The organism is Thermatribacter velox (genome assembly GCF_038396615.1).
GTDB lineage: Bacteria > Atribacterota > Atribacteria > Atribacterales > Thermatribacteraceae > Thermatribacter > Thermatribacter velox.
This window is the reverse complement of record NZ_CP121689.1, coordinates 2009758-2124379: the sequence shown is the minus strand read 5'-3', so window position 1 is coordinate 2124379 and position 114622 is coordinate 2009758. Positions and strand designations below refer to the sequence as shown.

Below are 114622 nucleotides of genomic sequence, written 5' to 3'. Positions count from 1 at the left end.
ACTGGCGTTCGAGAAAATACTTGACCTCGGGAACACTCTTTTGGCAGTTCAACGATAGTTGGCCGGTAATAAGTTGGTCAGCAATAGATTACTTCGGTAGACCCAAAGCCTTGTACTACTATACAAAGCGCTTCTTTGCAGAGATTTTACCACTCATTAAATATCACAAGGCTTCCCGAAGAGCTGGAATTTTTGTGGTCAGCGATTATCAAGAACTCTTACCCGCAACCCTGGAATTTTCGGTATTTACAACTTCTGGAGCTCAGGTAATACACAGGGAGTATCACATAACCTTACCCAGAGACGGGGTTTTGCCAGTGGATGAATTCGAGGTCAGTGAACCCCAGAAATGGATTGCCTTTCTTCGAGTAAACGTGAAAGACAATATTTACTCAAACTACAAAACCTTCGCCCCATATCGGGACATGAAGCTGGAAGACCCGGGAATAAGTTTCGTACATCAAAATGGCATTTTACAACTCACCTCCGGGAAGAATCCAGCTCTTGGAGTGGAAATAATTACTGAAGACGACGAATTGCTTAGCGACAATTTCATTTTCTTAGAACCTGGAGAAAGTAAAGTAATCCCTGTGAAGAGTAAAATTCACACTATCAAATCGATGTACGATTATTTAAATGGTTGAATTACTTGCTGGATAGTTATTAGAGGCTTTCGAATATTTTATCCACAGTTGTTGATAATTTGTGGATAACTTGCAAGAATGCGTATTTTATGGTTAAATGTAGGAGTCAAAACTGTTTACCCGTGCCACTTCAGCACAAAATAAACCAGAAAAAATCAGTATTAAGGCTATTTAGGTGGGTCTTGTGGATAATTTTGTGAATTAATCCTGAAAAGTGGGGGAATCATAAAAAATGACTCGTGAAAGTCTTAATAACTTGTGGAAAAGTGCTCTAAAAATTGTTGAAAAACAGCTCAGCGTCCCTGAGTTTAAGGCCTGGATAGAGCCAATCATACCAGTTGCCCTTGTGGATAGGAAATTAACCGTTGCCGTACCCACCGAGTTTTCGAAGGAAAAACTGGAAGCAAAATATCTGGAAACCATATTCCAGGCCCTGCAAGGGGTAATCGCCCAAATGGGAAATCGTGAAGCGTTATCCAACATCGAAGTAGTAGTAGACGGAAAGCTTTTCCCAGAAACCAGCGACAAAAGAACAACAACAGTAACGGGTAGTAACCAGGATTTCGAAAAACCTAACTTAAATCCTCGTTATACGTTCGAAAGTTTCGTGGTGGGAAATGGTAATAAATTTGCACACGCTGCAGCTTTTGCGGTAGCTGAGGGTCCCGCTCGTTCTTACAACCCGCTTTTTATCTATGGAGGAGTGGGGTTAGGTAAAACTCACCTCATGCACGCCATAGGCCATCATATCATTCGTAATAACCCAGAACTTCGAGTCGTATATGCGTCATCAGAGAAATTCACCAACGAACTCATTAACGCCATAAGAGACGATAAAACTGAGGAGTTTAGACAAAAGTATCGTAGCGTTGACGTACTATTAATAGACGATATCCAATTCTTAGCCGGTAAAGAGAGAACCCAGGAAGAGTTTTTTCATACCTTTAATGCTTTATACGAAGCCTTTAAGCAAATTGTACTTACCAGCGATAGGCCCCCAAAAGAGATACCCACCTTAGAAGATCGTCTTCGCTCTCGATTTGAATGGGGACTTATTGCTGACATTCAACCTCCGGATCTTGAAACTCGTATCGCAATCTTACGTAAAAAAGCGGAATTGGAAATGATTGAAGTTCCCGACGAAGTTATTTATTTTATAGCAGATAAAATTCCTTCTAACATCCGGGAACTGGAAGGAGCCCTGGTTAGAATAAAAGCCTTCTGTACTCTGAATCAGATAAGCCCTACTGTAGAAATAGCCCAGGAAATTTTAAAGGACATTATCCCCCGCAAGCATCCCAAAAAAATAAGTGTGGCAGCCATTCAGAAAGTGGTAGCTGAACACTTCAATATTAAGCCTTCAGCTATGAAGATGAAAAAAAGAACTAAGGAACTGGCTTATCCTCGCCAAATCGCCATGTATCTGGCAAGGGAGCTCACCGATCTTTCCCTTCCCTCCATAGGAAGTGAGTTTGGAGGAAGAGATCACACTACTGTTCTGCACGCTTTTGAAAAAATCAAAAGCGATATGGAAAGAAATCCACAACTTGCTCAAGAAATAAGTGGATTAATAGAAAAGATCAAGTCACTGGCAGAATAAAACACAGTTTATCTACAGCTCTTTTACAGTTTATTAATGGTTTATTAAAAAGCTGTATCCAAAGTCTAAAAGTCAGTTCAGGTACTTTTCCAGAAAATTTCGATTGCCTATTACTACTCCTTTTTTGTTATATTTTAAAGATAGTAGTAATAGGTAAGAGGAGTGATGGGAAAATATGAAAATCGAAATCTCTCGAGAGGAATTGAAAAAAGCGGTGGCTAAAGTATACAAAGGAGTATCCTCAAAACCGCCTCTACCTGTTCTCTCGGGTATCCTCATGGAGACAGTAGGTTCGGACCAAATTAAATTACTTGCTTCGGACCTGGAAATGGGCCTTTCTTTTGTTTGTAATGCGTCTGTGCTGGAAGAGGGAAGCGTGGTAGCTCCCGGAAAGGTTCTTTACAACCTTTCCAGACTTTTAAAGGATAAAGTGATTATTCAGGTTTCAGGGAACAACATTGAGTTGTCTTCTGGAAAAAGCTTTTATAAATTAAGTGGCTTTCCAGCTCAGGACTTTCCATTGTTCCCACCTTTTCCCGACGACGGTTATTATTTAATATCCGCAGAAAGACTGAAAGAGGCAGTTATGCAAACCAGCTTCGCAGTTTCTAAAGATGAAACGAGACCTCCTCTTACCGGTTTGCAATTTAACTTTACTGAAGGCTACCTTGAACTGGCAGCTACTGACGGCCATCGCTTAAGCATAAGCAGGGTGGGAACACTCGAATCAGGGAAGGAAACGCGAGTTATTGTGCCTCAGAAAGTGGCTATGGAGATTGTCCGTTTGGCAGAGGGAGAGATAAAGGTAGCACTTGGTGATGGAGACATTTTATTTGAAAGTGGAGAACTCACTCTTTTTTCGAGACTTATCGAGGGAGAATTTCCTGAGTACAAACAGGTTATTCCGGATAACTTCGTGGTTACGGTATTGGTTGATAGAGATGTGCTCCTTGAGGCCCTGGAGAGGGTTTCCGTTGTGGTTTCGGGGGAAATAGGAGTGGTGGATTTTGAGCTGAGCGATAAATCTCTCGTTTTATCCTGTGTTTCTCAGGATTGGGGAGTAGCTAAGGAGGAAATTCCAGCTGTTATAGACGGTCAGGGAATAAAAATTGCTTTCAACGTTAAATATCTCACCGATGCTTTGAGAGTGATCTCCTGGGAAAAAGTGTCCATAGGTATAAGTGGTGAATTATCTCCTACTATGATCTTCGGTGAAAAAGAAGATTTTCGATATGTGCTCATGCCAGTGACCACCCGTTTGGAAGAATAGCAAATAATGTATTTTGAAAGGCTTGCTCTTTTGAATTGGAGGAATATAGAGGACACGGAACTCACTTTTGGAAAGCGTTTTAACGTCTTTTGGGGGGGTAATGCTCAAGGAAAGAGTAATCTCTTAGAAGCTATTTTTTTCTTGGGACGAGGTTTCTCGCCTCGCGGGAACCGTAATGAAGATTTTATTCGCTGGGGAAAAGCTCAAGCTTATCTTGGCGCCACTATTAGAGACGGTGAGTTATTTTTTAAAAAAGAGGTTAAGATAGGACTTGAGGCGAGGGATTGGAGACTGGATAACCGGAAAGAGAAAAAGAGAGATTGTGTGGTAGGGTATTTCCCCGATGATTTGGAGATAATTTCTGGCAACCCTTTTAAGAGACGTCAGTTCTTGGATGAGGCTATTTCCTTTATTTCTCCAACTTATAGACTGCTTTTGAAGACTTACGGGGATATCCTTCAGCAAAGAAATTGTCTTCTCAAGCAACCACTTAATCGAGAGCTACTCGACGTATATACTGAAAAGATAGCAGAGGTGGGCTCCAGGATTGTAAAGGCTCGTTTAAAATATCTGGCCTTATTATCGCCTTTCTTTGAAAAATACCGCGAAAGGATAGAAGATAAGGCCAGTAAAGTTATTTTACGATATCGCACTTCAGGGTATGCCGTAAACGGGGAAATAGAAATTGGGGATGCTTTGTTTAAAGCTCTTGGAGATGCTCTTCCTCTTGACAGAGAAAGGGGTTTTACTTCCTGTGGTCCTCATCGCGATGACTTAGAGTTTATCAGAGAGAATAGAAACTTAAGGAGTTTTGCATCCTGGGGAGAACAGAAAACTCTCGCTTTAGCTCTACGCCTTGCTGAAGCGAGTGTGATAAAATCTACCAAGGGCTATGGTGTGGTGATTTTACTGGATGATGTTTTTTCTGACCTTGATGAAGAGAGAAGGCGGTTTCTACTTAGAGATGTTTTTCGAGAGGAGCAAGTGTTTATCACGACTACTGAGTTGCAGTGGAAAAAGCTTCTGCCTGAAGAAGAAACCTGGAGTTTCTATCTGGAGAGGGGTAGAGTGATAAAAGATGCCTGATGAGGAGGGCACCACTCGTTTTTTTTGTAAAGAACCTGTCTTGATTGGCAATATTTTAGAGGAAGTCCTTGAAAAGCAAGGTTTATCTGGTAAAGTTGCTATTTACCGTGCGGTTGGCAGCTTTCAGGACTTGTTCCCGGAAATAGCGTCTTTTTGTGAAGCACTGCGTTTTGTGAAGGGTACCCTCTACATAAGGGTTGCAGAACCAACCCGGGTGCTCGAGGTGAGAGGTCGGGAAGAGGAAATCAAGGAAAAATTTAAAAAAGAGGGAATTGTTGTTGATAGGTTGAAAATATTCTGTGGTTAATGAGGTGAAGCTGGTTCTATGAAGATGAATGCAGGAGATTCCCTATATAGCGCAGAAAAAATAAAAGTTTTGGAAGGACTGGACGCAGTAAGAAAGCGTCCAAGTATGTATATTGGCAACGTTGGGCTGGAAGGTTTGCACCATCTTATTTTCGAGGTGGTGGACAACAGTATTGACGAGGCGCTTGCTGGTTACTGTGATGAAATAAAGGTGATTCTCCATACCGACGGAAGCGTCACCGTGGCCGATAACGGTAGGGGTATTCCTACTGATATCCATCCCGAAGCTGGAAGACCAGCTGTTGAGGTGGTACTTACCAAACTTCATGCCGGTGGGAAGTTCGATAAGGGTGTATACCGGGTTTCTGGTGGTTTGCACGGAGTCGGTATTTCAGTTGTTAACGCCTTGTCAGAGTGGCTGGAAGTTGAAATTGCGCAAGCAGGAAAAATCTGGAAACAGAGATATAGAAGGGGTGTACCCATTGAAAACTTGAGACCAATTAGTGTCACCGATCATACAGGTACTAAAATTCGCTTTAAGCCAGACCCCGAGATTTTCCAGGACACGAATTTCCATTTCGATATTGTTGCTCAACGCCTTAAAGAGCTTGCCTTCTTGAATGAGGGCTTAACGATACAGCTCGTTGATGAACGCAGCGGTAAAGAGCGCAAATACCACTTTAAAGGTGGAATTAAATCGCTGGTGGAGCACCTGAATCGGGGTAAAAACACTATTCACCCAGAACCCATTTATTTTTCTGAAAACAAGGATGACATAAAGATAGAGGTGGCTCTCCAGTATAATGATGGCTATCTTGAAAATGTGCTCTCTTTCGCCAACAACATCCGCACGGCGGAAGGTGGTACCCACGTTGTAGGTTTTAAAACGGCCCTGACTCGGGTAATTAATGATTACATTGCCAGGTACGAATTAGTTAAAAATAAAGATGAGTACCCCAACGGCAGCGACGTAAGAGAGGGCTTATGTGCGGTAGTCAATATCTTACTTCCAGAACCCCAATTTGAAGGTCAAACCAAAACCAAACTGGGCAATGCAGAATTGAAGAGTTTAGTGGAAGAGACTACTATGCGGTTTTTGTCTACCTTTTTTGAGGAAAATCCGGGTATTGCACGCGCCATTGTGAATAAAGTTCTTCAGTCAGTCAGAGCTCGTCAGGCGGCTCGCAAGGCGCGAGAAATAGCCCGTAAAAAAAACAGTATTGAATCTACCAGTTTGCCCGGGAAGCTGGCTGACTGCGTTGAGAAGGACCCGTTAAAATCGGAAATATTTATTGTGGAAGGGGATTCTGCGGGTGGTTCAGCCAAACAGGGTAGGGACCGTCAGTTCCAGGCTATAATGCCCTTGCGAGGTAAGATTCTTAATGTGGAAAAAGCCAGTATGAGTCGGATACTGTCGAGCGAGGAAATTCGTAACATTGTGGCGGCACTGGGCTGCGGTTTGGGAGCTGATTTCTCGGAAAAAAAATTACGGTATCACAAAATCATCATTATGACTGATGCAGATGTTGATGGAGCGCATATCCGTACCCTGCTTTTAACCTTTTTTTACCGCTATATGAGGCCGCTCATTGAGGAGGGCTATATTTATATTGCTCTACCTCCGCTTTATAGGGTGCGGGAAGGGAAGAACGACTATTATGCTTACAGCGATCAGGAGTTGGAGTCTCTGTTGAAAAATTTGAAGGGAAAGAAATACTCTATCCAGCGCTACAAAGGTCTTGGAGAAATGAACCCCGAGCAGTTGTGGATGACTGCTATGAATCCTGAGACCAGAACTCTGAAAAAGGTTACTCTTGAGGACGCCCTGGAAGCGGAGGAAATCTTCAGTATTTTAATGGGAGACGCGGTCGATCCACGGCGCGAATTTATCCGGGAGCACGCTCGAGAAGTTGTTAATCTCGATATTTAGTTTTTGGGAGGCTTGCGATGTCTGAAGTGACCAACAATCGGGGAGAACGTATCGTAACAGTTGATATAAAAGATGAAATGCGAGAGGCCTACCTGAGTTACGCAATGAGCGTAATTGTGGGACGGGCTCTCCCAGATGTTCGAGATGGCTTGAAGCCAGTTCAGCGGCGCATACTTTATTCTATGTATGAAATGGGCCTTCGTTCCACTCAAGCTTACCGCAAGAGTGCTCGAGTGGTTGGTGATGTGCTTGGAAAGTACCACCCCCATGGGGACATGGCGGTCTATGATGCACTGGTGCGCATGGCGCAAGACTTCACCTTCCGATATCCCCTGGTCGATGGTCACGGTAATTTTGGTTCCATAGATGGAGACCCCCCGGCAGCAATGCGTTATACCGAAGTCAGGATGGCTTCCATTGCTGAAGAAATGTTGCGAGATATTGAGAAAGAAACCGTGGATTTCATGCCTAACTTCGATGAATCAGCACAGGAACCGGTTGTGCTTCCAGCTTCTTTCCCTCAGCTTTTGGCTAATGGTGCCTCAGGTATTGCTGTCGGGATGGCTACCAATATACCCCCTCACAATCTCTCAGAGCTTATAGATGGTGCTCTACTGCTCATTGACCGACCCCAGGCCAGCTGGAAAGACCTTTTGAAAGTTATACCCGGTCCGGATTTTCCTACCTATGGAAAAGTAATTGGAAGAAAAGGCATTAAGGATTACTTTCATACAGGTCGAGGGAAGCTGGTTATCCGGGGAGAGGCTGAGGTTGAAGAGATTGGCAAAGGTAAGAAGGCAATTGTTATCAAAGAGTTGCCCTACCAGGTGAATAAGGCAAGTCTGGTTGAACACATAGCCCGGCTTGTCCAGGAGAAGAAGCTAAATGATATAGGCGAGGTTCGCGATGAATCGGACCGTGAAGGAATACGTGTAGTCCTGGAGTTGAAAAAGGGAGCCAATCCTCAGTTCATTCTCAACTACCTCTACAAACACACTGCTTTGCAGGTTAGTTTTGGGGTTATTCTCCTTGCTTTAGTGAATGGTAGGCCCGAGGTAATGGGTATGGTAGAAGCCCTGCGCCACTTCATTGAACACCGCAAGGAGGTTGTCTTGCGCAGAAGCACTTTTGAACTGCGTCGGGCCGAAGAAAGAATTCACCTTGTAGAAGGGTTTTTGAAAGCGCTGGACATGATAGATATGGTAATTGAGACCATTCGCAGCTCCAGCAATGTGGAAGAGGCAAGGGAACGGTTGATGATCCGCTTTGGTTTCACTGAAAAGCAGGCTCAGGCAATTCTTGAAATGCGCCTTCAGAGACTGGTGGCTCTGGAAAGAGAAAAGTTGCAAAAAGAGCATCAGGAGCTCCTTCAAAAAATTCAGGAACTAAAGAAGATTCTTTCCGATCAACAGACTCTTTTCGAGGTGATTAAAAAGGAACTGCTTGAGATTAAGGAAAAGTTTGGGGATGCGAGAAGGACCAGGATTGTCGAAGAAGAGGAAACTATCGAAGAAATAGACCTGGTTCCCGAAGAAGATGTGGTGATTACCCTTACCCGGGATGGCTATGTTAAGAGAGTGGCCCTTGAGGCTTACCGTCGTCAGGGGAGAGGTGGTAAGGGTGTGTCGGCAATGAACATTAAAGAAGAAGATGTTGTGAGCCAGGTTGCAGTCTCTACCACCTTGCACCGAGTGCTTTTCTTTACCAGCAAAGGCAGGGCCTTTCAACTTCTGGCCTATCAGCTTCCGGAAGCAAGTCGTCAGGCTAAAGGAACGCATCTTGTTAATCTGCTTCCTCTGGAGGAAGGAGAGCGGGTGTTTTCCTTTTTGACACTCAAGGATTTCGGCGAAGCCCGTTATCTTTTTATGGTTACCAGCCGGGGAAAGGTAAAAAGATTGGACCTTCTGGAGCTGGTCTCCATAACTCGAAGGGGTATACGGGTGATCAAGCTTGACGAGGATGAAGAACTCTCTCGGGTTTTCCTGACTTCTGGCAGTGAGGAAATTTTTGTAGTTAGTGCAGGTGGTTACGCCATTCGCTTTCTGGAAGAAGAAGTGCGTTCCATGGGGCGCAGTGCTTCAGGTGTGCGGGGAATAACCCTGCGTAACGGTGATGAAGTAGTTGGTGCTTGTTCGCTCTCCGGGGCTCGTTTTGTACTTGTGGTTTCTGAACGGGGCATGGGTAAAAAGTTGGACCTTTCCGATTTCCCCTGCCATCATCGAGGTGGCAAGGGACTTAGGGTCATGAGGGTTAGCCAGCGCACGGGAAAAGTGGTGGATATTCTGCCCATCTGTGAAGAAGGCGATGTGTTGGTTTCCACCCAGAAAGGGATGCTTATCCGCATAAATAGCTTGGAGATACCCGTTCAAGGTAGAATTACCCAGGGTGTGCGTCTTATCAGGCTGGATCGAGGAGATTCCATTTCCTCGTTGGCGCTGGTGGAGAAAGAATGAGTAGGGTTCATGGTGGTCGGTTGTTTGAAGAAAGGGAGAAGCAGGGTTCTCTTTTTCTGGATTTTAGCGCCAGCATAAATCCCTGGGGGCCACCGTCGGTTCTTCGTAAAAACTGGTCCAAGATGTGGCAGTGGGTAAGTACCTATCCTCCACTGGATATTGAGCTGTTTCAGAACTGGATTGCCCAGATATACGGCTTTTCTGGAGAGACAATTCTTCCCTGTAATGGAGCTACACAGGGTATCTACCTTTTGGGGAGAATACTGGAAGGAAAAAGAGTAACTATTATCGAGCCTTGCTTTACTGAATATTCCCTTGCCTTTCGCTTGGGGGGTAAGGAAATAGAACACTTCTTTTATCTCGGCGATGAAGAAACGGAAGAAAGCTTGAAGTTACTCTTTACTACCCACCCGGATATCCTTATTATGGGTAATCCCACCAATCCGCTCGGTAACCCTTACCCGGAAGGTTTTTTAAAAGCTGTGTGGGAGTATGTTCTTGAGAAAGGGATTTTTCTGGTGGTGGACGAAGTCTTCCAGGAATTTATGAACGAAGAAACCTCTTTTTCTGGAAAAATTGCGGATTATCGGCGCCTTTTTGTGGTGCGTTCGCTAACCAAATACTTTTCCATTCCTGGATTAAGAGGAGGCTTTTTATTGACCCACCCCTCCAACGTGTACTCTCTTAAAGAGCATATCGAACCCTGGTCGGTTAATGCTGTCTTGGCTTCAGCGCTAAAAATTCTTTCCGAAAGCGATCTTTCAGCATTCAGGGAAACCACCATAAAGAACCTCAAAAAAGAAAAAGAATATCTTGAGGAGCACTGGAAAGCCTTTTCTGATGTTGTATTGCTCTATCCATCTCGGGTCAATTTCTATATGTTTCGGGTTTTGGACTCAAAGGCTGACCTTTATTCCTTTTTTTACCAGCGAGGGATGCTAATTAGAAGTCTCTCTGATTTCTGGGGTCTGGATAGGAATTTTTACCGAATTTCGCTGCGCACCCATTCTGAAAACAGGCGCTTTCTGGGAGCACTGGAGGAGTTCGTGGATGATCTCAGGAATTCTTGGTAGAAAAGTGCTTTTCATTGGTGGCGCAAGGAGCGGTAAAAGCTCTCTGGCTCAGCAGAGAGTGGAAGAAGCGAGCCCAAAGCGGGTTTACCTGGCAACAGGTGTGGTTACGGATCAAGAGATGGCAGAACGAATAGCTTTACACCGCAGGAGACGTTCCGAGAACTGGGAAACCTTTGAGGTTCCTTTTGGTTTTCAGGAGGTGGAGGATAGAGACTTCTCCGGATGTGGAGTATTGTTGGATTGTGTTACCTTCTTAGTGAGTAATTTGCTCCTTCGGGATAAGGAGCCGGAAGAAGTTTTTATGAGAGTTACTGAAGAACTGGAGGTGCTTTTTAGAAAGCAATCCCGGGAAGGCTTTTTTTTGGCCCTGGTCAGTAACGAAGTGGGTTGCGGGGTGGTTCCTGAGAATTTTTTGGGCAGGCAATTTAGGGATCTCCAGGGTAAGGTCAACCAGTGGTTGGCCCAGAAAGCTGACGAAGTCTTTTTGGTAGTTGCAGGAGTGCCGTGGAAACTAAAATAAGTCGCTTTGTTCGCTGGTTACGGCTGGTAAGAATTGCTGCTGGCTTTTTAACCATTTTGCCGCTGGCCAGGGAGAGCGACGAGCCAGAAGAAGTAGCACTATCCAGCGTTTTCTTTCCGCTGGTGGGTCTTTTAATCGGTGGTGGAGTATATGGTGTATTTTGGGGAACCCATTTTATCTTTGGTACTTCGTTTCTTCCCGCACTTCTGGCTTTAACCACCTGGATTCTGCTCACTAGAGGCTTGCATCTTGATGGTTTGGCTGATGTAGCGGATGCACTGGGGGCTCCAGTTTTTAGCAAGGAAGCACGAGAGCGCATTCTTAAAGATTCTTCCCTGGGCGTTTTTGGGACAGTAGCGCTTTTTCTAGTTCTAACTTTTAAGTTGTTTCTGTTATCGGAAACTAAGAGTGGGGAAGTAATAGTACTGGCTCCCTTGGCAGCCAGATTTTTTTTACTGGGGGTTATTTGCTTTGGTCGCTCCTTGCTTCGGGAGTCGGGGCTGGGAAGTATTTTTTTAAGTCAACCCCGAAGCACTGCTTTCTGGTTGTGGTTGATTCTGGTTGCTGTTGTGTCCATTCTTTTCGGTAACGTTTTGCTTTTTTTGAAAATTTGTTTCTGCTTTGTTATTATTTACTCATTCGTGAAGAGAGTTGCTCGAATGCTGGGCTTTTTAAATGGGGATGTGATGGGAACAGCGGTGGAACTGGGAGAGCTGCTTTTTCTTCTGATTGGGAGGATTTGATATGGTACGAGCTCTGAGTCCAGGTAGCATGGGAGAGCTTTTCCAGGGTTACCTCGAGGATACAGAGATTCTGGTTTCGCTGACCATTGCTCGTTATAGTGAGATGGAGGTTTTCTTGCAAGAGAAACCTTTTGGTCCCTGGCAGGAAGAGGAAAATAAAGAGTACACTCAGAGGTTGTGGAAAAGTGCCAGAGCCCTGGAGATAGCCCTGAGCGAATGGGGGTTTAAAGAGCTTCGGGGAAAAGTATCTTTTAAAAGACGGAAGGCACTGCCTGAGGGAAAGGGTTTTGCTTCCAGCACAGCAGATATCGCTGCTCTCTTGGGCGCACTTTCTGCACTTCTGAAAAGAAAGACTTCGGAAGAAGAGATAGCTCGGATTGCCCTGAGAGTGGAACCCACCGACAGCACCTTGTTCTCCGATTTTTGCGTTTTTGATCATATTTCTGGAAAGGTGGTTATTCGCTTTCCGGTGCCGGTGTATCTGGGAGTTGTAGTCTGCGAGCTTCCCGGTAAGGTGGAAACCGTGGAAGTGGACAGGACAAAACTGCGCAAAAACTGGCTTTATTTTGCCAAAGAAGTGCGAAGGGCTCTGGACATGATTCAAAGAGGTCTTGAAGAGGGAGATCTTTCTTTAATTGGTAGAGCTGCTACACTCAGTGGTTCTATCTTGCAGGAGGTAAACCGGGAAAGGCTTTTCGATCTTTTGCGAGAGGAGATGAAATATACTGGGGCGCTGGGTGTGAACAGAGCACATACTGGTAAAGCGGTAGGAGTGCTTTTTGATCGCCGGGTTTACTCTGATACGGAGATGCTTCGCAGGGTGAAAGAATGTCTTCAAAAAGAAGCGGTAAGCTGTTGGGTAACTGGAGCAGTGAGGGGAGGAGTAAGAATAATCAGGCCATGAAGGAAATATATCTTTTGCGACACGGAGATACTGAAGCAACAGAAAAGGGTTTTTTTGCGGGTTGGAGTGATATTCCGCTTTCTCCTAAGGGTGAGGAGAGAATCAAAAAATTACACCAGAGCTTGTTAAGAGGACTTTCTTTTGAGAGAGTGTTTTGCAGTCCCATGTTGAGAACCCATCAAACAGCTCGAATTCTGGTTCCAGATGACGACATCGACATTGTTCCCGAAATCAAAGAGCGTTCTTTTGGTTCCTGGGAGGGCAAGTCTTGGGCAGAGCTTGAAAAAGAGTATCCGGTAGAAGTAAAGGAGTGGAAAAAAGACCCCCTGGGTTTTACGCCGCCTGGAGGAGAAAGCTTCAAAACAGTGCTTTCCAGAGTAAGCTCTTTTTGGGATAAACTCCTGAAAATGAGAAATGGTCGCTACCTGCTGGTTACCCATGCTGGGGTTATTCGTTGTTTTCTGGTTAAAGCCATGAACATCGAGTTTGCGTCCACTTTTCATGTTTTGCTGGATCCCGGTGTTTTGGTGAAAATTGGGGTTAACCGCGAAGAATTTCCGAGAGTAGAATTGATTCAAAATAACGGTGTTTGAAGTGTTAGCCCTTTTACGTATGGTGGTGGGTTTTGTATTAGATTCATTCTTAGGGGACCCTTTTGGTCGCTGGCACCCTGTGGTTTGGGTGGGTAAGGCCATAGAGAAACTTGAACGCTTGCTTTTCCCTCAACACAGGAGCTTTCGCAAGGAATTCATACTGGGCTTTGTGGTAGTTTTTTTGCTGGTGGGTGGTACCGGCCTGGCTTATGGTTTTCTGGGTTGGTTTATGCGAAAAAATTTGCCGCTTGTTTACTGGATGGTAGAAATATATCTGGTTTTCTCTTTGCTCGCTTTCCGCTCGCTCTGGTTAAGTGGCAAAAAGGTTTTCCTGGCCCTTCAAAAGGGAAACCTGGAAGAGGCCAGGAAAAACCTTCGGAGCTTGGTGGGCAGAGATACTGAACACCTGGCAGAATGGGAAGTGGTCAGAGCTTGCGTTGAGTCTCTCGCCGAGAACTTCAACGATGCAGTAGTGGCTCCTCTTTTTTATGCTTCGCTCTTCGGAGGTTTGGGGATTCTCATTTACAAAGTGGTTAACACCCTTGATTCCATGCTGGGTTACCGGGATTTCCGCTATTTTTTCTTTGGTTTTGCTTCGGCACGCCTCGATGACCTATTGAATTTTATCCCTGCTCGTTTGAGTGCTCTGTTTCTGGGAATAGCTGCTTTGCTCTTGGGGAAATCGCCAAAGAGGGCTTTGACTACCGCTTTTCAATATGCCCGCTTTCATCCCAGTCCCAATGCAGGTTGGCCCGAGGCAGCCATGGCTGGTGCTCTTGGGGTGAGGCTGGGGGGCGTAAACTATTACCAGGGCAAGCGCGAGGAAAGGCCCTTTCTTGGAGAGGCCCTTCGGGAGCTTGTTCCGGAACGAATTGAGGAAGCCCTTTCTCTTTTGTGGTTGGGTAGCTGGTTTGCTTTGCTGGTTCTGGCTCTTTTTGCTTGGCGGGTCGGTTATCCCATTTTTGGTATTTAAACGGAGGGTGTACCCCTATGCACGAGCCGCAAAAGTATCGTCCTGCTTCACTAAAAAAACGAGTTTTGCTATCTGTTCTTATAAGTATAAGTAGTATTGTGATTATTTTTTCTGTTGGTTCCTTTTTCGAGGTACCACCTGAGATTGATTTTGCTCGTTTTCACTTTGGAGTTTACTTGGTGGGTTTTTTGTTGATGTTTGCTGCCTGGTTTCTGGATGGGTTAAGAGTCTTTCTGAGTGCTCGGGCCTGGAACAAAAGCATTCGCCTACAGGATGCGCTGAGTACGGTTCTTGCCGGATATTTCATGTCGACCATAACTCCCTTCAGTACCGGTGGTAGCCCGGCTCAAATGTATGTTCTTACCCGTGCAGGTATGAGCTGGGGGGAGGCAGGGAGTCTGGTGGTAATTTGTGGCATTCTGTATCAGGTTAGCCTCCTTCTTTTGCTTTTCTTGCTCATTTTTGCCTTTCATATCGGCTTTGTTCTGCAAGGAGTGCTGTTAAAGCTTTTGTATTCTTTTGTCATTTTCTATGCGGGTGTCATGGTGCTCCTTTTTTCTTTTTTGTATCGCCCTCAGATACTTTTCAGACTTACCGAGTGGGGCATAAATTTCGTTAAACGCCACTTTAGGAAAATTCGCTTTTCTGAAGAGAGTGTTCGAGAATGGGTGCACGAATTTTTTGAAGACTTTCGTAGGGGTTTCCGGATTCTCTTCTTTCAAAAGCCCCAGTATCTGGTCTGGAATATCGGCTGTTATATGGTGCAGTACACGCTTATTTTCTCCGTTGCTTATTTTGTGCTGGCAGCCATGGGCGTGAAGGCTGATTATTTACGGGTTCTGGGCACTCAGGCTCCTCTTTTTTACGTTTTTTCCTTTGTGCCTTCCCCGGGGGCAAGCGGAGGAGTGGAAGTTTCTATGGCTTCTGTTTTCGCTCGCTTTGTGGGTGCTTATCGGGTAGGCATGTTTGTTCTTTTGTGGAGAGCGGTAACCTTTTATCTCCCTATGGTAATTGGAGGGGTAACCTTCTTCCGGATCGTGCAGAGCGCAGGCGGGTATTCGGGTGAAAACGGAAAGCTTATCACCAAAAGGAGCGAAAACTATGCTCAGAAGCTCCCTGGAGAAAGAAATTCTTAAAGCGTTGCTTGTCTCTCGAGATTGGGTATCTGGTGAGGAACTTGCCAAACGCCTTTCTTTAAGCAGGGTAGCTATCTGGAAGGAAATGGAAAAGCTGAAATCCTGGGGATTCCCTGTAATATCTTCTCGCAAGGGATACAAATTGTTCGAATTGCCTGATGTTTTCTTCAGGGAATATCTTGAAGCTTATTTTTCAAGGTTTTCCTTTCCGGTGAGTGTTTTCTGCGAAGATCAAGTGGATTCTACCAATGAATGGGCCAAAAGAGAAGCCCTGCAAGGCGCACCGTCATGGAGCCTTTTTATAGCCGAGAGTCAAACCCGGGGCAAGGGAAGGAAAGGAAGGAGCTGGTTTTCGCTTCCTGGGAAAAGCCTGACTTTTTCCCTTTTGATCCGGCCGAATCTTTCTTTGTGGTCAGGTTTTACCTCTCTGCCTCTTGTCTGTGGGTTGGCAGTGAGTCTCGCTCTTGAAGAAGAAGGTCTGGAACCAGAAATTAAATGGCCCAACGATGTGTTGATTGATGGGAAGAAGGTGGCCGGGATACTGGTTGAGGGCGATTTCGAGGCCGAGGTTCTTAGATATGTGGTGATTGGTATCGGCCTTAATGTCAATCTATTGAGAGAAGATTTTCCGGAAGATTTGAGACTTACAGCAACTTCGCTTTTAGAAGTTTCTGGGAAGAGGCACCACCGGCTGTTTCTTTTGGAAAATTTGTTGAACAAGCTTTCAAAATGCCTGGAAGGCTGGAAAGGAGAAGCCAACCTTGCTTCCCTGTATCCAGAACTGAAGAAAAGACTGGCTACCCTGGGGAAAAGGGTGAAGATAGCGGTCTCGGACAAGGTCCTGGAAGGCTTGGCCGAAGATATTGACCTGGATGGCTCATTGTGGATTAATTCGGAGGGTGAAAGAAAAAAGATAAGTTGGGGCGAGCTGGTCACCTCTTGATTTTTGGTTAACTTAATGATATACATTGGTTAACCAAAATGGGGGTGAGACAGTGCACTTTCAGTCGCTGCGGTTAGCTCGCTGTGCTTTGGTGGTTGCTCTTTGTGTGGTATCCTCGCTTTTTTCTCGCTATGCTCAGGGAGTGGTTCCGTTCAGTGTTCTGCCTTTTGTTGTGGTTCTTTCTGGATGGTTGCTTCGGCCGCAAGAAGCATTCTGGTCTCTTTCGGCTTATGTCCTGTTAGGCCTTCTGGGGTTGCCAGTTTTTGCATCGCCGCCTTTCGGGGGTCCCACCTATTTGTTTAAACCTACTTTTGGTTTTCTGCTGGGTTTCGTCCTGGGAGCCTTTTTAATTTCCGCTTTGAAGGATAAGAAGCTTTTCAGAAAAAGCATACTGGGAGTAATTTTTCTTTCAGAGTTGGGGATGCTAATTATTTATCTTCCAGGTCTTTTTTACCTGTGGCTGGCTTTTTCTCTGTTTATGGGAAAGCCAATCGGCTTTAATCGAGTTTTGCAGGTAGGTTTTTATCCTTTTCTGGGTTTCGATGTTGTGAAAGCGTTCTTGGCAGGGATGTTGTTCTGGAAGACCAAGGGCCGGATAGCTGCTTAGATATTTTTTCTTTCCTCTTTAAAAGGGACTTGTTTTCAGGAAAGGTTTCTTAACTCCTTTGTAAAGCCAGCCTTTTTCGTTGAAAATACCTCGTTGGGGCTAAAGTTTTTGGAAGTCTGGCCGATATATATTAAAAAAGCGCGAGAAAGGAGGTTTCTTGGTTGAGAATAAAGACTAAGGTATCACTTTCTTTCTTTATCCTGGCTTTGCTGACGGCTTTTTGTGGGGGGTTTGCGATTTATTCTTTTATGGAGGTTGAAACCTCTTTGCAGGGAGTTCGTCAGGAAGTTCCTCTTTTAATGGTTGTTTCCCGCCTCAAGGATTTGATTGCCGAAAACCAGGCCTTGGTGGCGCTTTATCTGCAGGAGAAGGACCTGGACACCTTGGAATCGCTGGAGGAAGACTTTGCACGGGTGGACGATCGCTTTATGGCTTATTTCGAGGTTTTGCGCCTGGGCAGCGATTCCGAAGAATTTAAAAAGTCGGACTATTATACAATATGGCAACAGGAGAAATTCCCCTATCCCCTGCAAGCTATTCCTCAGGATAACCCTCTTTATCGCTCTATTCAAACCGCAAGGAGTGTTTACATCGAAAGCCGCATTACTTCACAAGATGTTCGGGAAGCCTGGCGAGAATGGCTCTCCATTCAGAGGGAACGAAGTATGGCTTCTTTGAGCATGGATGAACCCCTGGAGGTAATTACCAGGTTCATAAAGGCTGTAAGTGGTGCCGTGGAAAACTTGTCGGATCCCTTGCGCAACGTTTACTACCTCGCTTTCCGGTTTGCTGCAACCGGTGACCCCGAAGGGAGAATCGGTGCTTCTATTGACTCCTACCTGCAAGCCCTGGAAAGGGACCTTGCTAATTCTCCCATGCTTTCGGATGCTAAAAAAGAAGAGCTCACCGGCTTTATAGCTACCTTGGCCGAAAAGTGGAAGGGCTTACAATCAGCGATACGGGGGGAAGGGGATAGCAATGTGGATTCGGCATTTCTGGAGTTCTACCGGGCTTACAATAAAGCTTTTGATGTTTTGCAGGGACTGCGTCTGGATTCTTACATAGAAGAGCTCCAGTCACTTTCTGCGGGGTCCAAAAATTTCCTGATTCTTTCTGACCCGGACAAAAAGGAAAAGGAACGTAAAAAAGTCGAGGCCAGCTTAACCCTTCTGGATGGCTTTCTGCAAGGCACTTTCGCAGAAACTTATGCTCCCGGTTCAGTCGATACGGTGCTTAAAGAGCGCTGGAAGCCACTCAAGGAAGCCTGGCGCAAGGTAGTGCAAATGGATGGCTATCTCAGCTTGCTCGATAGCCAACTCGAAAATGCTCTGATGTCTTCAAAGGGTGCTCAGACCAAAATTAGCGAATCCATAGATTCTCTATACCAAACAGTGCTTGATAACTTCAACGGAGCGCTACTCTCGCTTCAGACAGTTAAAGACAGGATGAATCGGATTCTTTATTTCATAGTAGGGTTTGTGATTGTTCTGGCGATTTTGCTGGGGACATTGCTCACCCGAAGCATTATAAAGCCCTTGAACCGCGGAGTGGCCTTTGCCCAGGTTCTTGAAAAAGGAGATCTTACTCAAAACATTCAGGAAAAGCGTAAAGATGAAATGGGAATTCTTTTCCGTTCTCTCAACGCTGCTTCCTCGGCATTGCGGGAGTTTATGAGTGAGGTAGCCCAATCCGGACAGGAAATCATGAAGGCCATGGAAACCCTGGAACACAGCTCGGAAGAGATTTCCCACACTGGAGAACAGATTGCGCAGACCATTTCCCAAGTCGCTAAGGGTTCTGAAGAGCAGAGTCAGTCGCTGAGTGGAGTATCTCAGGATATGGAACGGCTGGTGGAGAAGGTTAAAGATATGGCCGCTCAACTTATGAGGCAATCCGAACAGGCTTCGCAAGCTCTGGATGAGGTGGACAGGGTGCTGGAGAGTGTCGGGTTGACTGGAGGCAATATTCAGGAAGTTAGAGAAGCCGCTTCACAGGCTTTCTCAGCTACCGAAAAAGGTCAGGGCACTCTGGAAGAAGTTGTCTCGGCTATGGAGGAAATTAAGGAATCAGTGAGTTCGGTTGGGAAAATTGTTGAAGAGCTGGGGCGAAGCTCTCGAGAAATTGGAAGTATTACAGATTTGATAACTGGCATAGCCGAAGAAACCAATCTTCTTGCTTTGAATGCAGCCATTGAGGCAGCCAGAGCTGGAGATGCTGGACGAGGTTTTGCCGTGGTGGCTGAAGAAGTGAGAAAACTGGCTGAAGAGTCTGCCCAGGCTGCGCAACGTATTGCCAAACTCATTTCTGAGGTTCAGAAGGAAGCCGAAAAGGCGGTGAAGTCCATGAATGAAAGTCAAGAAAGGGTAGAGAAAGGAAGCCAGGCTGTATCCAGCGTACAAGAAGCCTTTGGCGATATCTATAATACTAATCAGGTGGTAACCCGTGAAGTTGAAGCCATAGCTCAATCTTTCTCGAGAGTTGATGAATCGTCACGTCGCATTGCAGAAATCATTAAAGAAATGGCTTCTATTTCCAGGGACAGCTACTCAAAGACCCAGGAAATTGTAGCTCTGTCTCAGGAAGTTTTTGGAAACTTAAACGACGTAGCTTCGATTTCTGAAGAAAACGCAGCTTCTGCTGAAGAGGTGGCAGCTTCAGCAGAAGAACAAAACGCTGCGCTTCAGGAAATGAACAGAACCATTCAGGAGACTGCCAGGATTGCTCAAGCTCTGGAGGAAGATCTGAGAAAATTCAAAATCTGAAGCACCCAATTGGACTTTCTGCAGGCAGGGGAAACAACCTATTCCTGTTTCCCCTGCCTGGTTTTCAATCATTTTTTACATAAAAAGAAGAAAGCCAACCCTCTTTCTGGGCTTTCCCAATGAACTCGGTGATTTTCTCTTCTTTTTTGGAAGGTAAAGTTAAGGAAACCTTCAAGAGTTTGCTGTCTATATTCATAGTTCCCTCGTTCCCAACTACTGACTGGAGACGAGCGATAAAGAGATTGAAATAGACAGGATCTACCTCAAAGGCAAAGTGTATTTGTGGTTTAAATTCCTGAGTGCCTGATTTCGCAAGAGCAAGCTGAGCTGCCTCTCCGTAAGCTTTAATGAGTCCTTTTACACCCAGCTTTTTGCCGCCAAAGTAGCGCACTACAACCACCATGGTGTTGGTGAGCCGGTATTTTTTTATGGCTCCAAGAATAGGTCTTCCGGCACTTCCTGGTGGTTCACCGGCATCAGAGGCGAATTCTTCCACTTTTTCTGCACCTATCCGCCAGGCAAAGCAGTGGTGGGTGGCATCAGGAAATTCCCTAACTACCTCTTTGAGGACTTTGCGAGCCTCCTGAGGGCTGGCAACCCGGAAACTCTTTGCTATAAATCTGGAACGTTCGATATTCAGTGTTGCTTCACTTTCCTGAGCTATAGTTTGTGGCATTTTCAACCCCCTTTGCTTCAGATATATTATAATGCATCTTTGAAAGCTTGAATTACCTTATGAATATTAGTATAATTGTTTATACATAACGGAGGTAAGGAAAAATGAAAAAACTGCTTGATGAAAGCAGCCCAGTACCTCTTTATCATCAGTTGAGCCAAATTTTGCGTGAAAAAATTGAAAGCGGAGAGTGGAAAGAAGGAGATAAAATACCCACCGAGCTTGATTTGTGTAGAGAATATGGCCTGAGCAGAGGAACAGTGGCTCAAGCCCTTCGGGAGCTTGAGCTTGAGGGACTCATCTACCGCAAGCAGGGTCGAGGCACTTTTGTGGCTGAGAAGAAAATATCTCAGGACCTTTCTCATTTTTACAGCTTTGCAAAGGACTTGCAGGAACGAGGAGTTGTGCTTTCGTCAAAGATGTTACGGATGGAGGTTATGCAGGCCCCCTCTTCGGTTAAAGGAAAGCTTTCTATTTCCGAGGATAGAGTGTTTTTGATCGAAAGACTTCGCTTTGCAGATGACCTTCCCGTTATCCTGGAAAGAATTTACTTACCGCTTTCTTTTGAAGAAATATCGCATGAAGTTACTGCTCTTGAGCGAGGAGCTATCTATGACCTTTTTTCCAAAATGGGGGTGAAAGTGAGTCGGGCAAGAGAAGAGTTTGAGGTGGTGAGAATGAATCAACAGGAAGCGGCGCTTTTTGGGGTGGAAGAAGGATTTCCTGCACTTTTAGTGAGAAGAATTACTTTTGATGAGAATGAGATCCCTTTTGAATACAGAAAAAGCATCATAAGGGCTGACCAATGTCGCTACAGCGTGGAACTCAAAGCTTGAGCAAAAGAAAAAAAAGAAGGATTTTGATGCAGCTCTTTTTTTCTTTTTTGAAAATAGGTGCTTTCACCTGGGGGGGAGGCTATGCCATGTTACCCCTCATTAAACAGGAATTGGTGGAGAAAAAGAGTTTTCTAAGCGAAGAAGAATTCATCGAAGGTGTCTCTGTCGCCCAGAGCCTTCCGGGAGCAATTGCCATAAATACTGCTTGTTTTGTTGGTAGAAAGCTGGCTGGAGGAAGCGGGGCTCTGATATCGCTTTTGGGTTCGGCCCTTCCTTCTTTTGTAGTCATTCTAATTCTGGCTACTCTTTTTTTACGCTGTAAAGAAATTTTGTTTGTGAAAAGATTTTTTTATGGAGCTACCCCAGCCATTGCTGCGCTCATTGGAGGAGCTATTGTAGATCTTGGGAAAAGCGCCTTGAAGCAAATCGAAGAAGTTATTATTGCCGTTTTGCTTTTTCTCTTTGTGTTCTTTTTCGACGTGCATCCTCTCTGGATTGTAGTTTTGGGTGGAATTTTGGGTTTGGTGAGAAAACGATGATTTATTTGCAACTTTTTCTTGCTTTCTTGCGGGTAGGTTTTTTTGCCTTTGGAGGGGGAGCTGCTGCCCTTCCCCTTATTGAGAAAGAAGTAGTGGAAAATTATCATTGGCTGCAAAACGGAGAATTTTTGGAACTGGTTACCCTCTCTGAGCTTTCTCCAGGACCCATCGGGATCAATTCAGCCACTTACGCTGGCTTCAAGGTGGCTGGTTTCTGGGGCGCTTTTGTGGCAACAGTGGCTTTTTGTTTCCCTTCTTTTTTGCTGGTTTTCCTGGCCTATCGTTTTCTTTCTGTTTTTGAACATGATAGTAGAGTGCAAAGTTTTCTGCGAGGTTTACGGCCTGCAGTTCTGGCTCTGATGGGTATGGCCTGTTATTCCATTGCCCATCGGGGGATAAAGGACTGGTTTACCATTTTTGTAGCAGCCTTTGCCTTCTTTTTGATTTATTACCGGAAAATGGACCCCATTCTGGTGCTTCTTTTGTGCGGTTTGGTGGGAATTTTAACAGGGTTGACAGGTCTGAAGTTAGGAATATAATTATAAATGATAATTTGTATATACAAAGGAGGCAGAACTGGTGCGATTTTCTCGATTGTTTGATCCGCTCAAAGGTTTATTGGTAAAAGAACCTTTAGGTACGGGAAAGGGTTGGTGGGCTGGTGCTCCTGGTGCTTTTTATGATCAAGAAACAAGACTTTTTTATCTTTTTTATAGATTGCGCAAACCAAGAGAGGGCGAGAAAGGAGGACGGGGGTTTGAAGGCAGGATAGCGATAAGCTCAGATGGTATTAACTTCAAAGATGTTTGGTCAGTTCAAAAGGAAGAACTAGATACTCCTTCCTTGGAAAGGGGGGCAATACTGAAGGGCAAAGAGGGAAAATGGCTTTTGTATCTTAGTTACGTTAATCCTGTCGACAATCGTTGGAAAATCGATGTTATAGAGAGTAGTTCTCCAGATTCTTTCCGCGTTGATAAAAGAGTGGAAGTTTTGACTGCTCAAAAAACGGGTACAGAAGGAGTAAAAGATCCTCGTGTCTATACTTTTGGACATGCATATTACATGTTAGTGAGTTATGCAGACGTTGATAGATCAGCAGAGTTGAGCCCTGAAGAACTACACTCTACTGCGGATGCATATAATACAGGTTTAATCAGATCTTGCTCAGGGTTAGCTGTTAGTATGGATGGGATTGCTTTTGAGTGGTTGGGGGGTGTTTTATTTCCTACAAAAGGAAGGTGGGATGCGTATGCGAGTCGTCTGAACTCTGTAATTTATGTTCCTCCGGTTTTCGTAGGATTCTATGATGGAGCAAGGGATGTTACTGAAAACTACGAGGAGAAAACCGGCATTGCTCAGTCGACTGATTTTTTTCATTGGCACAAGATTTCTACAGAAGGTCCGGCGCTTGTTTCTCCATATGCGAGTGGTTCCCTTCGTTATGTGGACGCAGTTGTAGCAGATAAAAAGTTATGTTTTTACTTTGAATGGGCTAGAGAAGATGGATCTCATGAGTTGCGTGTAAGCTTTGTTAATTTAGCATAAACAAAAAGGAGGGATTATTATGGAAAAAATGGTTGTCGTGCTTTTGGTAAGTCTTTTAATTTTGCTCTCTTTTGTGGCAAATGCTCTGGCGGGTGATGCTGTAAAAGTGGTATTAGGTATTTCGCCTCGGGAGGTTGGAAATGTCTTGCCAGACTTGTTGGAAGAATTTGAGAGAGAGAATCCTCAAATAAACGTAGAATGGATGAAGGTTCCGGGAGTACCCGGGGAACAACATAGTTTGTATGTAACCAACCTCCTTGGTGGAAGCCCGACCCCCGATGTTATAGCTATCGACATGATCTGGGGTGGAGAATTCGCTGCCAATGGTTGGGCCAGGCCGTTAAACGATTTCTTTTCTGAAAAAGCGCGTGAAGATTTTATTGATGTCGCGTTAGACCCTGTTCTTCTAAACGGAAAAGTTTACGGCGTTCCTCTTTATATAAACGGCATACACTTCTTTTACAGAAAAGACCTGTTGGACAAGTATGGACTTGAAGTGCCAGCTACTTGGGAAGATGTGGTAGAAAGCTCTAAAAAGGTCCTGGCAGGAGAGAAAGACGAGAACTTGGTTGGTTTGGTAAGTATGTGGGCGAGGATAGAGGGCTTATTCATGAATTATCTCCAGTTTTTCTGGGGAGCGGGAGGAGAATTTTTTGATCCTTCAGGTAAGGTTCTTGTCAATGGCCCAGAGGGACTCAAGGCTCTCCAGTTTATGGTAGATTTGCTCTATAAACACAAAATGGTTCCTGAGAGCGTACTTACTTATAAACCAGATGATGCGAGGGTTCTTTTCCAACAAGGCAGATCTATTTTTATGGTGGTACAGAGTTATGTTTGGCCGATGCTTAATGCCAGTGATTCAAACGTTGCTGGAAAAGTGGATTTTCAGCGAGTGCCTTATTTTGAAGGACATCCTGAGACCAGAACCATTTGTTTGGGCGGTTGGAATCTGGTTATCAATCCTTATTCTAAACATCCGGAAGAAGCATGGAAGCTTGTAAGTTTCCTTACTAACCTAGAATCTCAGCTCAAACTTACTCTTCATACGGGTAATTTAAGCGCCAGGAAATCGGTTTTTGAACAACCAGAGGTACTTTCGGAAGGTAAGACAGCACTAAAGATGTTTGAACAATACATGAAAGCAGGAAATGTACGCCCCTCCTCGTTGAGTGGTAGCAAATATCCCCAGTTATCAGATATAATGCAGTCTAGTATTCATTCGGCTTTGCTTTTGGAAAAGCAACCGCAAGAAGCTTTGGAAGATGCTGCAAAGAAGATAGAAGAACTGATGTCTGAGTGATCAATTCCAGTTTACAGGGGGATAGTTGTTGCCCCCTGTAAACTCTTATTTAAGAAGGAGGAACAAAAGCATTGACAAAAGTCCATGTGTATAAACGTGAATGGCTGTTGTTTTTGCCTCTTTTTGGGTTGCTCATTTTCGTGATGATATTCCCTACTTTCTATACTTTCCTTCTTAGTTTTAGTCGTTTTTCTTTATTGGGTAATAAATTGGTTTTATCTGGTTTAAAAAATTATTCGAGCCTGATAAATGATGAAGAATTTTGGGTTTCTCTCAAAAACAGTGTTCTGTTCACAGGCATTACTGTACCATTTGAACTGGTATTGGGCTTGTTTTTGGCTTTGTGGTTAAACAGGCAATTTAGGGGTAAATACCTGGTAAGAGCGGCGCTTCTTTTGCCTTGGGCTATTCCTACGGCCCTGAACGCAGTTGTTTGGCGCTGGATGTACAATACTGACTATGGAATTTTTAATGACTTGCTTTTAAGAGTTGGTTTAATCCGAGCAGGCATCAATTGGCTTGGACAAATTCCTCTTGCAATGATTTCTATGATGATTGTCGCAATATGGAAAACTAGTTCTTTCATGGCTCTAATACTTCTGGCAGGTTTACAATCTATCCCTAATGAAGTTTACGAAGCTGCTCTTATTGATGGTTCCACAAAGTGGACTACCTTCAAGTCTATCACGCTTCCTCTTTTGAAGCCGGCGATTTTGGTTTCTTTACTTTTCAGAACTATGGATGCTTTTAGGAGCTTTGATTTGCCTTTTAACTTAACCCAAGGAGGTCCTGTTAATTCTACGGAAACCCTGAGTCTTTATGCTTACAAAGTTTCTTTTCAGTTTCTTAAATTTGATTATGCTGCTTCGGTTATCATTGTACAATTTGCCATTTTATTGGTTTTAAGTATTTTGTATTTGAGATTCCTGGAGGTGGAACTATAGAAATGAAAAATAAAAGGCTTTTAATAATTAATTCTGTTAAAACTCTTTTTGTAAATTTACTTTTGATTTTAGTTTTTTTCTTTCCTGTCGTATGGATTTTTTTAACTTCTTTAAAGACTCAGAGCGAGATTTATGCTTTTCCTATAAGTTACTGGCCTCGAAAAATCACACTGGAGAATTATCATCTGGTTTTACGCGGTTCCGGATTTTCACGTTATTTGATTAATAGTTTAATTGTTTCTTTGGGTACCACTCTTTTGGTTGTGTTGCTTGCTTTCTTAGGCGCTTACTTTTTTGCAAGAACCAAGTTGAAAGGAAGAAAGCCTTTGCTATTGTTTGTGCTTATGATTTCTATGTTCCCACCTATTGCAGTAGCTCCGCCGCTTTTTATTTTCTTTAGAAAAGTAGGTTTAATAAATAATTATTTAGGTTTGATTTTGGCACATAGTGGTCTTTTCTCTCCAATAGCTGTATGGATTTTGACAAATTTTCTTAAAAGTGTGCCTTTTGAGTTAGAAGATGCAGCTAAGGTTGATGGATGCGGTGTTTTGGGGATAATTAAAAATGTTATATTACCCCTCTCTTTACCTGGCTTAGCTGCTACTTTTCTTATTGTGTTCGTATTTTCTTGGTGTGAATTTCTGTTATCCCTTGTATTACTTAATCAAAACGAGTTGCGAACAGCTGTAGTTGGAATTGCTCTTTATCCGGGGGAATACGCTTTTCCGTGGGAACTTATTAGCACAGCTACTTTTCTAGCGCTTTTACCCATAATATTTTTTGTCTTCGTGTTTCAGAGGTTAATTATAGGGGGCTTAACGGCCGGAGCTATTAAATAAGAAGTTTAGCCGATTAATCTTCGATTTGTCGTTAACAATTGTCGATGTTTAATGTAATAAAATAAACAGAAGCTTAAGGGTATTTTGAGTCTTTCTGCTTGCTTTCTAGTATCGGACGAATCGGAATGGGATACACAGAGATTTTTAGCTTTTTATTGTCTCTATTTTTTGAGAGGAACCCGCTATTATTTCTGTTTTCCTTCAAACCTCCAAAGGAGCAAAAATTATCATTCCCAGCAAGTGTTGAATTTGTGGGGAAAGTTGTTATAATTGTTATAACATTATAGGTAATTTTGCAAAAGGGGTAAGTTGCCGTTCCAATTAAAAAAGAGTTTTTTCTTTATCTTTTTGGTGAGCGAATTTCTTGCAGCACCGCTTTCGGGAAGTGACGACAATTTGTTTTGCAGGTGTAAAATTTTAAATAGGAGGTGATGGCATAAGGAGAGTTAAGAAACAGATCTTCCAATAACCGAGAAAAAACAAATTTTGAAGGAGGTTTTGGTGATGACCAAAGCACGTAACTTTAAGAAAATCATGTTGGTCGTTTCGATATGTGCTCTTTTCCTGCTGGGTTTAGGAATGCAGGCTTTTGCTAAGCTACCAGTGGTGGGCATTTCCACTGGTTCTTCGGGTACTTCCTGGCGAACTATTATGATTAACTCGTTAGAACAAGTGGGCAATGAGTACAAGGCAGCGGGTAAAATCGCCGATTACAAAATTGTGAACAATGTTGTCAACGGTGACGCCACTGAACAGGCCAACATCATTCGTGACTTCATTGCCCAGGGTGTTGACATTATTCTGGTTAACCCCAACTCTCCTACCGCACTGAATGGAGTTATTAAAGAAGCCCAGGAAGAAGGCATACTAGTGGTAGCTTTTGATGCCACTGTTACCGCTCCAGACGTTGTGAACGTGACCCTTGACCACTATGCATGGCATCAAAAGAACGTGGAATGGATTTGTTCAACTCTCCAGAAAGGAAACCTCATTCAGATTTACGGCCTTGAGGGCCATCCGGCAAACATCGACCGCATGAAGGCTGCTTCTGACGTGCTCAAAAAATACCCGGACATTAAGCTTATTGCTTCTACCAGTGGTTATTGGGACCAGACCAAGGCCAAAGAAGTAGCTTCTCAGATCATTGCTTCCGGCCAGCAGATAGACGGCGTAATTACCCAGGATGGAATGGCTTACGGTGTTCTTTCTGCTTTCCTTGATGCTGGAAAACTACCCAAAGTGATGTTTGGAGACCCAGGTACTGCGTTCTTTAAAGAATGGAAAAGGTTGCGTGACGAGGGTGCAGAGTTTAAAGCTTGCGCTCAGCCCAATCCTCCGGGAATAGGCGGTACGGCCTTCAGAATTGCCTTGCAGCTTTATAACGGCAAGAAATTTAAACCAGGTGTTTTGAAGGACAACACTTATTTCTACAAAGTAAGCATGTTCATAACCGATGAAAACTTTGAGGAAGGTTGGGAACTCCTCAAAGACAAGCCCGATGATTATCTCTTGAACGAAATTATGTCGGAGGAAGAAGTAGCAGCACTCTTTGAATAAACAAATAAAGACAGCAAAAAACAGGGTCGTCCACGTGGACGACCCTGTTTTTTGAACTTTTAAAAGGGTGATCGAGCTTGGTAATACTTGAGGCAAAAGGTATAAAGAAGTATTTTGGGGGCGTTGTGGCGCTTTCCAACGGGAATTTGAAGTGCAGAAAAGGTCGAATAACCGGGCTTTTGGGAGCCAATGGGTCTGGAAAAAGCACTCTTTCCAAAATCATCGCTGGGGTATACCGAGCGGATGCTGGTGAAATAATATACGAAGGTAAAGCGGTACATTATAGAAATCCTCATGAGGCAAGGCAAAACGGTATTGCTCTTGTCTTTCAAAACCTGAGTCTGGTTCCAGACCTTACTGTTTGGCAAAATATTGTTTTAGGTATGGAAAAAAACCGAGGCCTGTTTCTTGAAAACGAAGAAGCAAGAGCGCTCTCCAGAGCAATTCTTGAGAATTTAATGCCTGACCTGGACATAGAAAAAAAGGTTTACCAGCTGTCTCCGAGCGAGATGCAGGTGGTGGAAATTGCTAAAGCTATTTCAAGCAACCCCAGGCTCCTTATCCTTGACGAGCCTACCGCAGCGCTGGAGCAACATGAGGTTAAAAATCTTTTTGAGTATATGCGAAAGCTGGCTAATGAGGGCGTGGCCATGATTTTTACCTCGCACCGTTTGTGGGAAGTGATGGAGATATGCGATGATGTTACCATATTCAGAAATGGTGAGGATGTGGCCACCATTGATTTCGATAAAGAAGAAAAAGACCCTGATAAAATTATAGGATATATCACTGGAGAAACGAAGAAGGCGAGTGTTAAAGTGGACCATGGAACGCTCAATGGTCAGGTATTGCTTGGAGCAAAGATAAGACCCAAAAGCAAAAATAGTGTTCTTAAGGACATTGACCTGGAGTTGCGAAAAGGAGAAATTCTGGGTATCGGAGGGCTTGCTGGTCAGGGCCAGAACGAACTCATGTATGCCCTGGCAGGTAGTTACCCCTTTGTTCGTTGTGAGGTACGCCTTGAGGGGAGGAATTTTCTTCTCAATAAACCAGGTGATGCTATTCAAAACGGCATAGTGCTTGTTCCAGGAGACAGACAGAGAGAGGGCCTTTTTCTGGAGCATTCTGTCTATGAGAACACGGTTTTTCCTAAGTTTGGTCTTCCCGACCATCCCCTTTTTATACCGGAAAAAGAATACCGCACCGAGTGCGAGCAAATAGTAGACATACTTTCCATAAAAACGCCTGGTCTCGATGCTCCGGTGAACACTCTTTCTGGTGGTAATCAGCAGAAGGTCGTGGTGGGGAAGTGGCTTTCTTTTGACATCAAGGTTCTTCTTTTAGCTGACCCTGCTAAGGGAGTGGACGTTGGAGCTAAAAGAGATCTTTATGAGTATATTGTGAAACTGGCCAAAGATAAAGGAGTTGGGGTTATTCTCTATGCCAGTGATAACGAAGAGTTGGTTGAGCATTGTGATCGGGTACTGATTATGTATGAGGGAGAAATTGTGGCCAGCCTTGCCGGAGAAGAAATCAGCGACGATGCTATAACCGCTGTTTCGATGCGAGTGAAGCGATGACTGCAAAGGAGTGGCAATGATGAGAAAAGTCGAAGCACTTTCTGGAACTTCTCTTCTGAAGGGCGCGTTTTTAAAGCCCGAAACTTCCAGCCTTTTGATCCTGGTTGCTATGTTCATTATAACTGCGGTGCTACAAGAAAATTTTTTTGAAGCCAGGTCCATCATACGGAATATTAATGCCTTTGCTCCTCTTATCCTTCTGGCCATGGGCCAGGCTGTGGTGATTGTTTCGGGTGGGCTTGATCTATCCCAGGGCACAGCGCTTTCTCTTCTCACCTGTGTTTTGACCACAGTGATGCGAACTGATAACCCAGTGACAGGGGTTTATGCACTTTTTGCGGCTTTCGCAGTGGCTCTTTTAACCGGTGTCATAAATGGTATTGGTATAGGATATTTGAGAATACCTCCGGTGATTGTTACTTTTGCCACCTCTTATCTCTGGTTGGGTTGGGCTCTATTTTTGCGACCTACTCCTGGTGGGGAAACCGTAGACTGGTTCCGTGTTTTTTACAGAATGCGTAGTGTAGAGGGTCTTCCCGCCTTTATCAGATCGCTGGATTACTTTGTCCCTCCATCTTTGTTTCTGGTACTTGTGGGTTGTTTTTTGTGGTTTTTGATCAGCAAGACCAGGACTGGCCGCTATATTTATGCTGTAGGTAGCAATGCAGAAAGCGCTTACTATAGCGGCATAGATACTGCGAGAACGCAGTTGTTGGCCTGTGTGATTAATGCGATTTTTATTTTCCTGGCGGCTTTATTCTTCGTTGCTCAGAACCAGACTGGGGATGCACGGATGGGTGGTCCACTTACCTTACGATCCGTAGCAGCAGTGGTTGTGGGAGGCATTGCTCTCTCGGGGGGAAAGGGTAGTATATACTTTGCCCTGGTGGGAGCTTTGATTCTCAGCTTTGTGAGTAAAATAATCTTTTTCGCAAATATCCCCAATGCTTACCAGACGCTGGTTTCTGGAATAATTGTCATTGCTGCTATCGCTGGTCCTGCCTATATGACCATAACCAAGGAAGAGCGTTGAAAGGGAGAAAGAAAAATGAAGGATACCATTGGTAAAGTGGCTTTAATTCAGCTCTGGTATGAAAAGTATAAAAAAATACTGCTCGTTTTGGTGCTGATTTTGGCCATATTCGTTTTTGGAGAGATAACCCTGCCTACTGGATTCTTAAGCATTGGTCAGATTCTGATTACTGCTAAGCTGGCTTCGTTTACTGCTCTTTTCGGGCTTTGTCAGATGATTGTTATAGCTGGTGGAGGAGAAGGCCTTGACTTATCTGTAGGTTACAACGCAACTTTAACCGCGGTGGTCACGGCAAGTATTATGAATGGAAGCAATGGCAACCTGTGGCTGGCTGTTCTGGTTGCGCTGGGTTTTGGGATAGCCATAGGCATGGCCAATGGTGCTCTTGCTTCCTATTTGAGGCTTCCACCTTTGGTGGTTACTCTGGCCATGGCCGATATATTGCAAGGCATAGTTAACGCTTATGTTGCAGGTAAAGCCATCACTGGAAGACCCTCGCCCATCTTAACTTTGATGGCTGCCAAGTCCACCGGTGAGTTTCCCAACATCCTTTTTGTCTTAATTCCCGTAGCGGTATTGGCGACCATTGCTTTCAACAATACAAAATGGGGTCAGATACTGTTTGGAGTGGGCGCTAACGAGCGCACTGCGTATTTGAGTGGAATTAATGTCAAAAAAGTGCGATTTGCTGCTTTTACAGTGAGTGGCACTTTAGCCAGCTTGATTGGTTTGCTTTTGCTTGGTAACATGGGCATTGCCTTTAAGGACATGGGCTCCAATTATGTTCTACCAAGCATAGCGGCCGTGGTTTTAGGTGGAGTACCGCTGAGCGGCGGCGGTGGTAATTATTTAGGTGTCATTATGGGAGCCATATTCTTGCAAGCCTTAACCAACCTTTTGGTTGCTTTTGGTCTTGGTGACGCAGCTAAATGGGTTACTTTTGGGATCATTCTCTTTGTTATGCTTAGCTTTTATGCCAGCAACGTGCGCAGGAGGTAAGGTTAGTCGAGGAGGGGAAAGCGCTTTGTGTTCTGTCGCTGAAGATTACCTTTGGTGTTAGAACACAGGAGTTTAAGCAAAGCCGTTTGGTCGAAATCACTGCGTTCTGCTTCATAGTGCACGGTAGAATACCGTTGTTGGTTGCAATATTTGCTTCGCCTTGAAGAAAGGATTCGTATTGCTTTATTGAATTACCTTCCTGCTTCCAACGTCTTGTTTCCCTTTCTGTAGCATTTGGGTGGTCTTCTAATCGCGTTCTTTTTAAACGCTGGTTATAGTTTAACGCATCAATTTTTTGAAAATTAGGTTTTAGCTTGAAAAATTTTTCAAAAATAGCTATTATACCTAGAGAGAAAAAGCAGGGGAGGAAACAGCAATGAGTGAAAACCAAAAGGCCAGCGTTGAGGTTTCGTCAAGAGGTGTGTAAATTCGCATCAGGCGGCAGCCTCCTCCCGTGTCACCTCGATCCCGTCCTTGTACTGAACCCCCGCGTAGACCTTTGCTAGCAGTTCAGGCGCGTTGAGCCTCCGGAACTTCTTCTGAGCTATCATGAGCATCTTCCAGATCACGGCTGTAGCCCGCTCCACCTTCTTGAACCGCTTGGCAGCATCCGTCCGCAACCTCAGCGCTGCCAGAGGCGATTCTACAATGTTGGTGGTGCGCAGATGCACCCAATGTTCTTTGGGGTAGCGGTAGAACGTCAACATCCTCTCCCAATCCCGACTAAGGGTCTCGACCGCTTGCGTGTACCCACGCTTCCGGCACCAGGCCTCAAATTCCCTGCGTTTCTCGTTAGCCTCTGCCTCGGTAGCGGCATAGGCAATGGCACTGAGCATGGATTTGGCTACCACATGCTGGGTGCGTGGGAGCTTGTCCAGCACGTTGAGGATCTTGTGGTTCCAACATCGCTGTTGGCCAGCATCCGGCCAGACGTTCCGCAGCGCACCCCAGATCCCCAGGTGCCCATCCCCTATCACCAGCTTGGGAGGGTTCATCCCTCGATCCCGCAGGTCCCGCAGCACCTCCGACCAACTCTCCACCGATTCCCGGTGTCCAGGGGCGACCGCCACCACCACCTTGCGGCCGTCCACCAATCCGGCGATGACTACAAACAGGGCAGCACGCTCCTTCTCCAGCCCGGCCTTCACATAGATCCCGTCCACCCACAGGTAGACCACCTGCAGGCTGTCCAACCGCTGCTTGTGCCATGCCTCCCACTCGGCGTGCCACTTCTCCTTCAACCGCGCCACCGTGCTGGCCGAGATCGGCGCATCTTCCCCCAGGAGCCCTCGCAGGGCCAGGTCGAAGTCCCCCTCGGCGAGCCCATGCAGGTACAGTTCAGGCAGGAGATTCGAGACCTCTCGGGTACGGCGCGCAAACAGCGGCAAGATCCGGCTCTCAAACCGCTCCTCCAAACCACGCACCCGAGGACGACGAATGGTGATGGTGCCAATGCCCAGCGTCAGCTTGCGAGGCTTGCCATATCCGTTCCTGTAGCCCTGGACTCCGTCCACTACAGCTTGCCGCCGGTAGCGAGCCCGGCCCAACAACTCCGTCACCTCCTGCTCCAGGAGATCCTGGATGAACTCCTGAATCTTGCCCCGAACCCACTCCTCCAGCTCCTCCCATGTGGGGCTTGATGAGAGGCATCCTTCCGTGGTACGCTTGTTCATGGCGGTGTATCTCCTCCTTTCCTTTTCTCAAGGTTTTTCCTCTTAGAAGGGAGGATACACCGCCTTCAGCGGAATTTCCACACCTTTTGATTTTACCTCTGAAATATAAACCAGATTGGGAAATGGCTAAAAAAAGATTTACAGCCTGGTGGGAGCGTTCCAAAATTGGTAGACCCGCTTTGAGAATTATTGCCAGGCTTAAAGAGCCGCTGGAACCCTTGGAAGATGCGGACAATCCTGCTTCACCTTTGGATTTTCATCTCGATGTCGAAAGAAGAATCAAGGAGCTTCGCAACTTTTGCAGAACACATCTTTTTCTGGGAGAGTCCTTTCCTGCTTTGGATATAAACATAGGGCCGCTTTCGGTGGCGACTTATCTGGGGGCGGAACCTGTTTTTGCCTGGGATACGGTTTGGTACCATCCTTGTGCAACTCCAATTGGTGAAAAGCTGCGGGAACAGTGCTGGGAGAACAATGACTGGTGGAAAACGCATCTCGATGCAATACGCAGGGCCAAAGTTCTGGCAGGGGAAGACTTTTTGGTCAACATTCCGGATATGGGAGAAAATCTGGATGTACTGGCGGTGTTGCGAGGCGCACAGGAGTTTATCTACGATCTCATCGATAACCCGCAGGAAGTTAAAAAGTTAATTCAAAAATTAGACGAGCTGTATTTTGTTTTTTATGACCAGATATACGAGTTAGTCAAAGGTCCTGAAGGGGGTAGCAGCTATACCACTTTTGAAATCTGGGGACCTGGCAAAACTGCAAAAGTTCAGTGCGATTTTTCGGCACTTATGTCACCGAAGCAGTTCAAAGAGTTTTTTTTGCCTTCTCTGAGTTATCAGTGTAGCAAGTTAGATTATACCCTTTATCATCTGGATGGGGTGGATGCAATAAAACATCTCCCAGCGCTGCTCGAAGTTAAAGATCTTGACGCGCTGCAATGGACACCTGGTGCTGGTAAACCTGACGGGGGAAGCGAAGAATGGTATCCAATATATGATAAAGCAAGGGAAGCGGGCAAATCGCTTTGGATAAAAATAGAAGATGGTAATTTCGACGACTGGATAAATGAAGCCGAGAGTTTGGTAAAACGTTATGGAGCAAGCGGCCTTTATCTTCTATTTCCTGAAATGGAACTAGAAATGGCTCGAGAGCTCTTGAAAAGAGCGGAAGAGAATTGGGATCGTTGAGCAAACGTACGTATTTAGAAGGAGTACTGGTTTTTATGTTCTGAGGAGGAAAAATTATGAGTCCTTTACCATTCCGCCAGGTACACCTGGATTTCCACACTTCCCCCTTCATCCCTGATGTTGCTCAGGATTTTGATCCTGAAGAGTTTGCCCAGACCCTCCTTGAAGCCCGGGTGAACTCCATCAACATATTTGCTCGCTGTCATCATGGATACTGCTACTATCCAACCAAGGTGGGTAAAATGCACCCCTCCCTTAAGCGAGACCTTCTGGGAGAGATGATTGAAGCCCTGCACCAAAGAGGTATTCGCTGCCCTATCTACACTTCAGTAGCCTGGGATGAACTCTCTGCTTCCGAGCATCCTGACTGGAGACAGATTGATTCTCAGGGTAGACTAATAGGCCGAGCACCACTTGAGAACAAAGGCTGGCAGTTTCTATGCCTGAACTCTCCTTATCTTGACTACCTGGAAGAGCACGTTAAAGAGCTCATAGAACTCTATGGAGCAGAAATAGATGGCCTTTGGTTTGACATCATCATCCAGCATCCTGATGGCTGTTTCTGTCCTCACTGCCAAAAGAGCATGCACAGTAAGGGCTTACGAGTCGATGTGAAAGAAGACCGCTTGCAACACAACCTGCTTGTAGAAAGGAAAGCCATGCAGCACCTCTCGCAGCTTGTAAAGAGCAAACTTCCTGAAGCCCTGGTGGTTTTTAATGCCAGGATGCGTCTTCAACAAGAACCCCAGAAGGGTCTTCGTTCTGAAATTGATTATATGACACATCTGGAAATCGAGTCTCTTCCTACAGGAGGATGGGGTTACCTGCACTTTCCCATGATGGCAAGATATTGCCTACCTTTGGGTAAAGAAGTTGTAGGCATGACCGGACGTTTCCACCTCATATGGGGGGATTTCGGCGGCCTCAAAAGCAAGGCAGCCTTACTTTACGAATGCTTTCGGTGTCTGGCACTTGGTGCTAAGTGTTCAATTGGAGATCAGCTTCATCCCCGGGGCAAATTGGATGAGGTAACCTACAAATTAATAGGTTCGGTGTATGAAGAAGTAGCAAAAAAAGAAAAGTGGTGTGAGGGAGCGGAACTTCAAGCTGATATTGGGGTTTTAGTTTGTTCAAGATCCGAGGGACCTGCCCTGGGTTTTGGAGAAATTTATGGAAAAGCATCAGATGAGGGAGCTACTCTTTTACTTACTGAACTCCATCACCAGTTTCATCTCATTGATAAAGAAAGTGATTTTGACCACTATTTTTTGATTATTGCCCCCGACGAAGTACTGTTTGATGCTCAGTTGGTTCAAAAAATAAGGTGTTTTCTGGAAAAAGGTGGAAAGCTGATTTTGAGCCACGAGTCTGGATTGGATATAAATAAGAAAGATTTTGCCTTGCCCGAGCTGGGGCTTCGTTATCTTGGTCCCTCGCCTTTCGAGCAGGAATATCTGCGGATAAGCGAAGTTTTACCGTCGCTGGATCAAAAATACGACTATATTCTTTATGAACGAGGAAGTAGAGTTTCGCTACTTTCTGAGAAGGGAGAAATCCTGGGAAGGTTGGTCCGCCCCTACTTTAACCGGAGTTGGAAAGCCTTTTGTTCGCACGGACAGACTCCGCCTGCAGAGCTTACCGAGGAACCAGCCATTGTTCAGATTGGGGGGGTAATTTACATTACCCATCCTATTTTCGCTATGTACAGAAAGTGGGCTTATCCGGTGTACAGAAAGGTTGTTGGAGGTTGTATTGATAGGCTTTTGCCATTTTCTCTAGTTAGGGTTTCCAATTTTCCAGTTTCAGGAGAAATAACAGTACTCCGTAAAGAGAGTTCCCTTTTGCTACATCTACTATATTTCCCCATCACCAGCAAAGGGGAGTTGCAGGTGGTAGAAGACCTTATACCCTTGCAAGATGTAAGGATTTCTTTAAGAGTTGATTTTAATGTTGAAAGGGTAAGATGTATCCCGGAAGATCAGATCTTACCATTTCAACAAGACGGAAAGTACATAAGCTTTACGGTTCCTAAAATTGAAGGACACCAGATGATTATCGTTGAATAGGTGCTGGCGATTAACTATTTCAATTTTTAGATTTTATCCGGGTTTAGGTTCCGCTCGAGGAAGCCAACTGCTTCCTTTATCATGGCTTCTACTTTTTCGAGTGGCTTCGTATGGTCTTTTATTTCAAAAGGTTCCCAGTTTTTGCTTTCGCAGAAGTAGGTTACTTCTATGGTGATCGGCAGGATTTCGTTTCGCTGGGTTAGGAACTGACAGATGGCTTCGAAGTCAATGACGCCCTGACCGGGGATACAATTACTTATTATCAACTCACCATTGCCTTTTTCTACCTTTACGTCTTTAAAGTGGAGTAATTTAGTGAACGGTAGAGCTTTACTTAATTCATCCAGGAAATTAATTTTGCCACGGTTTGCATAATAGGCATTACCAAAATCATAAGACAGACCTAAGTAGGGAGAATTTACTTTTTTCAGAATTCTTTGGGCATCATCGGCATTTTGAATTATGTCTCCAGGCATGCCGGTTTCAAGACATACCACTATACCCAACTCTTCCGCTCTTTTTTCGATTCGTTCCAGATTGCTCAAGAAACGCTGTTCTTCTGACTTTGGTCCTTCAACTGTGGCAATATATTGAGCGCCTATGTTTTTGGCAAACTCCATTTTTTTGTAAAAGAGGTCCAAATCCTTTTCGGTTATCAAAAACATGTGGCCACTGAAACTTATAGATTCCAGTCCATAATCTTCCATCATGCGACGTATTTCGCGAGCTTTAGTGTAATTTTCTTCGTTTATGTGAACTCCGTATCCTTCTCCCCTAAAGCCGGTTGAAGGAGGCCTGATCCAGTCCAGGTCTACATATTTTATTCCCAGCTTGGAAAGGCTTTGAAAAGTTGTTTTCAGGTCATATCCACGGTATATAACTGTTCCAATCGAAACTGGCCACGTTTTTCCCATTGCTTTTCCTCCTTTATTTGCCAAAAATTAAGCTTGGCAACCACAGGGAGAGTTGGGGTATAAAGGTTACCACCAGCAGGGAAAGCAGAAGCGGTAAGAGCCAGGGTACAATGTATTTGGTTATGCGCTCGAAGGGTATACCGGTGACAATGCTGCCCATATAAAGACTCATGCCGACTGGTGGTGTCAAAAGTCCAATCATAAGATTTAGCACGATGACAATGCCAATGTGGACTGGATCGACACCTGCTCGTACCAACATTGGGGTTACCAGGGGAGTTATTACCAATATGGCTGATATAGACTCCATAAAGGTGCCGATAGCCAGAAGAAGTAAGTTGGTGAAAAGCAAAAGCACTATGGGGTTTTGAGAAACGGAAAGCATTAAAGAGGTTAGATTCTGGGGAACTTGGGCAACAGTAAGGCACCAGGCAAAAATAGAAGCCGAGGCAACAGTAAACATTATCAATGCTGTAGACCGAATGGCTTCTTTGACTGCCAGCCAAAACTTTTGTAGCGAAAGTTCTCTGTAGACGAAACGGCTTATCAAAATGGTATATACACAAGCTACCGCTCCTATTTCCGTGGGTCCAAACCACCCCATAAGGAGGCTTCCCACCAGAAAAGGAGGTAGTATCAAGATAGGCAGGGTTTCTTTGATAGTTTTCCATTTTTCTCGGGAGCTCGATGTTGAGATGTGAACCGGATAATTTTTTCTTTTAGCGAAAAAAGCGATGAGAACACAGAGAAAAGCAGCAATGAGAATGCCAGGTATAACACCGGCTATTAATAGTCTTACCCCGGAAACTTCAGCCACAGCAGCATAAATGATTAAAGGGATACTGGGCGGGAAAATAGGTCCGATGGTGCCAGAGGCAAGAGTTATACCTACTGAAGCTTCATCACTGTAGCCTTCATCGCGCATTGCTTTCATTTCAATATTTCCCAGGCCTCCTACGTCAGCAAGGGCAGCTCCCGAGATTCCCGAGAAAATCAAACTTGCTAAAACATTCACGTAAGCCAGACCACCTCTTACTGATCCAACAAAAAGCTTTGCCGCGTCAAAAATCCTCCTGGTAAGCTGGGTAGTATTCATGAGTGAACCCAGAAAAATGAACAGAGGTACCGCCAACAGCGGAAAAGAGTAACTAATGGAGTTCACCATGCGTTGTGCAACGCAGGTAATAGGAAGGCCGTTTAGCAAAAGATAGAGGGCGCTTGATATTACAAAGCTGACCCCAAGTGGTACTTTGAGGAGCAATAGTATACCAAAGCAGAGAAGCAGTAGTATTCCGCTCACTTTTTCTCCCCTCTCATCTTTCCATAAAAACCTGAATTATCCTGTTCGTTATGAAAAAGCTGGAAAAAACAATCCCCGTGATTGGTGCTGCATAGAGTATGATGCTGGGAATTCTAAGGGCTGCGGTGGGGACATCCCAGATGCTCTCAAGCAGCATAACGCTACTGAACATAAAGATTACCACAAATCCTAAACTTAAGGATTGCGATATCAGATTAACCAGTCGGTCAGCTTTGGGACTCAAAAATCTTTTCAATACTTCAACTTTAATGTGGGCTTCTTCTGCAAAAAGGACAGGAACCATCATAAAAAGCAAAACCAGGTGGGCTAACCTCGAGCTTTCATCCAGTTGGGGAAAGCCAAGCATAAAAATATTGCGCAAGATGATTTGGGTAAACACAAAAAGCATCAGAGCAACAAGTGATATCTTAGCGATGAGCTCACAGCAACGACTTACTTTTTCTAAAAACGAATTTCCTTTCATCGTCCATTTACACCTCTTGTTTTCAAAAAGAGAGGCTCCCCTCTCCAAAGAGCTATCTCCTCTTTGGAGAGGGGAGCCCTACATTACAAGATCACTTCATGGCCTTTACTTTTTCGTAAAATTCGCCATATTTTTCTCCGAATCTCTCCTGTACAAGTTTCCAAACGCTTGCTTTGAATGCCTCGATATCAAGTCCTTCGTCGGGTCCAATTACAGTCATACCCTTTTCTTTAAGGGCTTGAATGTCATTTTGTTCGGATTCGATGGTCCATTGAGTAGCTGTTTTACTGGCTTCAGCGGCTGCTTCTTGAATAGCCTGCTGGATTTCTGGAGAGAGTTTTTGCCATGTCTTTTCATTCATGACAACCACTTCGGCACCCATTATGTGTCCTGTTAGCATAAGGTATTTTTGAGTTTCATAGAGCTTGTTGGCAAGCACCACATTCACGGGATTTTCCTGGCCATTTACTGCGCCTGTGGCAAGGGCTGTTGGAACTTCAGCCCAGTCTATTGGTACCGCAATTGCTCCCAGACCTTCTACAGCAGTCATGTAAATGGGGAATGGTATAGCCCTGATTTTGACTCCCTTGAGGTCTTCTGGCTTGTAAATGGGCCTATCACATGTCAGATGTCTGGTTCCAAAATAAAAAGTATATAAGACTCGCACATTGCGGGCATTGACAAGCTGTTGAGATAATGACTGCATAATTGGCGAGGTTTGTGGGTCGGTAACTTTCAGGAGATGATCCACGCTCTCGTACAGATAGGGGGTATCGAAAGCTTCAAATGGTTGGTAGAGAGAACCGATACCTGCCATGGTGTTATGGTGAAGCGCAACTGTGCCCATACTTACCATTTCAGCTTGTTCTTGGAGATTACCCAGCTGAGAGGAAGGGTATACTTCGACTCTTACTGCCCCTCCGGTTTTTTCCTCAACGAGTTTTGCAAAGTAATCAGCTTGTCTTCCAGCTACGCTTGTCGGAGAATTCATGTGAGCATATTTTAGGGTTATTTTGCTGGCTGCAAAGGCGGAAGCACCAAAAACCAGAAGCACCATCATTACCCCTATAAGAAGAAAGATTTTCTTTCTCACGCTTTTCACCACCTTGCTTTCTGAAAAATTATCTTAAGCTTTTTAAAAAAACCCCAAAAACTTAGCCTATCTACCACCCCCCATAAAGTATTGTTTGAGAGCCCTTACGCCCATTTCTGGGCTCGAAAAGACTCTTTTCCCAGTAAGGGATGCTAACTCTTTTTCCATTCTGGCCATGGAACCTTGAGCAAGCACAAAAGCATCTACCTCGCTGGCCAGCTCGAGGGCCGCTTGCTTAATGAGCTGGTCATGTTCTGCTAAGTTACCCTTCATTAGGGCTTCAAAAGCTCCTTTTGCCAGGGCATCTTTAATCTCTATTTTCTTGTTTAGCTTGGAAGCTTCAGAGAGAACAAGTCGCTTGGTGGGTCCCAGAGTGGTCGGCAGGGTAGCCAGAACACCTATCTTCTCGGCCATTTTCACTGCTTCCTGGGCCATGGGCTGATCAATTTTGAAAATGGGTTTGTCGAAAAGTGGCTGAAGGAGGTCTACCACTTCTCCCACCGAAGAACAGGTGTTGAGTATTGCATCAGCGCCACTTTCAAAACCTATCTCGTAACACATAAGAAGTCTTCTTTTGACGCTTTTAGTTGGTCCATCCTTGCTTATTACTTCACCTATGAGGCTGTCGTCGACAATATTAACAAGTTGCGCTTCCGGAAAAACTTCTTTAAAAATCTTTTTTAAGGGTTCTACCAGGGCTAAGGCGGTATAAACGGCAGCTATTTTGACCAAGGGGATAACCTCCTTTTAAAAATTTTGGAAAAATTAGTTATGTTTCAAAGGCTCTCTTTTTCCATCCTTCAAGGATAGAAAGCACTACGCTGTGTATCTTTGATGCATCTTTGCTTTCCATCGCTTTTAGAATATTTTCATGGTCAGTTATAGCGCTCAGAGGGTCTATTGTAATCGAGCGAGCAATGGAATTTCTGAAAAGTTTAAGGGCTACAACACCTATTTTTTCAAGGTAAGGGTTCTTGCAACAAGCGAAAATAGCTTTGTGGAAAGCCATATCTTTTTTAGCTAATTCATCGGTCGGGTACTTCTTATTGAGAGCTTCTTTTAAGTCTGCCAGTATTTTTCTCAGGCGATTAAAATCTTCTTCAGTTGCTTTTTGGGCTGCTAAAGCGGTGAGAACAGGTTCTATGACGGCCCGGAATTCAAAAATATCTTCGCTGGAGCTGCTTTCTAAAAGAAAAGAGAAAATCAGGGGATTCAAATTTTCTCCAGAAGGTTTTTCAGGTATGTAGGTTCCTTTACCACGCACTGTTTTAACAATGCCGATTGCTTCCAACATTCTCAAAGCTTCTCGAACTGTGCTTCTGCTAACACCCAGCATATTGCAGAGCTCACTTTGGGGAGGAAGCCAATCACCAGGCTTGAGCTGGCGGGACAAAAGCGATTCCTCAATGCGCTCCAGCGTTAATCTCAACAGGGATAGATTACCTACTGGGCGGAAAACTTTGTTTTTGTCATTCATACTTATATGATATCATACATCAATACTTACCAACAAGCCCTACTAATTTGTTATCATTTAAAATGTTTGGTGAATGTTTTTGAAAAGCAATTCTTAGACTCCTATAATTTATTTTGTCGGGAGGGAATAGTTATTCATGACCAAAATCGAAGAAGACTTGATGGTTCGTATTGCCTGGTTGCACTATCAGGAAGGCATTACCTTGAGCGAAATAGCCGATCGTTTTGGCTTATCTCGACCTAAGGTTACCAGGTTGCTTGATAAAGCCAGGCGTAGCAAGATAGTGCGCTTTCTGATAGAAGCTCCTAATGCTCATCTTTTGTCTCTGGAAGAAGAACTCAAAAAAGTTTTTTTGCTCGAAGATGCTGTGGTTGTGCCCTCTTCTGAGGAAAAAGATGTAGCATATGAAAACGTAGGAAAGGGTGGCGCCATCTATCTCTATAGAGTTCTTCGCAAAGGCGATCTGGTTGGTGTTGGTTGGGGAAGTACCTTACGTTATATGGCTGATAACCTTATTCCCAAAGAAGAAGTCTATGATGTTCGCTTCGTTAGTTTAGCAGGCGGGCTTACGGTTGGCTCTTTTATGAACCCTTACAATATTGGAGAGCGTTTGGCCAGCGTTTATCGTGGAGAGTGTTATTATATACATGCTCCCAACGTTGTTGAATCTCCAGAACTTCGAGAATTTTACCTTGCAGAAAGGGTGAATCGTAAAACTTTTGAAATGGCGAAGAATGCTCGTTTGTCTTTTCTTGGTATTGGTGTAGTGCATCCGCAGTTTTCTACCTATATAAAGACTGGTTTTATAGATACGCAAGACATGGAGATTATCAGAAGAATGGGTGGAGTGGGTGATATATTTGGACAATTTTATGATATCGAGGGAAATATGCTGGATCTCGAGATTCACAGACGCACTATTGCTGTTTCTCCACTGGAATTGCGTAACATGCCGAATGTTATAGGTCTTGCAGGTGGTGTACGCAAAGTTGAGGCTATCCTTGGAGCAATTCGTGGGCGGTTTATTAAAATTCTGATTACTGATGAACTGACAGCTTTGAAATTGCTCGAAGTGGCATAATTTTTAAACGTTGTACTTTTTTTGAGAAAAAAGAGCCCAAAAGGGTCCGCTTTGAGTTCTTGAAAAAAGACGTAACAGGAGGTACATCATATGAAGATTGCTCTGGGTGCAGATCATGCCGGATACAGGTATAAGGAAGCCATTAAAGAAAAGCTTCAGGAAGCAGGTCATGAGGTGGTGGATTTTGGAACCAGTGATGAGCAGCCGATGGGAACAGCTCCTTTTGCTCAAAAAGTAGCCCGTGCAGTGGTTCTGGGTGAATGCGACCGTGGTATTCTGGTCTGTGGCACTGGTGGTGGTATGTCGGTTTGCGCTAATCGTTATCCCGGAGTAAGAGCGGTACTTTGCTTTAACGAGTTCACTGCAAAAATGGCTCGGGCGCACAACGATGCCAACATTCTGGTTATGGGCTCCCGGGTTACTCCTCTTGAAGAAGCACTGCGGTTTGTGGATATTTTTTTAAATACTCCTTTTGATGGTGGCAAATATGCCGAACGCCTGCGTTACCTGGAAGAGGTAGAAAAAGACGTTTTTCAGCTATTAAAAGAAAAATTTTCCTGAGTTGAGCGAGTTTTGGTTTATGTGCAGAGCCAAATTCCGCCAGGATTGGATTAAGGCATCAAACCACCCTGGCGGAATTGCATTTTTATGCAGGGGCTTCCGTTTCGGTGCTTCCGTATTTTAAAACTGCATAAGGAAGCCATATGGTTATAAAGAGATTGGCCAAAAAGAGGCCGATCACCGGTAACAAACTCAGCAGGAATTCGATTAAGACCATAAGAAAAACCGCTCCAAAATTACCTTGAGAGAAAACAAAACGAAAAGAAAAACTTACTGCCTTGTCAAAGCTGGCATTTTCTTTGGCTGCATGAGGTATGGCAGGAAGAAAAATGGATGCCAGGAGGATTCCTGGTATCAGATAGAGAAAAGTACCCAGGGCAACCAGAATGGCCACCACCAGGGCTGCGACCCCCACATTTCCTAAGCGCTCAGAAAGCCTTACCCAGGAATCCTGCAAAGAGGCTTTTTCTTCCTGCAGGTTTTTTTCAAGTAGAAGGGTAATCCAGGCCATGCTGAAGAGAACCACTATATAGCTGATTATGGTTACTGCAAAGACCTGCCAGCGCATCCCCATCAAAAAGGCGTTGCGGAGCCCCAGCGACAGTGCCAGTCCTATCAAGCTGGCTATGAGAGAAGGAATCAAAATCGAAGGAACTTTGCCAATGAGCTGAAAAGGGGTTTGAAAAGCATCCTGCAAGTTGATTTTAGCCATCGACCTCTCCCTCCTTTTGGTTGCTTTCTGCTACCATTTTAGCAGCTAAGCGCTTTTTCTGTCGACGGGATACTTTAATGGTAAAATAACTTAACCAAAAGAAGAAGGGAAGAAAGCATGTTTCCCAAAATTCTGGATCGCTATGTTATGCGCGAAAGCACTGTTTTGATGTTTACCTGGGTGGGCGCAGTCACCATTATAATGCTGGTGCAAACTCTTTTTGAACTGGCTGATTTTTTTGTGAATGAAAAAGTGCCCTTTCTGATTGTTCTCGAAATTCTTCTTCTGTATCTTCCTGCCCACATGGTCATGACTTTCCCGATTTCTAATCTTCTGGCTGCAGAACTCAGCTTGAGCCGTTTTTGCAGGGACAGCGAGCTCATCGCTGTTGAGGCCAGCGGGGTGAGCTTGAAACGCTTTCTGTTTCCTTACCTTTTTCTGGCACTTCTTGTGGCTTTTGGCTCTTTTCTTTTGAATGACCTGGTGGTTCCCGAAACCAACCATCGCGCCCAGAGCCTGGTGCGCTATTATGTTTATAAAGAAAGTCCTCCCCAAATAGAGCAAAACGTATTTTTCCGAGACGAAGAGAATCGTTACTTTTATGTGAATGAGGTAGATACTCGCACCTGGGAGATGAAAAAAGTGATTATTTACTTCCTGAAAAACGGCAACCAGTATCCTGAGGTGATCATTGCTAAGACCGCTTTCTGGCTGGAAGATAAATGGCTAATCAAAGATGGAGTGGTGCACCAGTTTAACGAGGAGGGAAAGCTGGTCAGGGAAATTGAATTTTCCGAAATGGAAATCGATATGCGACAGGAACTCAAGGAGTTTTTTGAAAAACAACGCACACCTGAAGAAATGTCCTCTCGCCAGCTAAAAAAACAGATTGAAATTCTCAAAAAAGCCGGCGCAAGAACCGAAAAAATGGAAGTTGCCTACTTTTTGAAATTTTCCATTCCCTTTTCGGCTGTGGTTTTCGTTATGGCGGGCATGCCACTTGGCATTCAGCGCACCAGAGACACTAAAGGCTTGGGAGTTATTGTGACAGTAATTCTGGCTTTTGCTTACTACATGTTGCTTTCTATCTTTCGCTCTTTAGGTCGTGGGGGGGTCATGGAGCCGTTGCTTGCTGCCTGGATGCCGGATGTAATCTTTGGCTTGATGGGCATAATTCTTTTCTGGAGTGTGGACCGACGATGAAAAAGCTTATGGCATGTCTTTTCATTGCTTTTGTGGTGCTAATTCTGAGCACCGCTTTTGCTGAAGAAGATGCTCAAAACTGTTTCGAAGAAGCCCAAAAGGCTCTCTGGAGTGGCAATACAGAGGAGGCATTGAAGCTTTTTGAAAAGTGTGCAGAGCAGGGGATAAGGCCTCATGATGCCTATTTTGAAATGGGGCTTATCTATTATCGAGAGGGAGAATATCTCAAGGCTTTTCGCATTTCCAAAAAGGCGATACGTGCTTTCAGGATGCACCTCAAGGCGCATCCTGAAGACCATCAAAGCTGGTTCCGTTTGGCTTATATATATGAACTGCGTAGCGAAGCGCCCTCGATTAGCGAGTGGGAAAAAGCCCGGGAAGCGCTTGAAGAGGCTTTGAAGCGCTCAGAGAACAACTCTCTTTACTTGCTGCATCTTGGCTATGTTTGTTATAAAATAGGAGACGTGGAGAAAGCGAAAGAGGCTTTTGAAGGGGTTGTCGCAATACAACCCTCCAATGCTTACGCCAGATACTATCTGGCACTTTTGGATCTTAAAGCCGGAAATATTGAACAGGCAAAAGCGGCCTTTTCGTGGATTGTTGAGAACTTACCCGAGAGTTCTCCTTTATATCAGGGAGCGAAGAAGGAACTTACCAGGCTGGAGGAAAAAAAAGATGAAGGATAAAAGCAAAATTGGTGTATATGGAATACTTATAGCTGGCATCCTCTGGATTGTGTTTCTAGCGGGGTGTCTCAATGGCGGTTTTTTGCAATATGGTTCTCTCAGAGGCCGGGTTTTGAGTGTAGCCGGAGCGCCTCTGGACGGTGTACTGGTGGAAGTTGCCAATCGATCTACTATCACCCTGGCAGACGGGAGTTTCTTAATTGATAGAGTGCCTACTGGAAAACGTTACGTATTTTTCTCACACCCTGACTATGCCGGGAAGGTTTTAGAAGTTGATATTGTTGCCGATACAATTTGCGATATTAATCCAGAAGGCGTGGTTTACCTTGCAGAGAAAACCCCGCAGACCCAGAGAGATTTTCTATTCGAAATTTATCAACTGGGTTTTTACGAGAGAGTTGTCGATGAGGCGAACAGTTTTCTTGTTCTTTATCCCCAGGATCCACTGCAGGGGGACGTGCTTTTTGTAAGAGGGGCTTCCCTGTATTACCTTGAAGAGTATGAGAAGTCGGTTGCTGACCTTAACGCTGTGGTCAATAGCTATCCAGATAGTGAGTTTGCAGATGATGCACAATATCTGCTTGCCAAAAGCTATGGCGAAGGCTACGGTGACTACTACCGGGCAATCAGCGAGTACCGTCGTCTTATTGAGCAATATCCCCAGAGTGACCTGGTGGGCGCTGCCTATTATGAAATCGGAGATTGTTACTACATTCTTGGCGACTATTTTAATGCCTACCAGTCCTATCAGCAGGCTCAAGAGTTTGGTGGGGAACTGGAAAGAAAATCCATCTATGCCATAGGCCACTGCATGTATAAGCTGAACAATTTCCTCGAGGCAGCCCGGTATTTTGATGAGTACGTCAATCGTTACCCTAATACTGACCTTTCTGATGATGCGCAGTATTTCGAAGGCGCTTCGCTTTATCGGGCAGAACGTTTTTCCGAGGCTCTACTTGCTTTTGAAGATTGTGTGGAAAAGTACCCTCAAGGTACCTGGTACAATGGTATTGCGATTGCTCCTGCTGCTCTTTTTCACAAAGGTCTCTGTCTTGAGCGCCTCCAGAGGTATACGGAAGCTTACCAGACTTATCTTTACATCATCAAAAATTATCCCGGAGCCAAATGGGCTGATGGTTCTTCGCTGATAAAGAGTGTTCGCTTTCGCATCGATTGGCTTAACCAGAACGTTTTTTAGCTAATATTTATGTCTTTAAAAAAAAACGACCGGGAAATAATTCAGGAAGTGCTGCAGGGCAATACAGAGCTTTTTCGTCTCCTGGTGCAGAAGTACGAGCGAGCAGTTTTCAACTATGTCTTTCGAATGGTACGCCAGCGCGAAGAGGCAGAGGACCTTACCCAGGAAACTTTTGTGAAAGCTTTTTGTGCCTTGCGCAAGTACGATTCTTCGTACGAGTTTTCTACCTGGATTTTCAGAATAGCCCTCAATGTGTGTAGAGATTTTTTTCGTCGTCGCAAGTTTGCCTTTCTTTCCCTTTCCCAACCTGTGGGAGAGGAGGGCGAAGAGGAACTGGAGCAGCTTGTTGAACAGAGCGCCTTTTCTGATCCCGACGGGGTGGTGCTTGATAAGGAAATGGTTTTGGAAATGGAAAAGGCGATTGCCCGCCTTCCTCTTAAATTGAGGGAGGTAATCGTCTTAAGACACATCGAGAATCTTTCTTATGAGGAAATCGCTAAAATCACTGGTTTGCCACTGGGAACGGTTAAAACTTATCTCCACCGGGCACGCAAGAAGTTAAAAGAGTGGTTGCAAGAATATTTTGGCCCGGATGTTTCTGAAACCTGAAGGGGGTAGGAAACGTATATATAAATGAAGGTGATAAGTATGGATAAAAGGAAGAACCTGGAACATTATCTGAGTTGTCTTCCTCGTTTTGAGCCCGGCGAGGATTTGAGCGACCGGGTAATGGAGAGAATTTATCAGAGAGAATCGTTGCTGGTTAGGTATCGCAGAGCTAAAAAGTTTGCAGTTTTTGCTCTGGCGGGAGTTTTCCTTTTGCTGATTTTTTTGACTAATCTCCCCTTGCTTCCGGAGTTCCAGGTTACCAACCTTGCAGGATACAGGACAGTGGAATTGATATTTTATCCTTCTTCGAAAAGCCCACGCACGGTGGCTGTGGCCGGTGATTTTACTAACTGGGATGCTTTAGCCATGCAAAAAGTCAGAGACGATTGCTGGAAGATCACCGTTCGTTTGAAGCCTGGTAAATATCAGTATGCTTTCGTCATTGATGGTCAGGAGTGGGTTCCAGATCCTGCTTCTCCACGCAAGGTTTCTGACGGCTTTGGCGGCTTTAACTCGGTTCTGGTGGTAAATGGTGGGTAGTATGCGTAGGTTCTTTTTTTTTGCTCTTTTTCTCTTCTTTAGTTTCTGGAGCTTTTTAGCTTTTGCTGCTGAAGAAAATGTGACTTCACTTATCCAGGGTGCTCCTTCTTTTTATGCAGAAGAGGACAAGGAATATCTCTTGCAGAGGGTATCTGAGATACTGGATGAAGTAAGGCAGGAGGGTATTTCTCCTGAACCCCTGGTGCTAAAGCTGGGAGAAGGTCTGAAAAAAAAGGTTCTCCCCTATAACCTGGTTAAAACCTTAGAACGCAAAAAAGATAGTTTGCTTCTGGCTAAAAAGACCTTGCAGGACGTTGATGCTCGGGTAGCCAACAAAGAGAATTTGCTTTACAATCTTGCTCTGGTTTTTGAGTCCTCTACTTCCCCCGAAGATTTGCAAAAGGTACTGGAGGAGATATTGCACAAGGATGGGAAGCGTCTGGAATCAGTTGTTGATTCGCTGGCTGCCTTTGTTGAACTGGGTTTTGCGCCAGACCAGGCAGGTTTGGTAATTGCTGGGGTTGTTCAAAAAGGGGCTACGCCCTCTGAGCTAAAAAAATTCACCAGGCTCCTGGAACGAGCACGTAGAGAAGGGATTGACCCTTCAAGAGTAGCGGCAGTACTTAGCGAAGCTGTGAATAAATACGACCACTTAAGTCTGGTGGAGATGGAGATCAAAAACCTCATTGCTTCTTCCAGGCAAAAGCCGAACGTGGAAGCAGGAGAAGGGGTGGTTATCAGTTCTCCAGGTATTACTTCTTCGGGCACACCTACCCAGGAAGGTGGAACTCCTCTTGAGGGAAGCAATGCGTCCTCAGGTCCTCCTACCCAGGAGGGAGGCACTCCTCTTGAGTGAGCAAAAACAGGGCGGGGTGCCCGCCCTGTTTTTTTATATGAAGGAGGCGATTAAGTCTCCTACTTCTTGTGTGGTCAGCCCCATCTTTCCGGCACTCATGCTTTTGATTTTTCCGGTTTCCAGGGCTTTTATGACCGCATTTTCTACTGCTTGTGATGCTTCACTTTCTCCAATGTTATCAAGGAGCATGCCTAAGGCACAGATAGCGGCTATGGGGTTAATCACGTTTTGACCTGTATATTTGGGTGCTGAACCACCGATAGGCTCAAACATGGAGACTCCTTCAGGATTAATGTTTCCTCCTGCTGCAACACCCATGCCTCCCTGAATCATGGCTCCAAGGTCGGTGATGATGTCACCAAACATGTTATCGGTTACAATAACGTCGAACCACTCGGGGTTTTTGACCATCCACATAGTGGTAGCATCCACGTGTGCATAGTCGGTTTGTACTTCTGGGTACTCCCTGGCCACTTCGTAAAAGGTTCGTTCCCAGAGGTCAAAGGCATAGGTGAGAACGTTGGTCTTTCCGCACAGAGTCAGTTTTTTCTTTTTGTTGCGCTTTATGGTGTATTCGAAGGCAAAGCGTATGCAACGTTCCACTCCTTTGCGAGTATTGATGGATTCTTGAATAGCGACCTCGAAAGGAGTTCCCTTACGCAAGAAGCCTCCAGCCCCAACGTACAGGCCTTCGGTGTTTTCGCGCACCACTACAAAGTCGATATCTTCTGGACCCTTATCTTTTATGGGGGTCCACACGTTTGGGTAGAGCTTGACAGGACGGAGATTTATATACTGGTCAAGCGAAAAACGTATTTTAAGCAAAATTCCCTGCTCCAGTATCCCGGGTTTTACGTCAGGATGGCCTATGGCACCAAGGTACAGTGCGTCAAGCTTTTTGAATTCTTCGATTGCTGAATCTGGCAGTGTTTCACCGGTTTTTTTGTAATGTTCTCCACCAAAGGGATAAACAATGGTTTCGTATTTGAAGCCATATTTCCTGGCTGCTGCTTCCAGTATTTTTAATCCCTCACGCACCACTTCCGGTCCAGTGCCGTCTCCAGGGATTACACCGATGCGGTAGTTTTTCATTTTTTGCCTCCTTCCCTGTTTGCTTTTTCAAGCATTATATTTTAATCTGAAAAGAGGGTAAAGGAGGTATTCGCTTTTGGAAGTTGAGTTTCCATTTGGGAAAATGGAACACCTTGATTCCTTTCCTGTGTCAGATAAAGATGTGCAGTATCTCACGCTTTCCCAGCTCGCTTATCTGGTGAAAGTCTGCCTGGAAGGATTTTTCCCCAATGAAATGTGGGTAGTTGCCGAAATTGCTGCTTTGAAGGTGAGCCGGAATGGCCATTGCTTTATGGAACTGGTGGAAAAGGAAGGCGAGACGCTTAAGGCAAAAATGGAGGCTTTGATGTGGCGGGATAATTTTAATCGGATTCGGGCTTTCTTTGAGGAAACAACTGGCGAGACACTGCGCGAAGGTCTCAAGGTACTCCTTCTGGGTAGATTGATTTTTCACTCCGTGCATGGTTTGAGACTGGAAGTAGTAGATATTGATCCCAACTTTTCCCTGGGAGAGATGATGCGTCGGCGCAATGAAATTATTGCCTGTTTGGCTAAGGAGGGGTTGCTGGAGAAGAATGCTTCTTTACTGCTACCTCCGGTCATCCAGCGCATCGCAGTGGTTTCTTCTCCTCAGGCAGCCGGGTGGGGAGATTTTGTACATCATTTGCAGGGCAATGCTTTTGGATACCGTTTTCTGTGCTGTCTTTTCCCAGCTTTTGTTCAGGGGGAAGAAGCAGAAGTCTCTTTAATTCGGGCACTTGAAGAGGTGGAGAGAAGAGTTGATTATTTCGACGTAGCGGTTATTATTCGTGGGGGTGGGTCACGCACCGATTTGAGCTCTTTCGATAGCTATACTCTGGCTAAAAAAGTGGCCAATTTCCCCATTCCAGTAATTACCGGTATAGGTCACCAGCGGGATCAATCGGTTCTGGATATGGTAGCACATACTTCTTTGAAAACGCCGACCGCCGTAGCCGAATTCATTATTGGTCGTGCTCGGGATTTTGAATTGTCCCTACTTGACCTTGAAAGGCGAGTTAAAAGGGATGTGGAAAGCCTTCTGGAGCGAACCAGAGTAAATCTTGAGCTTTTGAAAGAACGCCTGGTACGTCTTGGCGAGCACGACGTGAGCAGAAATCACTACTTGCTGAAGGAGAGTTTTCGTGCTGTGAAGACTCTAAGTGTTAACGTTTTGGAGAATGAGGCAAGATCGCTCAAAGATTTCATCCAGAGAGTTTGTTATGCTTCAAAAACTCGGTGGCGGGAATTCTGGAAGCAAATGGAGCACAGTGAAAATCTGGTGCGCCTTTTAGATCCTCAAAATGCTTTAAAAAGGGGTTATAGTATCACCTTTCTGGAAGGCAAGATTGTAAAACACGCTGGAGAGGTTGCTCCTGGGCAACGTATTGAAACCTGGCTTTTTGATGGTAAACTGATAAGCAGGGTGGAGGAAAGTCGTGAAGGAAGAAAAGATTGATTACCGACAGGCAATTGAAGAGCTTCAGTTCATCGTTAACGAGCTTGAAAGGGGAGAGCTGGACCTTGATGCTTTGCTTGAAAAAGTGAAGCGAGCGGCCTTTTTGTGTTCCTTTTGTAAAAACCGCTTGCGAGAGGTAGAGAAAGAATTGGAAACCGTATTTTTGGAAATGGAGAGAGAATTGAGAGCGGAAGAAACGCCCTCTTCTGATGGCGGTGATAGTTTTTGCAATGCGTAAGGTGTGGTAGAATAAATATTGATAGGCTGAATAAAATATAATTTGATAGGAGGTGAGAAATGAAGTAAGAGTCTTTTGAGGCAGATGGGCGTTGGTCCTATTTTGGTTTTTGGGGTTTTGTCCTTTGTAAAACGTGAATTATAAATTGGAAGGAGGGTTTCTTATATGAAGCGGTCTTCAATATTGCTAGTTGTAGCTTTAGCAGTAGTGCTTGTTTTGACCTGGAGTTTCCTGGCTCTGGCCCAGGAGGAAACTTCAGAACTGGAACTTCAGACTGCAGAAGCTGCTTTCCAGGCTGCCGACAAGGGGAATCCTGATCCGGCCTGGCAAGGACAGAAATTTACCATTGGTGTGTATTCGGCAGGACCTCGTGGTGCAATTTCTGGTCCGCTTTATTTCTGGCGTCCTTTCTTTGAAAAACTTACTGGGGCAACCTACGATATAGTAGAAATACCCTTTGGTGAACTTCGTGAAAAGATTTTCACTGATTTGATGACTGGAACTGGCTATTACGACGTGATAATTGGTCCCAGCTGGTTCTACGGTGACTATGTTTCCAATGGCTGGATTGTGCCCATTGACAAGTATTTTGATGACCCTCGCATGCCCAAATGGGATAGGGACTCCATTTTGCTTCCTATCCGGGAACTCCTGCAGTGGAAGGGAACCTGGTACGGTTTCAACAACGACCATGATGGCCAGGTACTTTATTATCGTCGGGATATATTGACTGATCCCAAGTGGCAGGAGCTCTTTAAGCAGGAGAAAGGCTATGATTTGCCGGTTCCTCCACGCACCTGGGAAGAGGTTTATGATGTTTGCGACTTTTTCAACGGTAAGGACTGGAATGGCGATGGTGAAAAGGATTACGGTATTACCATGCACTTAAAAGTTGGTGGACAGGGCTTCTTCCATTTCATGGCTCTCTCTGCTCCTTATGTGGTTTCACCAGCTCCGGGAGACGATCCCACCAAGGTAACTCGTTACCACAACGTTTACTGGTTTGACCCAGAAACCATGGAGCCCCTGGTAGATACTCCAGGCTTTGTTGAAGCACTGAAGATGCTCCTCAAGCTTTCCAAGACTGGTCCTTCAGCGATGTGGGGCTGGAGCCTTGGCGAAGCCTGGGATGCTTTCTTGAGAGGAAAAGCTGTTTTGACCTTCTCCTGGGGCGACGTGGGCTCGCTGTCCCAGCTTCCTGAAAGCTCCAACATTAAAGGAAAACTTGGCGTTGCACCCATTCCAGGTAGCGAAAAATACTATGATCTTGAGACTCAGCAATGGGTTAACCAGAGAAACTTCGTTGCCAATACCGTAGGAGCTTCCTGGCATGGAGTAATTTCCAAGTTTTCCAAGAAGCAAGACCTTGCTGCTTACTTCCTGTCCTGGCAGGCCACTCCTGAGATTAACCACTGGAACGTAGTCTGGGGCTGGACAGGTATTGACCCGGGTACCCTTTATGACCTTCTCAAGCCCACCGGATATGCGGATATTGAAGATTATGTCCAGACTGGATATGATGCAGAAGATGCACGCCAGTTCGTAACTGCTTATGAGGAAATGTGGTACAAGTATCCTTTGCGCCAGGCCTACCTCCGTATTCCTGGCACTCCTGAGTACTGGGAAGTATGGGACATTCACCTCTCAGAGGCAGTGGTTGGACAGGTTTCTCCTGAAGAAGCACTGCGCAGGACCAAAGAAGATTGGAATGCGATTACCGATCGTCTGGGCAGGGAAAACCAGAAGAAGATTTACCAGGAAGCCATAGGGTACGTCCCAGAGAAATAGCTAAAACCTTTAAAAAGCAGGGGCCCCTTGGAAAGAGGCCCCTGCAATTCAGGGGAGAGAAACGATGAAAGAACGTGGAAGCTTTTTTGTTGTTCCAGGGATTGTATGGGTTCTTCTTTTTACCATTTTCCCTCTGGTGTATTCTTTTCGGGTAAGCCTTTCTCGAGTTGCTTACGGACGAATAACTGGCTTTGCCGGTCTGGCCAACTATGCCCGTATGTTTCAGGATTATCGCTTCTGGGGTGTTCTTGGTTTTACTCTTATTTTTGTTATTTTTAGTGTTGCCATCACCGTTTCCCTGGGCTTACTTTTGGCCCTGGTTTTTAACCGCAAAATGCGGGGCTTGCGCTTTTTCAGAGCCTTGATGACTACTCCTCTTTTTACTGCCCCGGTTGCACTGGGCTACCTGGGAGTCATGATGTTTTATGAAGAAAATGGACCGATTAATATTTTGCTTCAAACACTTGGTTTTAGTAAAGTGCCCTGGCTTTCAGATATTTTCTGGGCGCGAACTGCGGTCATCATGGTTGACGTATGGCAGTGGACACCTTTTGCCTTTATTATTTTGTTGGCTGGTTTGCAATCTTTACCGGATGAAGTTTATGAGGCCGCAGTTCTGGATACCTCTTCCGGTTGGGATATCTTCCGCTATATTACTTTTCCCATGATTTCTCCAGTGCTGGGAACCGTAATTATGCTCCGCTTGGTTGACGCTTTTAAAGTTTTTGATATTCCTTTTGCACTGACCAACGGGGGGCCGGGAACTGCTACCCGAACTCTTACCTTTTATGTTTATACCCAGGGACTAAGGAACTTTGACCTGGGTTACGCTTCAGCGATGGCCTATTTCCTCATGTTCATGTCGTTGGCGGTGGGTATCTTTTTCTTCCGCAGATACCGCAGTCTGTATGAATGAGGTGATAAAGTGAAGAAGAAAAAGAAACTCGGTATCGTGGATGTTCTGGTCTGGATAGTAATTGTCATAACCTTTATATGGGTGGTCACTCCTTTTTACTGGGCGGTTATAACTTCTTTCAAGAAACCTATCGATGTGTTCAGATTGTCTGTTGTGCCCTGGTTGCAGTTTAAGCCCACCCTTGATAACTGGTACATGGAGTTTACCCAGCGTGGTCCTGAAATTATGAAGGGAATAACCAACAGCATCGTTATTTCGGTTTCTGCGGCTTTACTGGCTATTGCTCTGGGCTCTCTTGCTGGTTATGGCCTGGCACGCTTCAGGTTTCGCAAGTGGAAAAACCAGGATATGGCGCTTTGGTTTCTCTCGCAACGTTTCCTTCCACCTGCAGCTACGGTGATTCCCTTCTTTTTGATCATAAAGAGCTTGGGTCTTCTGGATACCCGATTGGCACTGGTTCTGGTGAATACTACTTTCACCATGCCCTTTGCAGTTTTAATTATGAGGGATATGTTCAAAGAACTCCCTGTGGAGCTTGAAGAGGCAGCCCTGGTGGATGGGTGTTCTCGCTGGACAGCGTTTCTGCGGGTAGCCCTTCCTCTTGCTGCTCCTGCCCTGGTTTCTACGGCCATCATTTGCTTTGCCTTCACCTGGAATGAGTTTCTCTTTGCTCTGGTTCTCACTTACCGTCAGGCAATTCCCATGACTATCGTGATTGCCGGTACTGAACATACTCAGGGAGTTCAGTTCTGGTATGTTTCCACGCGCCTGCTTTTGGCTATTTTGCCGCCAGCAATCCTTGCTTTGATGGTGCAAAAATACATCGTTCGAGGCCTGACCATGGGCGCGGTGAAGGGTTGATGTCCTTTTGAAGGTACTGGTGAGCGGGGGAGCCGGTTTCATCGGCTCCCACGTGGTTGACAATTACCTTGCTGCTGGCTACCAGGTGGTGGTGGTCGACGATCTGTCGACAGGAAAGAAAGCTAATTTGAACCCCGCAGCCACTTTTTATCAGGTGGATATCACTGATTCTGCTGCCTTGCGCAGGGTTTTTGAAGAGGAAAAACCAGATATTATCAATCACCATGCGGCTCAGATTAACCTTCGCCGCTCAGTGGAGGATCCGACCTTTGATGCCTGGATTAACATTCTGGGAAGTTTGAACCTGATTGAGCTCAGCCGCCAGTTCCAGGTTGAAAAGTTCGTTTTTGCCTCTACGGGTGGGGCCATTTATGGTGAGCCAAATGTTTTACCGGTAAAAGAAAGTGCTGCTACCTCTCCGCTTTCTCCCTACGGTGTGGCTAAAAGAAGTGTAGAAATGTACCTTGAGTATTATCACCGGGTGTGGGGGCTTGAGTACGTTGCCCTGCGCTATGGTAACGTCTATGGTCCGCGTCAAGACCCTCAGGGTGAAGCTGGGGTGGTAGCTATTTTTTGCGGAAGGATTCTTCGGGGGAAACCCTGTGTTGTTTTCGGTGATGGGAGAAAAACTCGAGATTACGTGTATGTGGAAGATGTGGCCCGGGCCAATCTGCTTGCCGTCTTCGCACCTTCGGGCGTCTACAATATTGGAACTGGCAGAGAAACCAGCGTTTTGGAGCTTGTGGAGTTGCTTGAGAAAATTTCGGGTCGAAAGGTGGAGGTTGTTTTCGAAAAAGAACGCAAAGGGGAAATCAACCACATTGCGCTTTCTTGTGAGAAAGCGCGAAGGATTCTGGGCTGGGTGCCAGAGGTAGACCTTTGGGAAGGGTTAAAGAAAACTTTCAACTTTTTCCAAGGTGAGATGTGCAATGCGGGCCATGGTTCTTGAGCGAACGGCTCCGGTAGAGACTTCTCCACTGCTCCTCAAGGAAGTTGCGCTTCAAGGAGTAGAGGACGATGAAGTTTTGATAAAAGTCGCTGCCTGTGGAGTGTGCCATACCGATTTACACATCGTGGAGGGCGAACTTCCTCCCCATAAACTCCCGCTTGTTCCTGGCCACCAGATTGTGGGAAAAGTGGTTGAAAGAGGAAAGAAAGTAAACAACCTTGAGGTAGGTCAGAGGGTTGGTGTACCTTGGATAAACCAGGTGTGCGGGGTATGCCGCTTTTGCAGACAGGGTATGGAAAATCTCTGTGAAAATGCGTTGTTTACTGGTTATGACCTGGACGGGGGTTACGCCGAGTTTGCAATTTTTAGAGAGGAAGCCGCGTATCCGATTCCTGAAGGGTATGAAGATGTGGAATTTGCTCCTCTTCTTTGTGGTGGAGTTATTGGTTATCGAGCTTATCGGCAAAGCAAAGTAAAGGAAGGCGAGATACTGGGACTTTTTGGGTTTGGTTCTTCAGCGCACTTAGTTGCCCAGATGGCACTTTTTGAAGGTGTTCGGGTATTTGTCTTTACCCGTTCTCCGGAACACCAGAAGCTCGCTCGAGAGCTTGGTGCCTCTTTTGTGGGTCGGGCTGAGGATGTACCGCCTGAAAAGCTTGATGCAGCAATCATTTTCGCTCCCGCCGGGCATCTGGTGAAGGTGGCCCTTGAATACCTCTGTCCGGGGGGACGGGTGATAACAGCAGGTATTTATTCCACTCCAATTCCAGAGCTTCCTTATGACTTGGTTTATAAAGAGCGCTGTATACAGAGCGTGGCAAATAGCACCAGAAAGGACGTACAGGAGCTTATTGAACTTTCCAGAAGGCTGCATTTCAAAACACAAATTGAAGTGTTCCCGCTTGAAGAAGCCAATCGAGCGCTTTTGTTGCTCAAGGAGAGCAAAATCCGTGCCTCTGCAGTGCTTTCAATTTAGGTCTTTCTGAGTTTTCCTAATCGAAAAAGTGGTTTTTTTGAAACCTTGTGTATTTTTTTTTCCTCTTCCCAAGTGGTGAAAAGAAGTGCCGTTGCGGGGCCGCAGCTTTTGTAAAGTGGAAGCGGGAAGGGGTTTTCAATCTCTACGGTGAGTCCGGTGCTTTGCAGAAATGTCGTTAGTTCCCAGAACACTCCCTTGGACCCCACCGGGATGATGTCTCCACACAACACGCTTTCTCGCAGAGCAATGATGTCGGAAGGACCAGCAATTTCATTTTGCTTTGCAAGCACTTCTTCTCCAACCGCAGGGCTTCCCAAGAGGAACACGTTAAGACCTTCGCAGCTTTTTTCAAAAATTAGCTCCTCATGGTTTACCATGCCAATCACGGTTACGCCCAGGCCAGTTTGATGGGTGGGGAAGTTCTTTTCTGAAGAGACCACGAAAGGAAGGGGGCTGAGGCCACAAGCCTCAAGCTCCCCCTTGATGCCCGATAACGCTTGTTCGATAAAGGGATAGGGTTCAGTGGAAAGAGTTAACGAAAAAGCAATGGGATTTCCTCCTAAACTCAGGATTTCAGAAAGAGCGACCCGGAAAGTATATTTTGCACAGGTTGCAACCTCTGCTTTTACAAAATCCATGCTTTTGGGGCCTATACCACCTAAGGAGTCGCAGGCAACAAGCATGAGTTCCTTTTCGTTTATTTTGATAAATACCGCATCGCGTCTATTCATCGCTTCTTGAGCATTTCAAAAATTAAGGAGGCAAGGATTATATTCACTGCTGATGCCACAAGCAGAGAAACCACAATCCCGGTAAAAAATCCCCACCCAAAGACTGGAACAAGAGTAGCTGGTGCCAAAACACCATTAAGAAAGACACCACAAGCTATACCCAGAATACGGTTTTTCTGATAGAGCAGCCTGAAAAGTACACATATAACCGCCATCTCGCAGGCAATGAGAAGATGCACTGGCAAACCCAGAGGAAATCCCACGTTGAGCGAGGTGAGAATATGGCCCAAAAACCCAATAACTGCTCCTTCTGGATACCCCAGAAGAATTGCTCCCAAAAATCCAGGAAGAGAGTCGAGAGCAACTGTTCCGGTTGGTGAGGGTATTTTGAGGTAAGAGCCCACCACAGAAAGAGCAATCAGGGTCGCTGTAATAGTCAAGCGTGCTACAGTTGACTGAGCATAGGCTGATTTGGACATGGTATAACCTCCTTTATTTTGCTTATTAAAAATAAAGTCCCCGACCCAAAGCATGCTTTGAGCCGAGGACTTTGCCTTCATCCTCGCCCATCCTTTCGTGGCAGGTCTTCTGGCTTGAGGGCTTCAGCCTACTCGGTGCGCCTTCCCAGCTTATTCAGCCAGTGGCTTTTTACACCTTTCGCTCCCTCTCACAGCGGCGGGTCCGCACCGGACTTGCACCGGTTTCCCTTTTCAGCTCCCCGAAGGAGCAACCACGAAGGGTTGAGCCAGTATTCACTTTCTGAGTGTATGATAGCAAAGAGTAGAGAATTTTCAAGAGTTAGGTGCTTTGGGTGGAGAATTATTTTCTTTACTGTTTTCACCATAGAGCGAACCTCTCCGCAGGTTTTTCTTTGTTACAAGTACGCGCAGTTTTTTCTGATTTTGATTCGTGTTGGGCTGAGACCGGATTATTTATTATTTCAAAGACTTCTTTTTTGCAGTGAAGCTCTTTCAAATAAATTTTTGGGAAAGGAAGCAAAAATCTTCACAAGGAAGTAACATCAGGACATCTAAGGATTTTGGCACTTTTTTGAATTTTGAGTGCTTTGGCAAGCTTTTTTATCTCGAAAAAAGCAAAAGTTCGGAGGGTTATTGTCGGTGCGGGAAATAATCAAGGATTTCGTTCGGGTTATAGTGCCTCTTTTGCCTTTTCAGGAACCCATTTATGAATTTGGTTCGCTCCAGGTGGCGGGTCAGGAAGGATTCGCTGATTTGTGACCTTTCTTTCCAGGGAAGCAATATGTGGGTTGCGATATGCGTCCGGGACCTGGTGTTGATTGTATTTTGAATCTTCATAATATTGAGCTTCCCGATGGTGCGGTAGGAACAGTTTTGGTGATGGATACGCTTGAACATGTTGAATTTGTGCGCAGGGCAATGGATGAAGTATACCGAATTTTAAAGCCAGGTGGGTTCGTGGTAATCAGCTCAGTGATGAATTTTCCAATTCATGATTATCCTTTTGATTACTGGCGCTTTACGCCGGAGGGGTTCAAAAGTTTACTGCAAAAATTTGGTTATCGCTTTGTGGAGTGGGTGGGACACCCCCGTTTTCCCCATACGGTGGTTGGGGTTGGATGCAAGGGAGAGCTTGAGCGCTCAACACAGATGGTTTTTGAGAGAGAGGTTACCCGCTGGAAGGAGCGCTGGAGTTTGTCTGTTGCGACCAATCCAGTTGTTGCAGAGAAAAGGAGAGAACCAGCTGGTTATTACTCATATTCAAGACCTGAGGTGCGCAATCTTATCATGCCTGGATGCCGTAAGGTGCTGGATGTGGGTTGTGGTGAGGGGAATCTCGGGAAAACTCTGAAAGAAGAAAGAGATTGCGAAGTCTGGGGTGTGGAAATTAACCCCCGGGTTGCAGAAGTGGCCTCTGGTAATCTCGATAAAGTCATAGTTGGCGACTACGAAAAGATAGTGGAGGACTTGCCTTCTGATTATTTTGATTGTGTGATTTTTGCGGATGTTTTGGAACATTTTGTTGATCCCTGGGAAGCACTCAAAAAAACCAAAAGGATTTTAAGGAATGGTGGTCAAATTGTGGCAAGCGTTCCCAACGTGCGCCATTGGAGTGTAATCAAGACTCTTCTTGAGGGAAAGTGGGAGTACCAAGAAGCCGGCATCCTGGATCGTACTCATTTGCGTTTCTTTACTGCATCTTCCCTGGTGAGGATGTTTAAAGAAATTGGCTTTAACATAGAAGGGCTGTACACTACTTCGCTTCGTGGAGAAGAAATTCCTGCTGGTTTGATTGGGGATCTAAAAAAATGGGGGTTGAGTCCTCAAAACCTTCAGGAGGAAAGCAGGGTATATCAGTATTTAGTTTCTGCGACTAAAAGGGATTTACCTCGGCTTACTTCTATCATCATCCTCACCCGCAACAACCTCGAATATACTCGGAAGTGTCTGGACAGCATACGCGAATATACTCCAGAACCTCATGAAATCATTGTTGTGGACAATGGGTCAACTGATGGGACAGTGGAATATCTCAGAGAGCAACCCGATGTGAAACTCATCGAAAACGGCTTTAACCTGGGGTTTGCACTGGGCAACAACCGGGGGCTTCTTGAGGCGAAAGGTGATTATGTGGTATTTCTCAATAACGATGTGGTAGTAACTGAAGGATGGCTAAAAAGACTTATTGCTTGTGCCGAATCTGATCCACGTGTGGGTATTGTTGGCCCGCGCTCCAACTACGTAGCTGGACAACAGATGGTTAGAGACATTCCCTATGGAGACGACCTGGAAGCAATGCAGGAATTTGCGCGGAACTGGAGCCAAAGGCATTCCAAAAACTGGGGAGAGGCTTTGCGAGTAATAGGTTTTTGTATGCTTGTTAAGCGTGAAGTTATTGAGAGGATAGGAGGTTTTGACCCTCGGTTTGGCCTTGGTAACTTTGAAGATGACGATTTCTGTATCCGGGCTCAAATTGCCGGTTTTAAAATAAAAATTGCCCACGATGTTTTTGTGCATCACTTTGGAAGTAAGACTTTTCAGAGTGAACAGATTGACTACCGCAAACTCATGCTTTCTAACTGGGAAAAGTTCAAAAGCAAGTGGGGACTTCCAAAAAACTTATCTATTGAAAACGGTTATCGCATTGATTCTCTGCTCCAAGACGTATTTAGCCCCGAAAAGCACATAGTACCCCTGCGGATTGAACCCTATCCGTTGGATGGAGTTCGCTCGATGAGCTATCTTGCTCCTTTTTCGAAAGAGGCACTCAGGTGGTATCTCACCAAATTTTCGCCCCAGGATGAGGTAACTCTGGTTTTGTATGAGGAGGGCAAAGAGGAGGTAATTTTGCAAAAAGTTTCTCAGGCAGTGTTTGAGCTGGGTTTTGACCCTGAAGACTCGCCGGATATTCTGATAGTTCCAGGTCCGCTTGATGAGCTGAAGCAAGCCCAACTTATCAGTGCCGTTTACGCTTTGATGGAACTTCCCGACGTTCCAGATTCCTGGAAGAGATGGGCAGTTTATTTAGAGAAAGCAATACATCGCGGGAGGGTTCAAAATGCCAATTAGGATTGCGATGTCTCATGGAGAGCAAGTTCAACCGGGTAGTTTTGAAACCTTGCTTGAGCAAAGCAGCCAGTTTATAAAAGAAGGTTGCTTTGAGGAAGCAGAAAAATGCCTCTTGAGGATGCAGGAAATAGCTCCTGACTCTCCTTCTCTGTATAACCTCATGGGTTTTTTGGCATACCAAAAGAAAGATTTTAAAAAAGCAGTAAGGAGTTTCGAAAAGGCCCTGCAAGTAAACCCCCACTACGCTGAGGGTTGGAACAACCTGGGTGCGGCATACCTTGCTCTCTCGCGCCTGAGCGATGCCAAAGCGGCTTTTGTGAAGGCAGTGAATCTTAATCCCAATCTTAATGATGCACTTGAGAATCTTTCCTGGATAACCGAGCATTTTTTTGCCCACTCCACCAAATTTCCCACCGTGAGTGCCTGTGCTATCATGAAGAACGAGGAGCAGAATCTTCCCCGGCTTCTTTCTGCACTAAATGGATACGTCGACGAGGTAGTGTTGGTTGACACCGGCTCCACCGACCGCAGCGTGGAAGTAGCACGTTCTTTTGGGGCCCGGATATACTTTCACAAGTGGCGCGAGGACTTCTCAGCCGCCAAAAACGAAGCTCTGGAGAGAGCTCAGGGAGAATGGATACTTTTTCTGGATGCCGATGAGGCAATGATCCCTGAAGACCTGAAAAAGCTGCGCTTAATCCTTACTTACACAAGCCATGAAGCGTTCATGCTGCCTATCAAAAACTTTCTGGATCCCCAGGAAAGAACTTACATGCTTAACTATCTGGTGCGAGTTTTCAGAAGACGACCGGAAATCCGCTATCAGGGTAGGATACACGAAACGGTGGAGGGGTCTTTAGTTGAGCTGGGAAAGAAAGCTTTTAAGCTGTACAGCATTTTTGTTTACCATTACGGTTACAAGAACCAGAAAAAAACAGCTCGGAAAGTTTTTTCAAGGAATTACGAACTCCTCTTGAAAGAAATTAAAGAAAACCCGGAGAATCTTAATGCACTGTCTTATTTGGGGCGAAATTGTTTTCTTAAAGGAAAATTCGAAGAAGCAAAAAATTACTTGCAACGAGTGCTGACTATTTCTCGGGATTTTAATTTTGCGGTATTGACTGCACACCTTGATTTAGCCTGGATTGCAATTAGAGAGGGAGACTTTGAGGAAGCATTCGCGCACCTCGATGCTGTGCGTGAAAGGGAGCCTTATCTTCCTGATCTTTATTACCTTCTGGGACTTGCCCACCACAAAAAAGGGGAATATGCCAGAGCCTTAGAGTGTTTTGAGAAAGTTTTCAGCGTTGATTACAGAAAGAGCAAGTCTTTGATGGTCTTTTTCAGGTTTTCCTGGGGCGATTTGTATCAGAAAATGGGTGAGTGTTACCTGGTTGCGGGAGAAAATGAAAAGGCAAAAGAGTGTTTTGAAAAAGCAAGTGGGTTTTCAGAAGACAACCCAGATCTTTTAAACAATCTGGGAGTTGCAATGGTAAAGCTGGGGGACAGGGAAAATGCAGAGATGTATTTTAAAAAAGCGCTTGAAGCAAATCCTGCCCATCCCGATGCCCGCGGTAATCTCTTTCGCTTTTTACTTGAAGAGGGAAGGGTTGCTGAGGCCAGGGCTCTGCTTTCTCAAATGAAGGAAATTCTGGAGCAGAAGTGAGATTTTTGGAAAAATTTCTTTTCAGACCCTAAAGTTTGGAGGGAGAATGCCGATATTTATATATGAACTTGGGTTTCCGGGAGGTGGTAGATGTACAAAGAGAAGCAACTAAAGAAAACGTAGGCTTGGGTGGATTTTGGTGTATGGTGTAAGTACAAGAAGGCAGGGAAGCCAATTAAAAACCTTATGGAGGAGGTTGATTTTAAATGGGTCTTCGGATTAATCAAAACATAACTGCTTTGAATGCCCACCGTAACCTGGTGGCAACGGACAACGCGCTCTCCAAGTCTTTGGAGCGCCTCTCTTCGGGCCTGCGTATCAACCGTGCGGCTGATGATGCGGCGGGCTTGGCTATCTCAGAGAAAATGCGTGGTCAGATCAAAGGTCTTGCTCAGGCGTCCCGCAATGCTCAAGATGGCATCTCGATGATTCAAACTGCAGAAGGAGCCTTGAACGAAACTCACTCCATTTTGCAACGTATGAGACAACTCGCTGTCCAGGCCGCAAACGACACCCTCACTTCAGAAGACCGGGCTCAAATTCAGCAAGAAATCGACCAGCTCATTGATGAGTTAGACAGAATTGCCGAAACCACCGAATTCAACACCAAAAAACTCCTGGATGGGACTGCAGGCTATGCAACCAGTGCTCAAAACGGTAGTGTGGCTGGTGCAACTTCTACAGTGAATGGAACCGCTTACGCTGCAGGAAGTAGTATAGCAGATGCTGATTTGCAGGCACTGGTTAGCGAGGTTACCCCGGGCGCTGAAACCCAGGCCGGAGTTTACACAGTAACCGTTACTGCCAACGCTTCTCAGGCTACCTTAGGAGATGCAACGGCTTTTACGGGTAGTCAAGCTGGAACTTTAGTAATCAACGGGGTCTCTGTGGATATCGATGCTGGTGATAGTCTGGCCAATGTTATTTTGAAAATTAACAATGTAAGTGACCAAACTGGGGTTACCGCTTCTACGGGAGGCACTAACGGAGGACTTTATCTCACCACTGACGATTATGGAAGCGATGCAACTATTAACGTATCTGGTGATAATGCCCTGCTTCAGGCACTTGGCTTGACCACTGGTTCAGAGCAAGTTCTTTCTGCAGCTGGAACAGACATTGTAGGTACCATTAATGGTGCAGCTGCAGAAGGTGTTGGTGCAACGCTCACCTTGGATGCAAGCGGCAATGCTGCGGATGGACTTTCAGTAACCATCGATCCTTCCAAACTCTCGCTTGGTAGCGGAGGTTCGGTAAGCTTCAGTGCAGTGGTGGACCCCTCTGGTGCGGTGGTGCTCCATATCGGCGCCAATGAGAACCAGACTCTGACCATAAGCATTAACGATATGAGTGCTCAGGCACTGGGTGTGAACAATATCAGCGTAACTTCTGCCAGCAACGCAGAAAGTGCTATCACTGCGATTGACAATGCCATCAACACCGTTTCCACTGAACGCTCTAAACTCGGTGCATATCAGAACCGCTTGGAGCACACTATTGCCAACTTGGGGGTAGCTCAGGAAAACCTCACCGCAGCAGAGTCCCGAATCCGCGATGTGGACATGGCAGCGGAGATGATGGAGTTTACCAGGGCGCAGATTCTGCTTCAGGCAGGCACTGCCATGCTTGCCCAAGCCAACACCCTGCCCCAGTCGGTACTCCAGCTTCTCAGGGTATAGCGATGGAGGAAGCGAAGGGGGCGGAGAGCCGCCCCCTTTTGAGGACGGAGGGAAGGTGATTGACGATGCGTGTTAACCCGCCTGGAGAGCAAGCGATAGCTCAAAATAGGTTGATAGACACCCAGGATGTGCTGGACAAAGCTTCTTCCCTGGAAAAAACGCAGGTCGCTCTGGAGGTTGCCTTTCTGCAGAAAAAGAATCAGGAAGCAAGTGTAGAGAAGGTAGATTTCAACAAGCTCCAGGAAATCATCGACGCGCTCAACCAATTTATGCGCACTCTGGATATTGAATTGCGTTTTCAAATACACGAGCCTACTCATGAGGTCATAGCTCGTCTGATTAACAAGGAAACCGGGGAAGTCATCCGCGAAATCCCACCTGAAAAGTTTCTGGACATGCTTGCTAAACTTCAAGAGCTGGCAGGACTTTTTGTAGATGAGTTGCGCTGAGGGGGAGTTACGGTGAGCAATGGACTTTTGAGCATCGATGGTCTGATTTCGGGTTTGAACACCACTGACATCATCAACCAGCTCCTTGAAGTGGAGCGCATACCCATTACCAGGCTTGAGGAGCGCAAATCGGAGTACGAGCAAAAAATTGCCCTGTGGCAGGAAGCAAATACCAAGCTTTTAGCTCTGCAGACATCTGCATCGAGCCTGGCTTCAGAAAGCACCTTTGAGGGGAAAGCGGTCTCCGTGAGCGATGAAAGTGTGATCAGCGCTTCAGCAACCTCTTCAGCAGTAACCGGTACTTACCTTCTTCGGGTGGAACAACTCGCCTATGCCCATCAGATAGCCACTTCATCTTCATACGCCGACTACAATACCACCACCTTTGGAGAAGGTGTGATCACAATCCAGGTGGGAAGCGGGGACCCAGTTGAAATTACCATTGACTCTTCTAACAATACTTTAGAGGGGATAAAAAATGCCATAAACAGCTCGAGGGCGGGCGTAAACGCTTCAATTGTGAACACCTCAGATGGTTACAAGCTTCTTCTATCCAGCAAGCAAACCGGCCTTGATGGAGCGATTACCATCACTTCCACCCTTTCTGGGGGCGAAGCCACGCTTTCTGGTTTTTACGATATCCAACCTGCTCAAAATGCACGCATTTCCCTGGGCACTTCAGAAGGTGGAGCGACGCCCCTTGTCTACGAGAGCTCTTCTAACCTGATTGAAGACCTAATCCCGGGAGTGAGCTTGAACCTCAAAGCAGTAAGCACCCAAAGTGTGGTTTTAACGGTTGAAGATGACCTGGAAAGCATTAAAAGCAGTATTAGAAATTTTGTGGCCAGATTCAACGAGTTCCAGGACTTTGTCGCTGAGAATACTGCTTATAATCCGGATACTGGTGTGGCAGGTGCCCTACTTGGAGACACCTCGCTGCAACGCATTCAGTCTCAAATACTCAGTAATCTCTTTCGAAGGGTGGAAAGCTCCTACTTCCAGAGCGTTGCTGAAATAGGCATTTCGGTGGATCGTTACGGAAGGCTAAGCCTGGATGAAAGCAAGCTCGACACAGCACTTCAGAGCAACCTGGAAGAAGTGAAAAAGCTTTTTGTAAGTAGCGTGGTAGCGACTGATGCGGATGTGGAAGTAGTTAATGTGCCTTCAAGTGTGGAAAGTCTGCTTGAAGAAAGCAGTCTGGACGTGGTCATTACCCAGGCAGCGGAGAAAGGAAGAGTAGAGGCTTCTTCATCTCTGGGAAGCGACACCCTGGGTCAGGACGAAACCCTCACTTTCAACGGTTCGGTAGTGGTCAATTTGACAGCAGGTATGACTCTGGATGAAGTAGTGGCTACTATTAACTCCACCCTGGAAGCAAATGGCATCCTGGTTGAAGCCCGCAACGAAGGGGGGAAGCTGGTCTTAGAGCACCGCCTGTATGGTTCAAGCAACTCCTTTACTGTGGCATCTAATGTTGATGCTTCCGTCCCTCGGAGCACGGGAATTGGTACCACGGAGCTTACCGGACAAGGGGTGGATGTGGCAGGAACCATTGGAGGGTATGCAGCGACTGGAACGGGCCAGGTGCTTATAGGTGGAGCGGGAACTCCGGTGGAGGGCCTTACTCTGAGAGTTACACTTTCTGCTTCTGAGCTGGCTTTACAGGGAAGCGCTCAGGGGGCAGTGATTTTGAGCCAGGGTATTGGAACTATACTTGAGGAATCTCTCGATTTTATAGTTGACCCCTATGAGGGAATAGTTAAGAGCAATCAAGACCTTTACCAGGGTTTGATTCGAGATATCGATGAACGAATAGAGGTTCTTGAAGAGCGCCTGAGCCGGCAGGAAGAACTCTGGCGTAAGCAGTTCGTAGCTCTTGAAGAAGCACTGGCTGCCTTTCAAACTCAGGGTGCCTGGCTTACACAGCAGTTGGCCAGTCTCTCTGCTCTTACACAATCAAATAACAGTCAGGGAAGTTGAAGAAGGAGGTGTCTGAATGAACGCCTACCTTATGGCTAAAGCGAAAGAATCCTACCAGATGAGTGCGGTGAATACCGCTTCGCCAGTAAGGTTGATAGTCATGCTTTATGACGGTGGTATTAAATTTTTGAAGATGGCTGAGCTGCTTTATGAAGAGCGGGAGGCCGAGAAAGCGCATCAAATGATTGTCAGAGTCGAGAAGATAGTGCTTGAACTTATGGCTTCTTTGAATTTTGAACAGGGCGGAGAAATTGCCCGCAATCTTCTTGAGCTCTATCAGTTTATGTTAAAAGAGTGTGCCGAAATCAATGAGGAGAACTACCGTGAGAAAATCCATGGTCTTTTGAAGCTTTTTTCTGGGTTGCAAGAAGCATGGATGGAAGTTGAGAAAAAACTCCCCCACTGAATTATGAGCTATGGAGAATACCATGCTTTTACTTGAGAAAATGAGAGACCTTTCCCTTTCCATACTTGAGGAGTTCAAAAAGGGCGACCTCGAGAACCTCGCTCTTTACCTCAGGGAAAGGGATACACTGATAAAAGCAGTGGGAAATCTGGCCTCTGATCCTGCAATTCTTGAGGATGCCCCAAAGGCTCTCGGTTTAATCAGGGAAATTCTGCGTATTGACGAAGAAATAAAGGGACTCATCAAGGAGCGGATCCAGGTACTTGCTCAGGAAGCAGGACAGATGAGAAAAGAGGTCGAGGCTCTTCGGAAATTCCGCTCCACCATGTCGGAGACTGCTTCTCAATCTCGCTTTGTGGACCGCAAAAGCTGACCCCCCTTAATTTTTATCCCTGATTGGGTATAATGCTAAATAGGTTGTATTTTGCTTCTCTGGGGGGAGTTTTTTGCCTGTTTTTAGGGTTCTGGTAGTGGATGACGAAGAGTTTATGGCGGAGATGGTCTGTGAAATTTTACAGGAAGAAAAGCTTTTGACTGATGTTGCCCTATCGGGCGAGGAAGCTCTGGGCAAGTTTGAAAGTGCCCAGTATGATTTGGTCATTCTCGACCTGCGTCTTCCTGACCTGGGAGGTCTTCAGGTTCTGCAAAGAATCCGAGAGAGAGACCCGGAAATCCCGGTTATCGTGATCACGGCTTATGGCAGCGTGGACAATGCAGTAGAAGCACTAAAGATGGGAGCTTATGATTTTATTACCAAGCCCTTCAAGGTGGAGGAGCTAAAAAACGCTGTTTTGCGAGCTCTGGAAGTAGAGCGCATGAAGCGAGAGCGCTCTTTCTATCTGGAAGAAATGCGAGAAAACTATCACTTTGAAGGTGTTATTGGGGAGTCTCCCAAGATGAAGGAAGTTATGGAAGTTGTTTCTTTGGTAGCCCGCACCGATGCTACAGTGCTCATCTATGGAGAGAGTGGAACAGGCAAAGAACTTCTTGCTCGCTCCATTCATTTTCAAAGCGACCGCTCTGACCGCCCCTTTGTAGTGGTTAACTGTGGGGCTATTGCAGAGACGCTGCTTGAAAGTGAACTTTTTGGACACGAAAAAGGAGCTTTCACCGGAGCTCATGCTCGAAAACTTGGCAAGTTTGAGATTGCTGATGGAGGCACGCTTTTTCTGGATGAAATTGGTGAAATGAGCCCCACTATGCAGGTGAAGCTTTTACGCGTTCTTCAGGAAAAGACCTTTGAACGGGTCGGTGGTGTTGCCCCCATTACCGTGGATGTGCGGATCATTGCCGCTACCAATCGCAACCTTAAAAGGATGGTGCAGGAGGGCGCTTTTCGGGAAGATCTCTATTACCGCTTGAATGTGGTGCCCATTGAACTTCCTCCATTGAGAGAACGGCGTGAGGATATTCCCCTTCTTTGTGATTTTCTCATCAAAAAGCATGCAGAAAGACTACATAAGAAGGTGAAAGGAATTACTCCTCAGGCTTTACGAATGCTCAAGCGCTATCACTGGCCGGGCAATGTGCGTGAGCTTGACAACGTGATTGAGAGGGCAGTGATACTCACCAGGGATGAAATGATAAAGGCCGAGGATATCTGGATTTTTGATGCCCCTCGGGAAGTAAGGCTGAAGACTCTTCGAGAAATGGAAAAAGAGTATATTCAGAAAGTTCTCGAGCATGTGGAGTTTGACAGAGCAAAAGCCGCCCTGATACTGGGTATTTCGGAGCAAGAGCTTGAGCAAAAGCTGCGGGAGTAGGTTCTGCTTCTGAAATTGGCAATAAATTTTATATAGATGTTTTCAGAGGTGGGCTGGATGATGGCAAAAAAGAAAGTGATTTACTGGTTTCTTTTGCTGTTTCTTTTGCTTGTTCAGGGCGGTTGCTTAGGAGTGCGCTGGCAGGAAAAAGAAACCCATATTCTGGTTTACGAAATCGAGCCCTATTCAAGCTCCGGTTATGTTTTACCAGTACCCCTGGCTCGGGTTGCTGTCTCCGGCAATGGCTACTCAAGCACCAAGTACACTGACAGCCAGGGCAGAGCGGTTTTTTTGCTTTCACCGGGCACATATAGTGTACAGGTTTCAAAGGATGGCTATGAAAGTGTGTCAGACACTATAACCATTTATACTTTAGAGCTTACTCCGGGGTATTACCCATTCTATCTGGTGCGGCAATGAAGGGAAGAGCCTTTTTTTGGGCTGGATTTTCAGTGATTTTTGTATTTCTCTCCTTGCTGGGTTCGGGCTGTTTTCTGGGCAATTTGCCCCATTTTCCCAACCTGCATCCTCAGGTAGACCTTGCTGGCAAAGTAGTTGATGCCTTGAGCGGTGAGGGGGTGGTTGGGGCAGAAGTTACCTTGAGAGACTTTCCCGAGCGAAGTGATGTTACTGCTTCTGATGGGAGTTTCTTTTTGCCTCTGGTGCCCTCAGGAAGGCAGGTCATCCTGGTTTCGGTGTTTGGCTACGCCCCAAAGAGCGAGGTTGTCGAGGTTCCCGAAACAGGTTCTTTTTCGGTCGAAATCGCCCTGCTACCCCTTTTGGGTAAGGTGGTGGGTTTTGTTTTTGACGAAAATGGCCAACCACTTTCTTCGGTAACAGTAACCCTTGATGGTGAGGAGAGCACTCAAAGCAACGAAAATGGTGCCTTTTCCTTTGAAGAGGTGCCGATAGGAGGGCATGTTTTGGTGTTTGAGAAAGAAGGATATCTTCCTTCTGTGGAAGAAATAACGGTGGAAGAGGATTCGGTGGTGGTGTTGGAAATAACTCTTTCAAAACCCACAGGCAGCGTGAAGGCAAGTGGAAATCAGCGAGAACGGTGATTGAAGGGGGAAGGAAAAGTGACAGACAGCTTTGATATGGAACGTTATCTTGCAGTTTTTTTGGAGGAAGTTGAAGAGCATCTCCAAAACCTGGAAGAAGGTCTGGTATCCCTGGAAAGGGATCCCCAGAACCAGGAATTGGTTCAAGCTCTGTTCCGCTCCTTTCATACTATTAAGGGCTCTTCGGGATCAATGGGTTTTGTTCGTCTCTCTGGGCTGGCCCACACCCTTGAAAATGTGCTGGACCGAGTGCGGAATAAAGAGCTCGAAGTTACTCCTTCTTTAGTGGATTTGCTTTTGAAGGGCGTAGACATGATTAGGGAGTTTAAAGAAAGCATTGCCCAGACCTCCCAAGAACCGGAGCTGGATATCGGAGAACTGGAAGCGCATTTAAAGCAGTTTCTTGCTGGTGGCGTGGATGACCAGGAGGCACTAAAAGAAGAAGATACTGGCGCTCATCCAGGTAAAGTGGCAGAGAGCGGCGAAAACAAAGCTTCTGAGGGGAAACGCTACCAGGTTAGAGTATTCCTGCATAAAGATTGTTCCATGAAAGGAGTCAGGGCTTATCTGGTTTTAAACCGCCTTCAGGAACTGGGTGCCCAGATATTGTTTTCTGAACCAACGGTTGCTGAGCTTGAAAAGGAAAACTTTGGAGAGAGTTTTCTCGTTGAGGTGCTTTTCCCTGGGGAGGCCGAGGCAATTCGCTCAGCTGTTCTGGGCGTTGCGGAAGTTGAGAAAGTGGAAGTCCAGGAAGTGGAAGCGGAGAAGGAGAAAGAGGGCCAGGCAGCTCAAAGAGAAGTTGCAAAGTCTGTACAGGGTATTCGAAAAACGGTGCGTGTTGATGTGGAGCGGTTGGATAACCTGATGAACTTGGTGGGAGAGCTGGTTATCGACCGGGCGAGACTCGAAAACAGCATTCAGCGGCTGGACACAGAAACAGATCTCAAAGCCCTTCGCGAGCAGCTTGCCGACACTTCCACTCACCTGGGTCGGATTACTAACGAATTACAAACGGAAATCATGAAAGCCCGTATGTTGCCTCTGGCTGAGGTGTTTAATCGCTTTCCGAGGATGGTTCGGGATATTGCCCGCAACTCTGGTAAAGAGGTTGATTTTGTAATTGAGGGCGAAGAAACCGAGCTGGACCGCTCACTCCTTGAGGAAATCACTGATCCTCTGATTCACCTTTTGCGCAATGCGATAGATCATGGCATAGAATCTCCCGAAGAAAGAGCAGCTGCTGGAAAGCCTGCTCGGGGTAGGGTTCTGCTCAAGGCCTATCAAGAGGAAAATTCAGTGGTAATCATGGTTCAAGACGATGGAAGGGGCATATCGCTTGGGAAACTCAAGCAAAAAGCCCTTGAAAGAGGATTGGTGAAAGCGGATGAACTGGAAAAACTCAGTGAAAAAGAAATCATTGATTTTATCTTCCATCCCGGTTTTTCCACGGCCGAAGAAGTAACCGATGTTTCAGGTCGTGGAGTGGGTATGGATGTAGTGAAAAGGAACATCGAAAAGATCAATGGGCAGGTTTTTGTGGAAAGTCTTGAGGGGAAGGGTACTACTTTTTATCTAAGGCTACCTCTGACTCTGGCCATTGTCAGGGCCTTGCTGGTCAAGGTGAAAGAAGCAATTTTCGCTATACCCCTTTCTGATGTGGTGGAAATCGAACGAGTAGAGCTAAAAAATACCTACTGGCTCAACCAGGTGCTCACCACACTTTTTAGAGGTAACACTTTGCCCCTGGTTTCTCTGGCGGGACTTTTGAGTGGCGAAGTTGAGGCAACCTTTTCGAATCGGGAGGCTGCTTCAACTGTGTTTTATACTGTAGTGGTCAATGCAGCTCGTTCTATGGCGGGTCTCGTAGTTGATGAAATCATTGGTGAACAGGAAATAGTCATCAAATCTCTCGGTGAGTATATCGGTGATATCCGGGGTTTGGGAGGGGCTACCATTCTTGGTGATGGTACCGTTTCGCTGATTCTGGATGTTGCCAGCTTATTAGCGAAATTTTCACAATTGAGGAGGTTTGCAGAGAATGCCAGGACGGATTTTGATCGTAGATGACGCTGCGTTTATGAGGATGATGTTGAAGGACATCCTGACTAAAAACGGCTATGAGGTGGTTGCCGAGGCAAGTAACGGCAAAGAAGCAATCTTAAAGTATGAAGAGAGTAGGCCAGACCTGGTTACCATGGATATCACTATGCCCGAGATGGACGGCATTACTGCAGTCAAGGAAATCATAAAGCGAGATCCTAAAGCCAGAATCATCATGTGCAGTGCTATGGGGCAGCAAGCGATGGTAGTGGATGCTATCCAGGCGGGGGCCAAGGATTTTGTGGTGAAACCCTTTAAACCGGATCGAGTTATTGAAGCTGTCAAGAAAGTTTTGGGTCAGTAGAGTGGTATAGAAAGAAACGGAATGGATTCCTTTCGCAGGGCTTTGCATTTGCTGCGTCGCAAGTTAAAAGCTGCTTTGCTGGTCCTCCTTAAAAAGAGCGGGGGAAAGTGGGTGATGGTTGCCTATTCTGGATTGTATTTTTTCCGGAAACACCTTGCGCTTTTGCTTGTAAATTGTGAGAGGCGACCGGACACCTTCTGGGAAGCCTTTCTTGAAGAAAAAGGCTTTCGTGTTTGGTGGTATTTTCCTTTCCAGCGATGTGCTGCTTGTTTTGGGTTTTCCCGGTCAGTGCTTTGCGTCTTCCGTCTTGCTTTCACGAGCTGACAAAAAATTGCTCCTTGAGTTTGCGCAAAGTTCCAGGGAAGATTCGTCCCTGAAACATTTTTTCCGTGCTTTTCCGATGGGTTTTTTCATGGCTGACGCAGAGGGCAGCCTGTGGTTTTTTAATGCGGAAATGATGGAAATTCTGGGGCTTGAAGAAAAAGAGGTGCTGGGAAAGAAAGTAGACCAAATTTTTGGAGGAGTGGAAGAAATTGCTCCTCTTTTGAGAAAGCTTCGCTGGGAGGGGAAAGAGCTTTTCTTAAGAAACGTATCTTTTCATGATTCTTCCGGAAACAGAAAGTTGCTCAATCTTCGTTTCTTCCCGATAAGGGAGGAAAAGTGCTTTATGGGGTTTGGAGGCATCGTCGAGGATGTCACGCAAAGAGCGCAGCTTGGAGAGAGCGTTCGCCAGATTGAACGGCTCTCAAGTATTGGGCGATTGGTTTCAAGCATTGCTCACGAAATTAACAACCCCCTGGGGGTTATATACGGATATGCGCAGATGCTGCGCGGCAAGCTGGATAGAAGTTCTTTCAGTTGTCCCACCTGCAAAAGTGTGCGTCACGGGCTTGAAAACATCGAAAAGAGCGCCGAACACTGTGGGGAAATCCTCAGGAATTTGATCGATTTTTCCAAGCCCAGCATTCTCAAGAGAGAAACTGTCGATATTTGTGTTCTCTTAGAAGAAGTACTTAACATGGGGAGAATTTACTTCCGGGATAACCAACGCCTCGAGTTTTCCTTTGAGAACGGAATTCCTCCCTTGCAGATTGACAAGTTGCGCATGCGGCAGGTTTTTCTCAATCTTATAAGAAATGCTGTGGAAGCAATGGATAAAGAGGAGGGCGTTCTGGGGGTTACGGTTAGGAAAGTTTCCCTCTCTGCAGAGCAAATTCCATTTTCAGAAATGAATTTCGAACCGGGTAAAAGAATTTTTGTATCCATTTCTTTTCAGGACAACGGTAAGGGAATACCGGCTGAGAAGCTGAATCGGATATTTGAGCCCTTTTTCACCACCAAGCCCCAGGGTACGGGTTTGGGGCTTTCCATCTGTTACAGCATTGTTCGTGCCCACGGGGGCTGGATGGAAGTTACTTCAGAAGAGGGCCAAGGAAGCACGTTTTCGATTTTTTTGCCTTTGGAGGCTGAGGAATGAAGAAGCCCGAACTGCGCCAGTCGCTCGCCATGCACCAGAAACAAAAAATGATTCCCAAAATGATGCTGGCGGGAGAAATGATGATGCTTCCTCTGGAAGAACTAGAAATGAAACTTGAGCAACTCCTGCAAGAAAATCCTTTTCTGGAATTTGAAGAGCGTATGTTTTGTTTTGCCTGCGAGCAACCCCTGGATCGGTATTTGGATTTTTGTCCTAACTGTGGACGCATTGTAAGGAACGATACCGGCTATTATCTGGAAGATCCCGGATCGTTTTCTGAAAAGAGGAGTTTCAAAGAATTGCTCGAAGAGGAGATTCTTTCCTGCGTAGAGCTTAGCAAAGAAGAGCTGAAATTGCTGGAAGTTATCCTTGCCAATCTTGATGAGGAAGGTTTTTTGCGTCTTGACCTGAGAAAATTTGCTTTCCATCTGGGAGTTCCTGAAGACCAGCTTCAGGGGGTTATTGAGAAAGTCCGTGCTGAGGGCTTTGTAGGGTTTGCGGCTGCAGATACTCTGGAGTTTGTCCTTTTGCAGTGCCTTAACAAGGGACTCATTACTCTGGAGGAAAGCTTCCAGCTTCGGAAACACCCTGAAAAGATAAGGTTTCTTCTGAAGAAAGGAGAATCGCTTTTTGTTTCCTTTCGGGAGTTTTTTGAAGCGGGTCTTGATGAGCGAGGTCGCAAAGAGCTGGATGACACCAGAAGAGTTTCCTATGATGCTGAGATCGTGGCGTTAGGTGGTGACGAATACGGAGTTTTACTTTTTGATTCTCCTTATCTCAAGCTAACCCTTAATGAGGGCTTTATTTCCCTTTTTAAGGATAAAAGATCTTCTCTGAATTCTCGGGAACAGTCTTTCCTGGAGGAACGCTTGCACGAGGCACGGGAAATTCTCTCCTGCTTGCGCTATCGCAATAGCCTTCTGTTACGCGCTCTTGAGTATATCGTCTTTCGAGAAAAGAAGTATCTTGCTGGAGACAACACTGCTTTTGTTCCTCTACTTCAGAAGGAAGTTGCCGAAGCGCTTGGAGTCAGCATTGCTGCAGTGTGTCAGGTGCTCAAAGGTAAACGGGTGCTTTTGCCCAGTGGAGTAGTCAAGGAAGTAAAGTTCTTTTTTGATCCTTCTTACCCCGCCAAGCAAGTGATTAAGCAGCTTATTCAAAAGGAAGACCACAAAAAGCCGCTTTCTGATGCTTCAATTGCTGCTTACCTTCGCAAGCAGGGGTTTTCGGTTTCCCGACGTACGGTAACCCTTTATAGAGACCAGTTGGGAATTCTCCCTTCACATTCCCGCAAAAAACTCTATGCTTCAATGACTTCCTAAAATTTCCCCTTTTCTGGCAACAAATTTTATCCTCTACCTGGTGAAGAGAAGGTGGAGGTGGAACGATGAGCGGTTTTGGTCTGGATCGAGTTTTTGCTCTTTTGGAGCGGGGGTTAGACTTTGCGGCTCAGAGGCAGGAACTGCTCGCCTCCAATATAGCCAATGTGGAGACACCAGGATATAAACGTCGGGATCTGGACTTTGAAAGCCTGCTTAAAGGATTAGAGGAACAAGGTGGAGAGCTGAACCTTGCCAGAACCTCTTCCAGGCATCTTCCAGGTTATGTAGCCAAGAGCAAAGAAGTATTCCCCGTCAAGGAAGAAAACATAACCATACGTGATGATGGTTCCTCAATAGATGTGGAAAGAGAGATGGTTGCCCTGCTTGAAAACGGCCTCTATTATCAAACACTCAGCAAGCTGACCGCTGGTAAGTTTAATCTTTTGCGTACGGTTTTGAAGGAGGTGCGGTAAATGCAGATTTTCAATACTTTCCGGATAAATGCTTCGGCTTTGACAGCAGAGAGATTTCGCATGGATGTCATTGCTTCCAATTTGGCCAACGCGGAAGTTACCCGCTCGGGGAATGGTGGTCCGTATTTGCGCAGAGAAGTAATTTTTGAACCCGATGGAGAAGGAGGCGTACGGGTAAGTAGAGTAATCGAGGACCGCAGCACACCCACCAGGAAGGTCTTTCAGCCCGACCATCCTGACGCCGATGAAAATGGTCTTGTGGAATACCCCAACGTGGTGGTTGTCAACGAGATAGTGGACCTTATGGCAGCTTTACGGGCCTATGAAGCCAATGTAACCGCCATCAACGTGAGCAAAGAAATGGCAAAAAGTGCTCTTAACATTGGCGGTTAGTGGGGGGTGCTTGTGATGGTCGTAGGCAAGGTTTCTGGTGCTTTGCAGGGTATAGAAAGTCGTGAGGTTGCTTCGCTCAAGAAAAGCGATAAAAGCGAGAAGTCCTTCTCAGAGCTGGTGGGAGGCTTTCTGGAAGGAGTAAACGCTCTCCAGAAAGAAGCTGACCAGGCTATTCAGGATGTGGTTCTGGGCAAGGAGGAAAATCTCCACCAGGCAATGATTGCGCTTGAGAAAGCCAACCTGGCACTTGAACTTACCGTTCAGGTGCGCAACAAAGTGGTCGAAGCCTATCAGGAAATAATGAGAATGCAGGTGTAACCCATGAGGAGTCCTCTCGCCGATTTGAGTAGTAACTTTAAAAAAGTTTGGGAAAGCATGAACCAGGGGCAGAGGGTGATTGCCCTTTTGCTTCTGGTGCTTCTGGTTGGAGGTTTGATAACTTTATTCATGTACTCCTCAAAGCCCGATTATGCCTTGCTTTATCGCAGTTTTTCTCCTGAGGAGTCAGGGGCGCTGGTGGATAAGCTTGAGGAGCTGGGCATTCCTTACCGGCTTTCAGATGGTGGTACCAGGATAGAAGTTCCCCAAGATAAAGTTTATTTAGCCCGCATGAAGCTTGCTCAGGAAGGCTTTCCTCAAGCCGGGGTTGGGTTTGAGCTTTTCGATAAAAACACCTTTGGATTAACCAGCTTTTTGCAGAAAGTTAACTATCAGAGGGCCTTACAGGGAGAGCTGGAGCGCACTATTGCCCAGCTTGAAGAAGTGGATGGTGCCCGGGTACACATTACCATGCCCGAAGAGAGTCTTTTTGCAGAAGAGGAAAAGCTTCCCACCGCTTCAGTGGTTTTAAAGCTTCGTCCCGGGACTCGCTTGAGGGAAGACCAGGTCGAAGCCATTGCACGTCTGGTCGCAAACAGCGTGGAGGGTCTCGATGCCAGCCGGGTAACCATACTTGATGACCGGGGGGATATTCTGGCCAGTGGTGGCGGAGAAGAGAGCTGGGGAAGTATCACCAATCTTACTGCCACCCAACTCGAGATGAAAAAAGAACTTGAGAGCGTGATAACTCAGCGGGTGCAGAGCATGTTAGAGGGAGTACTGGGCCGCCGCAAGGCTGTGGTGCGGGCCAGCGTGGAACTAAACTTTGAACAAAAAGAAGGAGAAAAAGAGATTTACCAACCAGTGGCTGGCAATGAAGGGGTTATTCGCAGCACTCAGGAAGAAGAGGAAAAGTACCAGGGAACTCCGGATACCGCAGGAGGGGCAGCAGGTGTGGCTTCCAATATTCCCGTTTACGGTTCAGAAGAAGAGAAACAGAGCGGCAGCTATACCCGAAGAAACGTGACCACCAATTACGAGATAAACCGGGTTTTAGAAAAATATGCTGCTTTACCTGGAGATATCAAGCGGCTTTCGGTTGCTGTCCTGGTTGATAGCACTCTGACTCCTGAAGATGTAGGAAAAATCCGCAGAGTGGTTGAGGTTGCAGCCGGCATTGACCCGGAGCGGGGAGATAGCGTAGTAGTGGAAACTTTGCCCTTCAATCAGGATTTCTGGCAGGAAGAAGAAAGGGCGCTCAAAGCACAAAAGTTTATGGAACTCATAGACCTTGTGGGGCGCTATGGGGTTCCGGCTTTATTGATACTGGTTCTTTATTTCATCGGTCGGAAGGTGTTGGTGGCGGTAACCGCACCCCAGGAAGTGGTTGCAGAGGTTTATGGTGAAGAACCCCTTGAGTATGAAGAGGCTACGGAAGTAACGCCTCTGCGTAGTACTCCTGAGCTGAGTCCTGAAGAAAAAATGCGTATGGAGATTCAAAAACGTATGGAAGAGGAAATTAAAAAGCTGGTAGAAGAAAAGCCTGATGACGCAGTGAAACTAATCCGTAACTGGTTGAGCGAGGAGTGAGTGGTTGATGGCTATCGTTCCTCGTAAGGGTTTAACTGGAAGACAAAAAGCGGCGATTCTTCTGGTGAGCCTGGGTCCAGAGCTTTCAGCTCCCATATTGAAAAAGCTGTCTGAAAACGAAATCGAAGATATCACCCTGGAAATCGCGGCTCTGGAAAAGGTACCTCCCGAGATTCGAGAAGAGGTGATTAATGAATTTTACCACATGGCGGTAGCTCAACTTTATATCGCTCAGGGGGGAGTAGAATACGCAAAGCAGTTGCTTGAAAAGGCCCTTGGTCCCCATAAAGCGCAGGAAATAATCAACAAACTTTCTGCGAGCTTAGAAGTAACGCCCTTTGAGTCTTTGCGCAGAGCAGATCCTCTACAAATTCTCAACTTCATCCAAAATGAACATCCCCAGACCATTGCACTGGTACTCTCTTATCTTAAGCCGGAGCAGTCAGCCGCAATTCTGGGGAATCTTCCAGAAGGTGTGCGGGGAGAGGTGGCCATGCGCCTTGCCCTCATGGACCGTGCTTCTCCGGAGGTGGTTCGGGAGATAGAGTCCATTCTGGAGAGAAAGATTTCCACCTTCCTGGGTCAGGATTTAACCCGGGTAGCTGGAAAACAAAAATTGATAGAAATCCTCAACAAGAGCGACCGAGGTACCGAGAAAAGCATTCTGGAGGCTATTGAGGAAAAAGACCCCGACCTTGCTGAGCAGATTAGGTCTGAAATGTTCGTCTTTGAAGACATTGCTCTGCTTGATGACCGGGCAATCCAGCTTGTACTGCGTCAGGTGGACAACAAAGACCTGGCTTTGGCTCTGAAGGGAGCCTCAGAAGAGGTGAGAGAAAAAATCTTCAAGAACATGTCTCAACGGGCAGCCCAGATGCTCAAAGAAGACATGGAATACATGGGGCCTGTGCGTGCTCGCTTGGTGAACGAGGCACAGCAGAAGATTGTCAACATCGTGCGCAGACTTGAAGAGGCTGGAGAGATCGTTATTGCCCGTGGCGGGGAGGAAGAGATCATTGTTTAGATTTAACCTTTGTAAAGCAATCGTGGTTGAGGATCAAAAAGTCGTGGTTGACCCCGAAAGAAAGGAAGGGATCGGACGCGACGGCATTTCTAATACCGAATTCCCTGGAGGGAAAGCAGGGGTTACAGAAGAAAACCTGGAAGCATTGCGTGCTGCGATAGAAAAAGAGCGGGAGAGCATTTTGCAGGGGGCTCATAAAGAAAAGGTGCGCATCCTGGAAGAAGCTCGGAAAGAAGCACAGGTACTGAAAAAGCAAGGCTTTGAGGAAGGCTTTGTAAAGGGTAGGGAAGAAGCAAAAAAAGAGGCGTACGAAGCATTGCAGAAAAAAATTGCACTTTGGGAAGGCGTGCTTCAGGAAATAAAACGGGTGCGTAAAGAAAGCCTTTTCGATCTTAAAGAGCTTATTCTGGAGCTCAGCTTGGCCATTGCAGAGCGTATTATTCGCAGGGAAGCCAAGCGAGAGCCTTTCTTTGCCAACCTGATTGAGGAAGCCCTTCAAAAGCTCAATCGTCGCGAAAGGGTGGTTTTAAGAGTGCATCCTTTGGATGTTGCTTTGCTGAAAGATATCAAAGAAGAGCTGTGCAGTAGGCTGGACGGTCTGGAATATCTTGAAATCAGAGAGGATGCACGTTGCGCGCGGGGTGATTTTCTGGTGGAAACAGATTTTGGGAGTATAGACGGTCGGGTAGATACCCAGCTTCACTGGATTAAAAAAGAATTGCTGGAGGAGATACAGGGTAAAAATGCTTGAGATCAAACGTCTGAAGACAAAGCTGGAGAGCATTGATACGTTGCGTCTTAATGGAAAAGTACAACGAGCGGTGGGCATCGTCATAGAATCTAAAGGGCCAGCCTGCAAGGTCGGGGAACTGTGCCAGATCCGTTCTCTGGACACCCAGAGTGAAATACTTGCTGAGGTGGTTGGCTTCAGGGATGCACAGACGCTGCTCATGCCTCTTGGCGAGCGAAACGGAATTGAGCCGGGCAGTGACGTGGTGGCGCTGGGTAAAGAATTGCGGGTGAGGGTTGGCGAAGAGCTTTTGGGACGGGTAATCGATGGATTAGGAAAGCCCCTTGATGGTGGGGGTTACATCGAAGGCCGGGATGAATACCCCCTTGACAATGAACCCCCCAACCCCCTGCAGCGGAAGCGTATCAGTGAAGTCCTGCCTATGGGGGTGAAGGCAATAGATGCACTTCTCACCTGTGGCAAGGGGCAGAGAGTGGGTATTTTTGCTGGGAGCGGGGTGGGGAAGAGTACGCTTCTTGGAATGATAGCCCGCAATGCTCAAAGCGACGTGAATGTTATTGCCCTTATCGGCGAGCGAGGACGAGAAGTGCGCGAATTTATCGAAAAGGACCTCAAAGAAGGCCTCAGCAAAAGTTGTGTAGTGGTAGCCACCTCGGATAGGCCTCCTCTGCAGAGAATTAAGGCAGCTTTTACCGCCTGTGCCATAGCTGAGTATTTTCGTGACCAGGGTAAGGATGTGCTCTTTTTGATGGACTCGGTGACTCGCCTGGCCATGGCTCAGAGAGAGCTGGGATTGGCCATTGGGGAGCCACCTACCACCCGAGGATATACGCCATCAGTCTTTGCTTTGCTTCCCAGGTTTTTTGAACGCTTGGGGACTTCTCACCAGGGTTCGATTACCGCTCTGTGCACGGTACTGGTTGAAGGAGACGATATGAACGACCCAGTTGCTGATACAGTGCGGGGAATCCTTGATGGACACATCGTGCTTTCCAGAAAGCTTTCTTTCGAAGGACATTATCCGGCGATTGATGTTTTGCAAAGCATAAGCCGTCTTATGCCCGATATAACCAGTAAGGAACAACAACAGGCTGCTCAAAAGGTGAGAGAAATTCTTGCCACCTATCGGGAGGCAGAAGACCTGATTAATATCGGAGCTTATCAGAGGGGAAGCAATCCCCGCATCGATTATGCTCTGGAAAAGATAGAAGCGGTAAAAGCTTTTCTGCGCCAGGATGTTGAAGAAGTGTTTACCTATGATAGGACACTCCAGCTTCTCTTTAATCTGTTTGAAGTTGAGAAAGACAGCGAGGTGGCTTGATGGGCTACAATTTTAAGCTTCAAAAAGTCCTTGATGTTAAGAAGGTTCGTGAGGAGTTGATTGAAGTAAAATTGGCCGAGCTTGAGAAGCTGGCTGAGCGCCAGCGTAGGGAGCTCATTATCATGGAAGAGGCCAGGAAAGAATATATGGCTCAAAGGACCCGGGAGCGGGAACAGGGAGAACGCCTGGTGGAGGAGGCCTTTTTTGAGAAAATGCTTGATAACCTGGAGCGTAAGATAGAGGAACTCAAAAGTTATCTCCGGGAATTGGAACGGCAAATTGCACAGACCAAAGAAGAGCTGGTCTGCGCTTCCTTAGAGCGCAAGGTTATGGAAAAACTGCGCGAGAAAGATTACCAGGAGTTTTCCCTGAATGTTCAAAAGAGTAACCAGAAACTTCTTGATGAAGTGGCTATTCAAATGTATCTGAGGAGGGAGACCTGAAATGCAGCCAGCTTCCCTCTCGCGAGTTCTGGATAGAGTCAACGAAATAGAGAATCTTCTTTCCCGGGTAAGAAGTTCTTCTGGCACGCCTCTTACTTCTCATCGTGAAGGCAGGGTTTCTTCCAAAAACCTTGAGGAAGGGAGCTCTTTTGAGGCGATACTCAGAGAGTATGCTGATAAGTACCGGATTGACGTGAATTTATTAAAGAAACTGGTCCAGGTGGAGTCAGATGGAAACCCCAACGCTGTTTCACCCAAAGGAGCCATGGGGCTTATGCAGCTTATGCCTCAGACCTGCAAGATGCTGGGTGTGCAGGATCCCTTTGATGTCCGAGAAAATATCGCTGCAGGCACCCGATACTTACGAAGCTTACTCGATCGCTTTGGTAGCTTGGAGCTGGCTCTTGCTGCTTACAACGCAGGACCGTCAAGAGTTGAGGCTTATCAGGGGGTGCCTCCTTTTGAAGAGACCCGGACCTTTCTTAGGAAAATCTTAGGAGGGTATTACTGATGGTTGTTGCACAGCAGGAAGTGCAAAAGATGGCCCGGAAGGCAGGATCCCAGAAAAAAAATGCTGTGGCTCGCTCTAAGGGGAAGAAGGGGAATCAGTCTCAAAAAACAAAAAAGAACCGCAAGAAAGCAGGTTTTGTAGATACTGTTTTTCCTCTTTTGATTTTCATGGTAACCCTGGTTTTCTTTCTCAATTTTGCAGGAATTATTAATTTGCCCTTTTTGAAGCCAGTTATGTCTGTAAAGTCTGGAGAAGGAAATCCGGTCGAAGCAGTGGAAGAAACTCCTCTCGTTTCTGAAGAAACACCGGAAGAAGAGATATACCCCGGTCCAGATCTTCCCAGAGTGAGTCAGGGTGAAGAAAAGCAGTCGGTACTGCCTGAGGTGGAAGAGCCACTTCCTGCTTCGCAAGCAAGTGAAAGTGCTTTGCAAACCGGAGTAGAGGATTCCACCCCTTCGAGTGAAAGCGAACAGGAAAACCTGTGGCGCCTGGCTAAGATTTACACAGCTATGGAGCCGGAGGAAGCAGCCCGGCTTTTGGAAAAACTTTCCGATGAGGAGGTGATTCGGATATTTTCGGTGATGAAAGAAAGGAACGTGGCTGAGATTTTGAGCATTTTTCCCCCAGAGCGGGGTGCAACACTTATTCGCAAAATGATGGAAGGGAGGTGAACTGATGGAACTGGGATTGTTTGCTCTTTTGCCGGAGCAAAATGTTGCCATCGAAAAAAGGGAATGGCCCGAACAAGTTACTGAGGAGAAGAAGCTCGAGACCGGGGATTTCGAAACGATGATAAACGAACTTGTGGCTGGGTCAGGTGTTGCCGCAGAACAGAGCAGTATTTTCTCTACCCAGATCTCGAGTTCAAAGCGTTGTAGCACTGAAAGCACAGGAGGAGCCCTGGTAGAGGCAGTAACCCCAATTACCAACTGTCCTTTACCAAAAAGCTCCTGCGCCGGCACGCAGAGCAGCTTGCCAGGTACTGCTTTTGGTGCTGCAGCACTGGATCCTCTTCTGGCATTGGACCTTGAAAATGCTGTTTCAGAGTTCCTTGATGAGGTGCAAAGTCTTAACTTCAGTGTTGATATGGGTGAGCTGGGCAAGGTGGAATTGAGTGGCGGAAGGAATGAGAGTGGAGAATTTCAATTCCAGATATCGGGCAGCAAGGAAGCGCTTGCTCGTCTGTTGGGAAGGGTTCTGGCAGCAGTGGCCGGTTTCGCTGGTGGAGAAAGCGCTTCAAGCAATGCCGGCAATTGCGGAGTTTCTGGTTGCGGTGCTGCCTGTTTGGACAGTTCCTGTGTTCAGGATACTCTGTTAGAGAGTGTAGCTGTTCAAGAAGACGTTGAAGAAGCGGTTATCACGGGAAGTGTAGCTCCCTCGGAGGTAGACGCTGTTCTCCTTGTAGAGGAGGCCCAACCCTTATCGGTGGAAAACGAGCCTTCACATATTGAAGGTGAAGGTAATTTCGAGACAAATCCCGGAGAAAGCGTTGTTTCTGAGGCTAACACCGGTTCTGAGCAGGTTCCAGAAGGCAAAACTCTGTTTGGTGTCCAAAATAACCAGGCTGCTACTACTCGTGAAGCTTTGGACCGTAGTGGGGTATTCATGGATCAGAAACCGGATGTAAATACCCAGAAGAAAGACTCTATCAGTGGAGAAAACCTTACCGTCTTTGATGCTCACAGCACAAAATCTGGAGAAGCTTTTACTGGAGAGGTACTTGAAGTGCACGTGAAATCAGATGCCGATATTGAGAAGCTGTTTGATCGGGTTTTCCAAGTGCTGAGCACAGAGAAAGGAGAAAAACAGGTAACCATTCAGCTTGAGCCCAAAGAATTGGGCAAAATCGTGGTTTTGCTCACCGAACACGATGATAAAATTCGCTGTATCTGGCACGTGGAACATCCTGAAACCAGAGCACTTCTTGAAGAAAATCTGGCACTACTCGAGGCCCGGGCTGCAAGCCAGGGCATGAATCTGGAGAGTTTTGTTAGCCAGCAGAACAACTCCTCATATGGCAGGGAAGAGTTTGATAATTTTGCAAGTTTTCCCCGGCAGTATAGCCTGGATGAGGAGCTTTCTCGGCGGGATTTTCCGGTTCAGTTCTGGTCAGAGGGAAGGCTGAACCTGGTTGTTTGAGGGGGTGTGGCTAAATGATACTACCGGTGGAGAGTGCTACGTATTATACCGGGAGTGGAAAGGTCCAGGAAAATCAGGATAAAAGAGAGCTAACCCACCACGATTTTTTGCAACTTCTGGTGTGTGAGTTGCGCTATCAGAATCCCCTGGATCCCATGCAGGGAAGCGAGTTCGGTGCCCAGCTGGCTCAGTATTCTACTCTGGAGGAAGTGCAGAATACCAATAATTCACTGCGGCAACTCTTGTTTCTTGAAGGAGCAGCCCTGGTTGGGAAAAGAGTGTCGCTGGTTGGTGGCGAAGAGGGAGTGGTGGAAAGCGTGAGTCTGGGCGAGGATGCGCTGACGCTTAGTATAGGGGGTAGTGAGTATTTGCTATCCGAGGTCCGGGAGGTTCTTGAGTAACGTGGTGCGAGAGATAGGTTTCAACGACCGCTGGTTGACAGAAAATATCACCAATAAGACACCACTTTCCCGTGTCAGAAACTTGCAGCAAGGCACTTCTCGCTTTGAAAAATTCCTGCAAGAGGAAGAAGTGCGTTTTTCCCTGCATGCTCGCCGCCGCATAGAGGAGCGAGGGATAAGCCTGGATGGAAAAACTACAGAACGCTTGCAGGAAGGTATTTCCAGAGCCGCTGCCAAGGGCAGCCAGACTTCGCTGGTTATCGTGGACGGTGTGGGATTTGTGGTCAGAGTGCCTGAGAAGACGGTTTTGACCTGTATGGAAGCTTCTCAGGAGAAAGTATTTACTAACATTGATTCAGCAGTAATTATTTAAATTGAATTTAAAGGGGCTGGACCGCTCAGTCGGGGGTCCCTTGAGGGGAGGTTGACGGCGTATGATGCGTTCTCTGTTTGCCGGGGTTTCTGGCCTGAAAAATCACCAGACCCGTATGGACGTAATTGGTAACAACATCGCTAATGTGAATACGGTGGCCTTCAAGGCCAGTCGGGTTACTTTTGAGGATATACTTAGCCAGACTATTGAAGGGGCGAGGAGTCCCGAAGCCGGAGGATTGGGGGGTGTGAACCCCAAACAGGTGGGATTGGGTACTGCCATAAGTAGTATCGATACCATATTTACGGCAGGTAGCCTGCAGACCACCGATAATCCCACCGATTTTGCCATTCAGGGTTCGGGTTTTTTTGTGGTTAGCGATGGTGAACAAAATTACTACACTCGTGATGGGGCCATGAAAACCTCTGCTGATGGTGCACTGGTCAACAGCAATGGGTACCGCCTTCAGGGGTGGATGGCTGACTCAAGCGGCAATATTGACACCACCCAGGCCTTACAGGACATCATTATTCCAGTGGGGACTCAGATGAGCCCTAAAGCTACCGGCAATGTGGGTCTCGAGGGTAACTTGGATGCCAACGCGGCAACGGGAGATAGTTATTTCACCAGTGTCCAGGTTTATGATTCTCTGGGGAATGTGCATAACCTAACCATTACCTTTGAAAAAACTGCCAACCCTAACGAGTGGACCTGGGAAGCTACTCTGGATGGCGGTGCACCCAGCTCGGGCGGCTCGGGCACTCTTGCTTTTGACCCAGCAACTGGTGAAGTGAGCTCAGGAGGCACCGGCAGTGCAACGTTCACGATTACTGGAGCTGAAGACCTTAACCTGAATCTGGATTTCTCGATTCTCACTCAGTTTGGAAGTCCTTCCACTGCTTATGTGGCTTCACAGGACGGCTACGAGGCAGGGTCGCTCGACATGGTAACTACTGATTCAAGCGGAGTAATCACTGGTATTTTCACCAATGGTCAGTCCAAGCCCCTGGCTCAGATTGCCCTGGCTACTTTTTCCAATCCCGCGGGCCTGCTCCGGGTAGGTGGTAATTTGTTTCAGATTTCTAACAACTCTGGCTTGCCCAGCGTCGGTCCTGCAGGAAGCGGTGGTCGGGGCAGCATCGCGGTGGGGGCGCTGGAGATGTCCAATGTGGATTTGGCCCAGGAGTTTACCAGCATGATTGTTACTCAAAGAGGTTTTCAGGCTAACTCAAAGGTAATAACCACTTCTGACGAGATGCTCCAGGATTTGATAAACATTAAACGTTAGTGATTTTTCCGGGGTTCCCTCTTAAGAGGGAACCCCGGAAGGGGGAAAAAGATGATTGCAGTTACTCGTTTTAACGGATCGGTTTTTGTGGTGAATTCAGATTTAATCGAGACCATTGAGGCTACTCCGGATACGGTAATTACTTTGGTTACCGGAAAAAAGTACGTGGTTCAGGAAAAGGTGGAGGAAGTGATAGAAAAAATCATCGAATTTCGACGTAAAAGTGGCATGGCCCGGATATTAATTAGTGAAATTCACTCTGAACGGGGGAGAGAGAATGGATAAGGCTACCCTTATTGGTCTTGCACTGGGAGTGGTTTTGCTTTTCTGGGGAATGCTTGGTTCGGCAGATTTTCAAGTTTTTATAAGCATTTCTTCAGTTTTAATTACCGGTGGGGGAACCATAGCAGCGACTATGATCAGCTTTCGTTTTGAGCAGGTGATGAAGGCATTCCAGCTCTTCCAAATTGCCATGAAAGAGAAACTCCCTTCCTCGCAAGAAGTCATTTCTGTCTTGGTTTCACTTGCTGAAAAAGCTCGCAAAGAAGGACTGCTGGCACTTGAGGAAGAGTCGGAACGCTTTGAAGACCCCTTTTTCAGAAAAGGTATTCAACTGGTGGTCGATGGTACTGACCCTCAGTTGGTGAAGAGCATCCTGGAGACCGAACTTCTCTTTCTCGAGGAACGCCACAAATTAGGCCGCTCCATTTTTGAGACCATGGGTACCTTTGCCCCCGCTTTTGGCCTTATTGGAACTCTCATTGGCCTGGTAGCCATGCTGGTTAACCTTGATGACCCCAAAAAAGTCGGACCTGGTATGGCAGTGGCACTTTTGACCACCCTGTATGGAGCCATCATCGCTAACCTTTTCTGTCTTCCAGTGGCTAACAAACTTAAGTTGCGAAGTCAGGAGGAAATCCTGCTTAAAGAAGTTATCATCGAAGGTATTCTGTCTATTCAGGCTGGAGATAATCCGCGCATTGTTGAGGAGAAGCTCAAATCCTTCTTTGCTCCTCAGGTTAGGGAAGCATTTGAGCGGGAGCGAGAAACCGGAGAGCGAGTTATAACTTTGAGAAGAGAAGCAGGAGGTTGATGGAAAAATGCCAAGGCCCAGAAAGAGTGAAGAAGCACCTCCGGGTGCGCCCTTGTGGACTCAAACCTATGGCGACTTTATGTCGCTTCTACTTTGTTTTTTTGTTCTTCTTTTTGCGTTGTCCACTATTGATGTGGCTCGCTTTAAAGAGGTCATCTCCTCTATCCAGGGTGCGCTGGGTGTTTTGGAGGGTGGCCCCAGAGTTTTACAGCCCTCGGATATCCCGGTTCCTAAGCCCCCTACCCAGATTAACCCTTCGGGCCTTGTGGAGTTAAAATTGGCTGGTCTCCAGAGAGAGATTGAGAAAAAGCTCATTGAGGAAAAAGCGATTTCTCCTGAGAAAGTGGATATCAAGATTGACGAGCGTGGTTTGGTAATTACCTTTCTGGATAACGTTTTCTTTGACTTGGGGAGTGCCGACTTGAGGCCGGAGATGATTCCGGTTCTGCACGCAGTCGCCGATGTTTTGAAAGGCATTGACAATTCGGTGCGTATTGAAGGACACACGTGTGATTTGCCTATCAATACGCCCCGCTTCCCATCCAACTGGGAGCTGTCCGCAGCCAGGGCCATTGCAGTCCTGCGCTACTTTGTTGAGGAAGAAGGGATGTCTCCTGAGCGTTTGATAGCCGTGGGTTATGGGCAGTATCGTCCTTTGGTCCCCAACCTTGATGAGGAACACCGAAGAAAAAATCGTCGGGTGGAAATAGTAATCTTGCGTGGAAAGGAGGCGTAAACACCATGCCAGAAGAAGTAAAAGCTCAGGAAGCGGAAGAAGTTTTAGAAGAGGAAAAAAGCTCTTCTCCAATGAGAAAAATCATGCTTTTTGCCACCCTGGGGCTGGTTGCTTTTATGGGTTTTTTCTACGTTAAGCAGAGCGGTCTATTGCAAAAATTTCTGGGAGCAAGGGAGGCTAAGCCCAAACCACCCCTCGTTTACACTTTTGACCAGCAATTTCTGGTCAACCTTGCTGATAAAGATGTGTTGCGCTATGTTAAAGTGGTGCTGGGTGTGTCCACTCGCGATCAAAAAGTTATCGATGAGATTAAAAAGCGCATGGTGGAAGTTAGAGACGCCATCATTCTGGTGATCAGTTCCCGAAATTCTGAAGAGCTTCTTAAGCCAGAAGGGAAGGAAAAACTGAAGCGCGACATTGCAGAAACGCTTAACGGCCTTTTAAGCAGTGGGGAGGTAGAAGAGATTTATTTTGTTGACTTTGTGATGCAGTAATCACGAGGGCGTGAGGCATGAGCAAGGAGATTCTTTCTCAGGAAGAAATTGATGCACTGCTTAAGGCCCTTACTGAGGGAGAAGAAACCGCTGAGGCTGTTAAGCAGGAAATAGAGAAAGAAAAAGTCTCGGAGAGGCGGGTTAAGGTCTACGATTTCAGAAGGCCAGAGCGGTTTTCCAAAGACCAGATCCGCACTTTCCACATGATATTTTCGGCTTTTTCACGCCTTGCTTCCACCAACCTGGCGGCTTTTTTGAGGAGCAGAGTACAGATTAACCTTCTTTCCGTTGATCAGCTCACTTATGATGAATTTGTGCGTTCAGTGCCCAGTCCAACATATTTGTGCATTTTTTCCATGCTGCCACTTGAGGGAAGATGTCTGCTTCAGATTAGCTTGGATATCGTCTTTTTGATGCTGGACCGCCTTCTGGGAGGCCCGGGAGGGGTCCCGGCTCATATCCGAGCCCTTACCGAGATTGAAAACCGAATCATGGGTGGCATTATGGAGAGAGTCATGATGGCTATGACCGAGGCCTGGAGTAGCATTTACAGTATTGAGCCCCGGATTGAAGCGATGGAGTCTAACCTGGAATTTGTGCAAATTGTATCCGGCAACGATATGGTGATTCTCTTTAGCTTTGAGATTGAAATAGGAGATCGACAGGGAATGTTGACCGTTTGTATACCGTATATCGTGGTTGAGCCGATTACCAGGAGTTTGAGCGCTTCGCTGTGGTTTGCTTCTCGGAAAAGCAGTGATCCAGAGATCCAGAAAAACGTGGAACGCTTGATGGGTAAAGTGAAACTCCCTATTTCCGTGGAGCTGGGAAGAACCAACATTTCTCTCGGCGACTTTCTGGAACTCGAGGTGGGGGATGTGGTGGTGCTTAATCAGAGGATTAACAAGCCGCTTAATATCCGGGTGGGTAAGAAGGTGAAAATGGTTGGTGTTCCTGGGCGTGTAGGCAATAGAATTGCGGTGCGGGTAGACCGCTTGAAGGAGGAAACGAATCATGAGTGAAGAACTCTTGACTTCTCAAGAAAAAGATGTGTTGGGGGAAATATCCAACATTTCCATGGGTTCTGCGGCCACAGCCTTGAGTGGTCTTTTGGGAAAAAGAGTGGAGATAACCGTTCCTCGAGTTGAAGTAGTTTCTTCGCAGGAAATGGATGCCTTTTTCCCGGAAGAACATATTATGGTAAAGGTGCTCTATGCAGAGGGTTTGCGAGGAAGTAATATTTTGCTCATCAAAAACGAAGATGCGAAAGCCATGGTTAGTCTCATGATGGGTGGCGATGGGAAAAGCGATCTTCCTCAGGAGATTGACGAGCTGGGAATCAGCGCACTTGGTGAGGCCATGAATCAGATGATGGGTTCTGCTTCAACAGCACTTTCTGATTTTTTGGGCCTTCGAGTAAGCATTTCTCCACCGGAGGTAGTTTTTGAGAATGTTTCTGAAGCGGAAAAGAGATGGGTAGAGGAGCAGGGTGAAGAATCCCTGGTGGCCATCACCTTTCGCTTGGTGGTGGAAGATGTCATCGATAGTTCCATGATACAGCTGGTTCCCTTGAGTCTGGCCAAAGAAGTTGTTAGCTCACTTCTTCCTGGGGAAGAAGTTGTGGTACCCGAAGAAACGAGCGAGGAAGAGGAGAAAGCAGAACTTGAAAGTGGTGGTGCCGAGGAGACTGGCGCGAGGGAAGAGGAGCAACCTCCCGAGAAAAAGAGTAAGCCTACCGTTGAAGCAAAAAAGGTGGAATTTGCTGAATTTAAAAAACGAGAAGAAGCGGCCGAAAAAATTAACCTGGAATTACTCATGGATGTGAGCTTACCCGTGATTGTAGAGCTGGGAAGGACTCGCCTTGCTATAAGCGAGATTCTGGATTTAGGCCCTGGCTCCATCATTGAGCTTGATAAGCTGGCTGGTGAGCCGGCAGATCTCTATGTGAATGATGTTCTTTTTGCCCGTGGTGAGGTGGTGGTGATTGAAGAGAATTTTGGGGTGCGGATTACCGAGATTATAAAACCTGAAGAGCGCATTAAATCATTAAAAGAAGCGAGGGCTCAGTAATCGTGAGGTTACTCCGGGTTTCCTGGTTGTTTTTTTTGTTCCTACTTTTGGAAAGAGCAGCTTTTGCTCAGGATGAACTCGAGCTTCCTGAGGTTGCTCCTCCTTCCTTTTCAGGGGGGGTCGATGTGCTCAGGGTAGCTCTGGCCTTCCTGTTTGTTATTCTGTGTTTATGGGGTCTTTACTACTTTCTGAGGCGTTTTGCAAGGGAAAAACCCCGTCTTGCCTCCTCTCGGTACATGGTGTTGCTGGATTTTTTTCCGGTCAGCCAGAAACTCTCGATGTACCTTTTTCGGGTTGGAGAACGGGTAATCATGCTGGCTCAGAGCGGAAACACGGTTCGGGAGGTTGCGGAATTCCAGATGGAAGAGCTCGAGGAGCAAAAACCCACGTCGTCCGGTTTCACTTCCTATCTGGATCTCATTCTGGGGCGGAGGAAGAACGATTAGTATGAAGGGCTGGTCACCTTTTTTGAGAATCAGGAAATACTTTTACTGGGTGGTACTGCTTGGTTTGGTGCTGGCTACCTTTGGTTCAGCCCTGGCTCAGGAGACTCCCCTTTTTATCCCCCGCATTTCCATTGAACCCCAAACTGCCGAACAACCTGAACAGTTCGTGTTTACTCTGCAGGTTTTGATTTTTCTGACTGTTTTGAGTCTGGCTCCAGCCATTTTGATTCTGCTCACTTCTTTCACCAGGATTGTGGTGGTGCTGGCTTTTGTACGCAATGCCTTGGGTTCTCCTCAGATACCCCCCACTCCGGTTTTGATAGGACTGGCCCTGTTTTTAACCTACTTTGTTATGGCGCCTACTTTCTCTCAGCTCAACCAGGAGGTATTAACGCCCTTTATGGATGGTGCTATCACCCAGAATGAGGCTCTCAACAAGGGAGAAGCTATTCTGCGCGATTTCATGTTCCGCCAAACCCAGGAAAAAGATCTGGCACTTATGGTTTCTCTGGCTAAAATTCCCCGGCCCAGAAACCGCGATGAGGTGCCTACTTACGTCCTCATTCCGGCCTTTGTTTTGAGTGAGTTGAAAATTGCTTTCATGCTGGGGTTTATCATCTACGTTCCTTTTCTGCTCATTGACATGGTGGTGGCCAGCATTTTGATGTCCATGGGGATGATGATGCTTCCACCGGTGATGATTTCTCTTCCTTTCAAGATACTGCTTTTTGTGTTGGTAGATGGCTGGGAATTGATAACCCGGGGCCTGGTGCTCTCAGTCCGTTAGTTGAGGTGAGAACAGTTGCTGGAAAGCTTGGTACTGGAAATCGGAAGGGAAAGTTTACTGCTGGTCATGAAAGTTGCCCTACCCATACTGGGTGTGGCACTACTTGTGGGTATTCTGGTGAGTATCTTCCAGGCGGTTACCCAGATCCATGAACTGACCCTCACCTTCGTACCCAAAATCCTGGCGGTGTTTCTCATTCTGGCTTTGCTCGGCCCCTGGATGTTGCGGGTTTTCATGGATTTTGCGGCGGGTCTTTTCTGGAATCTGCCTTCTTTTATCAGGTGATATGAGCTACATCTTGGAAGTTCTGGCTAACAATATCTTGCCGTTTATCCTGGTCTGGGTGCGCTTTTTGGGTCTTTTTTTGATGGCTCCAGTTTTGAATTCTCGCTTTATTCCTCCGCTGGCCAAAATCGGTCTTGCTTTCCTGGTGGCGGTCATGGTTTTCCCTCTTGTGGATTTTCCCCAGAGCTGGACAGCCCTGGATGCTCGCTATTTGACAGCTGTTTTATCGGAGAGCCTCACCGGCTTTGTGCTGGGATTAATCGTATCCTTTGTTTTTGCTTGTATTCAGATTGCCGGCGAGATAATCGATTTTGAGATGGGATTCAGTTACGTTAATGTAGTTGACCCTCTTTCCAACCTGGGCGCTTCAGTGGTCGGTCAGTTTTACCTGATGCTGGCCACTCTTTACTACTTGGGCATTGACGGTCATCACCTTGCTTTGCGGGCATTGGTACACTCTTTCCGCTTTCTTCCTCCGGGGAGTTTCTTGCTGGGAGAACACCTGCTTGCTCCTTTTCTTAACCTGGTTCAGGAGGTCATGGTAGTAGCCCTACAGATTGCGGCTCCAGTTATGGCAGCTCTCTTTCTAACCAATCTTACCCTGGCAATCATTTCTCGGGCCATACCCCAGATGAATGTGTTTGTGGTAGGTTTACCTCTTAATCTGGGAATAGGAATTTGGGTTATCCTTTCTGCTTTGCCTTACTTTTTACCTGTTTTGGGGCGAGTTACCGAGCTTTTTGTAGGAGCGCTTCTGCGTTTCCTGTCTCCTGCAGGCTGAAATTTGGCAATTAAATTTATCTGCAATTTGCAGGTGATGATTTATGCCGGCTCAGGAGAAAACTGAAGCCCCAACGCCAAGGCGCAGAGAGGAACTGCGGAGAAAAGGGCAGGTTCCAAGGAGCGTAGATTTCAGCACCGGTTTTGGATTCTTGGCCACCTTTTCTGTGGTGAGCTTTCTGGTTACTTCACTGATGCAGCAGTGGGAAGACTTTACCAGCACTTTCTGGATGAGTGCTTTCCGGCTTGAAGAAAGAGGCGTGGAATGGACTCTGGACCTTTTTAAGACCGTTTTTCTTTTCTATGCCCGGATGGTGGCGCCGGTGGTGCTGATTGCTGCAGGAATGGGCCTTTTCCTGGGTTTTTTGCAGACTGGTTTTGTGGTTTCCTTTGAGAAGTTAAAACCCCAATTTCAATATGTTAATCCTTTGAAGGGTGTGGAAAGGCTTTTTTCGCTACGCACTTTTATGGAGTTTTTGAAAGTGAGCTTGAAGGTGCTGCTTGGCATAGCACTTGCTTATCTCATTCTCAAATCAGTACTACCTGGGCTTTCTACGCTCTCCTTTATGGAACTCCGCTCCGCTCTTTTCCTGGTTGGTGGCGTGGCGAAGAAGCTGGGTTTTTCTCTGGGGGCTTTATTTTTAGGTATCGGTTTCTTCGATTTTTTCTACCAGCGCTTTGAGTATGAGCGCAATATCCGGATGACCAAAGAGGAACTCAAAGAAGAACTCAAAAAAACCGAGGGTGATCCCCTGGTGCGTTCCCGAATACGCTCCAAGCAGCGAGAGATAGCTCGTCTGCGCATGATGCAGGAAGTGCCCAAAGCACAGGTAGTGGTTACCAACCCCACCCATGTGGCTTGTGCACTGCGTTACGAGCGTGGCGTGATGAGAGCGCCGGTTTTGGTGGCCAAGGGCAAGAATTTTCTGGCCCAACGCATCAAGCAAATTGCCAGGGAGCATGAAGTGCCCATTGTCGAAAACAAAAAGGTGGCCTGGGACCTTTATAAATCCTGCAAGGTCGGGCAGGAAATACCGGGTTTTCTCTATCGAGCGGTTGCCGAAATCCTGGCCTTTGTTTACAGGCTTAAAAAGAGCAGGGTTTGAGGTGAAAATATGGACAGCGTGAAGACTCTGGTCAGGACTCTGGAAAGTGGTAAAAAATACAGCGATTTCATTTTCGCCTTCGTTTTTATACTGATTATTTTGATGATGGTCATCCCGCTTCCGCCATTTGTGGTTGATTTTTTCCTTAGTTGCAACATCACTCTGGCGGTGCTGACTTTACTTTCCACCAGTTATGTCACCAATCCCCTGCAATTTTCAGTGTTTCCCTCGCTTTTACTTTTTGCTACGCTCTTTCGATTGGCGTTGAATGTCTCCACAACCAGGTTGATTTTGCTCCATGGTTATGCTGGAAAACTTATCGAAGCCTTTGGACACTTTGTAGTGGGTGGCAACTACGTAGTGGGGTTCATCATTTTCCTGATTCTGGTAATTATTCAGTTTGTGGTTATCACCAATGGAGCCAACCGTATTGCTGAGGTTGCTGCCAGATTTACTCTGGACGCTATGCCCGGAAAACAGATGAGTATCGATGCTGACCTCAATGCTGGGCTTATTGATGAAAATGAGGCCAAGCGTCGCAGACGTGAGATAGAACGCCAGGCGGAATTTTATGGAGCAATGGATGGTGCCAGCAAGTTTGTGCGCGGGGATGCCATAGCCGGCCTTATTATCACCCTGATTAACTTTTTGGGCGGAGTGATTGTAGGGAGCATGCAGCGAGGGCTTTCCATGAACGAAGCCCTGCAGACTTACGCGCTTTTAACGGTGGGCGATGGTCTGGTTGCCCAGATTCCAGCTCTTTTGATTTCCACTGCCAGTGGTTTGATCGTTACCCGGGCAGCGAGTGAAGACAATCTGGGTAAAGATCTCGCTCGAGAAATAACCCGTACTCCCCGGGTTTTGATGATTGCTGCTTTCCTTTTGCTGGTTCTGGGTCTTCTTCCAGGCTTACCAAAAATTCCCTTTTTCCTGCTCTCTCTTGGATTAGCTGGTTTTTCCTATTTGCGAAGCAGAGCCAAAGTGGAGGAAGCAGCGGCTTCTGTAGAAAAGACGCCGGAGATTGAAGAGCTTCCCAGAAGCGTGGAAGATATTGCCCAGATGATCGAGGTGGACCCCATCGAGCTTGAGGTGGGTTACGGTTTGATACCGCTTGTGGATCCTCAATCTGGTGGAGGGCTATTGCGCAGGATCACCCAGATGCGTGTGAACCTGGCCAGAGAAAAAGGTTTCGTTGTTCCGCCGATAAGAGTACGTGATAATCTACATCTCCAGCCCAATGAGTACGTGATCAAGATACGGGGTGTGGAAGTTGCTCGGGGAGAAATTCTACCCAACCACTATCTGGCCATTCACCCTGAAAGCAGAGAAGTCAAAATCGAGGGCATTCCCACTAAGGAACCGGCTTTCCAACTCCCCGCCTACTGGGTTAACGAAACCCGGCGGGAAAAGGCCGAAATGATGGGATTCACGCTGGTTGACCCCGAATCGGTGCTGATTACCCACCTTTCTGAGGTGGTTAAAAAGCATGCGCACGAGTTAATCACTCGTCAGGATGTCCGCCTGCTCCTTGAGCAGGTGAAAAAGACCAACCAGGCGGTGGTGGAGGAACTTATTCCTTCCCTGATGACAGTTGGAGAGGTTCAAAAAGTGTTGCAGTATCTCCTTATGGAAGGCGTTTCGATTCGGGATTTGCCTATGATTCTGGAGGTCCTGGCAGATTACGCCCCACAGAGTAAAAACATTGAAGACCTTACCGAAATGGTGCGCAGAAGGCTGGGCAGAATGATTGTGAGGCAGTACATTACCGGAGATGGCAAACTGCACGCTCTGGCACTTGATGCATCTTTAGAGCAGAAAATCCTGGGAGTAATTGAAGGGAGAGAAACCATCGATCCTGAGAGGTTCCGCAAGGTATTGCAGGGGGTTTCTTCTGGCATAGAGTATCTGGTAAATGCGGGTTATTTCCCCTTGCTGGTTGTAACTGGTAAAATTAGGAGAGGTTTCCGAGACTTGATTTCTGGCTATCTTCCTCAAGTGGTGGTCCTCGCCTTTGAGGAAGTACCCAGAGACGTGGAAATCAAAATCGAGCGTGTGGTACGGAGTGAGTAGTCTTGGAAGTAGAAAGGATTTTTCAAGTTAACCGTAAAGCGAGCATCGGGGTTTTGTGGAAAGGTTCTCATGGTGAAGATACATGGCGCTTTTATCCCAGCAGGATAGAAAGCATCAGAAATAATGAAGTTTGGTTTGCTGCTCCTCAAGAGCGAGGCACACTGGTTCCGATTGGCAAAGGGGATCCGGTGCAGGTTTACATTGTGGGTGACAACGAAATCTTTTTCTTTGAAGGGAAAGCAAAAGAGCGTCAGCGCAAGGGAAATCTGGCCTATTTGATTCTGGAGCTTCCTCAAAAGGTGGTGCGCAAACAGAGGCGTAACTATGTTCGTCTGGATATTTCTCTGCCGGTCTGTGTGCGGGATGAGGAATCCCTGGTAGAAGGCTTGACCAAAAACATAAGCGGGGGCGGAATGCTGGTTTCCTTTGGAGATCACAAAAATCCCTTTCCTGCCGATGCTCAGGATTTGTTTTTCATGATTGGTCTTCACAACGGCCAGGATATCTTTGGCAAGGCGCGTGTGGTACGCAAGGAAGACCCTTCTACCTATGCTTTCGAGTTTACCGATATTCAGGAAGCGGATCGAGAAAAGATTGTGAAATTTATCTTCCAGAAGCAAATTGAAATGAAAAAGAAAGGACTGGTTTGAAGTGCGAAAGATCAGAGCAATGGTTGTTGATGATTCAGCGTTTATGCGGCGCATGATAGGCGATATTCTGGAAAAAGCTGGCATAGAGGTGATTGCGGCGGCACGTGACGGTGTTGAGGCGCTGGAGAAACTCAACGGGTTTACACCGGATGTTATTCTCCTTGACGTTGAGATGCCCCGCATGAATGGCTTGATTTTTCTTGATGAAGCCATGCGTAGAGGTCCTTATCGGGTGGTTATGCTCAGTGCCTTAACCGGGGAGGGAAGCCAGTATACCATTGAGGCACTGGAGCGAGGAGCTCTGGATTTCATCCAGAAACCTTCGGGAAGCATCTCTCTGGACATCGAAAAAAAGGCTGAGGAGATTGTGAGTAAAGTAAGGGCTGTGGTTGAGGTCCCGCTTGAGAAGCTGCGGGATTTTAAGGCGCTAAGGTTTCCTTCAAGGGAAGCTGGTAAAGTTGAAAAAGGAATGGCAGGAGGTGAAGCCATAGCGGAAAAACTGGTTTTCATTGCTTCTTCTACGGGTGGTCCCCGTGCCTTGAAAGCACTTTTTGCTGGTCTCCGAAACCTCAAAAAAAGCTGTGCAGTCATCGTACAACATATGCCAGCAGGTTTTACGACTCGCTTTGCCAAACACCTTGACGATATTGCTCCTTTTTCAGTGATTGAAGCCTCCGGTGGTGAGCTAACCTGGATTAACCGGGCTTTTCTGGCTCCTGAGGGGAAGCACCTTTTGATGAAAGAGGACAAAAGCCTAGTTTTAAATGATGACCCACCAGTTGCCGGGCTTAAGCCCTGTGCGGATCTAACACTGCTTTCTGCGGTAAAGGCTTTTGGAAAGAACATTCTGGCAGTGGTGCTGACTGGTATGGGGAAGGATGCCCTGGAAGGTTGTCGGGCCGTAAAAAACTCTGGAGGAAAAGTGGTGGCTGAAAGTCAGGATTCAGCGCTCATTTTTGGCATGCCTGGGGCAGTGGTCAGGGAGAACCTGGCTGACTGGGTACTTCCCCTGGAAGCAATTCCTCGGGTAATTCTTGAGTGGGACGAAGCGTAAAGGAGTGAGACTTTTGTTTTCGAAGGCAGAGCTGGAACGTTTGCGCCAGGCAGTCCTCAAGAAAACGGGTCTGGACCTTGGGTATTACAAGGAGAACCAGCTTCAACGCAGGTTAAAATTTATCATTCAAAGGGCTGGAGCGAAAGATGTAGAGGAGTATGTTGAGCTTTTTTTAACTCGTCCTGAGGTGGTTGAGGAATTTAGAAATCGCTTTACAATCAATGTTTCCGAATTTTTCAGGAATCCCGAGAAATTTGAAGAACTCGGAAAGAAAATTTTGCCCGACATCCTGGCCAGAAAGAACTCCTCAGCCCTGCGGGTTTGGAGTGCAGGGTGTTCCATTGGAAGTGAGCCCTACTCTTTGGCTATTCTTTTTGAGGAAAAAGGTTTACCTGGTGGATACCAGATATGGGCCACCGATGTTGATTATGATGCTCTGGAAGAAGCCAGAGGGGGGGTATACAGCAAAGACTACCTTAAGAATGTTCCTTCAGAGCTTTTTAAGAAATACTTTGTGCCAGAGAGTGAAAACCGGTTTGCGGTACGGCCGTTACTTAAAAGACACATTGTTTTTGAAAAGCACGATTTGCTGAGAGACGAAGTCAAAAAACGCTTTGACCTTGTGGTGTGCCGTAATGTGGTTATTTATTTTGAAGATGAGGCAAAGGAAATCGTGTTTGATAAGCTCGCTCAATCTCTGGAGCGTGGGGGGTATTTGTGGATTGGAAGTACTGAGCGCATAAACAATGCACAAAAATTTGGTTTGCGGTACGTTTCTCCTTTCTTCTATCAAAAGGAATAGGAGTTGTTGTGCGGTGGGGCTTTCTTTCGATAATCTCAACGATTTGCAGCTTGATGCTTTAAGGGAAATAGGGAATATTGGGGCTGGCAATGCAGCGACCGCTCTTTCCAAGATGGTGAACAAAAAAGTTACCATGACTGTTCCCCGGGTCGCTTTGTTGCCTATTAAAGAGGTCCCTAACTGGCTGGGAGGTCCGGAAAAAGAGGTGCTCGGGGTTTACCTTGCTGTTTCCGGGGAGGTAACCGGGCATATTCTGTTCATAATGACGGTGGAAAACGCTTTAAAGCTGATGCGTATGTTGCTTGGAGACTTGGCACCATCTGACATCAGTGCGGTTTTCGAGCCCGACGAAATGTCAGCTTCTGCCATGAACGAAATTGGCAATATTCTTGCTTCTTCCTATCTTACAGCACTTGCTGATTTTACGGGGTTACGCCTGGATCATTCCGTGCCCTCTTTGGCTGTGGATATGGCTGGTGCGGTGGTGGACTTGATTTTGATAGAAATTGCTAAACACGGTGATTACGCTCTGTTGATTGAAACCGAGTTTGTGGAAGAAGAAGACCACGTGGAAGGCTACTTTATGTTGATTCCAGATACTGGTTCCCTGGAAATTATCCTGAAAGCGCTGGGTGTAGTGTAGATGAAAAAAAGTTCCATAGGAATGGCAGAATACAAAGTGAGTAAAGACCCGGAGGAGGTTCTGTGTATTCTGGGTTTAGGTTCCTGCGTTGGTCTTTGCCTCTATGATCCGGTGCGCAAAATTGGTGGTATGGTACACATTCTGCTTCCAGAAAAGATCGAGAAGCAAAACAACCCCTTTAAGTTTGCTGAAACTGCTCCTCAAGCGCTGCTCGAGGAAATGAAAAGGGAAGGGGCCTTAAAAAGGGACATTTACGCCAAGATATCTGGTGGGGCCATGATGTTTTCGGGTTCCAATTCCCTTTTTGATATTGGACAGAGAAACGTGGAAATGACCAAAAAAGCCCTTGCGGAGTTGGGCATACCTATCAAAGCAGAGGAAGTTGGTGGCAAAAAAGGAAGGAGCATATTTTTTTACGTGAAGGATGGAAAACTGGAAGTGAGAGCTATTGGGAGGGAGATCATCACTCTTTGAAATGCAAGGCTCAGGAAAAATTGCCCGTATTTTTGCTTTTCTGATTGCCTGGTGCGCAATTACCGTTTTTGCAGTGGTAGGTTTGCTGCGAGGGTTTTCTTTGTTTGCCCTTGTTTTGAGGGCTTTGCTGCTTGGAATCGTGGTTTTTTACCTGGTTTATTTTTACCTGAGCTGGTTTTTAACTCGCGGGGAAATCAATTCTCAAAAAGAGGAGTAGTTAAATGAAAGTGGTAACCGAAAGAGAAAAGCTCTGGGAAAGCTACTTAAAAAATGGAGACCCAAAGGCCAGGGAAGAACTGGTGGTTTCTTACCTGTATCTGGTGAAGATAGCCATAGGGAGACTGCTTTACCTTCTGCCCCCTCATGTCGACCGTGAAGACCTGGAAAGCTATGGAGTTTTGGGTCTTATCCAAGCTCTGGAACGCTTTCGCCCTCAAAAGGGTTTGAAGTTTGAAACCTATGCTCTTTCCCGTATCAGGGGTGCGGTACTCGATTACCTGCGTTCCCTGGATCCATTGACTCGCACTCAGAGAAAAAATTTGCGAGAAGTGGTTCGTGCCTGGAGGGAATTCGAAAGCCGAGAAGGTCGGGAGCCCACCCTTGAGGAGCTGGCTGAAATAGTGGGTCTTTCCATAGAAGAGCTTTCCTGGATGGTCGAGCAAAGCAGGGGAGGTTTTTTACTTTCGCTTGATGAAGAGATTCCTGGCGGTGATAACTCACTTGGAGATACCATTCGTGAGAGGCGAGAATACATCGACCCTGAGAAGGTGCTGGAGAAGAAAGAACTTATGGAAGCACTCAGTGAAGCCATTAAAGAACTCCCCGAGCGGGAAAGGTTGTGCCTTATCCTCTATTATTACGAGGGTTTGACTTTGAAAGAGATAGGGAGCATAATGGGGTTAGGGGAATCCCGTGTTTCGCAGCTCATTTCTCGAGCTCTTTTGAAAATCAAGGTAAAGATTCTCGCTTGGGAAGGGGTACGAAATGGGTGAACAGAAAAGGAAATTGGATGTTCTCGAAGAGGAGGGGCGCATTCAGCTTCTCATTCCTCAAGACCGCATGAGGGCCGAGTTGATAGTCAGGAAGCCTTTGTCTGAAGAAGAGATTAGCAACTTCGAGAGTGTAGGTGAGTTTTTGAGTCGCAAAGGTATTGTTTCGGGTCTCAAGGAAGAAGTTCTTCAAGACTCGAGTGATATTCTGAAAAAGCCTGGTTCGTATCTCCTTGCTCAGGGTAGGCTCCCCGTTCGGGGTAAGGACGGGTGGGTGAAGCTCTTCTTCGAGGAAGAAGTCACAAAAGAGATTATCAGCGAGGAAGATAGAATCAACCTTTTTGGGGTTACCAGGGTACCGGAAGTAAGACCGGGAGATTTGCTGGCTGAAATTATGCCTCCCGAAGAAGGGGAGCCTGGTGAAGATATTTTTGGCAATCCCGTTCCACCGCTTCGGGGCCGAGAGGCCAGAATAGCAGCTGGTAAAAATGCCCGGTTTTCTGAGGATGGAAAGCAGGTGTTTGCCACTATTGCAGGGCGACCACAGCTTTTGGGCAATCGGATAACTGTTCATCCAGTTTTTGAGGTGAGGGGGGATGTAGACGCCCAGACCGGGAGCGTTTCCTTTGTGGGCAGTGTGGTAGTAAGGGGAGATGTACGCAGCGGTTTTTCGGTAGATGCAGAGGGGGATATCGAAGTCTGGGGAGTGGTGGAAGCAGCTTCCTTGAGAGCAGGAGGCCACATTCATATCCGCAAAAGCTTTGTGGGTTCTGGCGCTGGTGTTGCCCAGGCTGCTGGTAACGTACGAGTAAGGATGCTTGAGAGTGCCACCATCATTGCCGGGGGAGATGTATTCATTGAGGAAGCTGCTTTGCATAGTAACGTTTCCTGTGGGGGAAACTTGATCGTTGATGGAAAGAAAGGCCTTCTGGTTGGCGGTCAGGTAAGAGCAGGGGGATGGCTGTGGGCCAAAGTGATCGGGTCACCTATGGGGACGAAGACCTTTATCGAAGTTGGTGCATCGCCTGAGCTGCGGGAAGAGTACAGAAAAACCAGAGAAGAGCTTGAGCGAATCCAGTGTGAGTTGTCCCAGACTGAAAAAGCTTTGACACTCCTTTTGCGTAAAAAAGCCCAGAGGAAGGTTCTGGACGACAGATTTACGGAAATGTTTACCAAGCTCCAGGTTACTCATGGTCTTCTGAGTAAAAAGAGAGAGTTTCTTCAGAAGCGTCTGAACGAGATTGAGGATGAATTGAGCCGGCGTGAAAGCAAGGTCCTGGTTGAAGAAAAGGTGTATCCTCAGGTCAGAATCACCATAGGCAATTTTACCTATGTGGTGCGGGAAGAGATTCCCTATGCTTCTTTTGAAGTAAAGGGAGGGGAGATAGTTTTGGGCAGTTTTGAGCGCCCGAAGGTGAGGTTGAATGGTTGATCCGGTGAATATGCAGAATACCGTCGCTCGGGTGGGAGAAGTGGCCAGGTTGCAGAATGTGCGTGAACATGCTCCTGAGCTACAGGGAGCAGCTTTCTCCCAAGAGTTGAGGAAACAGGCTGAAAGAGTTGCGGAAGAGGTCGCTAGCTCTCCGAAGAAGGAACGCCTGAAGCCACGAGAAGAGAAAGATTCAAACAAAAATGGGAAGAAAAGCCAATCGCAAAAAGCGAAAAGGAAAACAGAAAGCAGTTCCAGTGGTTCTTCTCCTGAGGATGAGCGCGGGCAGCTTCTGGATGTTAAGGCATAGGTGATTTGCATGGTAAAAAATATCCTTGAAGACGAGTTGCGCAGGTTAATTCCCCGGATTTACGAGCTGAAGCCTGAGCTCTGTCGCTGTGAGCAGTGCACAGAAGACCTTCTGGCTCTGGCCTTGCAAAAATTGCCGCCTAAATATATTTCTCGCCCGGTGGGGGAGGTTTATGCCCGGTTAGAGCTTGAGAGTGTCCAGGCTCAGGTGGATATGCTCGAAGCATTGCTACAGGCAGCAGATGTGGTGATTGCTAATCCCCGCTGTGGAAGGAAAGCCAACTCTTGAATTTTATACTGGTTAAATAGAGTTGAAAAAAATTCTAAAAATGATTATACTGTCAGGGCGAGGAGAGGTGGCCGAGTGGCTGAAGGCAATCGCCTGCTAAGCGATTAGGCGGGGTGAAACCTGCCTCGAGGGTTCGAATCCCTCCCTCTCCGCCAGCAGAAAAAGATACAGCCCGGGTGGCGCTTGAAGATGGAGCAGATTTTTTATCTCTCTCTACCGCTTGTTTCTTACCAGAAAGCCTGGGAGCTCCAGCTCTCTCTGGTGGAAAAAGTTTACAGAGAAAATCTTCCCGGTTTTTTGCTTTTGCTGGAACACCAGCCGGTGATTACCCTTGGGCGTTCCGCAAATACAGCTAACTTGCGTTTGTCCCTGGAAAGACTGCGCGAAAAGGGTATTGAAGTTTTCTGGGTGGAGCGGGGTGGTGATGTAACTTACCATGGCCCCGGGCAAATTGTGGGTTACCCCATCTTCAACCTGCGTTTTTTTGGGAAAGACGTTCACCTTTTTGTGCGTTCTCTTGAAGAGGTCTTAATCCGCTTTTTGCAGGGCTATCAGGTAGAGGGTTTTCGCTTTCCTCCTTACACCGGGGTATGGGTTAATCAGCAAAAGCCTGAGAAAATTGCTGCTATAGGCGTTGCAGTTCGGCGCTGGGTAACTTTTCATGGATTTGCATTCAATGTTTCAACCAGTCTTACTCCCTTTAGTTATATAGTTCCCTGTGGCATCCAGGGGTTTGGTGTTACCTCTCTTGAAAAGTGCACGGGAAAGGAATATTCTTTTGAAGAGCGTAGGGCCATGGGCAGGGAAATTGGAAAACTCTTTGAAGAGGTGTTTTCTTTTCCCGTGAAGGAGCTCAGTGCGGCCAGCCAGGGCGTGCTTTTGGATTTTCTCGAAAAAAACGGTAAGGAGAGTTGGTCTCTTGCTTCCCTCCTGGATTAAGAAGCGTTTTCCTCCTCAGGAAGAGCTGGAAAATATGCAGCTTCTTCTGCGTACCCTCCATCTGCACACAGTTTGTGAGGGAGCACGCTGTCCCAACATTGGAGAGTGCTTTCGCAGGGGAACTGCTACTTTCATGATTCTTGGCGAAGTGTGTACTCGTAATTGCCGCTTTTGTGCAGTGAAAAAGGGCCATCCTGCTCCCTTAGATCCTGAAGAACCGAGAAGGGTTGCTGAGGCGGCCCGCAAGCTCAATTTGCGCCATGTGGTGGTTACCTCGGTAACCCGGGACGACCTTGAAGATGGGGGAGCCTCAGTTTTTGTGCAAACTATTCGAGAGATACGCAACCTACTTCCCGGTGCCACCGTGGAGATACTGACTCCAGACTTTATGGGGAATGAAAAAGCGCTGCTCTCCATAGCTCAGGTTCCCCCGCACGTTTTCAACCACAATGTGGAAACCGTGCCCCGTCTTTATCGTGAGGTGCGTCCCCAAGCTTCCTACAACCGCTCTTTGAGAGTGCTTGAACTTGCCAAGCAGGTGATGCCTGGGGTGTTTACCAAGTCAGGCTTGATGGTGGGTTTGGGGGAAAGTCGGGAAGAGGTTATCTCGGTTCTTGGAGATTTAAGAAGTGTGCGCTGTGACATTGTCACCATAGGTCAGTACCTGCGTCCCACCATGCAGCATCTCCCGGTAGCTCGCTTTGTGCCTCCTGAGGAGTTCAAAGAGTATGAGGAAGTTGCGTATTCCATGGGTTTTCGCTGGGTGGCCAGTGGTCCCTTTGTGCGTAGCTCTTATCTTGCTGATGCCTTTTTTGCCAGCTTAGAAAAGGGTGCTCGAGAATGATCTGGTTGCTTTTGATTTTCTTGCTGGGGGCGTTTCTTTTTATAGGCTGGCTGTTGCCGGTTTTTTTTGTGGGCATTCCCTGGCAACCCACCGACATGCAACGAGTGCGGAAAATGCTTTCCATGAGCGAGGTTCGCCCGGGAGAGGTGGTTTACGACCTGGGTTGTGGAGACGGGCGCATTCTTATCTGTGCTGCTCGGGAATTTGGAGCCCGGGCGGTAGGGATCGAGCTCAACCCCTGGTTATATTTTCTGGCCAAACTCAAAGTTTTTCTCCTGGGTCTTTCTGGTCGGGTCAAGGTCTACTGGGGCAACATCCATAACTTTCCCCTTCACGAAGCCGACGTAGTCACCATTTTCCTGTTTCAGCACGTGAATGACCAGCTGGAGAAAAAATTCGCTTCTGAGCTCAAGCCGGGAGCCAGAGTCGTCTCCTACGTATGGGTGCTCAAAAACTGGGAACCAACTATGGTGGACACCGTAGGACGCCTTTACCTTTATCGCAAAGAGTAAGAGTTTAAGCAAAAGGCTGCTGGTTGGTTAGATACCCAGCAGCCTTTTGCTTTCTAACCAGCAACCTTCTTTTTAACGTAGTTCATAAGCCCCCCTTCCCGAATGATATTCTGGATGAAGGGTGGAAAGGGAGCAATGGTCAGCACCTTTCCAGTAGTCAGGTTGACGATTTCCCCTTTTTCAAAATCGATTTCCACGTCATCACCTTCGTTTATTTCTTGCGTGGCATCAGGGTGTTCTACGATGGGAAGACCAATGTTAATGGCGTTGCGGTAGAAAATGCGGGCGAAGGAATCGGCAATAATGGCCTGGACACCAGAGGCCTTTATGGATAGGGGCGCATGTTCCCGGGAAGAACCACAGCCAAAGTTTTTCCCTGCTACCAGAATGGTTTGAGGAGTGACCCGTTCTCTGAATGTGGGGTCCAGGTCCTCCATGCAGTGCTCTTTCAGGACCTGAGGGTCAGTTGTGGTGAGGTAACGGGCAGGGATTATCACATCGGTATCCACATTATCTCCATATTTGATAACTTTGCCTTTGATTTTCACCTTTGACCACCTCAAATTTTATCCGGAGCGGTAATATAGCCAGCGATAGCCGAACTAGCTACAACATAGGGGTTGGCAAGGTAGACCTCGCTTTTTACGTGACCCATTCGGCCCACAAAATTGCGGTTGGTGGTGGAAATGCAACGCTCGCCTTCGGCAAGCACTCCCAGATGCCCACCCAAGCAGGGCCCGCAAGAAGGCGGTGCAATCACTGCTCCTGCTTCCAGAAATATCTCCAGCAACCCCTCTTTTTCTGCTTGAAGCAAGACTTTAGGGCTTCCCGGGAAAATCAAAGCCCGCACCCGGGGGTGCACTTTTTTGCCCTTGAGGACCGAAGCGGCCATGCGCAGGTCCTCTATTCTTCCGTTAGTGCAGGAACCAATCACTGCCTGGTGAATTTCTATTCGGGGTAGGGAGTATACCGAGCGGGCATTTTCAGGAAGATGAGGCAAGGCTACCTGGGGCTCTATGGAGCTTACCTCTATCTCCAGTACCTCTTTCCACTCAGCGTCCGGGTCAGAGGAATATATCCGTGGTTTGCGCTTTGTTCCGGTTTGGGCCACGTATTCAAGCGTTTTCTGGTCGGCCTCCATGATTCCGTTTTTGGCTCCGGCTTCAATGGCCATGTTAGCCATTGTGAAACGCTCGTCCATGGAGAGCTCCGAAATCACCGGCCCGCAGAACTCCATGGCGCAGTAGCGAGCACCGTCTACTCCAATTTTTCCGATGGTGAAAAGAATAAGATCTTTTCCAGTTACGAACGGCTTTCTTTCTCCCCGATAAACAAATTTCATCGAAGGGGGTACTTTTAACCAGGTGGTTCCGGTTATCCAGGCAGCCGCTATATCAGTACTACCCATGCCGGTTGAAAAAGCTCCTAAAGCACCATAGGTACAGGTGTGCGAATCTGCTCCGACCACCAAATCGCCGGGTATTACCAGACCAAGTTCGGGGAGCAGCACATGCTCTATGCCCACTCGACCTCCTTCAAAAAAGTGGGGGATGCCAAATTTTTCGGCAAATTCCCGCATGAGCTTGACATTCTGTGCTGAGGCAATATCTTTGGCTGGTGTATTGTGATCAGCTACCAGGACTACTTTCTGAGGATCAGCTACCTGCTCGATGCCGTGCTTTTGCATTTCCCGAATGCTCAAGGGAGCAGTGATGTCATTGGCCAAGGCTAAATCCACCTTAACTTCCACCAAGTCTCCCGGCTGGACTCTTTCTTTTTCAGCGTGAACGGCGATGATTTTTTCAGTTATGGTCATTGCCATAGTTATCAACTCTCCTGATAATCTTTTTGGGGATTGAGTTTTTTCTCCTGAGCCATTTTGTTAATCGCTGAGAGGTAAGCCATCACGCTGGCTACCACCACGTCCTGGCTGGAGCCTCTCCCCACATACACTTTTTCGTCACCAAAGATGCGTACCAGTACTTCGCCCAGGGCTTCAGTTCCTCCAGATATGGACTGCAGGGTGAAGTTCACAAGGTCTGGAGAGATACCCAGCATTTTGCTTATCGCTTTGTAGGCAGCATCCACCGGTCCCACTCCCGTGGCCACACCTTCCAGGGTTTGTCCATCCGCAGCTTTCAATCTGACGGTTGCGGTAGGTAGGATGTTATTTCCGGAGCACACATGTACAAAATCCAGCTGGTATATTTCTTCCTGCTTGGTTATTTCTTCTGAAACAATGGTTTCCAGGTCCGCTTCGGTGATGTGTTTTTTCTGGTCGGCGAGTTGCTTGAAACGGGCAAAGGCTTTGTTAAGCTCTTCTTCACTCAAGTGGTAGCCCAGTTCTTCAAGCTTTTTGGCAAAAGCATGCCGGCCGGAGTGTTTACCCAGAACCAGCACCTTTTCCTGGCGTCCAATGAGCCGAGCATCCATTATTTCGTAGGTAAGCCGTTCCTTGAGCACTCCATCCTGATGAATGCCAGATTCATGCGCAAAGGCGTTGTCGCCCACCACTGCCTTGTTGGGCTGAACCAGCATCCCCGTAAGTTGGCTGACCAGGCGGCTGGTGCGGTAAATTTCCTGATAGTTGATATCGGTTTGAGCCTGGAAGAACTCGCCACGCACATGCAGGGCCATGACTATTTCTTCCAGTGCAGCGTTTCCGGCTCGCTCTCCGATGCCGTTTATGGTGCACTCCACCTGAGTAGCTCCACCCTGGATAGCCAGGAGGGAGTTGGCAACTGCCAGCCCCAGGTCGTTGTGGCAGTGAACTGAAATGGTTGTTTTTTCTATGCCCTTTACGTTTTTCAAGAGATATTCGATGAGCTCTTTCATTTCAAGAGGTGTGATATAGCCCACGGTATCGGGAATGTTTATGGTAGTTGCTCCTGCTTCAATCACCGCAGAATAAACCTGAGCCAAATATTCCCAGCTGGAGCGAGTAGCGTCTTCGGCTGAAAACTCCACATAAGGAGTGAAACTCTTTGCTTTCTTAACTGCCCATACTGCTTGCTCCAGAGCCTGTTCCCGGCTGAGACGCAGTTTGTGCTTGAGATGAATATCGGAAGTGGCTATGAAAGTGTGGATGATAGGTGTTTCCGCGTAACGAATAGACTCCCAGGCTACTTCAATATCTTTTTCTTTGGCCCGGGCCAGGGCACAGATGGCCGGACCCTTTATTTCCCGGGCTACAGCTTTAACGGCTTCAGCATCACCAGGTGAGGCGATGGGGAAGCCGGCTTCGATTATGTCCACATTTAGGCGGGCGAGCTGGCGGGCTATCTCCAGTTTCTCGTGGACATTCAGAGCCACCCCCGGAGATTGCTCTCCGTCTCTCAGGGTGGTGTCAAAGACCAGAATTTTTTTCAAGATGCTCACCCCCGTTATTTAGAGAGCCAGGGCATCATCCCGCGCAGTTTTTCGCCGACTTTTTCGATGAGATGCTGCTTATCTTTTTCGCGTAGGGCGTGGTAAACTGGCCGATTGGCCTGGTTTTCCAGGATCCACTCCCGGGCAAAGCTTCCGTCCTGAATTTCTTCCAGGATGCGTTCCATTTCCTCTCGCACTGCACAGTTTATGATGCGTGGTCCTCGGGTAAGGTCACCATACTCTGCAGTGTCGCTGATTACGCTGCGCATGTGGGCTATGCCACCTTCATACACCAGGTCTACAATGAGCTTCATCTCGTGCAGGCACTCAAAGTAAGCCACTTCAGGCTGATAGCCAGCTTCCACCAGGGTTTCAAACCCGGCTTTGATGAGGGCAGTCAAACCTCCGCAGAGCACAGCCTGTTCGCCAAAAAGGTCGGTTTCGGTTTCCTCAGCAAAAGTGGTTTCAATCACGCCGCAGCGGGTAGAACCGATACCTTTGGCATAAGCCAGGGCCAGGTCTTTGGCTTTACCGGTTGCATCCTGGTATACAGCGATGAGTGAGGGTACACCTTTTCCTTCCTGATACATCCTGCGCACCAGGTCTCCAGGAGCTTTGGGGGCCACCATGATGACATCCACGTCCTGAGGGGGCACAATTTGCTTGTAGTGGATGTTGAAACCGTGAGAAAACATCAGAGCTTTTCCAGCTGTAAGGTGTTTGGCGATGGATTCTTTGTAGATGGCTGGCTGGTATTGGTCGGGAGCCAGCATCTGAATGAGTTCTGCGCTTTGTGCGGCTTCTTCAGCGGATACGGGTTCAAAGCCAGCTTTTTTGGCTTTCTCATAGCCAGGAGTTCCAGGAAGTTCAGCCACAATCACCTCAAGGCCACTATCTCTCAGGTTCTGGGCTTGAGCACTTCCCTGGCTTCCAAAGCCGATGATGGCAATTTTCTTTCCTTTCAGGACCTCAAGATTTGCATCTTGATCATAGTATATTTGAGCCATGCTTTAAACCTCCTTTAAAGAGATTGATATCCTCGGGCAAGAGCGATCCTGCCCGTTCTTACCATTTCGATAATACCGTACTTTTTGAGGAGCTGCTCCAGGGCGTCTATTTTGTCCGGAGTCCCGGTAACCTCAATCATCAGACTCTTTTCAGCCACGTCCACGACCCGGGCACGGAAAATTTCGGCAGTCTGCACGATTTCCCCCCGCAGAGCAGAAGGCGCATTCACTTTGATAAGCGCCAGCTCACGGTCCACAAAGCTGGTGTTGGTGAAGTCACCCACCTTGATGGTGTCGATAAGTTTGTGAAGCTGCTTGGTTATTTGTTCCAGGATGTCTTCATCGCCTTCAACAACCAGGGTGATGCGCGATATGGTAGGATCCTGGGTGGGTCCAACTGCCAGGCTTTCTATGTTGTAGCCTCGCCGGGCAAAAAGAGAAGCAATGCGTGCCAACACCCGGGGTTTGTTTTCTACCAGAACCGATATGACGTGCTGCACAATCAACCCTCCTTTCCTGGTTCCCAGAGGATCATCTCATCCAGAGACTTGCCTGGGGGAACAAAGGGATAAACGTTTTCTTCCTCTTCAATGTGGCAGTCAACGAGCACCGGACGATCTTCAATGCTCAGTGCTTTGTTAATGGCTTCCTCAAGTTCTGCTTCGTTTTTCACACTTATGCCTTCCGCTCCGAAAGCGCGGGCAAGCTGAGCCAGGTCCGGATTTTTAAGCTGGGTGCAAGAGTAGCGCCCTTTATAGAAACATCCCTGCCATTGACGCACCATCCCTAAGTAGGAATTGTTCAGCACAAATATTTTAATGGGCAGGCAGTAGTTGCAGGCGGTAACCAGCTCCTGAATTTTCATCATAATGCTTCCATCACCCGAGAAAAGCACCACCAGCTTATCCGGATTGCCAATCTGAGCACCCACCGCTGCAGGCAGGCCATAACCCATAGTGCCCAGCCCTCCAGAACTTGCCCAGCAACGGGGTTCATCAAGGAGATAAATCTGGGCAGCCCACATCTGATGTTGTCCCACGTCAGTGACCACGATAGCCTTGCCCTTGGTTGCTTGGTACACCTTTTCAACCACCGTGTGGGGGAGAAGTTTTGCACTCTCTTTGCGGGGTGGCTGGTATTCCTTTTTCCATCCCTCTATTTCCTGAATCCATTCCGGATGTTTTTTAGATTCGACCCTTTTGAGCAACTCTTCAAGAACCAGTCTGGCATCGCCCACGATGGGTATGTGGGTTTTAACATTTTTGCCGATTTCAGCAGGGTCAATGTCAATGTGAATGATGGTCTCGGTGTTTCTGGCAAAAGTTTTCAGATTTCCAGTGACCCGGTCGTCAAAGCGTGCACCCACGGCAATGAGCAAGTCACAGTTCATTATTGCTTTGTTGGCCCAATAAGTGCCGTGCATGCCCAGCATTCCTAAGGAAAGACGATGGTGTTCTGGGAAGGCTCCCTTACCCATCAGGGTATGCGTAACCGGGATTTCCGTTTTTTCAGCGAGCTCGCGCAGTGCGCCTGAAGCACCAGCGGCAATCACGCCACCACCGATGTAAAGAAGTGGTTTTTGAGCTTTTTCGATGGCTTGGGCAGCGAGGTTGATCTGGTTAATATGGCCCTGATAGGTAGGCCGGTAACCGGGAATTTCCACTTTTTCAGGGAAGGTAAATTCTGCCTCCTGCTGTTGTACGTCTTTGGGAAGGTCAATGAGTACCGGTCCAGGACGACCGGTGGAGGCGATGTGGAATGCTTCCCTTACTATGATGGGCAATTCTTCAATATGAGTAACCAGGAAATTGTGCTTGGTTATGGGCATGGTAATGCCGGTAACGTCTGCTTCCTGGAAAGCGTCTTTGCCAATCAATTTGGTGGGCACCTGACCGGTTATGGCGACCACAGGAACTGAGTCCATGTAAGCGGTGGCTAAACCGGTGGTTAAGTTGGTTGCTCCCGGCCCAGAAGTCGCTATACAAACTCCCACCTTTCCAGTGGTCCTTGCATAGCCATCAGCTGCATGAGCAGCTCCCTGTTCATGGCGCACCAAAACGTGTTTGATTTCAGGCGTGTCAAAGAGCACATCGTAAATATCGATCACCGCACCTCCAGGATAACCGAAAATTACCTCCACACCTTCCCGCTTCAAAAGCTCTATTAACATTTTTGCGCCTTTCATCTTCAAAACCAATCACCCCTTTCTAAGCCATGGAAGCTCCTTGATGGGTTGGCCGAGCAAGCTTGGCATAACGGGCAAGAAGACCCCGGGTATATCTGGGTGGAGGAGGAACAAAGCTTTCTTTGCGTTTTTGAAGCTCTGCCTCGTCCACCAGGAGTTCTATTTTGCGCTGAGGTATATCGATGAGGATTTCGTCTCCGTCTTTGATTAAAGCAATGGGTCCTCCTTCGAAAGCCTCAGGACTTATGTGACCTATACAGGGTCCGCGTGTTCCGCCCGAGAATCGTCCATCGGTTATGAGAGCCACGTCTTTACTGAGGCCCATACCCACGATGGCTGAGGTGGGTGCTAACATTTCCCGCATGCCGGGACCACCCTTGGGACCTTCGTATCTGATGACGATGACGCTTCCTTTTTGAATCTTTCCGGCAGTTATGGCCTGCATGGCTTCTTCTTCGCTACTGAAGCATACGGCTTTACCCTTGAAAACTCGCATTTCAGGGTCTACCGCCGACTGCTTGACCACCGACCCCTCCGGAGCAAGCGAGCCGTAGAGGACGGCAATTCCTCCCTCCACAGAATGGGGATTGTCCAGGCTGCGGATGACTTCTCGATCTATGAACCTAACACTTTGCTGTATTTCCCGAATGGATTTTCCAGACACGGTCGGGTTGTCTTCGATTAACTCACCGAGTGTGCTGAGGACTGCCGGTATACCCCCTGCAAAGTGCAGGTCCTCCATGAACAGGTCACCAGCTGGGCGGAGCATTACAAGATGCGGAACTTTTCGAGAAAGTTCGTCAAAGGTATTGAGATTGATTGCTCCGTTTTCGAGCTCTTTAGCCAGGGCCAAAAGGTGCAGTACGGTATTGGTTGAGCCTCCCAGGGCAAGGTCCATGACTATGGCGTTACGCAGAGCAGAAGTGGTCATTATTTTTCTGGGAGTTATGTTTTCCCGAACCAGCTCGACGATTCTTTTTCCGCTCTGGTAAGCAATTCTCTTTTTTTCAGCAAGAACTGCCGGAGCAGTGCCACAAAAAGGAAGGCTCATTCCCATGGTTTCAGTGAGACAGGCCATGGTGTTAGCAGTGTACAAACCCTGACAGGAACCAGCACCCGGGCAGGCTTCCATCTCCAACTCATGGAGCTCTTCCAAGGTTATTTCGCCTTTGTGGTAACGCCCGGCTGCTTCAAAGGTGTCCCGGACAAAGGAAAGTCTTCTTTTCTGGTAGTGTCCGGCAAGCATGGGGCCTGCAGTTACGAATATGGCTGGTATATTGAGCCTGGCCGCTGCCATGAGCATACCAGGAGTTATTTTATCGCAATTGGTGAGGAATACAATTCCGTCCAGGGCGTGTCCTTGGACTACCGCTTCAATACCATCGGCAATGACGTCTCTACTGGGTAGGGAAAAGCGCATACCTTCGTGTCCCATGGCGATACCATCACATATAGCTGGTACGCCGAATACAAAAGGTGTTCCACCTGCTGCTTCTATGCCTCGCTCAATAAAGCGCTCCAGATTGCGCATCTCGATGTGTCCCGGCACCAGGTCCGAAAAAGCGCTGGCAATACCTATCAGGGGACGTTCCAGGGATTCGCGACAGATACCGGTTGCAAAAAACAGAGACCGGTGCGGAGCGCGATCTGGACCGACCTTTACCGCTTCGCTTTTCATCCTTACTCCTCCTTTCTGTGAAGCGTGAATTTACTAACCATTAACAAAATACCCCTCGTCCTTTTAAGGGACGAGGGGTATTCCCCGCGGTACCACCCTTTTTATCTGCGATACTCGCAGATCTCTTTCCTGCTTGCTAACGGAAGCACCGGATTGCCTACTAACCGTTCAGCTTCTCGACTCCAGGGCGAGCTTCAGCCACCGCTCGTGCCTGCTTCCAGCTCCTGCAGGCTCTCTGTGACGGAGCGAATAACCTACTTTTCCCCTTCTTCGCCTTTGCGCTATGGGTAAATGTGGGAATAACTGTAGCACAAAAGAAGCATTTGCGCAACCCCAATTTGGGAAGCTGATTTAGAAACAATTTCCAGGATTCTGACTGCTGCTTTCAAAAAGCGTTGACCCTGTTTTCAGGGCTTCCTTGCAGAGAGGATTTTCGATTTCATCTTTTGTATAGGGATAAAACTCAAAGACTCTTTGCGCACAAACCAGGGCATCTTCGGCCTCCCTGATGGTAAAGTATTCCATGGGACTTCCTTCGCTGAGTTACTTCCTGACATCCTCGAAGTTCACAATTTCTAAGATGTCTCCCCGAAATACCATGGCGTAGAGTTTCTTTCTGGTAAGTAGCTTCACCGTTTCTTCTTTCATGTTCAACCCAGCGTAAATGCCCTGCAGGACATAACCCTCAAGGTAGGGGAGGAAAGAAGGGATTTCTTTAAGCTTTTTAAGAAAATCGTCAATATACTCTTTGCGGT

At 46.7% G+C, this 114622-nt stretch carries 119 protein-coding genes, 1 tRNA gene, 1 riboswitch and 1 other annotated feature (2 of these 122 running past the window's edge); of the genes, 99 read left to right on the top strand and 21 right to left on the bottom strand.

The window, feature by feature from the left end; all coding sequences use genetic code 11:
• The 17 genes from QBE54_RS10640 to QBE54_RS10560 all read left to right on the top strand — a co-directional run.
• Positions 1 to 644, top strand: partial view of a sugar-binding domain-containing protein gene (locus QBE54_RS10640; protein WP_369018170.1) — the end only. It extends 1756 nt beyond the left edge of the window; only the last 644 of its 2400 coding nucleotides appear in the window; its start codon lies off the left edge, out of view; it ends in the stop codon at positions 642 to 644.
• Between the two features lie 232 nt (positions 645 to 876).
• Entirely contained in the window at positions 877 to 2244 is a 1368-nt protein-coding gene (dnaA, locus tag QBE54_RS10635) for a chromosomal replication initiator protein DnaA (protein WP_369018169.1), read from the top strand.
• Between the two features lie 175 nt (positions 2245 to 2419).
• The gene (gene dnaN / locus QBE54_RS10630; RefSeq protein WP_369018168.1) at positions 2420 to 3514 is read left to right on the top strand and encodes a DNA polymerase III subunit beta; all 1095 of its coding nucleotides are present in this window, start codon (positions 2420 to 2422) and stop codon (positions 3512 to 3514) included.
• Between the two features lie 6 nt (positions 3515 to 3520).
• The gene (locus QBE54_RS10625; protein WP_369018167.1) at positions 3521 to 4600 is read left to right on the top strand and encodes a DNA replication/repair protein RecF; all 1080 of its coding nucleotides are present in this window, start codon (positions 3521 to 3523) and stop codon (positions 4598 to 4600) included.
• Positions 4593 to 4907 (top strand): DciA family protein, encoded by a 315-nt coding sequence (locus QBE54_RS10620; protein WP_369018166.1) that lies wholly within the window; start codon positions 4593 to 4595, stop codon positions 4905 to 4907. Before QBE54_RS10625 ends, QBE54_RS10620 begins: the two co-directional genes overlap by 8 nt.
• A gap of 18 nt (positions 4908 to 4925) precedes the next feature.
• A complete protein-coding gene (gene gyrB / locus QBE54_RS10615) occupies positions 4926 to 6836 on the top strand; it encodes a DNA topoisomerase (ATP-hydrolyzing) subunit B (protein WP_369018165.1) in 1911 nt (636 codons plus the stop codon).
• Positions 6837 to 6853: 17 nt separating this feature from the next.
• Entirely contained in the window at positions 6854 to 9289 is a 2436-nt protein-coding gene (gene gyrA, locus QBE54_RS10610; protein ID WP_369018164.1) for a DNA gyrase subunit A, read from the top strand.
• Positions 9286 to 10362: an aminotransferase class I/II-fold pyridoxal phosphate-dependent enzyme gene (locus QBE54_RS10605; RefSeq protein WP_369018163.1), complete on the top strand. Its 1077-nt coding sequence runs from the start codon at positions 9286 to 9288 to the stop codon at positions 10360 to 10362. Before gyrA ends, QBE54_RS10605 begins: the two co-directional genes overlap by 4 nt.
• Complete coding sequence (cobU, locus tag QBE54_RS10600; RefSeq protein WP_369018162.1) at positions 10340 to 10882, top strand: bifunctional adenosylcobinamide kinase/adenosylcobinamide-phosphate guanylyltransferase; 543 nt, start codon at positions 10340 to 10342, stop codon at positions 10880 to 10882. Before QBE54_RS10605 ends, cobU begins: the two co-directional genes overlap by 23 nt.
• Positions 10867 to 11625, top strand: coding sequence for an adenosylcobinamide-GDP ribazoletransferase (gene cobS, locus QBE54_RS10595; protein WP_369018161.1), 759 nt, complete (start codon positions 10867 to 10869; stop codon positions 11623 to 11625). Before cobU ends, cobS begins: the two co-directional genes overlap by 16 nt.
• Before the next feature lies 1 nt (position 11626).
• Positions 11627 to 12529: a hypothetical protein gene (locus QBE54_RS10590; RefSeq protein WP_369018160.1), complete on the top strand. Its 903-nt coding sequence runs from the start codon at positions 11627 to 11629 to the stop codon at positions 12527 to 12529.
• A complete protein-coding gene (gene cobC, locus QBE54_RS10585) occupies positions 12526 to 13122 on the top strand; it encodes an alpha-ribazole phosphatase (protein WP_369018159.1) in 597 nt (198 codons plus the stop codon). The genes QBE54_RS10590 and cobC overlap by 4 nt, the downstream gene beginning before the upstream one ends.
• The gene (gene cbiB, locus QBE54_RS10580; protein ID WP_369018158.1) at positions 13115 to 14095 is read left to right on the top strand and encodes an adenosylcobinamide-phosphate synthase CbiB; all 981 of its coding nucleotides are present in this window, start codon (positions 13115 to 13117) and stop codon (positions 14093 to 14095) included. The genes cobC and cbiB overlap by 8 nt, the downstream gene beginning before the upstream one ends.
• 17 nt (positions 14096 to 14112) lie before the next feature.
• Positions 14113 to 15231: a YbhN family protein gene (locus tag QBE54_RS10575; RefSeq protein ID WP_369018157.1), complete on the top strand. Its 1119-nt coding sequence runs from the start codon at positions 14113 to 14115 to the stop codon at positions 15229 to 15231.
• A complete protein-coding gene (locus tag QBE54_RS10570; protein ID WP_369018156.1) occupies positions 15197 to 16174 on the top strand; it encodes a biotin--[acetyl-CoA-carboxylase] ligase in 978 nt (325 codons plus the stop codon). The genes QBE54_RS10575 and QBE54_RS10570 overlap by 35 nt, the downstream gene beginning before the upstream one ends.
• Positions 16175 to 16226: 52 nt before the next feature.
• Positions 16227 to 16781, top strand: a complete 555-nt coding sequence (locus tag QBE54_RS10565) for a biotin transporter BioY (RefSeq protein WP_369018155.1) — start codon at positions 16227 to 16229, stop codon at positions 16779 to 16781.
• A gap of 161 nt (positions 16782 to 16942) precedes the next feature.
• On the top strand, positions 16943 to 19543 hold the full coding sequence (locus QBE54_RS10560) for a methyl-accepting chemotaxis protein (protein WP_369018154.1): 2601 nt from the start codon (positions 16943 to 16945) through the stop codon (positions 19541 to 19543).
• A gap of 64 nt (positions 19544 to 19607) precedes the next feature.
• On the opposite strand, the gene QBE54_RS10555 is transcribed toward QBE54_RS10560, so the two are convergent.
• Positions 19608 to 20219 (bottom strand): YigZ family protein, encoded by a 612-nt coding sequence (locus tag QBE54_RS10555; protein WP_369018153.1) that lies wholly within the window; start codon positions 20217 to 20219, stop codon positions 19608 to 19610.
• A 104-nt stretch (positions 20220 to 20323) separates the two neighbouring features.
• Between QBE54_RS10555 and QBE54_RS10550 the strand changes: the two genes are divergently transcribed.
• The 11 genes from QBE54_RS10550 (at position 20324) to QBE54_RS10500 (ending at position 31391) form a co-directional block, all read left to right on the top strand.
• On the top strand, positions 20324 to 21055 hold the full coding sequence (locus QBE54_RS10550; protein WP_369018152.1) for a GntR family transcriptional regulator: 732 nt from the start codon (positions 20324 to 20326) through the stop codon (positions 21053 to 21055).
• Positions 21056 to 21081: 26 nt separating this feature from the next.
• Positions 21082 to 21594 (top strand): chromate transporter, encoded by a 513-nt coding sequence (locus QBE54_RS10545; protein ID WP_369018151.1) that lies wholly within the window; start codon positions 21082 to 21084, stop codon positions 21592 to 21594.
• Entirely contained in the window at positions 21591 to 22133 is a 543-nt protein-coding gene (locus tag QBE54_RS10540; RefSeq protein WP_369018150.1) for a chromate transporter, read from the top strand. The genes QBE54_RS10545 and QBE54_RS10540 overlap by 4 nt, the downstream gene beginning before the upstream one ends.
• Before the next feature lie 40 nt (positions 22134 to 22173).
• The gene (locus tag QBE54_RS10535) at positions 22174 to 23139 is read left to right on the top strand and encodes a hypothetical protein (protein ID WP_369018149.1); all 966 of its coding nucleotides are present in this window, start codon (positions 22174 to 22176) and stop codon (positions 23137 to 23139) included.
• Between the two features lie 19 nt (positions 23140 to 23158).
• On the top strand, positions 23159 to 24439 hold the full coding sequence (locus QBE54_RS10530; protein ID WP_369018148.1) for an ABC transporter substrate-binding protein: 1281 nt from the start codon (positions 23159 to 23161) through the stop codon (positions 24437 to 24439).
• Between the two features lie 71 nt (positions 24440 to 24510).
• Positions 24511 to 25383 carry a carbohydrate ABC transporter permease gene (locus QBE54_RS10525; protein ID WP_369018147.1) on the top strand — a complete coding sequence of 291 codons (873 nt, stop codon included), beginning with the start codon at positions 24511 to 24513 and terminating at the stop codon, positions 25381 to 25383.
• Positions 25384 to 25385: 2 nt separating this feature from the next.
• Positions 25386 to 26222 carry a carbohydrate ABC transporter permease gene (locus QBE54_RS10520; protein WP_369018146.1) on the top strand — a complete coding sequence of 279 codons (837 nt, stop codon included), beginning with the start codon at positions 25386 to 25388 and terminating at the stop codon, positions 26220 to 26222.
• A gap of 504 nt (positions 26223 to 26726) precedes the next feature.
• Positions 26727 to 27779 (top strand): substrate-binding domain-containing protein, encoded by a 1053-nt coding sequence (locus QBE54_RS10515; protein ID WP_369018145.1) that lies wholly within the window; start codon positions 26727 to 26729, stop codon positions 27777 to 27779.
• 77 nt (positions 27780 to 27856) lie between these two features.
• Positions 27857 to 29359 (top strand): sugar ABC transporter ATP-binding protein, encoded by a 1503-nt coding sequence (locus QBE54_RS10510; RefSeq protein WP_369018144.1) that lies wholly within the window; start codon positions 27857 to 27859, stop codon positions 29357 to 29359.
• A gap of 19 nt (positions 29360 to 29378) precedes the next feature.
• Complete coding sequence (locus tag QBE54_RS10505; RefSeq protein ID WP_369018143.1) at positions 29379 to 30392, top strand: ABC transporter permease; 1014 nt, start codon at positions 29379 to 29381, stop codon at positions 30390 to 30392.
• Positions 30393 to 30407: 15 nt separating this feature from the next.
• On the top strand, positions 30408 to 31391 hold the full coding sequence (locus QBE54_RS10500; protein WP_369018142.1) for an ABC transporter permease: 984 nt from the start codon (positions 30408 to 30410) through the stop codon (positions 31389 to 31391).
• Between the two features lie 434 nt (positions 31392 to 31825).
• Here the strand turns inward: QBE54_RS10500 and QBE54_RS10495 are convergent, their stop codons facing one another.
• On the bottom strand, positions 31826 to 33064 hold the full coding sequence (locus tag QBE54_RS10495) for an IS256 family transposase (RefSeq protein ID WP_369018141.1): 1239 nt from the start codon (positions 33062 to 33064) through the stop codon (positions 31826 to 31828).
• 122 nt (positions 33065 to 33186) lie between these two features.
• Between QBE54_RS10495 and QBE54_RS10490 the strand changes: the two genes are divergently transcribed.
• Positions 33187 to 34260 carry a trimethylamine corrinoid protein 2 gene (locus QBE54_RS10490; protein ID WP_369018140.1) on the top strand — a complete coding sequence of 358 codons (1074 nt, stop codon included), beginning with the start codon at positions 33187 to 33189 and terminating at the stop codon, positions 34258 to 34260.
• Positions 34261 to 34316: 56 nt separating this feature from the next.
• The gene (locus tag QBE54_RS10485; RefSeq protein ID WP_369018139.1) at positions 34317 to 36326 is read left to right on the top strand and encodes an alpha-amylase family protein; all 2010 of its coding nucleotides are present in this window, start codon (positions 34317 to 34319) and stop codon (positions 36324 to 36326) included.
• A gap of 26 nt (positions 36327 to 36352) precedes the next feature.
• Here the strand turns inward: QBE54_RS10485 and QBE54_RS10480 are convergent, their stop codons facing one another.
• The 6 genes from QBE54_RS10480 to QBE54_RS10455 all read right to left on the bottom strand — a co-directional run bounded on the left by QBE54_RS10480 (position 36353) and on the right by QBE54_RS10455 (position 41594).
• Positions 36353 to 37240, bottom strand: coding sequence for a sugar phosphate isomerase/epimerase family protein (locus QBE54_RS10480; protein ID WP_369018138.1), 888 nt, complete (start codon positions 37238 to 37240; stop codon positions 36353 to 36355).
• Between the two features lie 13 nt (positions 37241 to 37253).
• Positions 37254 to 38540, bottom strand: coding sequence for a TRAP transporter large permease (locus QBE54_RS10475; RefSeq protein ID WP_369018137.1), 1287 nt, complete (start codon positions 38538 to 38540; stop codon positions 37254 to 37256).
• A 13-nt stretch (positions 38541 to 38553) separates the two neighbouring features.
• The gene (locus QBE54_RS10470; RefSeq protein ID WP_369018136.1) at positions 38554 to 39024 is read right to left on the bottom strand and encodes a TRAP transporter small permease; all 471 of its coding nucleotides are present in this window, start codon (positions 39022 to 39024) and stop codon (positions 38554 to 38556) included.
• 91 nt (positions 39025 to 39115) lie between these two features.
• Entirely contained in the window at positions 39116 to 40117 is a 1002-nt protein-coding gene (locus QBE54_RS10465) for a TRAP transporter substrate-binding protein (RefSeq protein ID WP_369018135.1), read from the bottom strand.
• Between the two features lie 66 nt (positions 40118 to 40183).
• Positions 40184 to 40849, bottom strand: a complete 666-nt coding sequence (locus tag QBE54_RS10460) for an aspartate/glutamate racemase family protein (RefSeq protein ID WP_369018134.1) — start codon at positions 40847 to 40849, stop codon at positions 40184 to 40186.
• Positions 40850 to 40886: 37 nt separating this feature from the next.
• The gene (locus tag QBE54_RS10455; protein ID WP_369018133.1) at positions 40887 to 41594 is read right to left on the bottom strand and encodes a FadR/GntR family transcriptional regulator; all 708 of its coding nucleotides are present in this window, start codon (positions 41592 to 41594) and stop codon (positions 40887 to 40889) included.
• Positions 41595 to 41730: 136 nt separating this feature from the next.
• On the opposite strand from QBE54_RS10455, the gene QBE54_RS10450 reads away from it, so the two are divergent.
• Both QBE54_RS10450 and rpiB read left to right on the top strand, forming a co-directional pair.
• Entirely contained in the window at positions 41731 to 42675 is a 945-nt protein-coding gene (locus tag QBE54_RS10450; protein ID WP_369018132.1) for a sugar-binding transcriptional regulator, read from the top strand.
• Positions 42676 to 42765: 90 nt separating this feature from the next.
• Complete coding sequence (rpiB, locus tag QBE54_RS10445) at positions 42766 to 43236, top strand: ribose 5-phosphate isomerase B (RefSeq protein ID WP_369018131.1); 471 nt, start codon at positions 42766 to 42768, stop codon at positions 43234 to 43236.
• A gap of 85 nt (positions 43237 to 43321) precedes the next feature.
• On the opposite strand, the gene QBE54_RS10440 is transcribed toward rpiB, so the two are convergent.
• Positions 43322 to 43948, bottom strand: coding sequence for a hypothetical protein (locus tag QBE54_RS10440; RefSeq protein ID WP_369018130.1), 627 nt, complete (start codon positions 43946 to 43948; stop codon positions 43322 to 43324).
• A gap of 117 nt (positions 43949 to 44065) precedes the next feature.
• On the opposite strand from QBE54_RS10440, the gene QBE54_RS10435 reads away from it, so the two are divergent.
• Genes QBE54_RS10435 through QBE54_RS10410 form a run of 6 tightly spaced genes read left to right on the top strand, consistent with a single transcriptional unit; the run spans position 44066 to position 49040 of the window.
• Entirely contained in the window at positions 44066 to 45151 is a 1086-nt protein-coding gene (locus QBE54_RS10435; protein ID WP_369018129.1) for an LptF/LptG family permease, read from the top strand.
• Entirely contained in the window at positions 45148 to 45837 is a 690-nt protein-coding gene (locus QBE54_RS10430) for a tetratricopeptide repeat protein (RefSeq protein ID WP_369018128.1), read from the top strand. Before QBE54_RS10435 ends, QBE54_RS10430 begins: the two co-directional genes overlap by 4 nt.
• Positions 45827 to 47035 (top strand): tetratricopeptide repeat protein, encoded by a 1209-nt coding sequence (locus QBE54_RS10425; RefSeq protein WP_369018127.1) that lies wholly within the window; start codon positions 45827 to 45829, stop codon positions 47033 to 47035. Before QBE54_RS10430 ends, QBE54_RS10425 begins: the two co-directional genes overlap by 11 nt.
• A 9-nt stretch (positions 47036 to 47044) precedes the next feature.
• Entirely contained in the window at positions 47045 to 47644 is a 600-nt protein-coding gene (locus QBE54_RS10420) for an RNA polymerase sigma factor (protein WP_369018126.1), read from the top strand.
• Between the two features lie 39 nt (positions 47645 to 47683).
• Positions 47684 to 48184 (top strand): isoamylase early set domain-containing protein, encoded by a 501-nt coding sequence (locus tag QBE54_RS10415; protein ID WP_369018125.1) that lies wholly within the window; start codon positions 47684 to 47686, stop codon positions 48182 to 48184.
• A gap of 1 nt (position 48185) precedes the next feature.
• Complete coding sequence (locus tag QBE54_RS10410) at positions 48186 to 49040, top strand: hypothetical protein (RefSeq protein ID WP_369018124.1); 855 nt, start codon at positions 48186 to 48188, stop codon at positions 49038 to 49040.
• Positions 49041 to 49073: 33 nt separating this feature from the next.
• Here the strand turns inward: QBE54_RS10410 and QBE54_RS10405 are convergent, their stop codons facing one another.
• Positions 49074 to 50132 carry a 3-isopropylmalate dehydrogenase gene (locus QBE54_RS10405; RefSeq protein ID WP_369018123.1) on the bottom strand — a complete coding sequence of 353 codons (1059 nt, stop codon included), beginning with the start codon at positions 50130 to 50132 and terminating at the stop codon, positions 49074 to 49076.
• A gap of 76 nt (positions 50133 to 50208) precedes the next feature.
• Between QBE54_RS10405 and xseA the strand changes: the two genes are divergently transcribed.
• The 7 genes from xseA (at position 50209) to QBE54_RS10370 (ending at position 57316) form a co-directional block, all read left to right on the top strand.
• On the top strand, positions 50209 to 51588 hold the full coding sequence (gene xseA, locus QBE54_RS10400; protein WP_369018122.1) for an exodeoxyribonuclease VII large subunit: 1380 nt from the start codon (positions 50209 to 50211) through the stop codon (positions 51586 to 51588).
• Positions 51569 to 51826, top strand: coding sequence for an exodeoxyribonuclease VII small subunit (gene xseB, locus QBE54_RS10395; protein ID WP_369018121.1), 258 nt, complete (start codon positions 51569 to 51571; stop codon positions 51824 to 51826). The genes xseA and xseB overlap by 20 nt, the downstream gene beginning before the upstream one ends.
• A 165-nt stretch (positions 51827 to 51991) precedes the next feature.
• Complete coding sequence (locus tag QBE54_RS10390) at positions 51992 to 53614, top strand: ABC transporter substrate-binding protein (protein ID WP_369018120.1); 1623 nt, start codon at positions 51992 to 51994, stop codon at positions 53612 to 53614.
• 64 nt (positions 53615 to 53678) lie between these two features.
• Positions 53679 to 54530, top strand: a complete 852-nt coding sequence (locus tag QBE54_RS10385; protein WP_369018119.1) for a carbohydrate ABC transporter permease — start codon at positions 53679 to 53681, stop codon at positions 54528 to 54530.
• Between the two features lie 9 nt (positions 54531 to 54539).
• Positions 54540 to 55391, top strand: a complete 852-nt coding sequence (locus QBE54_RS10380; protein WP_369018118.1) for a carbohydrate ABC transporter permease — start codon at positions 54540 to 54542, stop codon at positions 55389 to 55391.
• Between the two features lie 7 nt (positions 55392 to 55398).
• Entirely contained in the window at positions 55399 to 56340 is a 942-nt protein-coding gene (locus QBE54_RS10375) for an NAD-dependent epimerase/dehydratase family protein (protein ID WP_369018117.1), read from the top strand.
• Entirely contained in the window at positions 56309 to 57316 is a 1008-nt protein-coding gene (locus QBE54_RS10370; protein WP_369018116.1) for a zinc-dependent alcohol dehydrogenase family protein, read from the top strand. Before QBE54_RS10375 ends, QBE54_RS10370 begins: the two co-directional genes overlap by 32 nt.
• Here QBE54_RS10370 and QBE54_RS10365 read toward each other — a convergent pair.
• Both QBE54_RS10365 and QBE54_RS10360 read right to left on the bottom strand, forming a co-directional pair.
• The gene (locus tag QBE54_RS10365; RefSeq protein ID WP_369018115.1) at positions 57313 to 58047 is read right to left on the bottom strand and encodes a hypothetical protein; all 735 of its coding nucleotides are present in this window, start codon (positions 58045 to 58047) and stop codon (positions 57313 to 57315) included. The genes QBE54_RS10370 and QBE54_RS10365 overlap by 4 nt on opposite strands.
• Positions 58044 to 58526 (bottom strand): ECF transporter S component, encoded by a 483-nt coding sequence (locus tag QBE54_RS10360; RefSeq protein WP_369018114.1) that lies wholly within the window; start codon positions 58524 to 58526, stop codon positions 58044 to 58046. The genes QBE54_RS10365 and QBE54_RS10360 overlap by 4 nt, the downstream gene beginning before the upstream one ends.
• 81 nt (positions 58527 to 58607) lie before the next feature.
• Positions 58608 to 58797: riboswitch (cobalamin riboswitch) on the bottom strand.
• Between the two features lie 524 nt (positions 58798 to 59321).
• On the opposite strand from QBE54_RS10360, the gene QBE54_RS10355 reads away from it, so the two are divergent.
• The 54 genes from QBE54_RS10355 (at position 59322) to QBE54_RS10090 (ending at position 105628) form a co-directional block, all read left to right on the top strand.
• A complete protein-coding gene (locus QBE54_RS10355; RefSeq protein ID WP_369018113.1) occupies positions 59322 to 61595 on the top strand; it encodes a glycosyltransferase in 2274 nt (757 codons plus the stop codon).
• Entirely contained in the window at positions 61585 to 63261 is a 1677-nt protein-coding gene (locus QBE54_RS10350; protein WP_369018112.1) for a tetratricopeptide repeat protein, read from the top strand. The genes QBE54_RS10355 and QBE54_RS10350 overlap by 11 nt, the downstream gene beginning before the upstream one ends.
• A 206-nt stretch (positions 63262 to 63467) precedes the next feature.
• On the top strand, positions 63468 to 64940 hold the full coding sequence (locus tag QBE54_RS10345) for a flagellin (RefSeq protein ID WP_369018111.1): 1473 nt from the start codon (positions 63468 to 63470) through the stop codon (positions 64938 to 64940).
• 65 nt (positions 64941 to 65005) lie between these two features.
• Positions 65006 to 65389, top strand: a complete 384-nt coding sequence (locus QBE54_RS10340) for a flagellar protein FlaG (protein WP_369018110.1) — start codon at positions 65006 to 65008, stop codon at positions 65387 to 65389.
• 12 nt (positions 65390 to 65401) lie between these two features.
• Positions 65402 to 67369, top strand: a complete 1968-nt coding sequence (gene fliD, locus QBE54_RS10335; protein ID WP_369018109.1) for a flagellar filament capping protein FliD — start codon at positions 65402 to 65404, stop codon at positions 67367 to 67369.
• Positions 67370 to 67385: 16 nt separating this feature from the next.
• Positions 67386 to 67775, top strand: coding sequence for a flagellar export chaperone FliS (gene fliS / locus QBE54_RS10330; protein ID WP_369018108.1), 390 nt, complete (start codon positions 67386 to 67388; stop codon positions 67773 to 67775).
• 22 nt (positions 67776 to 67797) lie between these two features.
• Positions 67798 to 68148, top strand: a complete 351-nt coding sequence (locus QBE54_RS10325; protein ID WP_369018107.1) for a flagellar protein FliT — start codon at positions 67798 to 67800, stop codon at positions 68146 to 68148.
• A gap of 73 nt (positions 68149 to 68221) precedes the next feature.
• Complete coding sequence (locus tag QBE54_RS10320; RefSeq protein ID WP_369018106.1) at positions 68222 to 69538, top strand: sigma-54-dependent transcriptional regulator; 1317 nt, start codon at positions 68222 to 68224, stop codon at positions 69536 to 69538.
• A gap of 60 nt (positions 69539 to 69598) precedes the next feature.
• On the top strand, positions 69599 to 69958 hold the full coding sequence (locus tag QBE54_RS10315) for a carboxypeptidase-like regulatory domain-containing protein (protein ID WP_369018105.1): 360 nt from the start codon (positions 69599 to 69601) through the stop codon (positions 69956 to 69958).
• A gap of 32 nt (positions 69959 to 69990) precedes the next feature.
• Positions 69991 to 70599, top strand: coding sequence for a carboxypeptidase-like regulatory domain-containing protein (locus QBE54_RS10310; RefSeq protein WP_369018104.1), 609 nt, complete (start codon positions 69991 to 69993; stop codon positions 70597 to 70599).
• A gap of 18 nt (positions 70600 to 70617) precedes the next feature.
• Positions 70618 to 72666 (top strand): Hpt domain-containing protein, encoded by a 2049-nt coding sequence (locus tag QBE54_RS10305; RefSeq protein ID WP_369018103.1) that lies wholly within the window; start codon positions 70618 to 70620, stop codon positions 72664 to 72666.
• Positions 72638 to 73003 carry a response regulator gene (locus tag QBE54_RS10300; protein ID WP_369018102.1) on the top strand — a complete coding sequence of 122 codons (366 nt, stop codon included), beginning with the start codon at positions 72638 to 72640 and terminating at the stop codon, positions 73001 to 73003. Before QBE54_RS10305 ends, QBE54_RS10300 begins: the two co-directional genes overlap by 29 nt.
• 211 nt (positions 73004 to 73214) lie before the next feature.
• Entirely contained in the window at positions 73215 to 74480 is a 1266-nt protein-coding gene (locus tag QBE54_RS10295; protein WP_369018101.1) for a nitrogen regulation protein NR(II), read from the top strand.
• Positions 74477 to 75802, top strand: a complete 1326-nt coding sequence (locus QBE54_RS10290) for a hypothetical protein (protein ID WP_369018100.1) — start codon at positions 74477 to 74479, stop codon at positions 75800 to 75802. Before QBE54_RS10295 ends, QBE54_RS10290 begins: the two co-directional genes overlap by 4 nt.
• A 65-nt stretch (positions 75803 to 75867) precedes the next feature.
• Positions 75868 to 76275: a flagellar basal body rod protein FlgB gene (flgB, locus tag QBE54_RS10285; RefSeq protein ID WP_369018099.1), complete on the top strand. Its 408-nt coding sequence runs from the start codon at positions 75868 to 75870 to the stop codon at positions 76273 to 76275.
• Entirely contained in the window at positions 76276 to 76668 is a 393-nt protein-coding gene (gene flgC / locus QBE54_RS10280; protein ID WP_369018098.1) for a flagellar basal body rod protein FlgC, read from the top strand.
• A gap of 15 nt (positions 76669 to 76683) precedes the next feature.
• On the top strand, positions 76684 to 76986 hold the full coding sequence (fliE, locus tag QBE54_RS10275) for a flagellar hook-basal body complex protein FliE (RefSeq protein WP_369018097.1): 303 nt from the start codon (positions 76684 to 76686) through the stop codon (positions 76984 to 76986).
• A gap of 24 nt (positions 76987 to 77010) precedes the next feature.
• Positions 77011 to 78576 (top strand): flagellar basal-body MS-ring/collar protein FliF, encoded by a 1566-nt coding sequence (fliF, locus tag QBE54_RS10270; protein WP_369018096.1) that lies wholly within the window; start codon positions 77011 to 77013, stop codon positions 78574 to 78576.
• A gap of 7 nt (positions 78577 to 78583) precedes the next feature.
• The gene (gene fliG, locus QBE54_RS10265; protein WP_369018095.1) at positions 78584 to 79600 is read left to right on the top strand and encodes a flagellar motor switch protein FliG; all 1017 of its coding nucleotides are present in this window, start codon (positions 78584 to 78586) and stop codon (positions 79598 to 79600) included.
• Positions 79593 to 80351: a FliH/SctL family protein gene (locus QBE54_RS10260; protein WP_369018094.1), complete on the top strand. Its 759-nt coding sequence runs from the start codon at positions 79593 to 79595 to the stop codon at positions 80349 to 80351. The genes fliG and QBE54_RS10260 overlap by 8 nt, the downstream gene beginning before the upstream one ends.
• Positions 80344 to 81672 (top strand): flagellar protein export ATPase FliI, encoded by a 1329-nt coding sequence (gene fliI / locus QBE54_RS10255; RefSeq protein ID WP_369018093.1) that lies wholly within the window; start codon positions 80344 to 80346, stop codon positions 81670 to 81672. The genes QBE54_RS10260 and fliI overlap by 8 nt, the downstream gene beginning before the upstream one ends.
• Positions 81672 to 82115 carry a flagellar export protein FliJ gene (locus tag QBE54_RS10250; RefSeq protein WP_369018092.1) on the top strand — a complete coding sequence of 148 codons (444 nt, stop codon included), beginning with the start codon at positions 81672 to 81674 and terminating at the stop codon, positions 82113 to 82115. The genes fliI and QBE54_RS10250 overlap by 1 nt, the downstream gene beginning before the upstream one ends.
• Position 82116: 1 nt before the next feature.
• On the top strand, positions 82117 to 82626 hold the full coding sequence (locus QBE54_RS10245) for a lytic transglycosylase domain-containing protein (RefSeq protein WP_369018091.1): 510 nt from the start codon (positions 82117 to 82119) through the stop codon (positions 82624 to 82626).
• Positions 82626 to 83297: a MotE family protein gene (locus tag QBE54_RS10240; RefSeq protein ID WP_369018090.1), complete on the top strand. Its 672-nt coding sequence runs from the start codon at positions 82626 to 82628 to the stop codon at positions 83295 to 83297. The genes QBE54_RS10245 and QBE54_RS10240 overlap by 1 nt, the downstream gene beginning before the upstream one ends.
• 4 nt (positions 83298 to 83301) lie before the next feature.
• Positions 83302 to 84765: a flagellar hook-length control protein FliK gene (locus tag QBE54_RS10235; RefSeq protein ID WP_369018089.1), complete on the top strand. Its 1464-nt coding sequence runs from the start codon at positions 83302 to 83304 to the stop codon at positions 84763 to 84765.
• A gap of 14 nt (positions 84766 to 84779) precedes the next feature.
• The gene (locus QBE54_RS10230) at positions 84780 to 85166 is read left to right on the top strand and encodes a flagellar hook capping FlgD N-terminal domain-containing protein (RefSeq protein ID WP_369018088.1); all 387 of its coding nucleotides are present in this window, start codon (positions 84780 to 84782) and stop codon (positions 85164 to 85166) included.
• Position 85167: 1 nt separating this feature from the next.
• Positions 85168 to 85539, top strand: a complete 372-nt coding sequence (locus QBE54_RS10225) for a TIGR02530 family flagellar biosynthesis protein (RefSeq protein ID WP_369018087.1) — start codon at positions 85168 to 85170, stop codon at positions 85537 to 85539.
• Positions 85540 to 85600: 61 nt separating this feature from the next.
• Complete coding sequence (locus QBE54_RS10220) at positions 85601 to 86827, top strand: flagellar hook protein FlgE (RefSeq protein WP_369018086.1); 1227 nt, start codon at positions 85601 to 85603, stop codon at positions 86825 to 86827.
• A gap of 51 nt (positions 86828 to 86878) precedes the next feature.
• Complete coding sequence (locus tag QBE54_RS10215) at positions 86879 to 87112, top strand: flagellar FlbD family protein (protein ID WP_369018085.1); 234 nt, start codon at positions 86879 to 86881, stop codon at positions 87110 to 87112.
• Complete coding sequence (locus tag QBE54_RS10210; protein ID WP_369018084.1) at positions 87105 to 87920, top strand: motility protein A; 816 nt, start codon at positions 87105 to 87107, stop codon at positions 87918 to 87920. Before QBE54_RS10215 ends, QBE54_RS10210 begins: the two co-directional genes overlap by 8 nt.
• 7 nt (positions 87921 to 87927) lie before the next feature.
• Positions 87928 to 88656 carry a flagellar motor protein MotB gene (locus QBE54_RS10205; protein WP_369018083.1) on the top strand — a complete coding sequence of 243 codons (729 nt, stop codon included), beginning with the start codon at positions 87928 to 87930 and terminating at the stop codon, positions 88654 to 88656.
• Between the two features lie 5 nt (positions 88657 to 88661).
• A complete protein-coding gene (fliL, locus tag QBE54_RS10200) occupies positions 88662 to 89150 on the top strand; it encodes a flagellar basal body-associated protein FliL (RefSeq protein ID WP_369018082.1) in 489 nt (162 codons plus the stop codon).
• Positions 89151 to 89167: 17 nt separating this feature from the next.
• Complete coding sequence (fliM, locus tag QBE54_RS10195; RefSeq protein WP_369018081.1) at positions 89168 to 90172, top strand: flagellar motor switch protein FliM; 1005 nt, start codon at positions 89168 to 89170, stop codon at positions 90170 to 90172.
• Positions 90165 to 91220 (top strand): flagellar motor switch phosphatase FliY, encoded by a 1056-nt coding sequence (gene fliY, locus QBE54_RS10190; RefSeq protein WP_369018080.1) that lies wholly within the window; start codon positions 90165 to 90167, stop codon positions 91218 to 91220. Before fliM ends, fliY begins: the two co-directional genes overlap by 8 nt.
• A 47-nt stretch (positions 91221 to 91267) precedes the next feature.
• A complete protein-coding gene (locus QBE54_RS10185) occupies positions 91268 to 91666 on the top strand; it encodes a FliO/MopB family protein (RefSeq protein ID WP_369018079.1) in 399 nt (132 codons plus the stop codon).
• Between the two features lies 1 nt (position 91667).
• Positions 91668 to 92453 (top strand): flagellar type III secretion system pore protein FliP, encoded by a 786-nt coding sequence (gene fliP / locus QBE54_RS10180; RefSeq protein WP_369018078.1) that lies wholly within the window; start codon positions 91668 to 91670, stop codon positions 92451 to 92453.
• Between the two features lie 15 nt (positions 92454 to 92468).
• Positions 92469 to 92738: a flagellar biosynthesis protein FliQ gene (fliQ, locus tag QBE54_RS10175; RefSeq protein ID WP_369018077.1), complete on the top strand. Its 270-nt coding sequence runs from the start codon at positions 92469 to 92471 to the stop codon at positions 92736 to 92738.
• A 1-nt stretch (position 92739) separates the two neighbouring features.
• Entirely contained in the window at positions 92740 to 93519 is a 780-nt protein-coding gene (gene fliR, locus QBE54_RS10170; RefSeq protein WP_369018076.1) for a flagellar biosynthetic protein FliR, read from the top strand.
• 43 nt (positions 93520 to 93562) lie between these two features.
• The gene (flhB, locus tag QBE54_RS10165; RefSeq protein WP_369018075.1) at positions 93563 to 94624 is read left to right on the top strand and encodes a flagellar biosynthesis protein FlhB; all 1062 of its coding nucleotides are present in this window, start codon (positions 93563 to 93565) and stop codon (positions 94622 to 94624) included.
• Positions 94625 to 94633: 9 nt separating this feature from the next.
• The gene (gene flhA / locus QBE54_RS10160; RefSeq protein WP_369018074.1) at positions 94634 to 96694 is read left to right on the top strand and encodes a flagellar biosynthesis protein FlhA; all 2061 of its coding nucleotides are present in this window, start codon (positions 94634 to 94636) and stop codon (positions 96692 to 96694) included.
• Positions 96695 to 96696: 2 nt separating this feature from the next.
• Positions 96697 to 97344: a flagellar brake protein gene (locus QBE54_RS10155; protein WP_369018073.1), complete on the top strand. Its 648-nt coding sequence runs from the start codon at positions 96697 to 96699 to the stop codon at positions 97342 to 97344.
• A gap of 1 nt (position 97345) precedes the next feature.
• On the top strand, positions 97346 to 98398 hold the full coding sequence (cheB, locus tag QBE54_RS10150; RefSeq protein ID WP_369018072.1) for a chemotaxis-specific protein-glutamate methyltransferase CheB: 1053 nt from the start codon (positions 97346 to 97348) through the stop codon (positions 98396 to 98398).
• A gap of 13 nt (positions 98399 to 98411) precedes the next feature.
• Positions 98412 to 99200, top strand: coding sequence for a protein-glutamate O-methyltransferase CheR (locus tag QBE54_RS10145; protein WP_369018071.1), 789 nt, complete (start codon positions 98412 to 98414; stop codon positions 99198 to 99200).
• Between the two features lie 13 nt (positions 99201 to 99213).
• A complete protein-coding gene (locus QBE54_RS10140) occupies positions 99214 to 99843 on the top strand; it encodes a chemotaxis protein CheC (RefSeq protein ID WP_369018070.1) in 630 nt (209 codons plus the stop codon).
• The gene (locus tag QBE54_RS10135; RefSeq protein ID WP_369018069.1) at positions 99844 to 100317 is read left to right on the top strand and encodes a chemotaxis protein CheD; all 474 of its coding nucleotides are present in this window, start codon (positions 99844 to 99846) and stop codon (positions 100315 to 100317) included.
• A 1-nt stretch (position 100318) separates the two neighbouring features.
• Complete coding sequence (locus QBE54_RS10130) at positions 100319 to 100534, top strand: hypothetical protein (RefSeq protein ID WP_369018068.1); 216 nt, start codon at positions 100319 to 100321, stop codon at positions 100532 to 100534.
• A 4-nt stretch (positions 100535 to 100538) separates the two neighbouring features.
• Positions 100539 to 101309: a sigma-70 family RNA polymerase sigma factor gene (locus QBE54_RS10125; protein WP_369018067.1), complete on the top strand. Its 771-nt coding sequence runs from the start codon at positions 100539 to 100541 to the stop codon at positions 101307 to 101309.
• Complete coding sequence (locus QBE54_RS10120; RefSeq protein WP_369018066.1) at positions 101302 to 102738, top strand: DUF342 domain-containing protein; 1437 nt, start codon at positions 101302 to 101304, stop codon at positions 102736 to 102738. The genes QBE54_RS10125 and QBE54_RS10120 overlap by 8 nt, the downstream gene beginning before the upstream one ends.
• Positions 102731 to 103045 carry a TetR family transcriptional regulator gene (locus QBE54_RS10115; protein WP_369018065.1) on the top strand — a complete coding sequence of 105 codons (315 nt, stop codon included), beginning with the start codon at positions 102731 to 102733 and terminating at the stop codon, positions 103043 to 103045. Before QBE54_RS10120 ends, QBE54_RS10115 begins: the two co-directional genes overlap by 8 nt.
• 9 nt (positions 103046 to 103054) lie before the next feature.
• Positions 103055 to 103333 (top strand): late competence development ComFB family protein, encoded by a 279-nt coding sequence (locus QBE54_RS10110; protein ID WP_369018064.1) that lies wholly within the window; start codon positions 103055 to 103057, stop codon positions 103331 to 103333.
• A 61-nt stretch (positions 103334 to 103394) separates the two neighbouring features.
• Positions 103395 to 103488 (top strand) — tRNA-Ser (locus QBE54_RS10105).
• Positions 103489 to 103522: 34 nt separating this feature from the next.
• Positions 103523 to 104272, top strand: coding sequence for a lipoyl(octanoyl) transferase LipB (gene lipB, locus QBE54_RS10100; RefSeq protein ID WP_369018063.1), 750 nt, complete (start codon positions 103523 to 103525; stop codon positions 104270 to 104272).
• A complete protein-coding gene (gene lipA, locus QBE54_RS10095) occupies positions 104253 to 105116 on the top strand; it encodes a lipoyl synthase (protein ID WP_369018062.1) in 864 nt (287 codons plus the stop codon). The genes lipB and lipA overlap by 20 nt, the downstream gene beginning before the upstream one ends.
• Positions 105113 to 105628, top strand: a complete 516-nt coding sequence (locus tag QBE54_RS10090) for a cyclopropane-fatty-acyl-phospholipid synthase family protein (RefSeq protein WP_369018061.1) — start codon at positions 105113 to 105115, stop codon at positions 105626 to 105628. Before lipA ends, QBE54_RS10090 begins: the two co-directional genes overlap by 4 nt.
• Before the next feature lie 53 nt (positions 105629 to 105681).
• On the opposite strand, the gene QBE54_RS10085 is transcribed toward QBE54_RS10090, so the two are convergent.
• The 9 genes from QBE54_RS10085 to QBE54_RS10045 all read right to left on the bottom strand — a co-directional run.
• On the bottom strand, positions 105682 to 106176 hold the full coding sequence (locus QBE54_RS10085) for a 3-isopropylmalate dehydratase small subunit (protein ID WP_369018060.1): 495 nt from the start codon (positions 106174 to 106176) through the stop codon (positions 105682 to 105684).
• 11 nt (positions 106177 to 106187) lie between these two features.
• The gene (gene leuC / locus QBE54_RS10080; RefSeq protein WP_369018059.1) at positions 106188 to 107450 is read right to left on the bottom strand and encodes a 3-isopropylmalate dehydratase large subunit; all 1263 of its coding nucleotides are present in this window, start codon (positions 107448 to 107450) and stop codon (positions 106188 to 106190) included.
• Between the two features lie 5 nt (positions 107451 to 107455).
• Positions 107456 to 108997, bottom strand: coding sequence for a 2-isopropylmalate synthase (locus QBE54_RS10075; protein WP_369018058.1), 1542 nt, complete (start codon positions 108995 to 108997; stop codon positions 107456 to 107458).
• A 14-nt stretch (positions 108998 to 109011) separates the two neighbouring features.
• The gene (gene ilvC, locus QBE54_RS10070) at positions 109012 to 110004 is read right to left on the bottom strand and encodes a ketol-acid reductoisomerase (RefSeq protein ID WP_369018057.1); all 993 of its coding nucleotides are present in this window, start codon (positions 110002 to 110004) and stop codon (positions 109012 to 109014) included.
• A 14-nt stretch (positions 110005 to 110018) separates the two neighbouring features.
• On the bottom strand, positions 110019 to 110504 hold the full coding sequence (ilvN, locus tag QBE54_RS10065; protein WP_369018056.1) for an acetolactate synthase small subunit: 486 nt from the start codon (positions 110502 to 110504) through the stop codon (positions 110019 to 110021).
• A gap of 2 nt (positions 110505 to 110506) precedes the next feature.
• The gene (gene ilvB / locus QBE54_RS10060) at positions 110507 to 112189 is read right to left on the bottom strand and encodes a biosynthetic-type acetolactate synthase large subunit (RefSeq protein ID WP_369018055.1); all 1683 of its coding nucleotides are present in this window, start codon (positions 112187 to 112189) and stop codon (positions 110507 to 110509) included.
• A 22-nt stretch (positions 112190 to 112211) separates the two neighbouring features.
• A complete protein-coding gene (gene ilvD / locus QBE54_RS10055) occupies positions 112212 to 113867 on the bottom strand; it encodes a dihydroxy-acid dehydratase (RefSeq protein WP_369018054.1) in 1656 nt (551 codons plus the stop codon).
• Between the two features lie 63 nt (positions 113868 to 113930).
• Positions 113931 to 114147, bottom strand: a binding site (T-box leader).
• A 71-nt stretch (positions 114148 to 114218) separates the two neighbouring features.
• Positions 114219 to 114392, bottom strand: a complete 174-nt coding sequence (locus QBE54_RS10050) for a hypothetical protein (protein WP_369018053.1) — start codon at positions 114390 to 114392, stop codon at positions 114219 to 114221.
• Positions 114393 to 114410: 18 nt separating this feature from the next.
• On the bottom strand, positions 114411 to 114622 hold the end of the coding sequence (locus QBE54_RS10045; RefSeq protein WP_369018052.1) for a hypothetical protein. Its footprint extends 436 nt past the window's final position; 212 of the gene's 648 nt are visible here — the last part of the coding sequence; its start codon lies beyond the right edge, outside the window; the stop codon is at positions 114411 to 114413.

Excerpts from the sequence above, each read along its gene's own strand:
- dnaA (WP_369018169.1), top strand. The coding sequence starts at position 877 with ATGACTCGTGAAAGTCTTAATAACTTGTGGAAAAGTGCTCTAAAAATT.
- dnaN (WP_369018168.1), top strand. The coding sequence starts at position 2,420 with ATGAAAATCGAAATCTCTCGAGAGGAATTGAAAAAAGCGGTGGCTAAA.
- QBE54_RS10625 (WP_369018167.1), top strand. The coding sequence starts at position 3,521 with ATGTATTTTGAAAGGCTTGCTCTTTTGAATTGGAGGAATATAGAGGAC.
- QBE54_RS10620 (WP_369018166.1), top strand. The coding sequence starts at position 4,593 with ATGCCTGATGAGGAGGGCACCACTCGTTTTTTTTGTAAAGAACCTGTC.
- gyrB (WP_369018165.1), top strand. The coding sequence starts at position 4,926 with ATGAAGATGAATGCAGGAGATTCCCTATATAGCGCAGAAAAAATAAAA.
- gyrA (WP_369018164.1), top strand. The coding sequence starts at position 6,854 with ATGTCTGAAGTGACCAACAATCGGGGAGAACGTATCGTAACAGTTGAT.
- QBE54_RS10605 (WP_369018163.1), top strand. The coding sequence starts at position 9,286 with ATGAGTAGGGTTCATGGTGGTCGGTTGTTTGAAGAAAGGGAGAAGCAG.
- cobU (WP_369018162.1), top strand. The coding sequence starts at position 10,340 with ATGATCTCAGGAATTCTTGGTAGAAAAGTGCTTTTCATTGGTGGCGCA.
- QBE54_RS10590 (WP_369018160.1), top strand. The coding sequence starts at position 11,627 with ATGGTACGAGCTCTGAGTCCAGGTAGCATGGGAGAGCTTTTCCAGGGT.
- cobC (WP_369018159.1), top strand. The coding sequence starts at position 12,526 with ATGAAGGAAATATATCTTTTGCGACACGGAGATACTGAAGCAACAGAA.
- QBE54_RS10575 (WP_369018157.1), top strand. The coding sequence starts at position 14,113 with ATGCACGAGCCGCAAAAGTATCGTCCTGCTTCACTAAAAAAACGAGTT.
- QBE54_RS10570 (WP_369018156.1), top strand. The coding sequence starts at position 15,197 with ATGCTCAGAAGCTCCCTGGAGAAAGAAATTCTTAAAGCGTTGCTTGTC.
- QBE54_RS10555 (WP_369018153.1), bottom strand. The coding sequence starts at position 20,219 with ATGCCACAAACTATAGCTCAGGAAAGTGAAGCAACACTGAATATCGAA.
- QBE54_RS10550 (WP_369018152.1), top strand. The coding sequence starts at position 20,324 with ATGAAAAAACTGCTTGATGAAAGCAGCCCAGTACCTCTTTATCATCAG.
- QBE54_RS10545 (WP_369018151.1), top strand. The coding sequence starts at position 21,082 with ATGCAGCTCTTTTTTTCTTTTTTGAAAATAGGTGCTTTCACCTGGGGG.
- QBE54_RS10540 (WP_369018150.1), top strand. The coding sequence starts at position 21,591 with ATGATTTATTTGCAACTTTTTCTTGCTTTCTTGCGGGTAGGTTTTTTT.
- QBE54_RS10530 (WP_369018148.1), top strand. The coding sequence starts at position 23,159 with ATGGAAAAAATGGTTGTCGTGCTTTTGGTAAGTCTTTTAATTTTGCTC.
- QBE54_RS10520 (WP_369018146.1), top strand. The coding sequence starts at position 25,386 with ATGAAAAATAAAAGGCTTTTAATAATTAATTCTGTTAAAACTCTTTTT.
- QBE54_RS10515 (WP_369018145.1), top strand. The coding sequence starts at position 26,727 with ATGACCAAAGCACGTAACTTTAAGAAAATCATGTTGGTCGTTTCGATA.
- QBE54_RS10505 (WP_369018143.1), top strand. The coding sequence starts at position 29,379 with ATGAGAAAAGTCGAAGCACTTTCTGGAACTTCTCTTCTGAAGGGCGCG.
- QBE54_RS10500 (WP_369018142.1), top strand. The coding sequence starts at position 30,408 with ATGAAGGATACCATTGGTAAAGTGGCTTTAATTCAGCTCTGGTATGAA.
- QBE54_RS10495 (WP_369018141.1), bottom strand. The coding sequence starts at position 33,064 with ATGAACAAGCGTACCACGGAAGGATGCCTCTCATCAAGCCCCACATGG.
- QBE54_RS10490 (WP_369018140.1), top strand. The coding sequence starts at position 33,187 with ATGGCTAAAAAAAGATTTACAGCCTGGTGGGAGCGTTCCAAAATTGGT.
- QBE54_RS10485 (WP_369018139.1), top strand. The coding sequence starts at position 34,317 with ATGAGTCCTTTACCATTCCGCCAGGTACACCTGGATTTCCACACTTCC.
- QBE54_RS10480 (WP_369018138.1), bottom strand. The coding sequence starts at position 37,240 with ATGGGAAAAACGTGGCCAGTTTCGATTGGAACAGTTATATACCGTGGA.
- QBE54_RS10470 (WP_369018136.1), bottom strand. The coding sequence starts at position 39,024 with ATGAAAGGAAATTCGTTTTTAGAAAAAGTAAGTCGTTGCTGTGAGCTC.
- QBE54_RS10455 (WP_369018133.1), bottom strand. The coding sequence starts at position 41,594 with ATGAATGACAAAAACAAAGTTTTCCGCCCAGTAGGTAATCTATCCCTG.
- QBE54_RS10450 (WP_369018132.1), top strand. The coding sequence starts at position 41,731 with ATGACCAAAATCGAAGAAGACTTGATGGTTCGTATTGCCTGGTTGCAC.
- rpiB (WP_369018131.1), top strand. The coding sequence starts at position 42,766 with ATGAAGATTGCTCTGGGTGCAGATCATGCCGGATACAGGTATAAGGAA.
- QBE54_RS10440 (WP_369018130.1), bottom strand. The coding sequence starts at position 43,948 with ATGGCTAAAATCAACTTGCAGGATGCTTTTCAAACCCCTTTTCAGCTC.
- QBE54_RS10435 (WP_369018129.1), top strand. The coding sequence starts at position 44,066 with ATGTTTCCCAAAATTCTGGATCGCTATGTTATGCGCGAAAGCACTGTT.
- QBE54_RS10430 (WP_369018128.1), top strand. The coding sequence starts at position 45,148 with ATGAAAAAGCTTATGGCATGTCTTTTCATTGCTTTTGTGGTGCTAATT.
- QBE54_RS10425 (WP_369018127.1), top strand. The coding sequence starts at position 45,827 with ATGAAGGATAAAAGCAAAATTGGTGTATATGGAATACTTATAGCTGGC.
- QBE54_RS10420 (WP_369018126.1), top strand. The coding sequence starts at position 47,045 with ATGTCTTTAAAAAAAAACGACCGGGAAATAATTCAGGAAGTGCTGCAG.
- QBE54_RS10415 (WP_369018125.1), top strand. The coding sequence starts at position 47,684 with ATGGATAAAAGGAAGAACCTGGAACATTATCTGAGTTGTCTTCCTCGT.
- QBE54_RS10410 (WP_369018124.1), top strand. The coding sequence starts at position 48,186 with ATGCGTAGGTTCTTTTTTTTTGCTCTTTTTCTCTTCTTTAGTTTCTGG.
- QBE54_RS10405 (WP_369018123.1), bottom strand. The coding sequence starts at position 50,132 with ATGAAAAACTACCGCATCGGTGTAATCCCTGGAGACGGCACTGGACCG.
- QBE54_RS10390 (WP_369018120.1), top strand. The coding sequence starts at position 51,992 with ATGAAGCGGTCTTCAATATTGCTAGTTGTAGCTTTAGCAGTAGTGCTT.
- QBE54_RS10385 (WP_369018119.1), top strand. The coding sequence starts at position 53,679 with ATGAAAGAACGTGGAAGCTTTTTTGTTGTTCCAGGGATTGTATGGGTT.
- QBE54_RS10365 (WP_369018115.1), bottom strand. The coding sequence starts at position 58,047 with ATGAATAGACGCGATGCGGTATTTATCAAAATAAACGAAAAGGAACTC.
- QBE54_RS10360 (WP_369018114.1), bottom strand. The coding sequence starts at position 58,526 with ATGTCCAAATCAGCCTATGCTCAGTCAACTGTAGCACGCTTGACTATT.
- QBE54_RS10355 (WP_369018113.1), top strand. The coding sequence starts at position 59,322 with ATGCGTCCGGGACCTGGTGTTGATTGTATTTTGAATCTTCATAATATT.
- QBE54_RS10350 (WP_369018112.1), top strand. The coding sequence starts at position 61,585 with ATGCCAATTAGGATTGCGATGTCTCATGGAGAGCAAGTTCAACCGGGT.
- QBE54_RS10345 (WP_369018111.1), top strand. The coding sequence starts at position 63,468 with ATGGGTCTTCGGATTAATCAAAACATAACTGCTTTGAATGCCCACCGT.
- QBE54_RS10340 (WP_369018110.1), top strand. The coding sequence starts at position 65,006 with ATGCGTGTTAACCCGCCTGGAGAGCAAGCGATAGCTCAAAATAGGTTG.
- fliS (WP_369018108.1), top strand. The coding sequence starts at position 67,386 with ATGAACGCCTACCTTATGGCTAAAGCGAAAGAATCCTACCAGATGAGT.
- QBE54_RS10325 (WP_369018107.1), top strand. The coding sequence starts at position 67,798 with ATGCTTTTACTTGAGAAAATGAGAGACCTTTCCCTTTCCATACTTGAG.
- QBE54_RS10315 (WP_369018105.1), top strand. The coding sequence starts at position 69,599 with ATGGCAAAAAAGAAAGTGATTTACTGGTTTCTTTTGCTGTTTCTTTTG.
- QBE54_RS10300 (WP_369018102.1), top strand. The coding sequence starts at position 72,638 with ATGCCAGGACGGATTTTGATCGTAGATGACGCTGCGTTTATGAGGATG.
- QBE54_RS10290 (WP_369018100.1), top strand. The coding sequence starts at position 74,477 with ATGAAGAAGCCCGAACTGCGCCAGTCGCTCGCCATGCACCAGAAACAA.
- flgB (WP_369018099.1), top strand. The coding sequence starts at position 75,868 with ATGAGCGGTTTTGGTCTGGATCGAGTTTTTGCTCTTTTGGAGCGGGGG.
- flgC (WP_369018098.1), top strand. The coding sequence starts at position 76,276 with ATGCAGATTTTCAATACTTTCCGGATAAATGCTTCGGCTTTGACAGCA.
- fliE (WP_369018097.1), top strand. The coding sequence starts at position 76,684 with ATGGTCGTAGGCAAGGTTTCTGGTGCTTTGCAGGGTATAGAAAGTCGT.
- fliG (WP_369018095.1), top strand. The coding sequence starts at position 78,584 with ATGGCTATCGTTCCTCGTAAGGGTTTAACTGGAAGACAAAAAGCGGCG.
- fliI (WP_369018093.1), top strand. The coding sequence starts at position 80,344 with ATGCTTGAGATCAAACGTCTGAAGACAAAGCTGGAGAGCATTGATACG.
- QBE54_RS10250 (WP_369018092.1), top strand. The coding sequence starts at position 81,672 with ATGGGCTACAATTTTAAGCTTCAAAAAGTCCTTGATGTTAAGAAGGTT.
- QBE54_RS10245 (WP_369018091.1), top strand. The coding sequence starts at position 82,117 with ATGCAGCCAGCTTCCCTCTCGCGAGTTCTGGATAGAGTCAACGAAATA.
- QBE54_RS10240 (WP_369018090.1), top strand. The coding sequence starts at position 82,626 with ATGGTTGTTGCACAGCAGGAAGTGCAAAAGATGGCCCGGAAGGCAGGA.
- QBE54_RS10235 (WP_369018089.1), top strand. The coding sequence starts at position 83,302 with ATGGAACTGGGATTGTTTGCTCTTTTGCCGGAGCAAAATGTTGCCATC.
- QBE54_RS10230 (WP_369018088.1), top strand. The coding sequence starts at position 84,780 with ATGATACTACCGGTGGAGAGTGCTACGTATTATACCGGGAGTGGAAAG.
- QBE54_RS10220 (WP_369018086.1), top strand. The coding sequence starts at position 85,601 with ATGATGCGTTCTCTGTTTGCCGGGGTTTCTGGCCTGAAAAATCACCAG.
- QBE54_RS10215 (WP_369018085.1), top strand. The coding sequence starts at position 86,879 with ATGATTGCAGTTACTCGTTTTAACGGATCGGTTTTTGTGGTGAATTCA.
- QBE54_RS10210 (WP_369018084.1), top strand. The coding sequence starts at position 87,105 with ATGGATAAGGCTACCCTTATTGGTCTTGCACTGGGAGTGGTTTTGCTT.
- QBE54_RS10205 (WP_369018083.1), top strand. The coding sequence starts at position 87,928 with ATGCCAAGGCCCAGAAAGAGTGAAGAAGCACCTCCGGGTGCGCCCTTG.
- fliL (WP_369018082.1), top strand. The coding sequence starts at position 88,662 with ATGCCAGAAGAAGTAAAAGCTCAGGAAGCGGAAGAAGTTTTAGAAGAG.
- fliM (WP_369018081.1), top strand. The coding sequence starts at position 89,168 with ATGAGCAAGGAGATTCTTTCTCAGGAAGAAATTGATGCACTGCTTAAG.
- fliY (WP_369018080.1), top strand. The coding sequence starts at position 90,165 with ATGAGTGAAGAACTCTTGACTTCTCAAGAAAAAGATGTGTTGGGGGAA.
- fliP (WP_369018078.1), top strand. The coding sequence starts at position 91,668 with ATGAAGGGCTGGTCACCTTTTTTGAGAATCAGGAAATACTTTTACTGG.
- fliR (WP_369018076.1), top strand. The coding sequence starts at position 92,740 with ATGAGCTACATCTTGGAAGTTCTGGCTAACAATATCTTGCCGTTTATC.
- flhB (WP_369018075.1), top strand. The coding sequence starts at position 93,563 with ATGCCGGCTCAGGAGAAAACTGAAGCCCCAACGCCAAGGCGCAGAGAG.
- flhA (WP_369018074.1), top strand. The coding sequence starts at position 94,634 with ATGGACAGCGTGAAGACTCTGGTCAGGACTCTGGAAAGTGGTAAAAAA.
- QBE54_RS10135 (WP_369018069.1), top strand. The coding sequence starts at position 99,844 with ATGAAAAAAAGTTCCATAGGAATGGCAGAATACAAAGTGAGTAAAGAC.
- QBE54_RS10130 (WP_369018068.1), top strand. The coding sequence starts at position 100,319 with ATGCAAGGCTCAGGAAAAATTGCCCGTATTTTTGCTTTTCTGATTGCC.
- QBE54_RS10125 (WP_369018067.1), top strand. The coding sequence starts at position 100,539 with ATGAAAGTGGTAACCGAAAGAGAAAAGCTCTGGGAAAGCTACTTAAAA.
- QBE54_RS10120 (WP_369018066.1), top strand. The coding sequence starts at position 101,302 with ATGGGTGAACAGAAAAGGAAATTGGATGTTCTCGAAGAGGAGGGGCGC.
- QBE54_RS10115 (WP_369018065.1), top strand. The coding sequence starts at position 102,731 with ATGGTTGATCCGGTGAATATGCAGAATACCGTCGCTCGGGTGGGAGAA.
- QBE54_RS10110 (WP_369018064.1), top strand. The coding sequence starts at position 103,055 with ATGGTAAAAAATATCCTTGAAGACGAGTTGCGCAGGTTAATTCCCCGG.
- lipB (WP_369018063.1), top strand. The coding sequence starts at position 103,523 with ATGGAGCAGATTTTTTATCTCTCTCTACCGCTTGTTTCTTACCAGAAA.
- QBE54_RS10090 (WP_369018061.1), top strand. The coding sequence starts at position 105,113 with ATGATCTGGTTGCTTTTGATTTTCTTGCTGGGGGCGTTTCTTTTTATA.
- leuC (WP_369018059.1), bottom strand. The coding sequence starts at position 107,450 with ATGGCAATGACCATAACTGAAAAAATCATCGCCGTTCACGCTGAAAAA.
- ilvC (WP_369018057.1), bottom strand. The coding sequence starts at position 110,004 with ATGGCTCAAATATACTATGATCAAGATGCAAATCTTGAGGTCCTGAAA.
- ilvB (WP_369018055.1), bottom strand. The coding sequence starts at position 112,189 with ATGAAAGGCGCAAAAATGTTAATAGAGCTTTTGAAGCGGGAAGGTGTG.
- ilvD (WP_369018054.1), bottom strand. The coding sequence starts at position 113,867 with ATGAAAAGCGAAGCGGTAAAGGTCGGTCCAGATCGCGCTCCGCACCGG.
- QBE54_RS10050 (WP_369018053.1), bottom strand. The coding sequence starts at position 114,392 with ATGGAATACTTTACCATCAGGGAGGCCGAAGATGCCCTGGTTTGTGCG.